Origin of the sequence: Taibaiella soli (assembly GCF_003236175.1) — a bacterium.
Taxonomy (GTDB): Bacteria; Bacteroidota; Bacteroidia; order Chitinophagales; family Chitinophagaceae; genus QKTW01.
On record NZ_QKTW01000022.1, the window covers coordinates 340,579 to 455,921 of the forward strand.

Here is a 115,343-nt window from a genome sequence, read left to right on the forward strand (position 1 = left end):
GCCGCGAGAAAATTCACTACTTTTTCAGCCGGATAGAATAAGCGCAACGACGATCACCATCGGTAATATGCTCCACACGCTCAATTTTTACATCGCGACCCATGAGATTTTTAAACGTCTTGAATTCAGATTCGCAGAACCCATTACATTTTTTAGCGCCGGAATAAATAGGGCAGTGATTCTCGAAAAACATATAGCCATCTTCCGTTTCCTTCATTTCGGCCATATAACCTTCCTCATTTCGAATTTTTGTAAACTGACGCAGCTTTTCGCCAATTGGCTGATTTTGATCAATCTGAGCGTGGTAGCGTTCTTTTGCTTTTTGCTCGCGTGTATCAATCACCTTTTCAAGCATTTCAGGGCCGAGCGCCTCAATAATCACATCAAGCAACTGATCGCTGAGGTCTGTTTTAGGGAAATGTTCCCAGCCCTTTTGTGTCAGTTTCCATACAAGGCTTGGTCGGCCAACGCCGCTGGATTGGTTTTCGGCGGTTACGAAACCGGCATCCTGGAGTTTATTCAATTGGAAACGGGCTCCCTCGTTGCTGATCTCCAGCTCGCTTGCTATAGCGTTGGTAGACAGCGCACCTTTGGTCTTCAGCAAGATTAAAAATCTTTCAAAAGCCATAGAGGAAACTGATTGTCCGATTGAGTTTTTATTTTCCAAGTAATCCCTTGTTTAATTGCAAATGTACTAATTTTGTAGCGTAATTAAATTATCAGATCATTCAATCGGGACATCTGATTATCTGATAAAAGGCTGGTCTCTGGCCATTCTACAATTAAAGATCATGAGCGACAGCAATCAAATACTGGAAGAATTCAAAGACAAGGAATACGAGTTTGGTTTTGTGACGGATATCGAAATGGATATCGCGCCGAAGGGGTTGAATGAAGATACCATCCGCTTTATTTCTGCAAAAAAAGGAGAGCCGGAATGGCTGCTCGAATGGCGCCTCAAAGGTTATCAGTCTTTCCTGAAACAACCGGAACCGCATTGGCAGAATTTTGATTTGCCGGCTGTAGATTTTCAGGACATCTCTTATTATGCCGCACCGAAAAATCAGAAGAAATATGAAAGTCTGGATGAAGTAGATCCGGAACTGCTGGCTACTTTCGAGAAGCTGGGTATTCCGCTGAATGAACAGAAAATGCTCGCGGGCGTGGCTGTAGATGCTGTGTTCGACAGCGTTTCAGTTGCTACTACTTACAAACAGACATTAAAGGATCAGGGCATTATTTTCTGCTCGATCAGCGAAGCGGTTCGTGAACATCCGGAACTGGTGAAGAAGTATCTTGGTTCTGTAGTACCACATTCTGATAATATTTATGCTTCTCTGAACACCGCTGTTTTCTCAGATGGTTCGTTCGTATATATTCCAAAAGGCGTTCGTTGCCCGATGGAACTTTCTACTTATTTCCGCATCAATGCTGAGAATACCGGGCAGTTTGAGCGTACGCTGATTATTGCCGATGAAGGCAGTTATGTAAGCTATCTCGAAGGTTGTACCGCTCCGCGCCGTGATGAAAACCAACTGCACGCTGCCGTGGTAGAACTCGTAGCATTAGGCGATGCAGAGATCAAATATAGCACGGTGCAAAACTGGTATCCGGGCGATAAAGATGGTAAGGGGGGTATTTACAACTTCGTTACCAAACGTGGTATTTGTAAAGGCGCACATTCCAAAATTTCCTGGACGCAAGTAGAGACTGGTTCTTCCATCACCTGGAAATATCCGAGTGTGATTCTGCAAGGCGATTATTCTTCTGGTGAATTTTACTCTGTAGCAGTAACCCGCAATAAACAAATCGCTGATACTGGTACAAAAATGTTCCATATTGGTAAACACACGAAGAGCCGTATCATTTCTAAAGGTATTTCTGCTGGTGAAGGTCAGAACAGTTACCGCGGCCTCGTTCAGGTAGGTGCTAAAGCTGAATTTGCCCGCAATTTTACACAGTGTGATTCACTGCTGATCGGTGATCGCTGTGGTGCGCACACATTCCCATACATCGAATCAAAAAATAGCACTGCCACACTGGAACACGAAGCAACGACTTCGAAAATCGGTGAAGACCAGATTTTCTATCTCAATCAACGCGGTATTGATACGGAGAAAGCGGTTGCATTAATCGTAAATGGTTATGCCAAAGAAGTGCTGAATCAATTACCGATGGAATTCGCTGTAGAAGCGCAGAAGCTGCTGTCTATTTCGCTGGAAGGCTCGGTAGGATAAAGCCTCCTCTAACTCCTACGAAGGAGGAGAACTCCAAACGCGTCCTTCGGAAAACGAGACAAATTGACGTTTCACCAACTTAGAACGTACTACTTACAACTTAGAACTTAGAACTTAAAAGAAATGCTTACAATAAATAATTTACAGGCATCAGTTGAGGATAAACAGATTTTGAAGGGAATTAATCTGCAGGTAAATGCAGGTGAAGTGCATGCCATTATGGGTCCGAACGGTTCGGGCAAAAGCTCGCTCGCATCAGTACTTACAGGCAGAAGCCAATATGAAGTAAACGGCGGCGAAGTTACATTCGAAGGCAAAGATCTTTTAGATATGTCGCCGGAAGACAGAGCACGTGAGGGCGTGTTTTTGGCGTTCCAATATCCGGTAGAAATTCCTGGTGTTTCCAACATCAACTTTTTGCGTACCGCGATGAATGAAATCAGAGCGTATCGCAATTTGCCACCGTTAGATGCAAAAGAATTTCTGAAACTTTCGAGAGAAAGACAAAAACTCGTCGAGTTTGATGCGCAATTGGTGAATCGTTCTTTGAATGAAGGTTTCTCTGGCGGTGAGAAAAAACGCAATGAGATTTTTCAACTGGCGATGCTGGAGCCGAAATTGTCTATCCTTGATGAAACCGATTCTGGGCTTGATATTGACGCGTTGCGGATCGTTTCAAACGGCGTAAATAAATTACGTTCTAAGGACAATGCCTTTATCGTCATTACACACTACCAAAGACTATTAGAATATATCGTTCCGGATTTTGTACATGTTTTGTACAACGGTCGTATCGTAAAATCAGGCACTAAAGAACTGGCGCTGGAACTGGAAGAAAGAGGATACGACTGGCTGAAAGAACCATTTGAAAGTGAATCTATTTAAAGAACCATTCATGACTGATACAGTATCATTATATGACCAATTTCAGGCTTTGCATGCAGAGCGGAACAGTGGTCGCGAAGGCTGGCTGAAAGATATTCGTGAAGCGGCTTTCAATACATTTACCGAGCTTGGATTTCCGACGATCAAAAGAGAAGACTGGAAATACACCAATGTACTTCCATTTCTGAAAGAAGAATTTCAGGTGGAACAATTACATAGCGTTGCTTTTCCAGCAACGATCAGCGATGAAAGTATTGCCGGGCTGGATGCACATATTATAGTGCTGCAAAACGGCAGACTGACAAATGCACCGAAAATCAAGGGCGTAAAAATCGCGACGATCAACGATGCTGTAGATCTCGGAGGAGCGGAGGAATATCTTGCTAAAAGTATTCCGGTTGAAAAACATCCGTTTGCCGCATTGAATACAGCGCTGTTTGAAGATGGCATTGTTATTGAAATTGAAAAGAATGTGCAGGTGGATAAACCGCTGCATATCATTCATACCTATAATAGTCTGGAAGCAGCATTTGTGCAGCCACGTATTTTGGTCATCAGCCACAAACACAGTCATGCGGATATTATCGAGACAACAAAAGTGCTGAGCAATTACACGTTATTTTCAAATAGTGTGACAGAGGTGTATGTGAAAGAAAATGCACAGCTTAATCATTATGTGTTGCAGTCAGAACCGGCGACCAGTCGTTTTGTAAGCTTCCGTCAGGCGACGCAGGAAAAAGACAGTTTATACAATAATTATACGTTTACGATGCCGGGCGCAGCTTTGGTTCGTAACAATCTCATTGCTGCACTGAAAGGAACAAACGTCGAAACGCATATGTTCGGTTTGTATCTGGCCAGCGATAATCAACTGATCGATAATCATACTTCAGTAGAACACCAGCAGCCGAATTGTTTCAGCAACGAATTGTATAAAGGTGTCCTGAAAGATACGTCTAAAGCTATTTTCAGCGGTCGCATCCATGTGTTTCAAGATGCACAGAAGACCAATGCTTTTCAGCAGAACAACAATCTTTTGCTGAGCGATAAAGCGACTGTTGATTCGAAACCACAATTGGAAATTTATGCAGACGATGTGAAGTGCAGCCACGGTTCTACGGCTGGTAGTTTCAACAAAGAATCGCTTTTTTATTTGCAATCGAGAGGTATTGGTGAGGCCACTGCGAGAAATATGCTCGTAGCCGCTTTCGCATTTGACGTGACCAGTAAAGTAAAAATTCCGGCTTTGAGAGCACATATCGAACATCTGATTGAACACAATCTTACAGAAAATTATGACTAGTAATCACACCATACCGGTTGCAGGTACACTGGATATTTTACGTGCAAGAATAGATTTTCCGCTTTTGCAGGAGCTGGTGTATGGCAAACCGTTGGTGTATCTCGATAATGCTGCAACCACGCAAAAGCCGCTACAGGTGATAGAGGCGTTGGAGCATTACTATAAAACATACAACAGCAATGTGCACCGCGGGGTGCATTTCCTGAGCCAGATAGCAACGGAAGCTTATGAAATAGCACGTCGTAAGATTGCAAAATTCATCAATGCGGCACATGAATACGAAGTGATTTTTACTAAAGGCACAACCAATGGTATCAATCTCGTAGCGTCTTCATTCGGTCGTCATTTCCTGAAAGAAGGCGATGAGGTATTGATCTCTGCGATGGAGCACCATTCCAATATCGTTCCGTGGCAAATGATCTGCGAAGAAAAAGGTGCCCAACTGAAGGTAATTCCAATTGATCAGGACGGGGTTCTGAAAATGGAATTGCTCGATGAATTGTTGACTGATAAAGTGAAGATCGTAGCAGTCACTTATGTTTCCAATACGCTTGGAACTGTGAATCCGATTCGAGAAATCATTCAGAAAGCACACGCAAAAAGCATTCCTGTATTGATTGATGGGGCACAGGCTATTCAGCACATGCCCGTCGATATGCAAGAATTGGACGCGGACTTTTTCGTGTGTTCGGGTCATAAGATGTATGGTCCTACAGGGATCGGATTTTTATACGGCAAAGAAAAATGGCTGAATGCAATGCCTCCTTTTGAAGGCGGCGGCGATATGATCAAAACGGTGACGTTTGAAAAAACGGTTTACAACGAATTGCCATTCAAATTTGAAGCAGGAACACCAGATATTTCCGGCGCAATCGGTTTAGGCGCGGCGGTAGATTATATCAATCAAACGGGAATCAGGAATATAGAAACAGCAGAGCATGAACTGATGCAATACGCATTGGATAAGCTTTCTGGTATCGAAGGACTGCGTTTTGTAGGTAATGCAAAAGAAAGAGCGGGCGGAATTTCTTTTCTCGTCGGTGATATTCATCCCTACGATTTAGGTGAATTGTTAGATAAACAATCAATCGCGGTACGTACCGGACATCACTGCACGCAGCCGCTCATGGACTTTTTCGGCATTCCTGGAACAGTGCGCGCTTCGTTTGCGTTTTACAATACGAAAGAAGAGATTGACGCATTGGTGAAAGGAATTGAATTTGCTAAACGAATGTTGGCTTAAGCTATGACAATTAACGAACAACAAGATCAGATCATTGAAGACTTTAGTTTCTTCTCCGACTGGACGGATAAATATGAATATATTATTCAGCTGGGAAAAGATTTGCCGCTGATCGATGAACAATATAAAACAGACGATAACCTGATTAGAGGCTGCCAGTCGAAAGTGTGGCTGCACGCGGATTTAAAGGATGGTAAAATCTATTTTACTGCTGATAGTGATGCGTTGATTACAAAAGGACTGGTGAGTATGATGGTTTCGGTTTTGTCTGGATACACACCTAAAGAAATTGCCGATTCTGATATTTATTTTATTGACAAAGTTGGCCTGAGCAGTCATTTATCACCCACACGTTCCAATGGTTTACTTTCTATGCTGAAGCAAATGAAAATGTATGGCGTGGCTTTTCAGGCAAAACAAAACTAACAATCATGGAAGCAACACTGCGCGATAAAATTGAAGAGGTTTTAAAGACCGTCTACGATCCGGAAATTCCGGTGAATATTTGGGAGCTTGGATTGATTTACGAACTGAAGATAGAAGAGGATAATGCAGTTAAAGTAACGATGACACTGACTGCCCCTGGCTGTCCGGTAGCGGGTGATATAGTTGCGGAAGTGCAACAGAAAGTGGAAGGAATTGAGGGTGTGAAATCGGTTCATGTTCATCTCACTTTTGAACCGCAATGGGATAAAAGTATGATGAGTGAAGAGGCAATGCTGGAGCTGGGATTTCTGTAGCTTAAAGCCTAACGCACAAAGCTGAAAGCTTGCTTGTGTTGTCACCCTGGGCGGAGTCGAAGAGTTCTCGCTCGGAATAAAGACGCAAAACACGGGAATGACACACCACGCGGGTCGTCCCGATGACGAGGCACGAGGAAGTGGGGATCTGATTTCGCGCCGGATAAAACATAACGTTTAGCGCCACGTTACTGCACAAAAAAAGACCGACAGGAATCTGTCGGTCTTTTTGATTATTTGAGTGCCCACTATAAACTGCAATTTGCATGCTTCGTTGCAATGACACGAGAAAGCAGTTTAATGCGAGGGAAACATCTGATGTTTGACAAGGGTGACTGTCAATTGTCAACTGTTCATTGTCAATTGAAAAGAATTATTTCGCGTCCGCGATCAGCTTTTCAGCCATGCGTACATAATCATCATTCTTCGCTTCTTTTGCCAGTTCAATGGTTTTGTTAGCGCTTGCAACCGCTGCTTTTTTATCACCCATTTTCATTTCAATCTTCGCTTTCAGCATTACCATGTAAAAAGCTTTCGGGTTCTGTTCGATTGCTTTATTTGCCCATTCCAGCGCTTGTTTCTGATCTTTGTTCGTATCATAATAATAGCTTGCAGCCTGGAAATACGGACGAGTATCAGCCGCTAAAGCAGACTGAATATTTTTGGTAATGCGCGTATCGATCTCTTCTGTAACGCTGATCGGAACGCGTGTTTTATCCCACATCAGTTCGATTGTTGCAGCCGTTGAAGTCATGTCAGCAATATCGATTGTGAAGGTTTCTACTTTGGTTGCGAGTGCAGTTGGTTTTACTTTGAAACGCAATACTTCGTTTTCCGGTTTGTAATCTGCAACGTTGCCACCGAGTGTAAGATCTTTGTACAGCATGATTTCCCAGCTGTCTTTATTTGGGATAGTATAAACACCGTAAGTGCCTGCTGCTACTGCATTTCCTTCAAGTTTCACATCATCAGTAAAAGTGATTTTGGTAGTAGCATTAGCACCTGTACGCCAGATTTTTCCGAAAGGAACAACATCGCCGAAGATAACGCGGTTCTTTACGCCCGGACGAGAATAATCTATAGTGATGCTGCCGAGTGCAAAATCCTGTTTCATAGATTGAGTAGGACTTGGAGCCGGAACTTTCAATTGTTGTGCGTTCAGGTTGCTCACAGACAAGAATGCCAGCGCGAGTGCGCCTGCATAAGAGGTAAATTTGTTGATCTTCATGAGTTCTGCATTATGATTTGTGGCCGCTAATTTAGGGAAAAACAATGGTGAATGGTCAATGGTGAATTTTTGCGAGTGGTCAATTGTGAGTGGGGAGCGGGTGAAACGTGAAACGTCAAATGTGAAATGTCAAAAACGTAGAGACGTTGCATGCAACGTCTCTAGACCACACAATTGTATAATAACATGGTCATGTCGACGAAGGAGACATCCCGCTATAAGGATCAGGTTTTCGTGTCCCCCTGCCGAAGGAAGGGGGACAAACGCGGGCTAACATGAGTAATTGACGTTTCACGTTTCACCATTGACCATTCACCATTCACCACTGCTTCAGTCTCAGCGCGTTGTTCTCTTCAAATTTCCTTCAAAAACTCCTGCTTACCTTTGTAACCGTATGAAAGTGTTGTTAATTGAAGATAACAAGGAACTGGCGGCCAGTGTCCATGATTATCTGGCGAGAGAAGGGTATATATGTGAGGTGAGCTATACGGTAAATGATGCGCAGGAAAAGTTGCATCTTTTTCAATACGATTGCATTTTATTAGACATCATGTTGCCCGATGGCAACGGGTTAGCGCTATTGGAATTTGTCAGAAGCGAGAATATTCAGAGCGGCATCCTGATCATCTCTGCAAAAAATGCGCTTGACGACCGTATCAATGGTCTCGAGAGCGGCGCCGATGATTATTTGACCAAACCATTCCATTTATCCGAGTTGCATGCACGGCTTAGGGCTATCTTTAGAAGGAAGAAACTGGACGGTACCAATATTGTTACTTTCAATGAGTTTATACTTAATACTGATACGCTTGAAGCTTCGGTAAACGGTACTGTGTTGGATATTACCCGCAAAGAGTTCGATCTGCTGTTGTACTTCCTGGTCAATAAAAACAGAGTGCTGTCACGCCAGTCGATTGCTGCGCACTTATGGGGCGATTATACCGACGATCTTTCTAACTTTGACTTTGTATATCAGCACGTCAAGAATCTCAGGAAAAAAATCAGCGCAGCAGAAGGGACGGATTATATAGATACGGTGTATGGGTTGGGCTACAAATTTAATTCCGCCAAAGAATGAAAATCGTAAGTAAGTTTACTATGTGGTATCTCTGTATCAGCCTTATTGCAATGCTGATCGGAGGTGTTTTTGCATATTATCAGGTGAGGAATGGCATCAATAACGCGGAGACCGAGCGGTTGAAGAATTATAACGATATCATCGCGGAGCAGATCAGAACCGGTAACGCGCCGGATAAATATATGCGCGGACGTCCGGTAGAAATTAAGATACTTGGCAAAGATGCGCCGATTACTACTGCAGAAGTTCACCAGTATACTTATTACAATCCCGATATCAAACACCGTGAATGTTGGCTTTCAGTAAAGTCTTTTTACAAGATCAATGACGAAACGTACAGTATTTCCTCTTACAACTACGTTACTAAAGCCAATGAAATTCTGATGGGGCTTTTAAGTTCTTTCATCTGCATTGTTGCGTTGTCGCTTTTGTTCGTCATTATTTCAGGCAGTGTTATTTCCAAATTAATTCTCGCGCCGTTTTACCATACGGTAAAAACAATTCAAACATTCAGCATTAAGAGCAAGCAAAAGATACAATTGCCAAAAACCGGTACCAAAGAGCTGAATGAGCTGAACGTATTTTTGAAGAAGATGACTGATAAAGCGGTTGATGAGTACGCCGCGCTGAAAGAATTCAGTGAAAATGCTTCACATGAATTGCAAACACCATTGGCGATCATTCGCAGTAAAATGGAATTGCTTGTAGAATCTGACATTACTGAGGAACAAGCCGCATTGATTGCTGATATGCAGAATGCGATTGAGAAATTATCCAAGATTAACCGATCACTGACTTTACTGACAAAGTTGGAGAATGAAGAATATGATGCAACAAAAGACATCAAATTCTGTCGTAGTGCCAAAGATTCGTTGAGTGCGTTTAGTGATCTGATGGAAGTGAAAGGTATTTGCCTGCATCGACAGATCGATTCAAATGTCACTGTGATGCTAAATCCGGCGCTTGCAGACATTTTATTGAACAACCTGCTGAGTAATGCCATTCGCCATAATCTGCCTGAAAACGGGCAAATAGATGTGCTTTTGACGAAAGATAAATTTTGTATTAAAAACACAGGGAACCCACCAAATATTCCTACCGAAGATTTGTTCCGCCGTTTCAAAAAAGTGAATCAATCGGGTGAGTCAATTGGTATCGGGTTGGCAATTGTGAAGCAGATCTGTGATTTAAACAAGTTCAAAATCCGCTATACTTTTGAGGAAGGATGGCACATTATAGAAATTAATTTTCGCCCTATTTCCTCTTCTTCAAAATTACTTCAAAATGATGAACGCACTTTGCATCCGGAAATCCAACTGTAATGGTTGTGATGCAAAAAGGTTCATCATTATATGAGGTCAGGAATTACAACGAGGCGTTTATTTTTTCTTCTTTTCCTGCTGACAACATTGGCCCAAACAAATTCCAATGGACAGGCATTATCGCTGAAAGACGCAATACAGACCGCACTCGACAATTATGGTACCGTCAGGGCCAAAGCCAATTACGCTAAAGCATCTAAGGCATCTGTAAGCCAGGCGCAACGCGATTATCTCCCTAACTTAAATGTTTCCGCACAACAAGATTATGGAACTGTCAATGGTCAGACAGGACCACAGTACGCCCTTGCTTTAGGAACGTCATCATCTGGTCCGGCACTGGCGGATCAAAATTGGAACGCAGCATTTGGCGCACTTTATCTCGCCAATTTAAACTGGGATTTCTTTGCCTTCGGTCGTGCTAAAGACAAAGTGAGAGCAGCACAGGCTGTAGCTTACAGAGACGAAAACGATTATCAGCAAGAACGTTTTCAGCAAGAAGTAAGAGTTGCTTCTGCTTATTTGAATTTACTTGCTGCGCAACGCATTACTATTTCCTGGCAAAAAAATCTGCAACGTGCCGATACATTCCGGTCTGTTGTGATTACGCGTACAAAGAACGGTTTGATAGCAGGTGTGGATTCATCTATGGCCAATGCCGAAGTGTCCAATGCGCGTATCGCACTCACCAAAGCAGTTGATTTTGAACAGGAACAAGCTAATAAATTAGCGCAACTGATGGGCGTTACGCCAACTGATTTTGCACTTGATTCGGTGTTTGTTTCCCGCGTTCCGTCTACTTTGGCAGTACCTGCCACTGCAAATGTTGAAGAGCATCCATTATTGCAATACTATAAAAGCAAAGTAGCACTGAGTAAAGAACAAACTAAATATATCCGCAGTCTGCAATATCCTGCGTTTACCTTATTCAGTAGTTATCAGACACGCGGTTCTGGTTTCAATTATAATTACGGCGGTGGTGATCTGAATGCCTATTCCGGCGCTTACGGCGATGGTGTGAATCCAACACGCAGCAACTATCTGTTTGGCGTTGGTCTTACCTGGAATCTGACAAGTACACTGCGCGTAAGCAAACAAGTAAAGTCTCAAAGCTTTATTACAAAAGGATTGCAGGATGAATATACATTGGCTGACCAACAAATCAGAGCGCAACAAATACTCGCCGATACCAAGATTAAAAACGCACTGGATAATTACAAAGAAGCGCCGATACAAGTGAAAGCCGCGTCGGATGCTTATTTGCAAAAAACAGTGATGTACCGGAATGGACTCAGCAATATCGTAGATGTAACACAAGCCTTATATGCGCTCAATCGTGCCGAAACCGACCGGGACATTATCTACAACAACGTTTGGCAGGCCTTACTTCTTAAGGCAGCAGCCAGCGGTGATTTCGGAATTTTTATCAATGAATTTTAGAGGCACAGAACAAGTATATGAATTTAATTAGATTAGCATTAAGAAAACCGATAACGATTCTTGTTATCGTGGCTGGTTTGTTTTTCTTCGGAGTCAACGCCGTGAGGAAAATCAAAATTGACATCTTTCCTAAACTTGATTTGCCGGTAATCTATGTGTCGCATCCATTTGGCGGTTATACACCAAACCAGATGGAGTCTTATTTTGCCAAGCAATATGTAAATATCATGCTTCTGGTCAACGGTGTAAAAAGCATCGAGACTAAGAATATACAAGGTCTGACCTTGATGAAGATCAGTTTCTATCCTGGTACAAACATGGCCCAGGCAGCAGCTGAACTGACTGCATTTACAAACCGTGCACAGGCCATCTTTCCGCCAGGTTCGCAACCGCCGTTTATCATCCGCTTTGATGCGTCAACGCTGCCAGTTGGTGAGTTGGTTTTGAGCAGTGATAAACGAAGCAATAATGAGTTGGCCGATCTTGCCAACGTATATGTGCGTGCATCGTTCACTTCCATTCCGGGGCTGGTAGCTCCGCCGCCATTTGGTGGTAACGTGCGTACCATTGTGATCAAGGCCGATCCTGAATTATTGCGGTCACATAATCTTACGCCGGACCAGCTAGTGGAAGCCCTGCGTGTAAACAACCAGACGGCGCCGGCAGGTAACGTTCGTATCGGTGATCAGAACTATCTCACGCCGACGAATAATACGATTAAGACAGTTAAAGAATTTGAAAGTATTCCAATTTTTAAAGGTGGGGCGCAGAATTTATATCTCCGCGATGTAGCCACAGTAGAAGATGGAGCGGACGTAACAACAGGTTATGCGCTGGTAAATGGTAAACGTTCAGTGTATATCAACGTGGCAAAATCTGCCGATGCTTCTACCTGGGAAGTGGTGCAAAATCTGAAGAAAGCATTGCCTCGTTTGCAGGCGCAATTGCCGGAAGATGTAAAGCTCTCTTATGAGTTTGATCAGTCAACTTATGTAATCAATTCCGTAAAAAGTTTGCTGAGTGAGGGTGCTATTGGTGCGATTCTTACGGGTTTGATGGTATTGATGTTCCTTGGCGATGCCCGTGGTGCATTAATTGTAATTCTTACGATTCCGACTTCCATTGTATCTGCTGTTTTGTTCCTGAGTTTATTCGGGCAAACGATCAATATCATGACGTTGAGCGGGCTCGCGCTTGCCATTGGTATTCTTGTGGATGAGAGTACAGTAACGATTGAGAATATACACCAGCACCTAGATATGGGGAAACCCAAGGCGCTGGCGATATGGGATGCGTGTAAGGAGATTGCGTTTCCGAAATTGCTGATCCTGTTCTGTATTCTCGCCGTGTTTGCGCCTTCGTTTACTATGGAAGGTATCCCGGGCTCACTGTTTATGCCGCTGGCACTGGCGATCGGCTTTTCTATGATCGTTTCTTATTTTCTGGCGCAAACATTTGTGCCAATCATGGCAAACTGGTTGATGAAAGAACATCATCCTAAAAACATGACAGATGCGGAGGCTTTCGAAAAAGCGGGTTTGCAGGGTAGTGGCGAACATGATACATGGGATCAGAAAAAAGCATTGGTGGAAAGAGATGATAGCAATCGTGATGGAAAAATAAGCCGTTTCGAAAAGTTGAGATTGCGTTTTCTTCGTTTCATGGACCGGATGATGCCGCATCGAAAAGCGGTCACACTTGGTTATATAGTGGTGGCGGGTTTGATTGCGGTGGTATTGCTGCGTACGATAGGTCGTGATGTATTGCCTAAAGTAAATGGTTCCCAATTCCAGGTGCGTCTTCGGACCCCGGATGGTACACGTGTGGAACGTACGGAAGAAAAAACAATTGGCTTACTTAATGCTATTAAGGATATCGTTGGCAAAGACAACGTAGAAATATCCTCGGCCTATGTTGGTCAGCACCCTGGTATGTTCTCCATCAGTCCGATCTACCTGTTTATGGCTGGTCCGCACGAAGCGGTGATGCAGGTGGCTTTAAAAGAAAGCTATAAAGTAAACATGGATGACCTGAAAGAAAAAATCCGTAACCGTGTGAAGGAAACGATGCCGGATGTGAAACTTTCTTTCGAGCCGATTGAACTGACGGATAAGATTTTGAGTCAGGGGTCGCCAACGCCAATAGAGGTGCGGGTTACAGGCCGTCAGAAGAAATTGAATGAGGAATATGCCTATAAGATTATTGACAAGCTGAAACAGATTCCATACCTCCGCGATATTCAGATTGGTCAGGCGATCAAGTATCCGTCTATCAATATCGATATTGATCGTCAACGTGCATCACAATTAGGTGTGGACGTGGGTGACGTTTCGCGTTCGCTGATTGCGTCTACGTCTTCTTCCCGTTATACGGAGAAAAATGTTTGGGTAGATGAAAAAATGGGCTTGAGTTATAGCGTACAGGTGCAGGTTCCGGAGAATAGAATCACAACACTTAATGACGTGAAAGAAATTCCAGTGTTGAAAAATTCAGCTCGACCGATATTGAATGACGTGGCTGACATTACGCCAGATACAACGTACGGTGAGAATGATAACGTTGGTGCGATGCCTACACTTTCTGTAACAGCCAATGTCAATGACAGAGACCTTGGTACGGCAGCTGCAGATGTACAAAAAGCAATTGCGTCATTGGGTACATTACCACGCGGTCTTACTGTGGAAACAAAAGGTATGACGAATACATTGACTGATACTTTGGATAGTTTGCAATCAGGTTTGATCGTTGCCATCGTGGTGATCTTCCTGATGCTCGCGGCCAACTTCCAGTCGTTTAAAGTATCGCTGGTAGTACTGGCAACCGTTCCAGCAGTAATCTTAGGTTCGCTTTTGTTACTGATCATTACAGGCTCTACACTGAATCTGCAATCGTACATGGGTATCATCATGTCAGTTGGCGTATCGATTTCCAATTCCGTATTGCTGATTACAAATGCAGAACAATTACGCAAGCATAATGGTGATGCACTTAAATCCGCGCGAGAAGCAGCCGTATTGCGTTTGCGTCCGATCCTCATGACCAGTCTTGCGATGGTGGTTGGTATGATTCCGATGGCCAGCGGTCTTGGAGAGGCCGGAGATCAGACATCGCCGCTGGGCCGTGCCGTAATTGGTGGCCTTGTAGCCTCAACTTTTGCTGCTTTGTTTATACTGCCGCTTGTGTTTGCATGGGTGCAGGGCAAGGCTACCACGCAATCCGTTTCACTTGATCCGGAAGACGAAGAAAGCATTCATTACATTCCTGAACTGTCCGTTAATCACAAATAGTATATGCGCAGAATCATATTAAATCAGAAAATTACAGCATTATCCGTAGCGGGTTTCTTAGCGCTCGCCGCATTGCAAAGTTGTACAAGCTCACAGGCAAAAGAAGAAGTTCATACCGCGCCTGCTCCGCCAACGGACGCATTTCAACTACACAAAGGTCAACTGTCTACTTCGTTGCAGATTCCTGGTGAGCTCATTGCCTTTCAGCAGGTAGATTTGTATGCTAAAGTAAATAGCTTTGTGAAGAAACTCAATGTGGACGTAGGTTCTGAAGTTACTGAAGGCCAGGTACTGGCAACGATGGAAGCTCCGGAAATCAGTTCGCAGATGTCTGGCGCTGAGTCAAAACTGAAATCGCAAGAAGCAATTTATCTTTCGAGTAAAGCAACCTATGATCGTTTGCTCGAAACCAGCAAAACACCGGGAACCGTTTCTCAGAATGATCTCGATGTAGCGTTGGCAAAACAAAAATCAGACTATGCGCAATTGCAGGCAGCGCGTGCTACCTACAATGAGATCGGCGACAATAAAAATTATCTGGTGATCAAGGCGCCATTCTCTGGTATTATTACTGCGAGAAATGTAAGCGCCGGTGCCTATGTCGGTCCATCTGGTAAGGGCTCTGAATTGCCGATCTTCACCTTGCAGGAACAGAAGAAGCTACGTCTTGTAATTTCCGTTCCGGAAGCTTACAGCAGTTATCTGAATGGTAAAAGTGAAGTAAACTTTACTGTAAAATCATTCCCGGATGAACATTTCACCGCTAAAGTGACACGCCTTGCCGGTGCATTGGATACACGTCTGCGTTCGCAACGCATTGAAATGGATATTGAAAACAACAGCAAAAAATTGTTGCCTGGCATGATCGCGGAAGCGACTATTCCGATGGGAAATAGCGATAGCACGTTTGTCGTGCCTAAAACAGCGGTCGTTAATTCTACGGAACGTGTATTCGTGATACGTATTGTCAACGGCAAAGCCGAATGGGTAAATGTGAAAGCAAGTCGCGAAGCCGATGGTAAAATGGAAGTATACGGCGCCCTCAATCAAGGTGATGTACTCGTAAAGATTGGCAGCGAAGAAATTCGCAATGGTTCTGCAGTAGCAAATGTGAAGACCGCGCAGTAGGTGTTTGCTCGCGGCAGCACAGCGGGCACTACGCTGGAATTGTGCATCCTTTAGTCACCTCCGACGAGGAGGGGTCTCACACAGTGATACAGACCAAAATTACGCGAGACATCTCCTTGCGTCGATGTGACAAAAGCGAGTAACATTTATGCTGTGCCGTCGCGCCGCCGTGAGAGAAAACAATTACTTAAAAATATTTTCCGCGGGGACGCGTAAGAGGCAAAAGGGGCATAAGTTTACATTTTATATAGCTTTGCGACCTTTGCTTTTTTGCGTCTTTGCGGGAAACCAACTTAACAAATATCCAACTTTACAACTTTGCTGTAAATGCTGATATTTGTATCCGTTCATTTCACATCAGAAAAAATCAAAAAACTATGTCAACAGCAAAATCATACGCTGCCCAAAATGTAACCACACCGCTCGCACCATGGAGCTTTGAACGCAGAGAACCAGGTCCGCACGATGTGGAATTTGATATTTTATACTGTGGTGTTTGTCACTCGGATCTGCACCAGATTCGCAACGAATGGGGTAATTCCATTTTTCCGATGGTGCCAGGTCATGAGATCGTAGGTCGTGTTACCAAAGTAGGTGCGCACGTAACCAAATTTAAAGAAGGTGATCTCGTTGGTGTAGGCTGCCTCGTAGATTCTTGTCGCGAATGCGATGAGTGTAAAAAAGGTTTAGAGCAGTTTTGTTCCAATGGCTCGGTTGGTACGTACAATTCGTTGGAGCGTGATGGTAAAACCCCGACTTATGGTGGTTATTCCAACCATATCGTGACCAATGAAGATTTCGTACTGCGTGTTTCTGAAAAATTGCCGCTGGAAGGTGTTGCACCATTGCTTTGCGCTGGCATCACTACCTATTCTCCATTACGCCACTGGAAAGTTGGCAAAGGGCATAAAGTAGCAGTACTTGGTTTGGGCGGCTTAGGTCACATGGCGGTGAAATTCGCTGCATCATTCGGCGCAGAAGTAACGATGTTAAGTACTTCGCCATCTAAAGAAGCAGATGCGAAACGCCTGGGTGCGCACAAATTCGTGCTGACTTCAGATCCTGAACAAGTGAAAGCGGTGAAGGGTTATTTTGATTTTATTATCGATACCGTTTCTGCTCCGCATGATTATAACATGTATCTCCAGCTGTTGGCTGTAGATGGCGTACAAATCTGCGTAGGTGTTCCGCCAACACCAACTGAAATTCTTGGCTTCAATCTGATTGGTGGCCGTCGCAGTATTGCTGGTTCTCTGATTGGTGGTTTGCCGGAAACGCAAGAAATGCTGGACTATTGTGCGGAACACAATATCGTTTCTGACGTTGAGGTAATCGATATGAAATACATCAACGAAGCTTACGATCGCATGCTGAAAGGTGATGTACGTTACCGTTTCGTGATCGATATGGCTACACTTTAAAACATCTGACGAATGAAAGCAATTGTTTTAGAGGGAATCAACGAGCCTTTGCAGTTAAAGGATGTAAATGATCCGATAGCCGCTCCGGGTGAAGTGATTGTAAAACTGAAAGCTGCGGCATTTAACCGTAGAGACTGGTGGATTCAACATGGTCAGTATGCCGGTTTGAAATTTCCGATCATTCTCGGTTCTGATGGTTGTGGGGTGGTTGCTGCAGTCGGAGAGGGGGTAGACGCTTCCTGGATTGGCAAAGAAGTGATCATTGATCCTTCGCTGAACTGGGGCGATTCTGAAGACTTTCAGCAAAAATCTTATAATATATTAGGCTTGCCGCATGATGGTACTTTTGCGGAATTGGTAAATGTGCCTGCAGCCAATCTTCATTTGAAGCCTGCTTATCTCACAGCTGAAGAAGCTGCTGCTTTTCCATTGGCGGGTGTTACTGCATTTCGTGCCTTGTTCACCAAAGGGAAATGTAAAGCGGGTGATAAAGTACTGATCGTTGGCGTAGGTGGTGGCGCAGCTATGTTTGCACTTCAATTTGCAGTTGCAGCAGGTGCTGAAGTATACGTTACATCCAGCTCACAGGAGAAAATTGATATGGCTGTAGAAATGGGCGCAAAGGGTGGTGTTAACTATAAAGATGCTGACTGGGCTGCACAACTAAAAGCAATGGCGGGCAGTATCAATGTTGCGGTTGATAGCGCGCTGGGTGAAGGTTTTGCCAAACTCACTGATCTGGCAGCTCCCGGTGGACGGATTGTGTTCTTCGGAGGTACCGCCGGTGATGTGCCTGCATTGAATGGACGGCATATATTCTGGAAACAGCTGACGATTTTAGGTTCTACGATGGGCACTGCAAAAGATTTTCAGGCAATGCTGGATTTTATCAACGAACATCAGCTTCGACCGGTCATTGATGAGATTTTCCCAATGGAGGACGCGGATCAGGCGCTGCACCGGATGGATACCGGCAGCAGCAAGTCCGGAAAAATTGTTTTGACGATTGATTGATAACTATAGAGAAGGCCACCGGAAGGTGGTCTTTTTTTGGGGCGCAGAAGTTAGCGAAGCGCTCCTGTGCCCGGTTTTTATCAGCCATCATTATTTTAACGCCTCCCCTCAATAGCGTGATTTTTCCTTTCACATCGATAAACTGAAAATTTAAAATAGTCTCTGAAACCACTGCCATCATTGGTTTCATGTATTTACACATGATTATTTTGATAGCCCATTAGTTATTATCAATGTGTAAAATTGCCTTTATCTCAAACGATTTGTTGTAGTTTGCACGGCCTTTTACGTTTACGATTGTGAAGACTGAAGCAATTATTCCTGTTTTTGATGCCAGAAGCAACAGCGGTAACACTGATTTTATTATCAGCAGTAACCTCTGTGATGAAGTGGTGATGCATCTTGACGAGCCGCACCGGCACGCCAACTACACCATCGACTTGCTGGTTTCAGGAGAGATAATGCATCAGCTCGATTTTGTAAAATACCCGGTACAAGCCCCGGCCATTTTGCTCATTTCACCTGAACAGGTGCATGTGCACGATACAGATAAAATGCACGAAGTCATCAGTATTTCTTTTAGTAAAGATTACATTATGCACGAAACAGAAGGTATGCTGGCCTGCTGGGAATGCATGTTTGACAGCGGCTCTGTAGAGGTAACACGCGAGCAGATGGACGAACTGGTGACGTATGCCAAACTCATGTTTAAGGAATACGCAAGTAAGAAACCCAAAAAAGAAGCAATCATCCGTAGTTTGCTTTCGGCGTTTATTATTTGCTGTGCACGCACTTTGCGTAATGATCATGAAAATGTTCGTTTCGATGCTACGCAAAATAATATGGTGCGCACCTTCCGTGGGTTGGTAGACATGCACTTCGCAGAAAAGACCCAGGTGATGCATTACGCAGAGATGCTATTTGTAACGCCGGGACATCTGAATGATACCATTAAGGCCATAACCGGGAAAACTGCAAAACAGTTGATAGACGCCAAAAGGATTATGGAAGCCAAACGGCTTTTATTCTGGGGAAAGCACTCCGTAAAGGAGATCGCGTGGGAATTGAACTTCGAGGATGATGCCTATTTTAATCGTTTTTTCAAAAAACATACCGGTAGCACACCGGCGCATTTTCAAAGAGGCATCCTGAATAAGTACAATTAATCCCTGAATAAGGTAAATCCGCGGGAAAAATACCATCTGTATTTTTGCGGTGTAAATTTGAACTCCATGATAATCTAATTTTTAGGGCGGCACGTGTATTTTCATTCCGCTGTACGCCTAATGTTCCGTTGAGTTGCGGGACCATTCAATCTCTGTTTTTTTAAAATTTTTTAATCACCGTATAGGGGATAAGTGATCCTTGTTGTCTATACCGTCGTATGCCTGCAAAGGCGTATTAAAAGTTTATTGTTATGCAAGAGCCAAAATTGTACTATTTAAGGAAGGTAAAGAACAACGGACCATTATTGATTGCAGCACTGCTGATTATACTGAGCAGTTGTCATTCTGCGGCAGATCAACAAATGCAGCAAGCACAAGGCCCGGTGCCAGTGCCGGTTGTAAAGATCAACGAAGTGCCAGCTACTACTTATCGTGAATATACTGCGACTGTGGAAGGAAAGGTGAATGTGGAAATAAGGGCGCAGGTAGATGGCTATCTTGAGGAAATTTTTGTGGACGAAGGGGCTTATGTAAAGGCTGGCCAGCCATTGTTTCGCATCAATGCACAACGATACAGCGAGCTGTTGAACAACGCCAATTCAAACTTGTCTGCGGCAAAAGCGGCAATGAATAAAGCGAAAATTGAAATGGAACGATTGCAGCCACTCGTTGAAAATAACATAGTTTCGGATGTGCAATTGAAAACCGCACAGTCTGCCTATGAAGCTGCGAAGGCCAATGTGGCACAGGCTCAGGCGATGTCGCAAAATGCGGGAATTAATGTAGGCTATACATTGATCAAGGCGCCGGTAAACGGTTATGTAGGTCGCATTCCTTACAAAAAAGGAAGTCTTGTAGGTCGTACCGAACCACAAGCGCTGACTGTAATTTCTGATGTGAGCGAAGTCTACGCTTATTTCTCAATGAGTGAAGCAGATTACTTGAAATTCGAAAACCATTATCCTGGTGCAACTGTTGAAGACAAGATCAAGCAACTCCCGCCAGTAGCGTTGAAGCTCGCGGATAACAGCATTTATTCCGAAAGGGGAAAGATTGAAATAGTGCAGGGCCAGTTTGATAAAACAATGGGCGCAATCACATTCCGTGCGGCTTTCCCGAATGCGAAAGGCTTGCTGAGAACGGGTAGTACGGGTAAAGTTCAACTACCGGAAACGCACAATGCTGTATTGGCGGTGCCACAGGAAGCAACATTCGAAATTCAGGATAAAGTGTTTGTGTTTACTGTTACCAATGATAATAAAGTAATGAGTCAGCCGATACAAATCGCGGATAAAAACAGCAAATACTATTTCGTAGAATCAGGAATCAAGGCAGGCGATAAGATTGCCTACAGCGGCCTCGATCACCTGAAAGACAGCACGGTTATTGCACCGCAGCTGCTTTCTATGGATAGCTTGATGCTGGTAAATCCGATTTAAGCTTAAAGCAGAACGCTCAAAGCTGCTCACATTTGTCATGCTGAGCGGAGTCGAAGCATAATGCAATTACTCGTGTTTGTCATCCCGACGATAGGAGGGATCCCGCTAAAACATGGGGTAATTACTCACGCTGGAAATTCTCCTCCTTTGGAGGAGTTAGAGGAGGCTTTTACCCAAACTAAAAAAAGAAACAATGCTAAGAAGATTTATAGAAAGGCCCGTACTGGCTACCGTGGTATCAGTGATACTCGTGTTGCTCGGCGGACTCTCATTGACGACTTTGCCAGTCACACAATTTCCTGATATCGCACCGCCAAGTGTGCAGGTGCAGGCTAGCTATCCCGGCGCGAACGCCGAAGTGGTAGCGCGTTCAGTAGCCACTCCGATCGAAGAAGCCGTGAACGGTGTGGAGAACATGACGTACATGACGTCTAACTCCAACAACGACGGCACGATGACGCTCACCGTTTATTTCAAGCTCGGTACCAATCCGGATTTGGCTGCGGTTAACGTACAGAACCGTGTATCTAAAGCGCTCAACCAATTGCCGGCAGAGGCAGTGCAGGCTGGTATTACCACGCAGAAACAGCAGAGCAGTATGATCATGGTGACCAACATGTACAGTGATGATGAAAAAACATACGACGAAACTTTTCTGCAGAACTACGCGAAAATTAATATCATTCCGGAGATACAACGTGTGCCCGGGGTTGGTCAGGCAATGGTTTTCGGTGCGAAGGATTATGCGATGCGTATCTGGTTAAATCCTGATCGTCTGGCGGCGAATAATATGGCGCCACAGGAAGTGTTGGGTGCTATTCAAAAACAAAATATTGAAGCGGCTCCGGGTCGTTTTGGTGAGCGCAGCGATGCGGTACACGAATATGTGATCAAATATCAGGGTAAGCGCAACACGAATGAACAATATGAAAACATAATTCTGAAAGCAAATCCAGACGGTACGATCATTCGTTTGAAAGATGTTGCCAGAGTGGAATTTGGATCATTAAGTTATGCGAGTGATACCAAGATCGATGGTAAGCAAGGTATCGGTATTGCGGTATATCAGACTGCCGGTTCCAACGCCAATGATATCCAGATTGCGATTAATAAATTGATGGAAAAGGCTTCAAAGTCGTTTCCGCGCGGCGTGAAGTACTTCAGTATTTATAGTACCAAACAATACTTAGATGAATCGATCGATCAGGTGAAACATACGCTGATTGAGGCTTTCATTCTGGTGTTTATTGTGGTGTTTATCTTCCTGCAGGATTTTCGTTCTACATTAATTCCTGCGATTGCCGTTCCGGTAGCGATTATCGGTACATTCTTCTTCATGCAGCTGTTCGGTTTTACGATCAACCTGCTGACCTTGTTTGCATTGGTACTTGCGATCGGTATCGTAGTGGATGATGCCATTGTGGTTGTGGAAGCGGTACACCAAAAGATGGAACAGACACGGGCTGGCGCGCGTGAAGCGACCATCCGATCGATGAGTGAAATCTCCGGTGCGATTGTTTCCATCACATTGGTGATGGCTGCAGTGTTTATTCCGGTTGGTTTCATGCAAGGTCCTGCCGGTGTATTCTATCGCCAGTTTGCCTTTACATTGGCGATTGCGATTGTGATCTCTGCGGTAAATGCGTTGACATTGAGTCCCGCGCTTTGTGCGTTGTTGCTTAAAAATAGCCACGATCATGAACCAGACAGAAAAGGTATCCGCAAATACACGGGTCGTTTCTTTGATGCATTCAATGCTGGGTTCGACAGAACAACGGATAAGTACAAGCGTAGTCTTCAGTTTCTCATTAAAAACAAATGGGTCGCCATCACAGGACTGGTAACGGTTACGCTGGCAACGGTGTATATGATTCGTACCACACCAACAGGTTTTATTCCTTCGGAAGATCAGAGCTTTGTTGTGTATTCATTGAACACACCTCCCGGTACTGCTTTGCTGCAGACGCAGAAACTGGTGAATAAAGTAGATAGCGTGCTGAGCCATAATCCTGCGGTGAAAGACTTTGTAGGTATTCGTGGTATGAACCTGATGACAGGCTCCCTGAGTCCTTCTTATTCCGTAGCATTCATGAAGCTGAAAGAATACAAGGATCGCGGTCAGGTGAAAAATATCCAACAGGTGATTGGTGCAATGAATCAATCGTTGGGCAGCATAAAGGGCGCGAATATCTTCCTGTTTACGTTGCCTACGGTTCCTGGTTTTAGTAATATGGATGGTATTGAATTCATGCTGCAAGACCGTACAGGCGGTGCTCTGGATAAGATGAATAAAACCGCCGGTGAATTTATCGGCGAACTGATGCAGCAGAAAGAAATTGCTTTTGCGTTCACCACATTCAATACGGGCAATCCTCAGTTCATGATTGATCTGGATGAAGCAAAAGCAGAGCAGCTGGGTATTTCCGTATCTGACGTGATGCAGACAATGCAGTTGTATTATGGTAGCGCTTTCGCTTCTGACTTCAATCGTTTCGGTAAATTCTATCGCGTCGTTGCCCAGGCGGATGTTCCGTTTCGCGCTGATCCGGCTTCGCTGGCAAACATCTTCGTGAAAAATAAACTTGGTCAGATGGTTCCGATTGATGCGGTGGTGACATTGAAGCGTGTATATGGTCCGGAAACGGTAACGCGTAACAACCTCTTCAATGCGGTGATGATTAACGCACAACCAAAACCCGGATATAGTACCGGTGATGCCATCAAAGCGGTAGACCGTGTAGCTGCACAGCATTTGCCACGTGGTTATTCTTACGAATGGACCGGTATGAGTAAAGAAGAGATCGCTGCGGGTGGACAAGCTGGTATAATCTTCGCACTCTGTCTGATCTTCGTGTATTTCTTGCTGGCTGCGCAGTATGAAAGTTACATTCTGCCATTGGCGATCGTGCTTTCTGTACCACTCGGTATTTTCGGTGTGTTTGTGTCCATCAAAATGGCTGGGATCGATAATAATATCTATGTACAGGTAGGATTGATTATGCTCATTGGTTTGCTGGCGAAAAATGCGATTCTGATTGTAGAGTATGCGGTACAACGCCGTAAACGCGGAATGGGATTGTTAGCGTCAGCACTGGAAGCCTCGCGTCTTCGTCTTCGTCCGATTCTGATGACCTCCTTCGCATTTATCGCAGGTTTGTTGCCTTTGATGCGTGCTACAGGTTCGTCGGCTATGGGTAATAAATCCATCAGTTCTGGTGCCGCAGGTGGTATGCTTACAGGTGTACTTTTCGGATTGTTTATTATTCCTGTGCTGTACGTGATTTTCCAATCACTGCAGGAAAAACTGAGTAGCAAAAGAAAGCAGATTCAGGTACAGGAACTGGTATTCGAAGAGGAAGAAGAAACCGTTTAATTCAGCCAATTGAAAAGGAGTTTTATGAAAAGAAAAAAATCAAATCACAGATATATACTGTTGGCGCTTTCGCTGGTGTTTTTATCGGCCTGTAAAGTAGGAAAGATGTACGAGCGGCCTGAGATGCCTTTGCCAACGCAGTTTGCCAAGGCGCCGGCTACAGACAGCAGCGTGGCCGATCTGCAATGGAATCATTTTTTTACTGATGCCAATCTCGTGGCGCTGATTGATAAGGCGCTGCATGATAACTTTGACTTGCAGGTGGCGATCAGAAGAATGGAAGTCTCTAAAGAGTACGTAAAGCAAGCAAAGGTTTCTTTATTGCCAACGTTGAATCTGCAGGCGACTGCTGCTACAACTATTCCTTCAAAAAATAGTTTGAATGGGTTGAGTCTCGAAAATTTCCTTGGGACGAACCATATCGAAGATTTTAATTTCAGCGCCGGACTTTCATGGGAGATAGATGTATGGGGAAAGATTCGTCGCCAGAAAGAAGCAACGGTAGCGGATTATCTGCAGAGCTATGAAGGGATGAAAGCCGTGCAGACGGCTTTGGTTGCGAATATCGCGCAAGGTTATTTTAATCTGCTGATGCTCGACGCACAACTCAACATAGCGCAAAACAATCTGTCGCTCAGCGATACGATTGTGCACATGATGCGTTTGCAAAAAACTGCCGGTGAAGTAACAGAACTTGCTGTACAGCAAGCGACCGCACAACAACAAACCGCAGCGGTTTTGGTACCGCAGTTGAAACAGGCAATTATAGTACAAGAACATGCTTTGAATCTATTGGTTGGTGATATGCCTGGAACCATTGTTCGTGCTGAAAATACGGATATAAAAGGGACTGTTGATAATTTTGACGCGGGTGTTCCTGTTTCATTGTTGAGTCGCCGTCCGGATGTTCGTGCCAGCGAAATGGCACTGATGGCTGCAAACGCAAGAGTAGGCGTAGCACAGGCACAGCGTTATCCTACATTAAGCATTACAGCGCAGGGCGGATTGAATGCATTTAAGGCAAGCACCTGGTTTAATATCCCGGCCTCGCTTTTTGGTACGGCTGCCGGAAGCCTTTTGCAGCCCGTCTTTCAGCAACGCCGATTGAAAACACAATTTGAGGTAGCGAAGAAAGAACGCGAAATAGCTGTAGCGCAATTCCGTCAGTCTACTTACAATGCAGTGCGTGAAGTATCTGATGCACTTTCTGGTGTGGAACAACTGAATCAGCAACAGGAGCTCGCTTTAGCAAAGGTCGATACGCTGAATCATGCAATCAGAAATGCACAGTTGCTTTTCAAATCAGGTATGGCAAATTATCTGGAAGTCATTGCCGTACAAAGCACTTCCCTTCAGGCTCAGCTGGATCTGGCCAGTATCAAACGCCAGCAGCGGGGCAGTGTAGTAGAATTGTACCGCTCGCTCGGCGGCGGCTGGAAATAGTTTTTTTGATTGATAATAAAGATGAACAGAGCTAGATGACCGGATTTAGATTTTAGCGGGTTAGGATATAACGTTAGCAGTGTTTCCCAAACGTCCCTTTCGACAATATTGTCGGGAGGGATTTTTTTGCCCTGTTGTTGAAGGAAATCAGAGGCTTCGTTCAACTAAGTACAAGCTTTCTGCTTTGCCTCTATTGTCAAATAATTATTTATTAATATATCGTAATCCTGACGGCCTTATTTTTGTGACGGTTTTCAGATTTAATAAGCAGCGTCCGGAAGTTATTGCCGGATTTGAAAGGACATTCACTGTGCTTCTAAATGAAATGGATGGGTTGAAATTCTTTATTCTTTACCGTTAAAAACTGCTTTAACATGGAAAATGCAACCATGGAACAAACGATTACCCAGGTAGCCAATTGGGCTACAGATCCGCATCTCGACCGCGGAACTAAGGCATTCTTAAGTCTGCTCAATACTGGTGGCGCACCAGTCGAAAGTCTTTCGAAAGAAGACGCCCGCAACGTACTGGTAAATGCACAGGCCAGTGTCAATGTTGATATTTCAGGCATTGAAGAATCGGAGAAAACCATTGAAGCCGACGGTTTTACGATTAAACTGAACATCGTACGTCCGCAAGGTGCAACAGAAGTGTTGCCTGTATTTATGTTCATTCATGGAGGTGGCTGGATTCTTGGCGATTATCCAACGCACAAACGTCTGGTTCGCGACTTAGTAGTGCTGAGTGGAATGGCTGCAGTATTTGTAAACTACACGCCATCACCTGAAGCGCAATATCCGCAGGCGATCGACGAAATTTATGCTGCTACGAAATGGGTAGCTGAAAACGGCAAAGAAATCAATGTGGATGGCAGTAATATGGCGATCGTCGGTAACAGTGTCGGCGGAAATATGACCACTGTCACTTCACTGAAAGCCTTGGAAAACAACGGTCCGAAGATCAAATTGCAGATCATGATGTGGCCTGTTACAGATGCGTCTTTTGATTGGGAGTCTTATGCGAAATTTGGTGAAGACCGTTTTTTGACTAGTTCACTCATGAAATGGATGTTTGATCAGTATACAAGCAATCCTGACGACCGCGATGAAATTTATTTATCACCGCTTCGTGCTTCGTTAGATCAGTTAAAAGGTCTTCCGCCAACGCTGATCCAAGTCGCTGAAAACGATATTTTGCGTGATCAGGGCGAAGCTTATGGCCGCAAACTTGATGAAGCCGGAGTGACCGCAACGACTATCCGCTACAACGGTATGATTCACGATTTCGGTATGTTGAATGGTTTGGCGGAATTGCCTGCTACAAGATCTCTGGTGTTGCATGCAGCAGCAGAATTGAAAAAATATCTTGGTTAAGATGAAACGCAATATGAAACTCATATCATCACTGAAACGCTTTATTATAAGTAAGCTCGACTCGTTTATTTATTACGCCAGATAAGTATGCTATGTAGCGTACCGGAGCAGAGTCGAACGATCTTATCATCCGATAAAACAGGAATCTCGCGACACTCGCGCGGGTCATCCAAGGTGGCATCGAAGGATAAGCAATAAATCTTGTTAATTTTCAGAACTCATAAAGAGCTTGTGCCAGTGCGGCATGAGCTCTTTAATATTATCCTAAAATTGAAGCTGTCGGCCGGAGTATGTTAGATCATTGCGTAGCTTTATTTTGTGATGAGTTATGTTATAAGACATCGTGGCTGGGGGTATTGGATTTACTTGCTGGTTTTGGTTTTCTGGGCAATCTTTTTTACCAATACAATGCTGGAGCCTGCGCACGGTAGTATCGTTTCCGGCAAAGAAATTGCTTATTTTGTTATTGTACAATGGTTTCAGCTTGATCTGATTCTCTTCCTTGTCTACGCAGTCAATTTTCTACATGATCTCAAACAAGGCGATATATCCTGGGTACATTTTCCAATATTGCTCATCAACTGTTTTCTCAGCTCTGTATATGCCTGCCAATACTGTAATGACGACGATCTCGGTTTCTGGCAGTTCTTGCTAATAGGAAAACTCCTCCTCATTTCATTAGCGTGTCTTATTTTATTGGCTTGGACGGCCGTAAAATTTGCCACGTCTGACGATGTCTAAAATAAAGTGCAACGCTTGAGTCAGTGATCAAAAAATCAGATCTCGCAATCCTGCTGACATACTGTTGTCATTCGCTATTCGTTATTTTGTTCTGATCGTGTTATTGTGACCGTATTTACAACTCACAATTCGGGTTTTGACTTTTGAATTTTTACTTTTGAATTATGCTGCTCAAGGATATTTACTCCAAACAATTCTATAATCGCATTAGCGATGTTTTTGAAACAACGATCCCAAGCTTCAAGAAAGCGTCGTTTCTAAAGAAAATATTCACGCCTGATTTTGAAAGCAAAGAATTGAAAGCGCGAATGCGTCATACTTCTGTTGTGTTGCACGAATTTTTACCGAAAGACTATAAACAAACAGTCAGCATTTTTGAGCGATCAATTCAGTCTTTTCGGGAAAATGGCATCGGTGAAGACGGTCTGGCTTTCATGTTTCTACCGGATTATGTGGAGCATTTCGGTGTAGATGATTATGAAACTTCGGTGCGTGCTATTGAATTTATCACCCAATTTGTGAGCTGTGAATTTGCGGTGCGCCCGTTTTTGCTTCGTTACGAAGATAAAATGATGGAGCAAATGCTACGCTGGGCAAGTCATGAAAATCATAAAGTACGCCGGTTGGCCAGTGAAGGTTGTCGTTCGCGATTACCATGGGCAATGGCTGTTCCTGCCTTGAAAAAAGATCCGGCGAAAATATTGTTGGTGTTGGAACAGTTGAAGAACGATCCTTCCGAATGGGTACGTCGCAGTGTGGCTAATAGCTTAAACGATATTGCGAAAGATCACCCGCAGATTGTGTTGGATATCGCAAAAAAATGGTCGGGCATTGGTAAAGAAACAGATGCTATTATTAAACATGGCAGTCGTACATTATTAAAACAAGGTCATGTTGAAATTCTGAAACACTACGGTCTTGATAGCAAGCATATCCTCGTCGATCATTTCAAAATCATTCGTTCCAAAATCAAAGTGGGAGCGTATCTGGAGTTTTCTTTCGATGTAACCAATAAAAGCAGAACGAAACAAAAAGTGCGATTGGAATACGCCGTTTATTTTCAAAAACAGAACGGGCAACTTTCGAAGAAGGTTTTCAAGATCAGCGAAAAAGATTACGCGCCAAAAGCGACAGAACCTGTAACACGCAAGCAAAGTTTCGCACCAATTACCACACGCAAATACTATCCGGGATTACATAAGCTTTCTATTATCGTTAATGGCGAAGAAAAAGCAATCGGGGATTTTGAACTGGCATAAATCGCTGATGGCTGACGTCTGATGTTTGATTTGTTATGGTTTAATTATGCGGTAAATCAGAGATCATGAAATTCGCGACCTAATCGTTCACCGGGAAATAGCAATAAAAGACACTGCCTACGCCCGGGTTGCTGTCGGCCGCTATAAAGCCGTGGTGCAGCGCTACAATTTTTTTGCTCATCGCCAGGCCAATTCCCGCGCCGGGAAAAGTGTCCGGCTGTAATACCGTAAACATCATAAAGATTTTCTCCGCTACTTTTTCTTCGAAGCCAATTCCGTTGTCGGCGATGCTAATACATAGATACTGCGCTGCTGCAAGAGCTTCCGGATGCTGAATTTCGCTTCCGGGCAGATATTGACTGCTAATGCTGATACGTGGTTGATTACCCGGTTTCTGAAATTTAATTGCGTTGCTGATAATATTGTAGAGTAGCGTAGTGAGCAATAATCGTTGCCCGTTGATGACCGGTAGTTTTTCCGACTCAATAACGGCATGGGTTTGCTCTACGATATTCCACAAGCGGTGTTTGGCAGAAAGCAGCACATGGTTCAGATTCACTTCGCCAACTTCTTTTTCGTCATTCCCGAGATTGATAAAGGACAGCATATCATCCGTCAGCGCGGCGATATGAGAGATCGATTTTTCAATGCGTTTCAGATAAGAAATATTAGTTTCGGAAATATTGTCTTCACTGTTGACAATCATATTCACGAACGAATGCACTTTTCGCACCGGATTTTTAATATCATGGCTCGCGATGTGCATGAGCGAAGTCAATTCGATATTTTTTTGTTTTAATTCATTGTTCTTTATTGCCAGTTCCTTATTCAGATTTTTCAGTTCATTTTCCGCTTTTACGCGATGGGCTACGTCGTGAATCACATTGAGTACCCCCACAATATCATCGTTTTTATCCCGCAGCGGAATAAAATGATTTTCGTAATAGCCGCCGGTATAAGGCGAATGATCGGCAGGCAAAAAGGTTTTAAATCCCTTTAACGTTTGCAGCAGCAGTGGGCGCAGGCTTTTTTTTATTTGATCGTCGGGAAACAGATTCAGAAAATTAGTGCCAATTGCTTTTTCACGTGGAATACCCGAAACCAATTCGCACATTCTATTCCAGGCAATGATATTAAAGTCTGCATCCAGTGCGAGAACTCTGTCGATGCTCGCGTCATTGACCATTGCTGCTAAATGCAGTTGCTGGTTTTTTTCCTGCATTGCGCCTGGCGCAAACTCATCGCTTTTTTCAACGGAAAGAAAACCCGCAAGGTACGGCTCACCCTCCGAGTCCACTTTGCTGGTACCCCATTGTTTCAGTTTTAGTTTTTTATTTCCCAACACAGCATGATAGAGGGCCATTGGTATTTCTTGATTTTCCTCCATGCTAAGGATCGTTTCCCGAAGTGCTTCTTGTCCTTTTTCATCTAAGAGCGGCAGCAGATCAGTTAGTCCTTCCATATGTTCGGCGGGCAAGCCGAATAATCTGGGGAAATTGGCGGAAAAAGATATGGCGTGTGAGTTAATGTAATAAATCCAACTGGCGGTTTGTGTGGCCTGCTCCAGTTCATCAAATAATCCACTATAGATCGTATCGTCGGTGTCGTTCGACAGACGGAGATTGTTGATGATCATGGTGCGAGGTGTTATAAAAGAAAAGTTAAAAAATCATGCCAGTTTTTTTAACCGAAAATGGATGCGAGTGCTAACTAAATTAATGATTTTCGTCCAAAAATAAAGAGTGATTTTTATCTTGTGTTGATAGTGGTGCGATTTTAGTGTAGCAATCACAAAGCGTTTCATGAAAAGAATTATCATTGTTGACGACGACCCTGGGCTCAGGGATGCATACGGGGCCATATTAAATGAAAATGAGTACCAGCTTGTTTTCTACAGTGATGCAATGCCAGTACTCAACCATGAATTCGAGCGCCCTGATCTTTTTTTATTGGATAAGCAATTATCTGGTGTAGATGGTCTTGATGTGTGCCGGTTCCTCAAAAACGATAAGGAAACCAGCGATATTCCGATAATTATGTTGTCTGCAAGTCCGGCTATAGAGCGACTTGCCGCAGATGCGGGCGCCGATTTTGCGTTGGAGAAACCATTTAACATCAATGCATTGAGGGAAATGGTAAACAATTGCTTACCGAAATAGCTTAAAGTTTAGCGTTTTATCGTACTATAAAATTTACAACGTTAGATGGATTATTGTGGATATACAACTGCAGGCTATAACGGCCCGGCGGTAGTTTTCCTTTTTTTAACTGAGCTTCATCAAAAACGGCTAATGTATTGACTGGATAACCTTTCATAATCCATTCTCCCGGCCCCAGATTATAATAATAACGCTCCAGGTCTTTAACGGGTTGCTTTGGAATTTCCGGGGAATTATTTTTCGTGACGGTGCGGTTCTGCGCATTTGTAATGACACATTGCTCCGCCCAGATACCGCCGGATGCGGGAATAGGCCGGTCAAACAGGAAACGCTGCGCGTGGTAGCTTTTGTTGGTAATGGTAATATACAAACGCAGATCTGCAATGTCGTAGACTACATTTTTGGCGCAGGAAATCTTTATCTGCAGTGGCACACCGCCGGGTTGACTGGTTCCGGAAACCAATACCAGCGATCGTTTTACAGAATCAGCTTTTGCCGCGCGCATATGGTATATACGCGTGCTGTCATAAGTAATTTTAAGGTGTTTGTACTTTGTGCTGTTTTTGCTGACGGGGATATAAGTGGTGTCGGTTTTGAGCAGGTAGTTGTTCGTGGTGTGACTTTGGGCAAAATTGAGGTAAGAGATACACAAAAAGAAAAGTAAACACGCAATCAGTCTTGTCATATATCGGGTTATTGCAAATACCGCGCCACCGGTCTTTCGCGGTTGTAAGTTATAAGTTTTAAGTTATTAGTTGTACGCATTAAGGTATAAGTTCAAAGCGTAAACCTCAGGCTCAAAACCAAAAGCCAGCGAGTTTGGGCTAAGAGCAGAAAAAAGAAGAGACGCTGCGTATGCAACGTCTCTATGCTTTTATAGTCGTACAACTTAAAACGTACAACTTCGAACTTGTAATTTCATTAATGCAAGCCCATTTCACCCAGATAGCGTTCTGCATCCAGCGCAGCCATACAACCGCTGCCGGCAGCAGTTACCGCCTGACGATAGATTTTATCCTGAACATCGCCGCAGGCAAATACACCTTCAAGATTTGTTTTGGATGAACCTGGCTTAGTAATCAGATAACCTTGATCGTCCATGTCCAGCAACCCTTTAAATAAATCTGAATTTGGCTGGTGACCGATTGCCACGAAAAATGCTTTTACCGGAACTGTAGTTTCTTCACCGGTTTGAATATTGCGGATGCGTACTGCTTCCACCATTTTATCACCCAGTACTTCAGCAGTTTCAGAATGCCAGTAAACCGTAATGTTTTCAGTTGCCAGTACACGATCCTGCATTACTTTGCTGGCGCGCATTTCGCCGCGGCGAACGAGCATGTGTACTGATTTACACAGTTTAGAAAGATAAAGTGCTTCTTCGCAAGCTGTATCACCTGCACCTACGATTGCCACATCTTGTCCTTTAAAGAAAAAGCCATCACAAACCGCGCAGGCAGAGACACCGTGGCCGTTCAGACGTTGTTCTGATTCCAGACCGAGCCATTTAGCAGAAGCGCCGGTTGCAATGATAACAGAATCAGCTTCGATCCATTTTTCTTCATCAATTTCCACTTTATAAGGACGTTGGGAGAAATCAACTTTGGTAGCCATTCCCCAGCGGATATCCGCACCCATACGTTGTGCTTGTTTTTCAAAATCGATCATCATCTGCGGACCCATAATCCCTTCCGGATAGCCGGGATAGTTTTCTACTTCGGTAGTGATGGTCAGCTGTCCACCCGGTTGCAGACCCTGGTACAATACAGGTTTTAAATTCGCGCGTGATGCATAAATTGCTGCAGTGTATCCAGCCGGTCCAGAGCCTATGATGAGGCAGTGGACTTTTTCAGTTTCAGCCATGTTTCTTACAAAAGTTTATTTAATCCGGTAAAAATGCGAAAGAATTACCGATGCAGCAAATCCTCCGGGAAAGAATCTCTTGATAGCGGTATGTCGTTTCTTTGTTTTTTGGGAGAAACAAGTGTAGAAGCTTTCTGTTTTTTATAGGCTGTCAAATTGACTCTTTTAGTATCAACGTCGATGCTAAAAGAGTCGAGCTCCATGCTCTGAGCTTCAATGTTTATGTTCAGAGCATCAATGTCGGGGTTTTTAGTGTCGACGTCCATGCTCAGAGCATCAGCGTTCATGCTAAAAGGATCAGCGTTCGCTCTTTTAGCTTCGACGTCGAAGTTCCGGGCATCAATGTTGATGCTTTTAGTGTCAATGTCGACTCTTTTAGTACCAACGTTCATGTTTGAAACCTCAACGTCCGAGTTCGGAGGTTCAACATCGGAGTTCAGAACCTCAACGTCGGAGTTTGGAGGTTCAACGTCGGAGTTCGGAACTTCAACGTCCGCATTCGGAGGTTCAACGTCGGAGTTCAGCACATCGATATAGAAGTTCTGTGCAGCGCACAATAAAAAAGGTTCGCAAAGCGAACCTTTTTTATATTAAGTTATAATAAGATCATTGTCAACTGTCCATTGTCAACTGTTAATTGAACTCGTATCCAATATCTCTTCTGAAGTATTTTCCTTCGTAGTTGATCTTGTCGGCGTTTTCGTAAGATTGTGCCAGCGCATCCTGGATAGTATTACCATAAGAAGTAATCGCAATTACACGGCCACCGCTTGTTACGACTTCATTATCCTTCATCGCCGTGCCGGCATGGAAGAGAATACTGTTTTCAACATCGTCAAAACCGCGGATTTCACGGCCTTTTGGATAATCGCCCGGGTAACCTTCTGATACGAGCATTACTGTACACGCGGCTTTTGCGCTGTGTTTTACCGTCACCTCATTGAGTTCGTTGTCGTTCATTTTCAGAATCAGTGCAACCAGATCGTTTTCCAGACGTGGCATTACCACTTCTGTTTCCGGATCACCCATACGGCAGTTGTATTCGATCACATATGGATCATTGCCTACTTTAATCAGACCGAAGAAAATGAAACCCTGATAGATGATGTTTTCCGCTTTCAGGCCATTTACCGTAGGCGTTACAATGCGGTCAATGACTTTCTGCATGAATTCGCCTTGTGCAAACGGAACAGGAGAGATGGCTCCCATGCCGCCTGTATTCGGACCCTGATCGCCTTCGCCGATGCGTTTGTAATCTTTCGCTTCTGGTAATATAATATAATTGGTACCGTCGCTCATCGCAAAAACGGATAATTCGATACCATCAAGGAATTGTTCAACGACTACTTTTTTACTTGCATCGCCAAACTGCGCTTCCTTAATCATGGAATTGAAAGTCTCCAGCGCTTCTTCGGTGCTTTGCGCAATTACTACACCTTTACCTGCAGCCAGGCCATCCGCTTTCAGTACGATTGGCAGGCTGTGTTGTTTCAGATAAGCCACACCTTCGTCGAAATTAGCGTCATTAAATTCGCGATAAGCCGCTGTTGGAATATTGTGACGCTCCATGAATTTTTTGGAGAACGCTTTGCTGCCTTCCAGTTGCGCGCCTTCTTTCGAAGGACCGGCAACAATAATATGTTTTATTTGTTCGTCGTTTTTTACGAAATCGTAAATGCCATTTACCAGCGGATCTTCAGAACCCGGGAAAAGAATATCGATTTTGTTCTCAAGACAAAAAGTCTTGATGGCTTCAAAATCATTTACAGATATAGAAATATTAGTGCCATAAGAAGCGGTGCCTGCGTTGCCGGGAGCGATGTAAAGCTCTTTGCAGAGCGGACTTTGTTTCAGTTTCCATGCCAGCGTACACTCGCGGCCACCCGAACCAAGAAGGAGGATATTCATACTGTTTGCCATTGAGCCTGCAAAGAACGACAAATTTTGCCCCTTTTGGGGTAAAAATTTTTAGCTATCTTTCGCAATTCAACAAAAACGAATTTTTATTCCAATGTCGATTCAAAATGCAAAAGAAGCGGAACTGACGCTCGATCAACCGATCGATGTGGCAGCGGCACCAGCGAAGTCAGGCCACCCGAAGGGCCTTTGGGTTTTATTCGGGACGGAAATGTGGGAGCGGTTCAACTTTTACGGGATGCGTGCTTTGCTCACGTTGTTCCTGATCAACTCGCTCCGTTTTCAGGAATCTGATTCTTCTATCATTTATGGTGGTTTTCTCGCGCTGTGTTACCTGACTCCGATGCTCGGTGGTTTCATCGCCGATAAATTTCTGGGTAACCGTAACTGTATTATGCTCGGTGGTAGCTTAATGGCACTCGGTCAATTCCTTCTTTTCTTTAGTGCTTCTACATTCGATAATAATGTCGGTACTGCCACTACTATTATGTGGACAGGTCTCGGCGTAATCATTTTCGGTAACGGGTTCTTCAAGCCAAACATCTCTTCAATGGTGGGCAGCTTGTATCCGAAACAAGAAAAAACCAAGCTCGATTCGGCATTTACCATTTTCTATATGGGTATCAACCTCGGCGCATTCTTCGGTCAGTTTATTTGTCCGATTATTGGCGACGTAAAAGATGCTAACGGCGTTCGTGATATCCACGCGTTCAAATGGGGCTTCCTTGCAGCGTCTATGGCAATGGTACTGGGTACGGTTCTGTTCGCTATTCTGAAAAACAAATATGTAGTAACACCTGAAGGTCGTCCGATTGGTGGCTTGCCTAAAAACAATTCTAAAGAAGACTTCGAAGAAGGTGAAGCTCAATCTACGCATTTTACAGGCCGTGCACTGATTGGCGCTGTAGTTGCATTTGTGGCTTTGGTTGCTGTTTTCAAAATGGCATTCGGACAAAACGTTATCTATTCATTGGTATACTCAAGCGGTATTACACTGGCAGGTTTGATTCTTTCTGATAAATCGCTCACAAGCGTAGAAAGAAGCCGTATCCTGGTAATCTATATCGTATCCTTCTTTATTATCTTCTTCTGGGCTGCATTTGAGCAGGCTGGTTCTTCACTTACATTTATCGCGGACAATCAGACAGACCGTCACTTCTTCGGCTGGTTGATGCCTGCGTCAATGGTGCAGATCTTTAACGGTGTATTCGTAGTTGTACTGGCGGTTCCGTTCAGTATCATATGGGACAAACTGCGTGCAAAAGGCAAAGAACCGGTATCTCCATTTAAACAGGCAATGGGTCTGATGCTGATCGCTATCAGCTATTTTATCATCGCTAACAATGTAAAAAGCCTCGGCACCAGTGGTATGCTGGGTGTAAAATGGTTGATTCTCCTGTACTTCATTCAGACTTGTGGTGAACTGTGTCTGTCTCCAATTGGTCTGTCGCTGGTAGGTAAACTGGCTCCTAAGCGTTTTGCTTCTCTGTTGTACGGTGTGTTCTTTATCTCGAACGCTGCTGGTTACGCATTGGCTGGTACGCTGGGTTCAATCCTTCCGCCAACAACTGATAAATACAAAACTGCAGAAACACAAGGTGTAAACCTTGGTGATGTTCTCGATGAAAAAGTACAGCCAACTGGTAAAGACCTCTTCCTGCTCGCACAATTCAATATTGCGAAGATCGATGGTGAAAAAGCGAAAGCAAATAATGTTGAGCTGCAAAAAGTGATTGATGCGAACAATAAAACAATTGACGAGCTGAAGAAAGCAGATAAAAATGCAGTAGTGAAACCAGAACAACTGACATTGCCTGCACAAGCTGACCTCGACAAAATCGCTTCAAATAAAATAGTACATATCGAGTATCCGAAATTTGCAGGATTTACGATCCACAGCCTGTTTGAATTCTTTATGGTATTCGTAGTGCTTTGTGGTATTGCGTCTGTAATCCTTGCAGCTATTTCTCCGATCCTGAAGAAAATGATGCACGGCGTACGCTAGTAAATAAATTAAATACAGTCAGACGACTTAAAGTCTTCCGACTGATTATAGAAAAAGGTTGCCTCTCGCGAGGTAACCTTTTTTTGTCACCCCGAGCGGAGTCGAAGGCCAATCGCTGGCGCGGATGTTCCGAAGGGCCATCCGTGTCTGCACAATTCCGTCCGATTGCATCGGGATCTTTCTCGCAAAGGAGCATATGGTCTCTCGCGGCGATCTCAACGGCGCTATGTTTGTGTTTTAAACATTGGCGGGGCGGTTCTTTGTGCCGCTAATACAGTCAGGGATTTGAAGTCTTCGGACTAATTATAGAAGAAGATTGTCTCGCAAGAGGCGACCTTTTTTGTCACCCTGAGCGGAGTCGAAGGGCTGAAAATGTTGGTTTCACGCAAAGGCGCAAATACCTCTCACGGCGGCGCTAAGACGCAAAGGCGATAATCAATATTCAGCGTGAAAACCTATTGCTCATAACTCAAGCTTTGTGCCGCTGCGAGCGCCGTGAGAGAAAAACTTTGCGCCGCTAATACAGTCCGACGACGTAAAGTCTTCCGACTGATTATAGAAAAAGGTTGCCTCTCGCGAGGTAACCTTTTTTTGTCACCCTGAGCGGAGTCGAAGGACTGAAAATGTTGGTTTCACGCAAAGGCGCAAATACCTCTCACGGCGGCACTAAGACGCAGAGGCGATAATCAATATTCAGCGTGAAAACCTATTGCTCATAACTCAAGCTTTGTGCCGCTGCGAGCGCCGTGAGAGAAAAACTTTGCGCCTTTGCGTGAAATTTAAACGGCGTGAAAAAATGGGGGGTACAGAAATAGCGAGTAAATTGTAAATTGGCCATTCGAAATCAAAAGCAATCAATGCAAAAAGAGACAGACATACTCATGCACGAGACCGATCGTGCCGATATCGTTCCTTCCATTAAAGACATTCAAAGCTTCGAAGGGAAATATCCGAAACAGATCTGGTCGTTGTTTTTCGTGGAAATGTGGGAACGTTTCTGCTTTTATGGAAACCGCGGCATGCTCACCGTCTTCATTTCCGAGATCCTGTTGCAAAAAATACAACACATCGGAAAATCAGAAGCGGAAGCACATGCCAATCTGCAATATGGTGCCATTCAGGCATTTGTTTACGCCTTTACGTTCATTGGCGGTTTGTTTGCCGATAAAATTCTCGGCTTCCGGAAATCCCTTTTCTGGGGCGGTATGCTGATGATTGTTGGTAGTTTCATCTTAGGTTTTGATCCGGAGAAGTTCTTCTATTTCGGTATTTGCTTTATAATTATTGGTACCGGTTTCTTTAAGCCGAACATTAGTACGATGGTCGGACAGTTATATCGTTCGGGTGACGAACGGCGTGATGCAGGGTTCGGACTTTTCTATTCGGGTATCAATATCGGTGCGTTGTTTGGCGGTGGTCTCTGCGTTTGGGTTGGTAAATACCATTCGTGGCATTGGGCATTTGCGCTTTCCGGCATTTTTATGATTGTAGGATTGGTTACGTTCCTGCTTACAAAAAAACAGCTGGGTCCAATTGGATTACAACCAGAAGCTGTGGCGAAGAAAAAGAATGGTAAGCTCTACGAATGGATGGTATATGGTGGTTCTTTACTGACAATCCCTGCTATTCTGGCGATGGTTTCTAATACGCAGTACACGGATTATTTCATGTACATTATCGGGCCGGCAACGTTGATCTACGTGTTTTATGAAATGAGTAAATATTCTGCAGCAGAGCGTAAAAACCTTGCGGCGGCACTGGTCTTTATCATTTTCTCTATTTTGTTCTGGGCATTCTTCGAACAAAGCGGTGGATCGCTGAGTTTATTTGCTGCGGATAACCTGCACCATAAACTGCTGGGTATTAACATTGATCCAAACGTCGTTAATAACGCAGTGAACTCGCTGTTCGTGATTTCGCTCAGTCCAATCGTTGGTTTGTTGTGGTTGCGTATGGCGAAGAAGAAATCAGAACCGAATGCAGTAGTTAAATTTGGTATCGGCTTTTTATTCCTCGCGGCGGCGTTTTACATTTTCTATTACAACCGCTTCTTTGCTGATGCAAATGGTGTAACCTCGCTCAATGTTTTCGCGATGGCAACTTTGGTGATGACGATAGCCGAATTGTGTTTATCACCAATTGGTTTGTCGCTGATGACTAAATTATCTCCGAAACCAATGCAGGGTGTTATGATGGGTATGTGGTTTCTTGCGAGCGCCTATGGACAGTATGCTGCGGGTATTCTCGGTGCCGGTATGGCTGCTACTAAAGAAGGTGGCACGCTTACTGAAAAACTGATTTCTTACACAACGGGTTACAAGCAACTGGCAATTTATGCGTTGATTGCGGCAGTATTGTTGTTGGCGATTTCGCCGATAGTTCGGAAGTTGATGTCTGAAGTGAAAGAATAGATGTAAATCGTCAATGGTCAAAAGCCATGCTATAATAAAAGGTCTTCCCGAGGGAAGACCTTTTATTATGCAAAGTAGTTTTTGTTTGGTTTACCATTTATGGACGGTCATTCGTCTGCTTCGAATGTTCGGTCCTGAATGCAAACTTTTGTTTCGGACGTTTATCTCTTGCTTCTTTTTCTTTTTTCCAGATCGTTTGTAGCTGTTTGCTCGTCATGGTAGAACCATCGTGGCTCCAGCCCGGTGGATGGAAGAGATATCTGAGTTTATTTCCAAAAGACATCGGCTTTTTCAGATCCTGGCCCAATGCCTGCCATTCGTGGAAAATGATCTTTATCGGATGATTCGCGTTTTCCAGTGGTTTGGTGAGTCCATAATGTGGCGGCTCTTCTGGAAGTTCGTTGATGAAAGTGCCAAATATTCTATCCCAAATGATGAGGACCATGCCCATATTCTTATCGAGATAAGGAATATTGCTGGCGTGATGTACTCTGTGGTGCGACGGTGTTACGAAAATGTATTCCACCCATTTCGGGAATTTGCGCAAAGCCTGTGTATGCACCAGAATGCCGTAAGTCTGCGTAAGCGCGTACATGAAAATGATATCAATCGGTTTGAAGCCGATCAGGGCCAGCGGAATAAAATACAGATAACGATAAAACGGCATCAATACCGACGAACGAAAACCGGTAGTCAGATTGTATTCTTCGGAAGAGTGATGTGTCACGTGTACTGCCCAGAAGAAACGCACGCGGTGATCTACAAAATGTTCCAACCAGAAAAGTACGTCTTCGCAAAGGAAAAGCATACCCCAATAAACAACTGGGTTCCAGTCTGAAACGATGTGAAACTTAAAGAAAAACAATAACACACCAAGGGCAAATGCGCGCAGCAGCAGATCGATACCGGCATTTACCAGATTCAGATAGACATTCATGGCTGTTTCTTTCCAGCCATAAAATTTCCATCCATGCAAATGACTGAGTAGCAATTCTAATGGGATCAGTATTGCATAGATAGGAATAGATAAAATGAGCAGAATATTTTTTTGGAGCTCGTTCATTAGCGGGTAGAGCTAATTTATATCAGTTACAAATTACGATAAAAATAAAAAAGCCCACTTTTCGGTGGGCTGTTCTGTTATACAGTCATGATTTCTTTTTCTTTCTCTTTACAGTGCTCGTCCACCAGGGCAATGTATTTGTCGGTTAAGCCCTGAACCCGGGCTTCGCCGCCTTTTGCCACATCTTCGCTCAGTCCGTCTTTCTGCAATTTTTTGATCTGTTCGATCGCATCGCGGCGGAGGTTACGCACGGTGATTTTGCCTTGTTCGCCTTCTCCGTTCACTTTTTTCACCAGTTCCTTACGGCGCTCTTCTGTAAGCGGCGGCAGGTACAGGCGGATAATCTGACCATCATTTTGAGGGTTCAGACCGATGTTGGAGGCGATGATTGCTTTTTCGATCGGGCCGAGCATATTTTTTTCCCATGGCTGGATGGAGAAAGTACGTGGATCGGGGATGGTAACGTTCGCTACCTGCTGAAGCGGGGTAGGAGCGCCATAATATTCTACATAAATGCCATCCAGGATTTGCGGATTGGCTTTGCCGGCACGGATTCTCGTCAGTTCTACTTCAAGGTGGCCAATGGCCTTCTTCATCGCTTTTCCGGCGTCGTCAATTAAACTTTCTAATGCCTCGGTCATAACGTATGTTATTTTGCAGTTGGCAAATGTAAAAAATGTTCTGTAATAGAGGAATGTATTAAAAAATTGAATTTCTGTTTCAATTCAAAATTAAATATTCGAAAGTCAAAACGGTGGGTATAATTTAAATGAAGTCTCCCGGTGGTCAGAATAGATGCCTGATAGTATTACTGTCGATGAACGGAGCGACGCAACGATGTTTAAACGGAGCGAAGTCGCCGGTAACAAAAAATTAAAACAGATGACAAAGGACAGTTGACCTCCTGTGAATAAATCAATATAACGTGGGATGCCTCCTCCGCCGGCATGACAAACATAAGTAATTGTCGTTCGGTGTTCGCGTTTGCCCAAACATGAACATTCATCATAGCCTTTTCATGTTTAATCCGGGCATTGACCGTTCCTCATTGACCATTCACCTTTTAACTTTTGATTTTTGCATTTCATTTAGTGAATAGAAAAACTATTTTTGTTTCGCTAAACAGCAACAAAGTATGCAATCATTTGACTTTAAGAAGATTTTACCGCACTTGCTTATCGTGCTGGGATTTCTTGTCTTAGCCTTTATCTATTGTTATCCTGCACTTGAAGGAAAAGTATTATCTCAGGGCGACGTATCCAGCTGGAAAGGTATGTCTGAAGAAGCCAGAGCCTGGCATGAAAAAACAGGTGAGAATACGCTTTGGACCAACAGCATGTTTGGTGGTATGCCAACGTATACGTTTTACGTTCCTGATGGGCACAACTATGTGGGACGTATATATAATGTGGTAACAAATCTCATAGCAAAGCCAGTCAATTTCTTTTTCCTGGCGATGCTGGGTTTTTACATACTGATGTCTACGCTGCGTGTGAACCGTTGGCTGGGCGCCATTGGTGCAATCGCTTTTGCGTTTGCCTCGTTTAACGCCGTGAGTATTGTGGCGGGCCATGATACGAAGCTTTTTGCCATGATGTTTACGCCGATCGCATTGAGCGGTATGATTATGGTGTATCGGAATAAATATCTTCAGGGGGCAGTGTTGATGGCGTTTGGACTCAGTCTGATGTTGTGTTCGGGGCACTACCAGATTATCTATTATCTCCTGATGGTGATGTTTGTGGCTGGTATCGGATTCTTTGTGGACGCGATCAAAAAAGGTACGATCAAAAACTTTGTCATAGCGACAATAGTTTGTGTGGTAGCGGGTTTACTCGCGGTAGCTCCTGCTTCTGGTACTTTGATGAGTACGCGCGAATATGCAAAACAAACAATGCGTGGTGGTCAGAGCGAACTGACTTTTAACCATGATCAAGGTAAAAAAACGGGTGGTCTTGATAAAGACTACGCGTTCCAATGGAGCAATGGGATAGGTGAAACATTCTGTATCATGATCCCTTATCTGTATGGTGGTTCTTCTGACGAGCCGCTGGATAAAGGTCCGAAAGCAGGCGAAATCATGTCGAATGCCGGTTATCAGATGGTGCCTTTGTATTGGGGCGATCAGCCATTTTTGTCTGGTCCGGTGTATTTCGGTGCGATTATCTGTTTCTTGTTTGTGTTGGGGCTGATGGTGGTTCGCAGTAATTATAAATGGTGGATTCTTGCGGCTGCGATTCTTAGCATTTTCATGTCACTGGGACATAATTTCTCTTCGTTTAATAATTTCCTGTTTGATCACTTACCATTATATAACACGTTCCGTACGCCGACAATGGCTTTGTCTATAGCGCAGCTGATGTTCCCGATGCTTGGTATCTGGGGCCTTGCAGAAGTATTGCGATCTGATGCGAATAAAGAGGAGCTCTGGAAAAAAACAAGAATCGCACTGGGTATTACTGCTGGCCTTTGCGTATTGATCGGTTTATGTGGTGGTATGTTCTTCGATTACACCTCTACGCGCGACAGTAGCTTTCCGCCAGAACTGGTAAAAGCACTGAAAGAAGACCGTGCGAGTTTGGCCATGAAAAGTGCATTCCAAAGTGCATTGTTCATTTTGCTCGCTGGTGGTGTTATCTGGGCTTATCTGAAAAATAAAATCAAGCCAAATATTGTGATCATTGGTCTGGGCGTTTTAATTGCGCTGGATATGATTCCGGTTGCGGCAAACTACCTCGGCGAAAAGAATTTTACAGAAGATAACGAATCGGCTGCGTTCCAACCGCGTCCGGTTGATCAGCAGATTCTGCAGGATAAAGATCCTTACTATCGTGTGCTGGATGTGACCCGCAATGTGTTTAACGATGCAATACAATGTTATTTCCACAAATGTATCGGCGGTTACTCTCCGGCTAAACTGGAATTGTACCAGGATCTGATTGATGTACACATGAGCAAAGGCTTTACGAAACCGGTGCTGGACATGCTGAACACGAAATATCTCATCTTCAACGGTCCGCAAAACCAGGCGGTGGCACAACCGAATCCTGATGCACTGGGTAATGCATGGTTTGTAAACGAAGTGAAATGGGCAAAAACTGCGGATGAAGAAATCCTCGACATGAAAGGTCCGGTATTGGGCGATACAGCTGCTGCAACTGGTAGCTTCGATCCAAAACATACGGCGATCATGCGCGAAACATTCCAGAAGGACCTTAACGGTTTCAATTTTGGAAAGGATAGCACAGCGAAAATTGCCCTGACTAAATATGGCCTGAACGATCTGAGCTTCACATCGCATAATAGTCAGGCTGGTCTTGCGGTGTTCTCCGATATCTATTATCCATATGGCTGGAGAGCTTATGTAGATGGTAACGAAGTGCCGATTCTGAAAGCAAACTACCTGTTGCGTGCTATTAAAGTTCCGGCAGGCGATCATAAAATTGAATTCCGCTTCCATCCGGATTCATTCTACAACGGCGATAAAATCTCTTTGATCAGCAGTGTTGTGTTGATTATTCTGATGCTCGTTGCACTGGGAATGGTTTTCAAAGGCAAAAAAGAAGCACAGGCATAAATATGAGTAAAGGCCCGTCACACCTGGTTCGCAAAATCTTTGGACTGAGGCCGGAAATGAGTATCAGTTTTTACATGACTGATTTTCTTTTCCGGAAGATACTCCGTCAGAACGCAGGTGTGACCTGGGCTATTCATCATACCAGTACCATTCACAGTCCTGAAAAGCTGAAACGTGGTACCGGCTGTTTTCCCGGAGATTCACCGGGTGTCTACATCGATGCCAATAACGGTGTAAGCGTGGGTGCTTATACCAACCTTGGTCCGAATGTGGGTCTTATTTCATCCAATCACGATTTCGTCGACAACGATGTCATTACGCCGGCAGCGCCTATTCAGATTGGTAATTTTTGCTGGTTTGGAAAAGGTGCCACTGTATTGCCAGGTGTAACCCTTGGTGATTTTACCATTATCGGTGCAGGAGCTATTGTGACTAAAAGCTTTCCCGAAGGGTATTGTGTGATCGCAGGAAATCCTGCCAGGGTTATTAAACAACTAAACAAGACAGAATGTGACGCCTACGCAGCCAGCAAAACGACATAGCTTTTTCGGTAATTCGGTTTATATCTTCCTGATCCGATTTTTTCCGGTGCTGGCCAGTCTCATTGTGACCATTGTTTTTTCCCGCCGGCTCGATGCCGATATTTACGGTGATTACCAAAATTTCTGGATTCAATATTTTGTGCTCAGCGCGGTAGCGTGCATGGGAACACATGTTTTTCTGCTCACGTATTCACCTGCGTATCTAAAACGGCTGTTGCAGCAATTGCCCAAACGGGTATATTGGTTACTCGCGGGTTGGATTGTAATATCCGCTTTCGTTTTAGGTTGGTTACAACAAGCAAATATTGGCTTTGCGATAGCTGCTGCCATATTAATCGTGTATTGCGTCGGGACGATCGTTGAAGCTTTTTTGATGGCTGGCAAACGGTTTCAGCTCTTGTCGATGGTGAATGTTGTTTTCTCTTTTGCTTTTCTTTGGATGCATTGGGTTTTTCTCGATGGCATTCAGTCATTAGCCAGTTTATTTTCGCAGGTATTATTATTAGCGGCTTTACGATTGATCGTTTATATCGTTGCCGCATTTCTTTTTTCAAAGAAAATAGAAACCGAAACATCAGATGAATTGATTCATTGGAAAACGGTTCGTTCGTTGTGGCTGCACATGGGGTTGTTTGATATTCTGCAGATTCTTTTTCGGTGGGCGGATAAGTTTTTTATCTCCTTACTGCTGGTTGCTTCTGTTTCGGCCATCTATTTCAATGGTTCCAATGAAATTCCTTTTCTGCCGCTGATTCTGGGTGCCGTCGGCAGCGCTGGATTAATTCAACTTGCTACTGTTTCGGGCGATAATAAATTGAATGAAGTGATTCAGCTGCAGCATATTTCCGGTCGTATTTTATCTGCAATAGTATTTCCTTTGTTCTTCTTTTTACTATTCTTTTCCGGTGAGTTATTTGGTGTGGTGTTCAAACATAAGTACGATTTATCGGTGCCTGTTTTCCTGGTGACGGTACTCGCAATTCCCGTCAGGGCCTATAATTTTACCACTGTTTTGCAGCATTATCACAAGGGGCGCATCATTAATATTGGCGCAGTGCTGGATATTTCGCTGGCCTGCCTGCTGATGTATCCGTTGTACCTGTGCTTTCAGTTGCCGGGTGTGGCGCTTGCTTTTGTGATCACAACTTATTTACAGGCTGCATTTTACCTTTACCATAGTGGTCGTGTGTTGCAGGTTTCCTGGCTGCAGTTATTGCCCCTGCGCAACTGGGTGATCAAGGCTATTGTTTTTTTCTCATTGTTCATAGTCCTTCATTATGTGCTCGTACGCTTTTTAAGCGAACAAATGGTCTTAACTTGTGGATGTATTGCGCTGGCGACCACCGGTCTGGCGGCGTTATTACTCGAGTTAAAATCATACAGAGCACAGAATGGCTAAACAGTTTAAAGCACATTTTAAGAACGTTGATAATACCGGTTTCGGACCGAACAGCAGCGTAGAAGGTGGCAGGCTGACGAATAAAGACGGCAGCTACAACCTGAGGAAAAGTGGTCTGCGGTTTTATGAACGCATTAGTATCTATCACACGTTGCTGCGGATGTCGCGCACACGGTTTTTCCTATTCATTTTTCTCGCGTATTCCAGCATCAATATCTTTTTCGCCTGTATTTATCTCGCGGTTGGCGTTGATAAATTACAAGGCTCCGAACAAGCGCATACTCTAGTCGATAAATATCTGACTGCATTTTTTTTTAGCTCACAAACGCTTACCACAGTCGGTTACGGGCATATCAGTCCGTTGGGTTTCTGGACCAATGCCATTGCGTCGATCGAGTCATTGATGGGTATCATGATCTTTGCTTTGGTGACCGGTATGTTTTATGCGCGCTTTTCCAGACCAAGAGCCTATATCCGTTTTAGCGAAAACTTGCTGGTATCGCCGTACAAGGGTGGAAAAGCATTAATGTTCCGTATTGCGACTTATAAGAATAATCATCTCACCGATGCAGAAGCACAGGTAACGATTGCCATCCATGAACATACTGCAGGCGGTAATGTGACCACTAGGTTCTTCCAGCTACCACTTGAATTTAGTCGTATCAATTCACTCGCATTAAGTTGGACGATTGTACATCCGCTCGATGAGCACAGTCCGATTTCGCATTTCACCGAACGTGAATTCAAAGAACTGAAAATAGAATTGATGGTTACGATCAAAGCATTTGACGACCATTTCTCTAACACCGTGATGCAGCGTACCTCTTATACAGCAGATGAATTAGTGTATGGTGCCAAATTTCTGCCGATGTTTGAACGTTCGGTAGACGGCTATCAGACCAATCTGCAATTGAATAAGGTAAACGAACATGAAATCGTGCAGTTGGAAAATGTAGTGAATGTCGACAATGTGCTGGATGTGATCGATGCGGAGGAGAATTGACACCCCTAGCCGCTAAAGGGCATCCCGCCGCATCCTTCGCATACATATCGCGGGATATCTTTTCAATTGACAATGCTTGTGTTATTGCGTAATGTCTTTGCGCCTTTGTGACGTTGTGAGAGAAAAAACCTTACGTCTTACGCACACTGTCTTGAGCCAAGCGCGAGGATGCGAGAAATATTTCCAGTACAATGCTTCGACCGCGCTCAACATGACAATGCGCGGTTTTTTTGACGTTTCACCTTTGACGTTCACTGTTTTTGACTTTTGAATTAATCGGACATCAGCCAGAAAATGTTAAATTTGCGGATGCTTATTACGAATACACTGTCCGAAAGATCTCAGGAATTTTTAGAGAAAGAAGAAATGTATGGCGCGCACAATTACCATCCTTTACCGGTGGTTTTGAGCAAGGGTAGCGGCGTATTTGTATGGGATGTTGACGATAAACGCTATTATGATTTTCTGTCTGGCTATTCCGCTGTAAACCAGGGCCATTGCCATCCGCGTATTATTAATGTACTCATAGAACAGGCACAACGGCTTACGCTTACTTCCCGCGCTTTCCACAGCGATCTTATGGGAGAATACTGCGAATTTATTACCCGTTATTTCGGTTACGATAAAGTATTGCCGATGAACACCGGCGTAGAAGCAGTAGAAACTGCTTTAAAACTCGCGCGCAAATGGGCTTATGAAGTCAAAGGTGTTGCAGGTAATAAAGCCAAAATCATTGTTTGCGAAAACAATTTTCACGGCCGTACACTCAATGTAATTTCCTTCAGTACCGATCCTAGTGCCAAACGCAATTTCGGTCCGTTCATGCCAGGTTATGAAGTGATTCCTTTCAACGATACAGTAGCGCTGGAAAAAGCATTGCGTGCCGATGAAAATATTGCTGCATTTCTCGTAGAGCCAATTCAGGGCGAAGCGGGTGTAATGGTGCCAGATGAAGGGTATTTGAGCAAAGTTGCTGCGCTGTGTAAAGAACATAATGTACTGTTCATCGCCGATGAAATCCAAACAGGGTTGGCGCGCACCGGTAAGATGCTCGCTTGCGATCATGAAGATGTACGTCCGGATATACTGATCCTCGGTAAAGCACTGTCGGGTGGTACAATGCCGATATCTGCAGTATTGGCTGATGACGAAATCATGCTGACGATCAAACCAGGTGAACATGGTTCTACATATGGAGGAAATCCGTTGGCTTGTCGCGTAGCAATAGAATCACTCAAAGTTTTAAAAGAAGAAAAAATGGCGGAGAATGCAGCTTTGCAGGGTGAATACCTGCGCAAAAAACTGGCTGATCTCAACCATCCTCATATTGGTATAATCCGTGGTAAAGGTTTGCTGAACGCAATCGTGATTGATCATCCAAACAAAGAATCTGCATGGGATCTTTGCGTGAAAATGAAAGACCTCGGCTTACTGGCGAAACCAACGCATGGTGATAAAATCCGCTTCGCACCGCCGCTGCTCATTACTTCTGAGCAGATCGACGAATGCGTGGATATCATTTACCAAAGTCTCCAAAGCATTTTTTAATGGCAGACGTCCATAAGGAAGAGCATTTGCGGAGTTCAGACCTGATCACAGATATTGTGATCGGGATGTCTGATGGCTTAACGGTGCCGTTTGCCCTCGCTGCAGGGCTGAGCGGCGCCGTTTCAAGCACCGCTATTATTCTCACTGCGGGCATTGCCGAAATCGCGGCTGGTTCCATTGCTATGGGACTCGGCGGTTATCTCGCCGGAAAAACCGAGCAAGACCATTATCGCTCCGAACTCAAACGGGAACAAGACGAGGTAGAAGCCGTTCCTGAAGTAGAAAAAGCAGAAGTGCGGGATGTGTTTGCTGAAATGGGTTTGAGTGAGGAAACACAACACCTCATTGCAGATGAAATCGCCAAAGACAAAGAAAAATGGGTCGATTTCATGATGAAATACGAGCTCGGTCTTGAAAAGCCAAATCCGAAGCGGGCACGGAATAGTGCATTGAACATAGGTATTTCCTACATCGTGGGTGGCATAGTGCCGCTGTCGCCTTATATGTTTGCGGCAACACCGCTTGAAGGCCTCAAATGGTCTTGCGTGGTCACCCTGATCTGTTTATTCGTCTTCGGATTTTTCAAAGCAAAAGTCACCGGCCAAAATCCATGGGGCGGGGCAGTACGTGTAACCGTCATCGGTAGCGTAGCCGCAGCGGCGGCGTTTGGAATAGCAAAGCTGTTTTAAATTCAAAAGGCAAAAGTCAAAATTCAAAACCTTCTGTCATACTAGGCGAAGTCGAAGGGCAAAATTCAACACCTCAGAGGAGTCGTTCTCGCAAAGTCGCTAATGTCTCTCGCGGCGACACAAAGGCGCAGATTATGTTTTGACACAAACCTTGCGTGTGTTTGTCATGTCGACGATAAGAGACAACCCACGCCGAGATCCCCCTTCAGGGGCTAGGGGTGTCAACTGATTTGGCTTAATGGCTCTTTTTTGTTAGGTTTGAAGGAAACGATTTCAACGGAATGATGAAAAAGATCTCTTTACTCCTGGTTTTTGTATGTAGTCTGGTTTTCAGCTATCAGTCGCAGGCGCAGGGGCAAATTTCTCCTTCAGATTTAAAAGAACTCACCGCATTGGAAGACGATCTGGTATTGGCCACCGATTCCATGTATTATGCACCGATTCCCGATACCCGTGCCGATTATTGCGCGCAGTTTGTGAAGCTGCTGGTGCGTACGTTGAAGATTCCGAATTCGTATTATTATCCATTCACAAAGCTGGGTGATAAAATCAGTATCATGTCGCCCGATGATAAAAGCTTCCGTTTGTTTAACTGGAATATCGCACCCACCAATCTGACGCGCCGTTATTTCGGAGCTATTCAGATGCCGGCAGAACAACTGAAACTGTTCCCACTCATCGATTATTCCAACGAACTCGCGAAAACCTCTATGGACACCGTTTTGACCAGCGATAAATGGTTTGGATGTCTCTACTATAATATCATGACGACCGAGGTGAACGGTGAAAAAGTATACACTATGTTTGGTGTGAACTCAGAAAGTTCCGTAAGTACCAAGAAACTCCTCGATCCGATGGTATTAACTCCGCAAGGTCCGCTGTTTGGTAAACCGATCTTCCGCGTACCGGCAGAGATCAGTCGTACCGGTGTGCTGAACCGTTTTATTCTCGAGTACAAACGCGGTGTGCAGGCGTCTATGAATTTCGACAAGGACATGAATGCAATCTTCTTTGATCGTCTGATTTCGGAAGTGAATGACCCTAACCGCAAGTATACTTACGTGCCAAGCGGTCAGTATGATGGCTTTCGCTGGGATGTAGATCACTGGACATATGTAGAAGACCTTATACCTGTGGAGATTAGAAAAGACGGCGATGTGCCTAATTTACAACAGCCGACTCCGAAAAAATAAAAAAGCGCTTCCTTTTTTAATTGATTTTATATAATTTCGCAGCCGTTCCGGTCCGGTAGCTCAGTTGGATAGAGCATCAGCCTTCTAAGCTGAGGGTCATTGGTTCGAATCCAATCCGGATCACATTCATAAGGATTACAGCAATGTAATCCTTATTTAGTTTTACTCAACTTTACTTCTATTTCTCTGATTTTCAGAAATCTCTAACGCCGCTCAAACGCAAGCCCGTCTTACCTTTATTTAGCTTGGCACATCCTAATAGAGTAAATGATAGAGTAAATGTTTCTGCCATTAAAACCGATTTGTGAGGAGAAAAACGTGCGTAAGGACGGTAAAAGTGTAGTGTTCATACAGTACTGTTTCTCATCTAAAAAACGCACCTTACTAAACACTGAGATCGTGATTCCACCGGCGTTTTGGGGGATCACAAAACGTTAATTAAAGAGAGCTTGCCCGACACTTATGGTGATGTGGCGCTTTTTAACAAAGAGATCAAGAGGCTTTACAGGCTAGCTGAAGATCTTGTAGAATATGCATGTTCTATGGGAATTAAAGACAAACTATCTTATGTAAAACAACATTTTAAAGTTGATCTGGATATCGAAGTTCTTAAAGAGAAAGAATCCGCAGCGGTAATAGCACAACAAATGGCTATCGAAAAAAAATTGGATATCTATGAGCAATTTGACGCCTTCATAGAATCGAAAAGAAAGAAAGTTAGCAAAGGGATGTTGCGTATTTACGGCTATGTCCGTGAACGGCTCAAGGTATATGAAGTGTTCCGTGGTAACAAAGTGATGTTTGAAAATATCGACTATAACTTTTACGAAAATTGGTTGGAGTTTCTTACCTATGATTATGTGCAAATTGGAAGGTCGGTTGATTATCGAGGTTTAAAGTTGAACACCATCGGTCTTACTGTAAAACATTTTCGTGGTTTTATCAAAGATCGTGTACGTAGAAAAATAATAGAACCGATTGATTTGACAGATTTCAAAATTCCGGAAGAGGAAGTAGATGCAATTTACTTAAGTAATGATGAAATAGCGGCAATATATAAAGCGGATTTGTCGGGACAATCGTATTTGGAACCGTATCGAGATCTGTTTGTATTTGCCTGTTTAACAGGTCTTCGTTTTTCTGATTTTTTGGAAGTTGAATTGGAGGATTTCCAACAAGGCTTCTTATATAAGAAGCAAGAGAAGTCAGAGCATTGGGTTGTAATTCCTTTGCGAAAAGAAGCAATGGAGATTATTAATAATCGATTTGTTGCGGGCATTCCAAAGTTGAGCAACGCGAAATTCAATTCCTATGTTAAGATAATCGGACTTGCCGCAGGTATTAAGAATATGGTTAAGTTTTCCGACAAGAAAGGCAATAAGACAGTCACAGAGAACAAAGCAAAATGTGATTGGATTACCACGCATACGGCTCGACGTTCTTTTTGTACGAACGAATTTCTGGCAGGTACACCTGTGAAGCTCATTATGAAAATCAACGGCCATAAAACCGAGAAAGACTTTTACAAATACATCCGTGTCGCACCGGAAGAAGCGGCGAGGGTTATTCAGGAGCTGTGGTTGCAAAGAAACGCCATGGCAGCGTTTACAACGTCAGCTGTATGATGCATCGTAATCATCAAAAACAAATGCCGCTTTACATTTAGATACAGGCCTGAATTAACAATTGCGTCGGAAATGCCTGAACCGAAAGAGGAAACACCGATAGACGAGGAATTGCAGAAAAGAATAAAAGCTGGCAGAGATGTATCGCAATATACGTTCAATGGCAGATCATTTGGAAAAGGTCCGTTGGTGAGAGCCGTGGTTGCTCAGTATGTATTGGATCATCAAGAGATCACTTACGAAGAACTGAAGGAAGTTTTTCCTGATGATCTGTTGAAACGATTCGGCATTTTTCAGGATCAGAAGACGGCGAAGGAGATTGCGCCGAAAGGAAACAGGTATTTCACCAAACCCGATCAGATCATTAATGTGAAGGATAAGGAAGTGGTCGTGTGTAGTCAGTTTACTTTGGAAAACCTGCAACCGTTTTTGAAAGTGGCAAGAGGATTGGGTTATGATATTGTTGAATCATGATCATTCAAATTGAGATTTAATGTATGGGACTGTCGAAAAAAGGCAGTCCTTTTTTAGTGATTTAGCTCAAATGATCCAAATCTTGTTTAATTCTCCCCAGAATCTGTGAGAAAAGATATTTGTTCGTGTAATATCTTTATGTTCAAATGACGGCCATGTTTCCAAAACTATCCTTAACTCTATTGTTCTGCTGCATGCTCTTTAATTGTGTAGTTGCTCAGCAGGTTCCTTTTAACCTTGAAAATGGCAATCCACGAGAGCTTTATTTTGGTAGCTACGTTAGTCAAGGTGCATTCGATTCGATGAACTTACCCGGATGTCGGCGGGACGTAGCGATGTGGGAATGTGGCGGCAAGATATATACCTATGGAGGTAGTGGGTATTCGACTAATCCTGCGGGTGCAGTTGCGCAAAGCGATTTTTGGAAATATGATCCACAACTTAACGCCTGGAATTGGCTGAATGGTAGCGATACGCCGGGACAACAACCGGTATATGGTGTCAAAGGTGTTGCAACAACCAGCAACTATCCCGGTGTAAGACAAGTCCCTTTAAGCTGGAGTTTAAATGGGAAACTTTACTTGTATGGCGGCAATGGCACCGATGAGCTTTGGACTTACGACACTCTATCGGGATATTGGACCTGGATCAAAGGAAATAATGCAGTTCAAACACCAACACCGGTTTATGGCACAAGGGGCGTTGCGGATACGGCTAATACGCCCGGCGCCCGGACTGCGTCTACGACATGGGTTTATAATAATAAACTGTACTTACTCGGCGGAGCTTCCGGCAGTGTGGTAAAATGCGACTTGTGGGAATATAATCCGCAGAATAATTCCTGGAGATGGATTAAAGGTCCGTCCGGTTCTATCTCAATACCCGTGTACGGCATTCAAGGAATGCCAGACTCCGCAAATACACCGGCCGCGGTTTGGTATAATCCCGGACAGATAATAGGCGATAAATTCTACCTTTTTGGTGGTGGCGTATTTCGTCACTGGCTTTGGGAATATAACATGATTACGAACAACTGGACCTGGGTTAAAGGATCTTTATATAATCACAGTCCGGTTTATGGAACAAAGAACGTTGCATCCACCGCAAATATACCGCCACCCATATGGGGCTCTACAACGTATACCGCCAATAATATGCTGTATCTGTTCGGAGGCATGAGCTCAGACGTTGGCCCCAATCCCTATTATTATGGCACCCTTTGGGAGTATAATCCCTCGACGAATAATTGGGCCTGGATAAGTGGAGATACGCTTGTTAGCAAAAATGGAGTTTATCAGGATGACGGCATTGTAGCAATTGACAGCAACGTTCGTCCCGGCAGTCGTGCATTCTCTGCCGGAGTGATGTGCGGCGGAAAATTCTATGCGTTTGCGGGACATGGACTTGGCATTGCAGGTTCAGATACCTGGCTTAACGACCTATGGGCTTTCGACCCTGGTTCCGCGAATTGGCGTTTCCTGAAAGGGTATGCTAATCCAGATGGTTATCGCTATTATCCGAAGAAAGGCGTTTACAGTAAATATGCAACGCCGGGGCCTAAGGAGCAGCCTGTAACATGGGTTTGCAATGGGAAATTATACTTGTATGGCAGCCATTCTACCAACCTTTACGAAACTGAAAAATACGGAGCAGACGTATGGGATTATGATCCTGCAAATCATCAGTGGCGGTTACTCAGGAGTCACGAAAATGTTGCTATCTACAATCCTCCTGCTGTATGCGGTACGAAGGGCGTAGAGGATTCTTTAAATAATCCGGGCATACGAGCAGCGGCGACTGGCTTTACTTATGATAATCGTTTATTTCTTTTTGGAGGATATGGTTTTGACGCAGTGGGAAACTATGGTTATCTGAATGACATATGGGAGTATAATGTTTTTACCAATAATTGGGAATGGGTGAGTGGTGACAGTATTGTGAATACGTCCCAGGTGACAGGTCCGTCTGGTGTTTTTTCTTCTTCCGCTAAACCTGCAGGAAGAACTGATGCGGTGTCATTTTACGTCAATAATTTATTTTACATTTTTGGCGGGCAGACTAATATTGACAGAGCCAATGATTTGTGGGCATACAATCCAGCCACTAATGAATGGTGTTGGTTTAAAGGAGGGCTCAACGCACAACATGGTTCCTATGGAATCAAGGGCGTAGCAAGTAGCACCAACTGGCCAGGCTCACGATATGGCGGAATGGGTTGGGGGCTGAATGGTAAGTTGTACATGTTGGGTGGATATGGTGATGATGGAGATCCTCAATTGGGTTCCTATGGACTGTTGGATGATCTTTGGGAATATGATCTTAGCAGCGGTCTTTGGAAGTGGTTGAAAGGAGATTTGGAATTTCCATTCACACAGGCTGGTGCGGGTTTTCCGAGTATTTATGGAACTATGGGTATTGGTAGCGGGTCAACTTCTCCCGGCGGAATTGAATACGCTGCCCGTTGGACAGACGATAATAAACTTTTTTTGCTGGGTGGGAGTGGATATAACACCGACAACTATAATCCGGAAGAACTGAACACACAATGGTCATATGATCCTGCGGCAAACAAATGGACCTGGGTTGGCGGAAGCCAAGCTAAATCACCGCCCGGAATTCTTCCATTAAATCTGGGAAGTTCCTCTCAAAATTATATCGGCGCGCGAATGCACCCGGGAGTATGGAACTATAACGGTACGGTATATTTCTATGGAGGATATGGAACATGTATCACACCGTACAATAATTATCACTACGTCGTTGAAAGATCCGACATGTGGCGTAGAAACGGCGTTTGTTCCAGCTTTGGCATGGCTCCATCAGGTAGTTCCGATACACATGATGCCAATAGCGCGACGATCTATTCGGATACTGCATGTGGTATCATTGCAACTGTTATACCATCCGGAAATAATCCGCTGCATGGAAACGTAACAGCAAAAGTTACTCAGGATAATTCATCGGGTTCCTTTAACGGCTATGGTTATGCACGCAGACATTACGATCTAAATACAACAAGTAACGATTCGATGTTGACGGAGACGATGACACTTTATTTTACACAACAAGATTTCGACGACTTCAATAATTCAAATCCGACAGGACCGTTACTTCCCACAAATAGTACCGATCTCACAGGTATCAGCAATATCCGAGTTGGTCTTTTCTCCGCACCCAACAATCCGCAAAACAGTTCGCTTGCCGACTATCTGGTTAATCCTTCAGACAGCAACATTATTTGGAATGTTGCAGCTGGTCGATGGGAAGTGAGTTTCGATGATACCAGCACAGGTGGTTTGTATGTTTTCTCCGAAGACCTTCCTGTTCAGGTTCATGTGCCAAACGCGGTCTATCAGCCGCTGTACAAAATCGGCGACTGGAAAATATGGCCAAATCCTGCCGCAAAACAGCTCAATATTGTTTTCCGGGGATACAACCAAAATAACACGATCGGTATTTACGACGCACTGGGCAGGTTGTTACTTAATGCTACACAAGAAGGTAATTTGACAAGTATTGACGTAAGTATGTTAAGCCCCGGCATCTATGTTGTTAAGACAGGAACGGGAGACGCAAAGCTATTTATTAAAGAATAGTTTCGTACACTCTTTGTTTGCATTTGTCGATGGGTGTGGGATACCTGTGCAGTAGGGAGTAGTAAAAATTCGTGAGTCAATGATAGCTGTCATGCCCGGTCGGGGCGCCTTTTAAAGAATGTGACGGTTTTCTGTACCGAATAGAAAACGAAAAACAGGCAGGCAGCCTTCAAAATCGTGAATGGAAATTGATGAAAAACTTGAAGTGTTTACGCGCTTTAATGTAGATGCAAGTTGATTAAATTCTGAACTATTCCTTTGCTTGACAAACGCAGAGAAGCCTTCCAATTTTTTGAAGGCTTCTCTGCAGTGTCTGTTTATTAGATATTCTCACGAATGCACTTCCAACCAGCTTCTTTGTAGACATATCCCTCTCATCCGAAATTTGCTTCAGATCCAAAAATTAGGAAACTTTCGGAATCCGACAACATCTTTTGGTTGTGAGTTCCTTGTATAATCTCGTGTAAATACTTCATTTCAGTTTTGGTAGGTTCTTCGTGCATCTCATAATCCGGATAAGTTACCAATACCTTTAAGTCGGAATTTATGAGAAGCAGATGGGCGACTTCTTTATAAAGCCCGCTTTTGAAATAATTTTCATGTTCGAAGGCTACTCTGATCTGACGGAACCAGTATTGATTCTCGGGTATGCCTGGCACCAGATCGAACTTGTCGTACAATAAACCGTCGAGGAAATAGTAGTCGTTAGCATAGGACTTCAAACCAAGCTTGTCTCCGACGTGTTTCAGGACAGAATCATTATTTGATTTGATAAGACTCGTAAATACCGGGGCGTTCCGCCATTTCTGCAATAGTGCTTCTTTTCGCTCCTCAACGCATCTAATCCAAGTGTTCATAAAATCAGCTGACGTTACTTTCAGGATATCTTTTACACAATTTACACGTTGCAGACAATAAAGCTACACCAAGAGATTTGTCACTTTTGTATAAAATACACAAGCCGGTTCACGTTATTGCTTGTGGCGTTAGCGGTTCTGTAAACCCTGCACTACTCGACATAGCATTCAAAACAGGCGGAAACCGATCGGATAAATAGTTTGGTGGATGTTGAGTATTACACGCGTAGTACATAATACCACTGACGCCGATCGGGTTAAGTTCCTCCGCCCATCCAATTCAAAAAGGAATCGCATAACAGGTCGGGTGCACTTAAATCAGAACATATATACCGACGATGCACGGTAAGATATTGCCGAATATACTTCTCGCTGCGGGAGGAGTATTTATCCAATGTGAGAAGAATATCAGGCAAGAGCACATGCTTTCAACAATTCCTTGATGTAAGATAAAGTGCAACATTGCTGGTGCACGTCGTTTAAATTGAAGCAATCTTTGCTTCGTCTTAAAAACAGTACCTATTCAATGATTACACCAGCGCCAGCAGCCATCAGTGGTTGCATGGGCGCTTTCATAAAGGCATCCAGGTAATTGGTTCCTCCTGCAGAATAACCGGCGCCGTGGCCTTTGTCATGCAGGATCAGTAATTGTGCATTCGGCATCCCCAGCTTGATCAGTCGGTTATAACCCGGCCGGCACCATGGATCAACGTCGCCCGCCGAGATCAGTGCAGGCACTCCGGAACGCACAGGTTCCCTTAGCGTCTTTTGCATCGGTCGAACCTGCCAGCAATCGCAGATCGTGTGGCTCACATTGTTGAAGACATAACCCGCCAGCCATGGAAAACGCTTTTCCTGCAATGCCATCTTTGACTTGTCGGCAAAAGCAATCTGCCCGCCGCAATACACCGAGTAACGCATGGCTAAGCTTACCGAGGAGTTGCCCGCAAAATAATCGTCCAGTACTTCACGCACATAGGGTTCCGCATGCCCGTCTATAATCGCAGCGATCACCATCGGCACTGATTTTACCTGTGCGGTGTTCAATCTGTTTACAATTGCATCCACCAACTCCTGTTTGCCGTAGTGAACGGTAATACTATCTAATACTTTTTTTTCGAGATACCGCATCGACATCCGTTGATTGCCGAGGCCCGTAAAGTAGCTATGAAACCGCGTTTTCAGGTCTTTGTAAGCCGCCGATGAGTCCGCTATGCAGTTGGCAAATACTTGATCCAGCGCTTCGTTTATATTGCTCAGTGCATCTTCTTCGTAGGTCACAAAGGCCGGGAGCGGCGAATTCAGCAGTAGCAGATGCACTCCTTCAGGATGAATCGCGGCCATTGACAGCATCAGCCCGCCACTGTAAGAAATGCCCACGAGATTCAGCGAGTCCAAACCCAGCGCCAGTCGCAGATCATTAATATCCTCCACACTTTCTTCGGTATTATAGGAGGAGAGATCAACACCCTCAGCTAATAATCGGTCGCGCGCTTGTTTAACCGCCAACATTGTCAGGCTATCTTTGTTGCGACCTTCCCGATAACTTTGTTTGATCGCCTCATACACCTCATCCGCTTCCAGATTTGGTATTGTCCGTCGGGTGCCTCGCTGGTCAAACGCAATAAAACCGCCGTACTTTAAAAAGCCTGAATTATATCCGATACTATCGATACCGATCGTGGTACTATAGCCAGGTCCGCCGGTCATATACAGCGAGACATTTTTACGAGCATCCTGATCCGGTCGCCGAACAAAGAAAAAAGGCAGTTTCACCTTGCGGCCGTTTGGCTTCATGCGGTTTTCCGGGACCATGAGGTATCCTGTCTTCAGTATCAGCCCGGGAGCGGCTTTAACGAGTGCGGGATAAGGCTCTGTACTAACCTGGTATTTTTGAGAAAAGACAGGCATGGCGAACAAGAGCAGTAAGCCGGCAACAACAAAGGATACATATAGATGAATAGAGATACAGCGTTTCATAGCTGCAAAATAACCCGGATCCGCTAACGGCTTATAGTAAAAAACGGACAATCTGCAGTGACTAAAAACCGTCGCTGATCTTCCGCCCTGTGAACTTAAAAATATCTTTATAAAAATGTGCGGGATCATAATAACCATAGTCCACCGGACTGAAGCTATTGCTGCCGGCAACCATAGCTGTCAACGCCGTTCTGGCACGAAGCGCGGAGAAGTAGCTTTTGGGTGCAATTCCAACCACCCGGTTAAAGTAGCGGTTGATGCTTTTGGAGGAAATAAACAGCCGCTCTGCAATCTCCGAAGTATTCAGCTGCATACCCGAATTGGTATATTCACCGATCGCAGCGCCGACCATTTGAGAATAATGGTCCGAAACCTTGCCGGGCATCACTGTCAGCAAGTAATTTTCCATGAGGCGTACCCGTTCGATAAAACACGAAGCGTCCTTTAACAAGGATAACAACCTGGCGGGCAAAAGCCCGTTAAGCGTTATCACCCGGTTGCTCATCCCTGCCTGGTTCAACCCCAGAACAGCCTCCAGGCCGCCCGGATAAAATTTGACTGTAAATATCCGGTCTTCTGGCCGATTATACCGAGTCACAGTGCCGTTTCGCAGAATCAGAATGTCCCGGTCTTGCTCAACCGTAAATCGTTTACCACCTACATCGATGGTATAGTTCCCGGTCAGGTTGATATAGAAAGTCGGCGTCCAGCTTTCGAACATCGTTACGCTGTCATGCCCCGCGTCGAAATACCGCTCACACTTTTCAGCAGAGGATTCCGAAAAGAACTCAATGAATGGCAACAATTCACCGCAGGGTACAGTAAAGTCATAGATTTCCCGAATATTCCCAAATATTTCGACCATAACGAGGTGTCTATAAGACGACAATTTAACTAAAAAGTGTTTACGTTTTTAAGTCCCTCAGCTCTTCACACCGGTCCTTTTTTGTCTGAAATTTCAAGATTGTCTTCGATTTTATCAATGTCAGGAACATAACATAAAGGAAATGTGTTGTTTAATATTAGTAAACATAGTTTGCCGACACTACGCCGTTTTCTACTTTTTACAGTTCGAAATGGGCCTATTTTAACTAAATTGTTTAGTATTATTAAACAATCTTAACAATTTAGTAAACTTAAAGTATAGTAATACTAACCTTGGCGCTGCAATTTTGTGCCCATAAAAAATGTGTATGGGCAAACCTCTATATTATTTCGCTTTTGTAACAGCTTTGCTGCCGGCGACAATGCTTTTTGCGCAAAAGGGGAGTTTGAAAGGAATTGTGATTGAAAAAAAGGGCAGACTGGCAGGAGTAGTAATTACGCTGGAAGATCTTAAAACCGGAACGGTTTCGGGTGTTGATGGTCAGTTCGAAATATCAGGGATTGATACCGGCAGGCATACATTGAAATGTTCGTTCGCTGGTTTTGCAGATTTTACGGTGCCTGTAGTTATCAAAGACGGTCAGACGGCAGATTTGGGTTCGCTTACTATGCACGATGCAGATAAACAACTGAACGAGGTGAAAGTGGTGGGCGCCATGAAGCATGGCAGTGATATGAAAGCGCAGTCGATGACGAAAAATGCCAACAAAATCATTACGGTCGTTTCCGCAGAGAGCATTGGCAAAATGCCCGATAAAAATGCAGCGGATGCGATGCAAAGGGTTGCTGGTGCTGCCGTTCAGAAAAGTAAAGGCGAAGGTAACATGGTGTCGTTGCGTGGTACACCAATTGACTGGACGGCTACTTTAGTGAATGGTAACCGTTTGCCTACGGCGAATGAAAACGATGCCTCGCGTATTTTCGATTTCCAGGTTTTTCCATCAAGCCTGATCGACTTTATCGTTGTTGATCGTACGGTGACTCCGGATATGGAGGGGGATAACATTGGTGGCGCTATCAACTTTTTGACGCGTACCGGTGTGACCGAAAAAACACTAAACTTAGATGTAGCGGGCGGTTATAGTGCGCTGGCCCGAAAACCCTCGCTGCAGATCAATTTCACCGCAGGTAATATTACCAAAAACAAAAAGTTTTCTTATGTAGTGGATGGTTCTTATTACCAGCGTGCGTATGCGGCAGATGCGCCGGTGGTGGCTTATGGTACCAATTACAACCACAGCCTGGCTCGTCTGGAATTGAAGAAATATACTGGCGAACGTTATACGCTCGGCCTCAACGCCGCTGCAGAATACAAGCCTAATGAACATTTCAAGGTAGGTGTCAAATTACTGGAAGGTCATATGACCGATGATAAATGGCAGACGAAAACCATGTACAACTGGTCGGACGGATCTGGTGCGCGGATACGTTTGCAGAATATTCATGGTTTGCTGATCAACCAAATGTATGGCGGCGAACTGAACACAGAATGGAAACCGGCTGCGGCCAACAATAAGCTGAAGATCGAAGCCAAATTAGCTTCCTATTACAATAGTTTTCATTACGGATCATTTCCTTACAACGGCAGCGATTCGCGCAACGGTTACACCACTGTAGAATATATTAGTCCGTTGCTGGAATACACAGATAAAATCAATACCAACTTTTTCGGAGAGAAATATGATCCGAACAATGTTAAAGATCCGAATCCGTACCCGTACAAAATGCTCGATATCGACAATCCTTACGGAACCGGTGGTGATCATTACACGAATATTCAGCCTAAATACCAGCAACTCGGACAGCCAGGTGTGGGCGTATCGGCACAGGATTATTATCTGAGCGGTGCATTTTCCGACTTGAATGATACATGGGAGCGAGACCCGATTGTAGCGCAATTGAACGGCAGTTATAAAATAAACGATCGCATTACGATTACGGCGGGTGGCAAATACCGCATGAAACAAGGTTCCAGAACGCTGAGCTATTATGAATACCGGTTAAAACCGGGTGTCGGAAAAATCCCGCTCACAGATTTTCAAACGATGAATTCCGATCCGCATAGTGATTATCTGCAGGAATGGGGATCTCCATATACTAACAGTTTTATGCCCTTCCTCACAAAGGATCAGATGAAGGGTTTTCTGACGCAATATAAGGATTCGTTGGTGGGCAAACCGATGGATACATCCAACAGTGATTATATGTACTGGTTAGGCTCGCATTACAAATACCAGGAAAATGTAGCTGCCGGTTTTATCATGGCCGATATGAAACTAGGTGATAAATTATCGCTGGTTGGCGGGTTGCGTATGGAGCACACGGATTTGACGGAATCATCAGATTCTTTAGCCGTTGATCCGAACGGAACTATTGGGGTGAAGGCCGTGGATGTGACTATCCACCGTCAATACATTGCTATTCTTCCTGCGCTGAATGCTGTGTACAACGTAGATAACAACAACAATATCCGGGCTGCCGTTTCCCGCACCTTCCATCGTCCGAATTTCGAAGAAACCAAACCCGGTGCGCCACTTTGGAAGCGGGAGGATTTTAACATCATTCAAGGTAATCCCGATTTGAAGCCGACTTATTCGCTCAATCTCGATCTGATGTATGAACACTATTGGGGCAAAAAAGGAATGTTTACCGTCGGTGGTTATTACAAGTATGTTACCGATCACATCTTTGAAACCACGCAGGCCAATGAAAATCAGTTTTTGGGTGGGTGGGCGAACAAATCTTTCATGAATGCCGGCATTTCCTTTGTAGTGGGCTTTGAGGCCCAGATCGACCGTAAGTTTACTTTTCTTCCGGGTTTCTTAAGCGGATTCGGAATCAATGCGAATGTCACTTGCTCTTACTCGGAGATGCAGGTGCCGGGCCGTCCGAAAAAACAAGCAATGACCGAGCAGGCGCCGTTGCTCTATAACATCGCATTGTACTACGAACGTAACAAACTGAACGCGCGTATCGGGCTAAACTATCGCGGAGCGTATACCACAGATGTGAACATGGCTACTAATACTGATCCTGCTGCAAACAATGCGCCATTGCATCTCGATACTGACTACGACTGGTTTATGGGCGCTGCTTATTCACTCGATTTCCAGTTGTCTTACAAGATCAACAAACATCTCAGTACTTATATAGAACTGAACAATCTCACCGATGCGCCCTACCGTACTTATATCGGCGTGCCGGAGCGTCCGTTGCGGACAGAATACTATCGCCAGAAGGGCATGATCGGATTCAAATTTGAGCTTTAATCATCACAAATACTTTTCTGTTTTCAACTAAATCAGTAAACAACCAAACATGAAAAAATCTACACTTTTCGCAGCATTGCTTGCAATGCTGACCTGCACAGCTTTTGCCTCGCAAAAACGCAAAGTGCTTATTCTCGGTCTCGACGGCGTACGCTCTGATGCGCTGCAGCAGGCTACAACACCGCATATCGACTCATTGATCGCGGGTGGATTTTATACCTACGATTCCTGGTGTCTGGGCATCACGGTTTCTGGCCCGTCATGGTCTACTATTTTTACTGGCGTATGGTATCCGAAACATGGTGTGACCGATAACAGTTTTGCAGGTAGTAACTATAATCAGTATCCTTATTTTCCGAAAAGGGCAAAAGAATTATTGCCCAATATTAATGCCGTGCAAATTGTAGACTGGTCGCCAATGAGTGATCAGGTGTACAATGAAGGATATGATCAGAAAATCGTTCGTACTACTAATGATCTGGCTGCAATGCTGGCTGCAACACAAGTACAGCTGCAAAATCCAAACCTCGATGTGCTGAATCTGCACGTAGACAATATTGATGCTGCGGGGCACGCTTCCGGTTTTAGTCCTTCAAATGCCGCTTATATGTCTGCAATTCAAAGCGTGGATACATGGGTAGGTCAGGTAATGGCTGCACTGAGAGCACGTCCCAATTATGCGAATGAAGACTGGTTGGTATTCGTTATTACCGATCACGGTGGTCTGGGTACGTCGCACGGTGGTAATTCAAACGAAGAGCGTCATATCTGGTGGATTGCCACTGGTGAAAATGTACAGCACAAACAAATTACAGCCGTAGATCCGGGCAGTTATAATATGGCTACCAACCCGGTAGATACCAATCTGCTGAAAAAAGCACCGACACAATCAGACATCGCAGTGACTGCTTTGCACCACCTTATCTATTCAACAGGTATCCGTCCGGATGATAAATCCACGACACAAGGCGCTGCCTGGAATCTCGACGGTAAATCATGGTTGGATTCAATTATGGTACCGACTGTAGATACGACAACCACACCGCCGCCAACACCATCTGCAGTGCCAAACGTCAATGCGAATTTCGATGTGAAAATTTATCCGAATCCTGCTACCAATCTGATCACACTTTGGTTTGATCCGATGGGCAAACCGGTAAGTTATGCGGTGACCAACGCAGTAGGTCAGGTAGTGAAAGAAATGACGCAGGTTAGCATGCAGGAAAAGCTCAACATCGATCTGGGCAGCCAGCCGGCAGGTAATTATTTCATCACGGTAATAGCCGGCGATCGTAAAACCGTTAAACAAGTTGTACTCACCAAATAAAATCAACCGTAGACAATCATCTTTTTTATGAAACCGAAACATAAATTCAGGTTACTTGCTGGTTTATTTCTGGCGATGGTGGCATCGGGCGAAAGCTTTGCCCAGGGTCCATTACGCGGTATGTATTTTCCCGGCACCGGTGTATTGACGCCAACGCCAACGGCTACCACCAACAGTTTTGTTGATCTGGGTACTAGTCTGCGCGATACGCTGGCGAATTCCAATTTCACCATTGAACTTTGGGTGAAAATGGGCGCGACCAACAGTGTCAATCCGGTGATCATCGGTGATAAAGACTGGGGCAGCGGCGCCAATACGGGTTTTGTTCTTTCGTACTATGCATCAACCGATGCGAGCAGCGGTACGGCAGCAGCCAATACTATCCGTTTCAATTTCAAACCTGCGAGTGGGACCCGTGTAGATTATGATATCGTATTTCCGGCTGCGATTGCACAGCAATGGAATCATATTGCCGTTACTGTAAATCGTACGGGCTCTATCATTGGTTATCTCAATGGCGTTGCTACAGGGCATGCTTATGTGGCGGGCGGTGAATTGATCGCTGCAGATTCTGCTAAGTCTATTGCCAGTACTTTACCGGTGCGTCTCGGTACCGATGGTAAAACCTTTGGTTACAGAGCGCCTTTTAATGGTACAATGGATGAAGTGCGTATCTGGAATACCGTGCGTACGCCGCAGCAGCTGCGTGATGCAATGTGTCATAAGCTCACCGGGTCCGAATCAAATCTGATGGCTTACTATCAGATGAATGAACTTTCTGGTACAACAGTGACCAATAGTGCTACTGCAACCAGCGGTCTTTATGATGGTACTATTGTCAACAGTACTTACAGAGTGCCAAGTGGTGCGCCAGTAGGTGATACTTCTGTGAATCTGTACTCAGCTGCATGGGCCGGTCAGAGCCTTTCTTTGCCAACCACCAACCGCGGTATCTTTACGGTAGATAGTTTTGGTACTACAGGTTCTTATCTGCACCTGTATCAGATCAATGCCACACCAGATTCAACACAGGGCGTTACTGCTTATGGCAACAACAATGTTTACTTCGGAACTTTTGCTTCCGGCGATACATTCAGCTATTATCCGAAATACAATTACAGCAACTATCCGGATGCGGTTACTTATCATAACACGATCAATTTCTTTACGCGCAGATTTAATGATATTTCTTCCTGGACTTCCAAAACAAATTTGTATAACAATACTGCGGGAAACACGTTACGCACGGATTCTGTAAAAGGAACGCGCCAGTTTTTCCTGGCGAATTTTATTAATTCCTGCGGTGGCGCTACTGCACTCGGCGCAACTAATATCCAGGCAACTGGTGCCAGTCTTAGCTGGACGACCGGCGGTTCTGCTTTGTGGAATATTGAGTATGGCGTGAATGGTTTTACGCAAGGCACGGGTACAAGAATCAATGCGGTAAATACAAATCCTTATAGCCTGACCGGCTTGCTGGGAAATACAGCTTATCAGTTTTATGTACAGGATTCTTGTGCTGGTATTGGCACTGGCACCTGGGCTGGTCCGTACAGCTTTACCACTTTGCCGAATTATGGCAATAACGCCAGCGGTTATGCGGTGCATTTCGACGGTACAGGCGTTCAGAATAGCACGGTTCAAGCCGTAAACCTCGGTAACGTGCTGCGCGATTCATTAGCAACCACAGATTTTACCATTGAAATGTGGGTGAAAGTAGGTGCTACCAACACAGGTAATCCGCCGCTGATTGCAGACAAAGATTATGTAAGCGGCGCCAATACTGGTATCTGCTGGACGTATACCGCTTCGGTACTTTGGGGTGATGCAGCGAAACATGTATTCCGGTTCAATTTCAAACCAACTGGTGGCGCACGTCATGACTATGACATGATTGCTGCGAATGAATTTACCTGGAACCATGTGGCGATTACAGTAGACCGTCATGGTTTTATTAAAGGGTATATCAACGGGGTATATCATCCAAGTTTGTATGCTACCGGCGCTACTTCCGTACTTGCAGATACGGGTAAAACCCTGGCGGGTACTATGCCTTTGTACCTCGGTACCGATGGAACGGGTAATTACCGCGTGCCTTTCAACGGTGATATGGACGAAGTACGCGTTTGGAATCATGTGCGTACAGAAACTGAAATCCGCGAAGCAATGTGTCATAAGCTGAACGGTGGTGAACAAGGTCTGCTCGCTTATTATCGTATGAACGAACCAGCTGGTCCGACGACACTGAATGCGGCTACGGCAACGGGTCCGGTGATGAACGGTACTGCTGTAAACAATCCGGCGCATATAGTAAGTGGCGCACCGGTAGGTGATACCAGTGTGAGTGTATATCCTGCTGCGGGCTGGAATGGTGTTTCCTTAAATCTTAATAGTAACAACAGAGGTGTTGTAACGGTAGATAGCGTAATGGGTGCTACTGTGCCCGGTGTACATATCTATATGGTCAACGGTACGCCAAACTATCAGACGGGTGTTGCGAATATGGGTACTACTGATAAATATTTTGGCGTATTTACTGCCGATAGCACTACTGCTCCGTACCGCGTAGCATACGATTATAACAACTACAGCAACGCATCTGCGAATGCTGCTTCATTGCACCTGTACAACAGACCTGACAACGCTGCGACTATCTGGGCGCAATTGCCTTCGGTGAATAATACCACGAGCAAAAACATTACACGCATCGACGCGCCGGGTACCAGACAATATCTGCTGGCCGATTTCGTAGCCGCTTCTTGTCCTGCACCTTCGGCTATTACGCTGGTGAATGCAACGGCCAACACGGCTACATTCACCTGGACTTCTTCAGCAGCTGCACATAAAACAAAAGCTGGTTTTAGTGGTTTTGATTTTGCTACAGCTACTCCAGATACTGCAACAACTAATACTAAAATACTCACGGGTCTCACTGCAGCGTCTACGTACGATTTTTATGTGCAGGATTCATGTGGCGCGGGTAGCACCAGCGCATGGGTAGGCCCGTACACCTTCCAGACGGTAAATCCTTGTCCGCAGCCGGTAAATATTTTTGCTGACAGCATCACCAGTAGTTCTCTGGTTTTGAAATGGACAGACAATGGTATGGCTACAACGGGTTATGTAATTGCATGGGGTATCGCAGGTACATTTACAGATCCTACGATCGCCATCAATCAGAACGCAACTACATCGCGTTATGAATTTACCAGTCTGCAACCGCTTACGTCTTACAGTTTCTATGTAAAAACAAATTGTAACGCTACGCCATCAACCAGTGGCTGGGTTGGTCCGTTGACTTTCACAACAGACAGTGTGACCACCATTGATACAACGACGACACCTACCGGAATTGCATCGCACAACATCGGACGTTTAGTTGTGTATCCAAACCCTGCTTCCGATAAAGTTTTGGTGAATCTGAACAACGATCCATCTGGCAAAGCGGTCATCTCTGTTTACAATAGTCTCGGCGTACAGGTAGCAACGCAGCAAGTAACAGGACGTCATATTGAAATCAACACAGCAATGCTTCCTGACGGTGTGTATCATATCGCATACATTTCATCTGCCGGACGTCTGCACAGCAGTATCGTTATTCAACACAATCGGTAACAGACAATTTTCAGGCCATCCGTGCCGGGGCGGGTGGCTTTTTTTAAATGAGATTTTAAACAGCTAATAAAAAAGAGAGAAAACTATGGCAATCAAATTGGTCGTATTCGACATGGCCGGAACAACGGTAGAAGATCATCAAAATGTAGCGAAAGGCTTGCAGGGAGCATTGTCCGCCTTCGGGTATGAAGTGAGTCTGGAAGATGCCAATCTGGTAATGGGGTATCCAAAACCTGTAGCTATCCGCGGTTTGCTGCAACAGTATGCAGGAGATGCAATAGCGGCAGACAATGAACTTGTAGCGAAAATACATGAGCGTTTTGTGTCAGAAATTATCAGACATTACGAAGAAGGAGAAGGTATCAGCGAAAAACAAGGTGCCGGCGAAGTATTTCTGCACTTGCGCAATATGGGTATCAAAGTAGCGCTGGATACAGGTTTTTCCCGTGATATAGCAGATGCAATTCTGCGTAGACTCAATTGGGAGAAAGGCGTGCATTACGATAGCAGCATCACCAGCGATGAAGTGGCGAATGGCCGTCCGTTTCCGGATATGATTCTAAGAGCGATGGACCTGCTGCAAATAGACAGTGCTGATGAAGTAGCTAAAGTAGGCGATACACATTCTGATCTCCAGGAAGGCAACGCAGCTGGCTGTCGTTATGTAATTGGTATCACTACGGGCGCTTATTCCGAATCAGAACTCAATAAAGAAAAACACACGCATCTGGTAAAAACACTGGACGAGATCATTGATATAGTTTCAGAAGAAGAAATGGCTGTGTATTAATTATGAGCAAAACTGGAAACATAGTTGTGTTCGAAGGCCCGGGAATGCCACTTCAGTTGCAATCCCGGGAACTTCGTGCCATACAGCCTGACGAAGTACTGGTGAAAAATGTGTACACCACTATTTGTGGGAGCGATTTGCATACTTATAGCGGTGTGCGAAAAGAAGCTTGTCCTACAGTACTGGGGCATGAAATTGCCGGTCGCGTTGAAGAAATCGGCAGCGGCCATTCTGGTATGGATGATGCGGGCAATACACTTCAGGTGGGCGATATCGTTACCTGGTCTGTATTTGCCAGCGATCCGGAGTCTTTGTATTCCCTGCAGGGTATGCCACAAAAAGGAGCGCAGCTTTTTAAATACGGACATGCACAGATTACAGAGACAGAAGCGTTTCACGGTGGTCTTGCGGAATACTGCATCCTCAAGAAAGGAACAGCTATTCTGAAAGTGCCCGAAACAATGCCTCTTCCTGTAGTGGCCACAATCAATTGTGCGATTGCTACTGTTGCAGGTGCGTTGCGTCTGGCAGGTGATCTGAATGGCAAAACTGTGCTCATTACTGGTATGGGATTACTGGGCATTACTTGCGCGGCAATGTGTCGTGAAGCGGGTGCTGTAAAAGTGATTGCTGCTGATGTCGATGATCAGCGACTTGAAACAGCCAAAGCTTTCGGGGCAAATGAATGCGTCAATCTGCGTACGGCAAATACAATTCGAGCATCAGATGTCAACGTGTCGTTTGATATGAGCGGTGCGCCGGATGCAATTGAGTACGGCCTGAATGCACTGACAACGGGTGGGACAGCCGTTTGGGTTGGCTCTGTATTTAATACCCGCGCTATACAAGTGAATCCTGAAAAGATGATCCGCGGTTTGCTGACAATAAAAGGTTTGCACAACTATAATTATGAGGACTTCCGTTATGCAGTAGATTTTATGTCGGCGCATTGGGAAGATTATCCATTTGGAAAAGTAGTGGCAGAAGAATTTGCGCTTCCACAGGCGCAGCAAGCTTTTGAATATGCGTTGGCACATAAGCCACTGAGAGTTGGCGTACGGATTGATTAAAGGGCGTTTGACGCTAAAGCCTAGTTCATGCTATAAAATAATTTTCCCAGCGCGAAATCAAGTTGTCACATCCTCCTTCGTCGTCTTCGCAATGACCATGTTTTTATATAGCTCGTGTTGTAAGCCGGCGCAATATGGGTTATTTATAATGTCAGTCATTGCGAGGAGGCCCCTCACAGCATAGCTGTGGGGACGACGTGGCAACCTGATTTCGCGTTTAATACTCGCGACGCTTAATTAAGGTCAGGGCCATCGGTTTAAACAACAACAATCAGACAATTCAAAGTCATCCTACTGACTAATAAAAAGCAAAATGAAAAAAACAGCTTTTCGCAAACAACAGTGGCGCATGTTGCTCGTCACTATGTTTTGTTACATGTTCTTCTACACAGGCCGTCACAACTTTGGCTGGGCAGCGAAAGCAATGGCAGGAGAATTGCACGTATCTTATGAACTCATTGGCTGGGTTAGTTTTGCAATGCTTATCGGGTATGCGATTGGACAGTTGGTGAATGGGAATCTCGCAGATCACTTCAACCCACGATATATGATACCGTTGGGCGGGCTACTGTCCATCAGTTGCAATTTTGCTATCAGCTTTGCGCATTCGTTCCAGCTCATCCTTTTTCTGTGGGCGTTAAACGGATTTTGTCAGTCGATGGCTTTTGCGCCCGGCAGCAGACTTATTTCTAACTGGTGGGGGAAAGAAGAGAAAAGCAAGGCCTTTGGATTTTATACGATGGCGGCCGGGGCTTCTTCTGTAATCACCTTTTTATTGTCCGTGATTCTGCTTCAAAAAGGCTTGGAATGGCGTTGGTTGTTCCGGATACCGGTTTTATTTCTGCTGGTAGGTATTACCGTGTTTTTACTTTTTGCGCGTGGTAAACCGTCTGATATTGGTTATGCAAACCTTTCTGCAGATACGGACTCGCTTGAGAAAACAAACTGGAAGGAGCGTTACAAGGCGGTGTTTAGTAATAAAGCATTTCTGATTACCTGCGTGGCCATGGGTTTTGAAAGTATGGCGCGCTACGGACTGGTGTTTTGGGTGCCCATTCATTATCTGGGTAAAGACTGGAGCAAGAATCCGCATTATCTCTGGATCACCGTGTTGATGCCGGTAGGTATGGCTGTTGGCGCATTTAGTTTTGGTAACCTCTCCGATACTATTTTCCGGTCGGATCGACCAGCCTCTATTCGCTTTGGTATTTTGGTGAGTGCAGTTATTTCATTGTTGATATATTTTGTGCCTGTCGGTAATGTTGTGATCGGAGCAATATTGTTGTTGCTCGCAGGCTTTTTTGTATACGGTCCGCAGGCCAATTTCTGGACAATGAGTCCCGAATTGCTCGGGGAGAAATACGTGGGTACGGGTATTGGCATCATGAATATGGCAGCCTATCTTTTTGCGGCGATGGGAGAGCCATTGCTGGGCAAGGTGATAGACATGACTCATGATACTTCCGTTATTTTCCTTGTCATTACAGTGCTTTGTCTGGCCTGTGCGGTTACTATCTCTTTTGTAAATACCAAAAAAATAAAGCAAACCGGAATGACGGCAGTGCTTTCCTGATTTTTTTCGGTTGGGTAGAATCGGATAGGTTTTGTCTCAGAGCTGGTCCAGGTTTTACTCAGGCAAAATGTGTCTGGCCAATCATTGGGAAAAATTCAGGTGGAACCGCCAGCTCAGCCAGCTGACGGTCACCTATAACCACAAAACTATTTCTGAATTTTTACTACTTGTTTATCTCCTTTATCGGTGGTGATATTCAGGAAATAAATGCCATTAGCTAAAATGCCAAGCCCTGATACGCGAATGCTGTTTGCTCCTTGTTTTATAACAGACTGCTGCGTTTTTACGGTACGACTATTCACGTCGGAGATCTGTATTAACGCGTTATCATTTTGCGCCGCTGTATATATCAGATCAAATGATTCGACGAATGGTATCGGAGATACTGTAACAGTAGCGGTCGCCCCGCCATTTTCATTATGAAGCACAATCACTTTACTGTATGATTCTTTGCCATTGTTTTCAGTCATCAGCAATTTATAATAGGCTTTGTCAATAATCTGCAGATTGTGAGTAAATGAAAAATCTTTACGAGATCCATCCTGGTATATTTTACCCGCACTACTAAAATGCGTACCGTCTGTACTGTACAATACTTCAAACTCAGCACCAGCTTCCGGCTTTGCTACTTCCCAATTGAGTACCGCCTTGATTTGTGCGTTAAGACTACCTGAAAAATTGATAAGGTCGATCTCCAGCGGAATTGGTAGACCGCAATTCTTCGGATTTAACTGAGAAGCGGTAGAAAGAAGGATACAGTTATTCGCATTGATTGCTACTGTGTACGCGCCGGAATCTGCCATTGTCATTGGTTTGATACTGTACGAGGTATCTGTTGCGCCCGCTATGTTTATGTTGTTTTTAGTCCATTGGTAAGACAGTCCCGGATTTTTTGTCACCCAAAGCTTAATAGAATCACCAATACATGGCACATAAGGAGAGGAAGCTGCAAGAACCGGTTGCACATTGGCGAATACATTTGTGTAAGAAGCACCGGCGCCACATTGGTCTGTCGCAGTAATGATATATTGTGTGTTTACATCCAGGTTGCTGAATACATTACCGCTCTGTGGACCTGCGGCAATGTTTGCAGGCGTTACGCTACTCTTGTACAAAGTGTAAGCATAAGGCGGAATCCCTCCTTGAGGTAAAGCAATGACAGTACCCGTAGTAAGATCGTTAGTACATTTTGCAAAAGTTGTTTGACTTAAAGTTAACGGGCCAGGTAAAGTTGCGTTTACCGTTATTATGGTGGCGCAAACTGTATCCAATGTCAAACGGTTATCTGTCCTATTGTCTGTCTCAAACGCACTAACTGTATAAATATCGGGAGGAAGATTGTCGACCGTTTCAGAAAATACACCGGCTGAGTTATGTAACCAGGGATTACTTGCAACGAGCGTGCCTGCACTATTGTAGATTTTATAGGCTACGGAACCGTCAACTTTATAAAAAGAGGTTGTGGCTGTTATTTTGATGGATATGGTATTGGAACCGCAAGCGAACACTGGTTGCGCGGCATAAGTTACAGGAATAAATGGATTGAGTGTAATGGTCTGGATGGAAGTAGCGCCACATTGATCAGTCATCCGGATCGTATAAGTGCCTGGTAGAATATTCATGAGCCTGATGTTTGTATTTACAAAACCTCCGGTGTAATAGAAATCAGGGATCGCCGGCTGACCTGATGGCGTTGATAATACCTGTACAAGGATAGCACTTAGCGGACCATTATAAGAACTGACGCTATAGTTTATGGTCACTTTATCATTACAGTGAAGCAATCCAGTACCCAAGCTAAAAATTAAAGGGTTTTGCCCTGCAGCCATGTTTAATGTAACCGTATCTGTCAGGTTTGCACAAGTATTTTGGTACATGATTGTTCTGGAACCACCTTTAGTGACCAGCAAAGTATCGGTGCTTTTATAAGGCAGCCATGTAATGCCGCCATCTACACTATACTGATTCCAGATATTACTTGCACCAGACATTCCCTGTCCGGATCCTGTATTGGCTTGGTCTGTTATTGTAACACTGCTGTTCGTAAACGTACCAGAGTTGCAGTCATATTGACTGGCGCTATAGCTTTGGTTCAGTGTGTAATTTGGTTGGTTGAAAGTATAGGGCTTCGTCCAGACATTACCACACGGGTCTTTATAGCCAATGGTGCAAGTAGCAGGATAAACGCTGATTTTGCTTTGTGGTACTGTGTAATCGGCGCCGCTTTGTCCCATGGTTACACTGTCTGTGGTGCCGTCGGGGAAAACAATCCAGGTGTTTTTGATGGCACTTGATGGTGCCGTATAAGCCATGTTGAAATGAAGTGAAAAATTAGGACATCCGAACTTGTAAGTGGAGGCTACGAGTGGATTGCCGGGCGTGACAATGGCAGCGGGAATTGTCACTTTACGAGTCACAAAGCCGTTACAGCCATCGTACACACGTAAATAATAATCGCCGCTGGCAAGTCCAGTAAATGACCCCGAACCTTGAATGGGCATTACATAGTGAGTTGGTGATGATGGGGCATTCAAAGAGTCTACCAGACAGTATTGATAACCGCCATAGCCTTGCGCAGCGGTAGCATTTATGACACCATCATTGCCACAGATTGGTTGTACTGTAGTCGGTGTATTTAATATTGGTGGATTGTAGGCGCCGGTAATTTGCACAGTTTGTGTGTAATCTGTGCTTATACCCGAAGGCTGGCATACCTGTTGAATATGTAGTATATAGCTGCCGGCATTCAGGCCCGAAAGTAAAGGACTGCTTTGTATTGGTTTTACAATCATTGTATTTGTGGCGTCGTAGAGTGCAAAACGACAATCCGTTAACGCAATACTGCCGGCTGATCCGGTTACGGAATTAACCGACACCGCGCCTGAACCTGCGCAAGTAATGTTTGTGGCTGATACTGTTGCACTGGTTGGCGCAGTGCATTGCGCGTTTGTCTTGGTAAATATTGCCGCCAACGGAAGCAGCAATAAAAGGTTTTTTTTCATTTTCACTTTTATTAATTGGTTACTTTGAACATAACGATCGGGAAGGAAGGCACAATATGAAATATTGGAAGATGTTGAGGTTGACTTGATGCAAGGGGATTCCTGTTTCTAAAGCCCAGTCTTCATTTATCATTCTATTTGCTTCCGATCTTAGTTGACAAGTACAAAATTATCTGGATACGTGGCGACTGCAGGACATTAAAACATCTCTGAAAGGTCGTAACCAGACACGCTTATTTAGTGAATTGAAAACGTAACCGCTTATTCGGGTAGAGCTGGTTCAGCGCTTGTATTGTCTGGATTTAGATTATGTTGAACAGTAGGACAATATTGCTGGGAAACGATATGTTATAATATGCTTCTTGCGAAAACGGAGGACAAAAAAACATCCCTCAAAAAATGAAATTCCAATTGTCGGATGGTTATCATTAGGTAGGTTTCTAATGAATAGTTTTAATGTCGGAATTTCATTCGGCCTTTTTTATACTTGAAATTGAACAACAGTATTTTTATAGATGTTACAGTGAATGCCCAAACCGCGTTACGAAAAACAAGCTAGCTGACGGCCAATCACTCATGTCATCATTTGTGATGTTAAAGAAATAATAAAGAGCTGTGATAGTCCGGATCCACCACAGCAATTGATTCAATCGATGGTAGAGTGTCTGTGTTACGTCGGTCAAATCCATATTTAAGAGGAAGCATCAAGGTTATGCGATGATAAATTATCCGTTGCAAATAATCCCTTGAGCCCACTAAAGCCTTTGCTTATTTCTGTTTGGGGCAGTTCTATATCGTGCGTGTGGTTTGTGAAATGTCAGATCGTTAACTCAATCATTACATCGCGCACGCTATGACGATGAAGCCAATTGATAAACGCTTTTACATTCGTGGTTTTGTAGCGCACAAGACGGTTGGTAAACTTTATGGCTATTACAAACTCGCCGGTGGTCTCGGAGAATAGAAAAGCAGAAAGATCAGAAGGGGAATGGGGAAAGTCTTCAAAATAATCTGGTTCGTGTATGCTGATGTGCTGTCGTTTCATTTTGTGTTTTTATAAGAAGTTTATAAAATATTGAGGTATGCCCTATAAATGGGCTTAGCGCTCAACTTGTCGCATAAAAGGTGCAGGATGCCTGTTAAAAGCTGATGTTTTTCGGTTAGGGATAAAGAATAGACAAACGTCGGCTATGGTTGTCTATTCTTTGTTTTGTTTGAACATGTGTTTTGGTAGAAACGAGCAAGAGGGATTTTTAAAAAATATCAAGCTGGTTAGCAATACCCAAACATAGCATCAGTTACCTGGAAAGAAGTTCATAATAATGTCCCATGAAACATCAGACAAAAAAATAAGAAGTGGCTATGCTTGATTCGATTTTTTTTGTATAAACGGCTTTCTTTGCCTGGATGACAGTCTGGTAGGACGTTTTGGGAAATGCATGTGTCTTTTCGGTGTTAAGATTTTGGTCGGGAAAGGAGGGCATTGTTTTGTCCCTTAAAGATTTTCATTAAAGAACATTGGAAAACATCAGATGTTTATGCTGTCACTGGGAGCAAGCTTTATATGATTAGCAATAATGTAAAAAGTGCGAGCTGTTGTCAGCGTGACACTCGACGGTTTTTTGGGGATATTTTAATGTTTGCTTGTTGTGATATGTCTAGATAATTTCGTTTCACTTATTATACTGAGGTAATAACGATTAACCGAGAAGTACACTATTAAATTAGTCACTCCCTGCTTTTATGATTGAATCGTGAAAATCTGGGGCATCCAGAGATTACCTCAGTTTTTCGTTTTAAAAAACAGAAACCTTGAAGTTAAAACGTCTGATGACGTGTTCCTGTCTCGTGGCCATTTCGCTCATCGGCTGTAAGAAAGCTCCTGATTCCCAAGTGAAGCCTAAAGTTCGCTTTTAAGTAATATCCCTGATATTGGTTTGTCGACGAATTCTTACGTTTTCGCTGATATGAGTGTTTTTTTGGATTCTTTCCTATGCTGCATAACCAGCGGTAGCTCCTTGTTTTGCGTCGATGGCCACAGGCAAATCCGGGGCGACTTAACATTAAATTAATACAGGCGTAACATCGTAGTAACCTTGAGTTAATTCTTTTGCAATCGAATCAGCTATAAGAAATGAAAAGAATTTTAAAAGGCGTTTGCAAAGCAACTATTGCCATGCTTTGCATCAGCGCGGGGGCTATGACTGCCCGTGCACAAAGCTCCCCAGACACAGCCAGCAAAAAAGCATTCCTTCCTAAAGGGCAACTCTGGGGTTACGCATTTGGTGACTACGCGTTTAAGGCGCACGCAGATACTGTAGGCGGCGGTCGAGGCGGCAGTAACCAATACTCTAAGGTTCCAAAAGATAATGGCGAGTTCCAATTCCGTCGTATCTACCTGGGTTACAACTATGACATTAGCCAGAAATTCTCTACAGAATTCCTCCTGGCATACGAAGATAACAATAGTGCACCAAACTTACCTGCTGCAGGCGATCTGCTGTCTGACGGCAAGGGTAGTCTCTATATCAAATTGGCTAACTTACGTTGGAAAGGCATCTTTAAAGGAACCGACCTCGTAATCGGTCAGGCTGCCACTCCGGCGTTCCCAATGAGTACGGAAGCAGTATGGGGTTACCGTTCTATTGAAAGAACAATTACCGATATCCGTCGTACACCTTCATTTGATCTTGGTGTAAGTCTGCAGGGTAGATATCCGGTAGGTAAAAATGAATATGGTTACAACCTCATGATTGGTGATGGTAATGGTGCCAAACCTGAAAATGATGGCTTCAAATCTTTCTACGGTGATGTGTTCGGTAAATTCCTCGACAAGAAGTTGATGGTTGATTTTTACGCAGACTATACCCGCATGAACTGGTCTCCGGGATTTCACCACGATCGTAATATGCTGAAAGCTGCGGTAACTTATTCAGTTCCTAGGTTTACTGTTGGTGTGGAAGCATTCTACAATCGTCTGATGGGTGATAACGTTGCTGCCCATATCGCTGATGCCGGAAAAGACACGCTTACAACCAAAGCATCTGGTCTCTCTGTTTTTGTACGCGGTAAGATCTATAAGGATATGTTCAGCTTCTTCGCTCGTTTCGATGCTTACAATCCGGCAGGCAATATTGACAACAGTAAGTACAAATCATATACTCCGTTAACGGCTCAGTACGATCCGAATACCAAAGAGCAGTTCGTTACAGCTGGTATTGATTTTACGCCGCACAAGAATGTGCACATCATGCCGAATATCTGGTATAACGCCTATAAAAACGCAGGCCCTAAAGATTACGGTGCTGCAAACAACGATTACGACCTGGTATACCGCGTCACTTTCTATTACATCTTCGGCAAATAAAAGCGCCCAACTATCTCATAATAACTAAAACATAAAAAAACAGTAATGAAATCCTTTAAGCGTTTAACTATTGCAAGCCTGGCACTGGCAATCTCCACGTCTCTGATGTTCAGCAGCTGCGGTAACTCAGGTAGCGATGCTACAGGTGATGATTCCAAAACTGCAGATAATTCAATTATTGGTGCAGGTAGTACTTTCGACAATCCGCTGTTTACAAAACAGTTTGCCGAATATGAAAAAACCAACGGTTTAAAAGTAAACTACCAGTCTATTGGTTCAGGTGGCGGCATTCAGCAATTGACTAACAAAACAGTTGATTTTGGTGCATCTGACGCTCCGTTGAATGACGAACAAACACAGAAAATGGGCGTTGCTGCATTGCACATTCCGGTTACAGCCGGCGCAGTAGTAGTGAGCTACAACCTGCCTGAAGTAAAAGATACTTTGAAATTCAATCCTGAAGTACTGGCAAACATCTTCATGGGCAATATCAAAAAATGGAACGATGCAAAAATTGCTGCGTTGAACCCAGGTGTAACATTGCCTGCAACTGACATCGTTATTGCGCACCGTTCAGATGGTAGTGGTACAACTAATATCTTCACTACTTATCTGTCAAAAGTTAGTCCTGAATGGGAAAGCAAAGTAGGTAAAGGTTCTTCTATCAACTGGCCTGTAGGTCTGGGCGGAAAAGGTAACGAAGGTGTTGCCGGTCTGATCAAGCAAACGCCTGGTACTATTGGTTACATTGAGCTGTCTTACGCTTTGCAGAACAATATGTCATTCGCTAAAATGCAAAACAAAGCGGGCAACTTCATCACACCAAGCATTGCATCTGTAACAGCTGCTGCTAATATCACACTGCCTGCTGATGCAAAAGTTTCTCTGACTAATACTGAAGCTGCTGATGGTTATCCAATCTCTGGTTTGTCTTGGGTGCTGATCTACAAAGAGCAGAAATATGACAACCGTACGAAAGAAAAAGCAACTGCGATGGTAAAACTGATCTGGTGGCAGGTTCACGAAGGTCAGCAATACAGCGAAGCACTGCATTATGCACCACTTTCTCAGAATGCTGTTGCTACTGCAGAAGCTATCCTGAAAACAGCAACTTACGACGGTCAACCAATCCTGCAATCGCAAGCGCAGTAATCAACAACAATCATGATTCAAGCAACTAATAATAACAGTACCATTACCCGCACGGAATCTGTGCGGGTAATCCCTGCAAATGATGCACCTGTCAATATTGACAGCAAGCGTGCCAAAAGAACTTTCAGCCACATCAGGGGAGAGAATACTTTTAAACGCACGCTGGTAATAACGGCGATAGCCATGGTGGTATTGGTGGTGGGAATCATGCTTACGTTGGTCGTTCAGTCGGTGCCATCTATCAAGGCTTTGGGACTTAGTTATCTCTGGGGCAAAACCTGGGATCCCGTTTCTAACACATACGGTGCGTTTCCTTTCTTGTTAGGCACACTGCTTACTTCTTTTCTGGCGTTGATCATCTCCGTTCCTTTTTCTTTTGCCATTGCAATCTTTTTGGGAGAATATTATCCTAAAGGCTGGTTTTCTAATTTATTAAAGAACACTGTAGAACTCATTGCCGCGATTCCTTCCGTTATCTATGGTTTTTGGGGTTTGTTTGTCTTTGTGCCACTGGTTCGCAGCTTCGAAACAAAATTAGGAATCACACCATACGGTGTTGGTATTTTCAGCGCGTCGGTAATTCTAGCCATAATGATCATTCCTTATGCTGCCTCTATGGGCCGCGAAATGATGCGCATGGTTCCTTCACATCTCAAAGAAGGCGCTTACGCTCTTGGAGCCACCCGTTCTGAAGTGATCCGGAACGTAATGATCCCTTACACCCGTTCGGGATTGTTTGCTGGTGTATTGCTGTCGCTGGGTCGTGCACTGGGCGAAACAATGGCGGTTACCATGGTGATCGGTAATACCAGTCTGATTCCTAAAAGCATCTTCGCTCCGGGCAACACAATGGCGAGTGTTATTGCCAACGAGTTTACCGAAGCCGACAGAACCGTTTATGTTTCTGCCCTCATTGAATTAGGACTTGTGTTGTTTTTGGTTACCGTGGTGATCAATGTTATCGGCAAAAGAATCATTAAACGCTTTAGTAATTAGAAAAAAGCTTTGAAACGAAACCCTCCGGTTATCAAAACTCATTCTTCGCAACATTTAATTATCAATTTCAACAAAAATGCAGGCTGCAGTTAAGTATAGAATCGGTAAAAGCACCACTTTCAAAACATTGGTCGTTTTGCTGTGTTGCCTTTGTGTACTGCCTTTGATTGCGATCCTCGGTTATATCATCAAAGAGGGAATTACCAAAATCAACTGGCAGTTTCTGGTCAACACGCCGAAACCGGTAGGAGAAACCGGCGGCGGTATTGCCAATGCACTTGTCGGCAGTGTGATGATGGTGAGTGTCGCAGCAATTATGGCCATTCCTGTTGGTATTCTTTGCGGAATTTATCTCAGCGAGAACCAAAACAAAAAACTTGCTTACTGGAGCCGTCTTTCCATCGATATTCTTCAGGGCGTTCCCTCCATCGTTATCGGTATCGTTGCCTACTTCTGGCTGGTAAAGCCATTCGGCGGATTTTCCGGTTTGTCGGGTAGCATTGCGCTGGCCATTATGATGCTGCCAATCGTAGTACGCTCTACAGAGGAAACTTTAAAAATGCTGCCACCTTCGCTTAAAGAAGCGGCGCTTGCATTGGGCATGCCTTATCATCGGGTAGTACTCAAAGTTATTTTGCCATGTGCCATAGGCGGTATCCTTTCCGGCGTTATCCTTTCAGTAGCTCGGGTTGTGGGCGAAACCGCTCCGCTGCTGTTTACTGCATTTGGTAATCCGCACATGAGCACCAACATGCTGAAGCCAATGCAAAGCATGCCGCTGCTCATCTTCAACTACGCCACCAGTCCGTTCGACGACTGGCATAATCTTGCATGGGGCGCGTCACTTATCCTGCTCGCATGGGTACTGTTATTAAACATCATTACAAAGTTGACAACAAGAAAATGGAACATACAATTGTAAGTGCAAGTGGTTTTAACGCTTATTTCGGCAAGAACCACGTAGTGAAAAATGTGAACATCGAGATTCCACGCAATAACGTAATTGCGGTGATGGGACCTTCTGGTTGTGGCAAAACCACCTTCCTGCGGTGTATTAATCGCATGCATGAGCTTACTCCTGACGCTACCTGCGATGGTAAGTTTCTGCTCGACCAAAAAGATATTTACGAGATGCATCCCATCTTCGTACGTCTTAAAGTTGGTATGGTGTTTCAGCGGCCTAATCCGTTTCCTAACCTGAGTATTTACGAAAACGTAATTGCCGGTTACAAACTCAACGGTATCAAATTGCCTAAAGCAGATCGCGATAATGTGGTGGAGCAATCGCTTACACGTGCTGCACTCTGGAATGAAGTAAAAGATTCGTTGCATAAAAAAGGAACCTTCCTTTCTGGTGGGCAGCAACAAAGGTTGTGCATCGCGCGTGCTATTGCCATGGAACCTGAAGTGTTGTTACTGGACGAGCCTACTTCTGCGCTTGATCCAATCTCGACTTCTGGTATTGAAGAACTACTGCACGAACTGAAGGCAAGCTATACGCTCATCATCGTAACCCACAATATGCAGCAGGCAGCCCGTGTCAGTGATCGCACTGCGTTCTTTTATATGGGCGAATTGGTGGAGTATGATAACACAAAAAAAATGTTCACTAATCCGGCGGATGTCCGTACGCAGAATTATATCACCGGTCGATTCAGTTAGTGGGTCAAAAGGGTAAAGAGTTAAATATCAGGTTACCGATTAACTCTTTGCCGGATTGCTTATTTAAGTATTTACCGAAATAACTAAATGTAATGACACATCAAGAAATAGAAATAAAAGCAGTAAAACAGGAACTGATAAACATGTGGACGCTGGTTCAGTCGCAAATGAGCAAGACGAGGGACGCCATGCTCCATGCTGATAAAGACCTGGCCCGCGAAGTCATTCAACGGGAAAAACGCGTAAATGCCCTGGAGCTGAAGATTGACCGCGATTGCGAGAATGTCTTTGCGCTTTACTGTCCTGTCGCTGTGGATCTTCGTTTCCTGCTGGCTGTTTTAAAAATAAATACTAACCTGGAACGTGTTGGTGATATTGCAAAAACAATTTGCAAATACCTGATTGATGCGCCCTCCTGTTTTGACAAGCAACTGCTTGAAGAGACTAAGGTGCTCCAGATGATCAATATCGTAAACGATATTCTGCATGATACTCGTGTGGCCTTTGAACATGAAAATACCACATTGGCACGCAGCATTTTCCAGAAGGATGAAATTCTCGACCAAATTAACCGGCAATCAGGTATAATCATCAGCGAGTACATCCACAAAAATCTTGACAACATCGACGAAGCGCTTTATGCACACTCGATAATAAAAAAACTGGAGCGCATAGGCGACCATTCCGAAAATATGGCAGAAGAAATCATCTTCTATGTTGAAGCAAAGGTTCTAAAACATCTGGAACCTAAAAATTAGGAGCAATACCGCATTACAGAAGAACGCCGTCTCGAAAGCTGAGACGGCGTTCTTTTTATATTTGGGCTCCTTTTATTTCATCTCCTGTTTTCATTGGAAAGTGCCTGCTTCCATACGTCTATCGCTCCCGCCATTTCTTTTTCGTCCAATGAAGAATAGCCGATGCGTATAAAGTCATTTGGCCTGACAGCATTTGGCTGAAAAAAATAATTGCTGCCATCACTGATCTTTAATCCCAGCTTTCCCGCGTTTCGTGCAACTTTGCTGGCGCTGATATGCTTTCGGTACGCAGCCCAGATAGCCAATCCGCCGTTTGGTTTATCAAAGGTTAAATACGGGCTTAAATGTTCGCGGAGTAACCGGCACGCATTGTCTAGGCGTTCTTGATAAATCTTGTGCGACTTTTTGATATGTCTTGAAATTTCTCCGTTACTGAGTAGCTCTGCGGTGGCTTCCTCCAACAGCTGCTCACCTTGACGGTCAATTAATTTGCGAATCGCTGCTGCTTCGTTTATTACAACTTCCGGCGCCACCATAAATCCAATTCGGATACCCGGCGCGATGCTTTTGCAAAAAGATCCGACGTAAATAATATGCCCCCCTGTGTCCATGCTCGCCAATGGCAGCAGTGGGCTGCTCGTAAAATGGTAATCGAAATCATAATCATCTTCTAACAGTGCAAATCCGTATTTGACAGCGAGGTTCATGAGTCGCATGCGTCGTTCGGCACTCAGCATGACTGTCGTAGGGCGGTGGTGATGTGGAATGATATAAATCAATCTCGGCACCTTTTTGCTTTTACATAATTGCTCAATCATGTCTACGTTCATTCCTTCTTTATCTACTGGAATAAATGCCAGTGAAGCTCCAGCCAGCTCAAAGCTTTGATTCGCATCTCTATATCCGGGCTCCGGTACACAAACGATATCACCGGGCTGGATGAGTAGCTGAGCGGTCAGATAGATCGCCATCTGTGTTCCCTTTGTGATTAATATCTCCTTATCTGTAACCTGCATGCCCCTTGTGCGATTTAAAAACTTAGCCAGTTCAGCTCTCAGGCGATAGGAGCCTTGTTCGGGGCCGTACATCAGTAATTTGTTGGTGAAACGGTTTTTTCCAAATCTTCTGTATTCCCGCACCAGTTCCTCGATAGGCGCAATTCGGGGATCAGGGAAACCATCATCTATTTTGTATAAAGATGTTGGTTCGCCCGTGCCGACAATTTCAATATTTGGATCTGCGTTGCTTGGTCCGTTTGATGCTTGTTTTGTTATCAGCACATAACCGGGTTGCAGGCTTCGTACCGGTGGTCTGGTATTTGGGGTGGTACGACGTGTAGTATCCGGTAGATTGCCCGAAACATAAACGCCGCTTCTTTCTCTGGTTTCAACCCAGCCTTGTGCATTTAATTCCTCATAAGTCGCGACCACTGTTTTTCGATTGAGTTGCAAGCCCTGCGCCAATTCACGCGAAGACGGCAAAGTCTGACCGGGTTTTAGAAATCCCTGACAGATTAACTGAATGATTTCTGATTCTAACTGGCGGTATAGAGGACTATGCTGACTGTCTTTTACTAATGAAATCTCTAGAAGTTTCTGAATCATAACTGGACCCCTAAGTATTTTGAAATTGGACCATTAAGGTAGCCAAAATAGGATTTAATTTTAGGTTGAGTTATGGTCATGGTACCATTTTAAATACTAAAATCTGAAAACAAACGGAGGGATAAAATGAAAGCAATTATTGTAACAGACGAGGCAGCCGGAACTTCAGGAATGAAGCTGGTGGAACGCCCGGAGCCACAGCCAGCGATAAACGATGTGATCGTTGAAATTCATGCATCGGGATTTGTGCAAACGGAACTTTCGTGGCCTTCTACCTGGACAGATCGCTTTGTTCACGACAGGACGCCGACGATACCCGGTCATGAACTCGCCGGAGTAATTACGAAACTTGGGTACGGTACAACTGGTCTATCGGTAGGGCAACGAGTGTTTGGTCTCGGCGATTGGTACCGTGATGGAAGTCTGGCAGAATATATAGCCATCGAAGCACGAAACCTTGCACCGCTGCCTGGTGATATTGATTTCACTGTAGGCGCGAGTTTGCCCATTTCCGGACTTACTGCCTGGCAGGGATTATTTATACACGGCCGTCTGCAGGCAGGGCAGCGTGTTATCGCGCACGGTGCGGCCGGTGCGGTTGGGTCTATGGTAACGCAGCTTGCTACTGAAGCAGGGGCGTATGTAATCGGCACCGGACGTGCTGCAGACCGACAGAAGGCGCTTGGTTTCGGTGCAAAGGAGTTTGTTGATTTAGATAATGAATCACTGGAAGACGTCGGCAATGTTGATCTGGTATTCGACCTTATCGGTGGTGAAATCGGGAAACGGTCAGCACGCCTGATTCGGCCAGGAGGAACAATAGTATCCATTGTCGGCCCGGTAGAGGAGTGGCCTAAAGAAGGACTTGCCATTGATTTTGTTGTTGAGTCAGATCGAGCTCAATTGACGGAGATCGTACAAAGGATTCGGGATGGACGCTTGAAAACAAATATTGGAACCGTTGCGTCTCTTGATGATGCAGTGGCCGCGTTCAATCCAACTACCCGTGTAAGCGGGAAAACAATTATCCGTGTTCGACCTTAAAAGAACAATTTCAAAATTCAGGCGCAATGATACGTAAGAAACAAACTGTACATCTTTTCGCAAAAGATATTACCGGCGATATTATAAAAGACCGTCAGGAAGTGGTCATCAACTGGAGATCCGGTCAGTTGGTGTTAGACGAGCCACCCTTTAATGGCGGTCAGGATATAGGGCCGGATCCCTTTACAGCGATTCTTTCGGGATTGGTCGGATGCACGCTGACGACATTACGTATGTACATCAAAAGAAAAGAATGGGATATTACGGATATACATTGCTCCGTAAATATGTCACAGGAGGAAGATCCGTTTAAAACCTCGATCGTCAGAACAATCACGTTCGGTCAGCCAGTGACAGATGAGCAAAAAGAGAAGCTACTTTGGATTGCCAAAAATTGTCCGGCTGCGCGATTATTACAAGGCGAGATCGTAATAGACACTCATCTTTCCGATGACGCTTCGGTGCCTGCGGGGACTGGTAATTATCCATTGCCAAATGCGGATTCTATGTTACGAAGTGAAAATTAACCTTCCGAATAGGTGTTGCTTGTTTTTGCACAAGCGATAAGCTGATGAAACTACTGAATTTTATAAAGGCATCATTGTGTTATCTTAAATCTTTCCCATCGCAGAATGGGTAAAAAGACAAAATGGTGTCTTTCTTAAATAATTTATACTCGAGTTGCCCCGAAGCCTTTGAAACGCTGTCGCCAACTTCGGCAGCGTTATATAAGTCATCGATGTCAAACAAGCCCAAAAGCCGTTTTTTCCCGTTCTGTGTATAAACAATTGTCGGAACTGTGTGATTCTTCGGATCGCGAAATAGGCTATCAATCGTAAAATTATATTCCCTTGATCGAACGATATTGTTATTGTATGATTCGCATGAATTATTGCAACTGGTTGTAAAAATCGTGCCTCCGACTACAGAAATAAGTATCCAAAATTTCATGGCTTTTAATTTATTGTTTGTCTCCTCGACTTATTTTTTCGGATCGATTGCGGTTCAGGAGTATCGAGACATCGTAAGAATTAAGGTTGTCCGGTTGTATTTCGCGGGCCGTTTTTATAAAGCGTTCTTCAGATTGTTCGAACGAAGACGGAGTTTATTACAGGTAGCCTTTTTTGAAACATCTGATGTTTCTAATCACCACGCCATTTCACCTTCTTTGTTAAAATATTTGCCCGTTGCTCCCGCATCGTCTATCGTCGCGTATTTGACGATGACCTCTGCTGCTTGTGCAGGTGTTTGCAATCCTTTGAATCCGTTTAAGTCTGTTGCCGTATAACCGGGTTCAACGCTGTTGATTTTAAAGTTTGTGTCCGCATATTCTTTCGCCAACATTACTGTAAACGCGTTGAGTGCAGTCTTAGAGCAACTGTAAGCATCATATATCCGATGGTTTGGATTTTGCGAATTTGTATGAAAACTGAGTGAAGCCAATTGACTGGAAACATTGACAATCCTCGGTTCCGGAGATTGTCTCAGCAGATCAATGAATGCCGTGGTCGTTTGTACTGCGCCGAAAAAGTTGGTTTCAAAAACATTCCTCAAATTATCAATGCTGCCTGTTGAAATATGCTGAGGTTGATCTCCCGCGATACCCGCATTGTTGATTAAGATATCCAATCGTCCCGATTTACTGTCCAATATGCGTCTTGCAGCTTGTACCGATGAAATATCGGTGGTATCAATCTGGATGCAGTCAATATTTGCCAATCCGGTTGCGTTTAGCTGTCGTACGGCTTCCAACCCCTTTGATAGGTCGCGGCATCCGATATAAACAAAATAGCCGAGTGCAGCCATTTGTCTCGCCGTTTCAAAACCAATGCCTTTATTGGCACCTGTTATCAATACTGTTTTCATGAAATATTGTTTCGGTTTCAAAAGTACGAAACCGGGAATCGAAAATTCATTTCAACTAATTTCCAGCTCCTTAATCATCATTGACCTTTTATCTTTGCTATCTGTGAAACGTGTGCTCACTATAACAATGTTATTGTTTTCATTCTGTGCCTATGCTATGCCGTCGTACGACGAGAGTGCAGCGCTGGGAGAATGGATGCAATGGCATATGCTGGTGCTTATTTCGCTACTGGTTAGCCTTCCGTCGATCCTGATCCTGCTGAGATATTCACGGAAGCCATTAGTGCGCATTTTATTATTGCTCATTTCCGTTTGGACATTCATATCAGCTATCTATGGCTGGCGCAGCATGAGTAATTCATATCTCTATCAAGGCTCAGAGAGTCGATTTATGTTTTTGATAGGCTTGTGCCGGGTGCTGGATATTGCACTTTTAAGTCTTGGCATTTTTACGCTTGCCCGGCTGGCAACTAAAAAATAAAATATTTAAACTTCCCGAAGGTGGACTGCTGTTTCAAACGTAAAATCACAGCTGGAACATTAGTCGGAATTTATAATGCTCATGTGGGATGAACGCGCCAGAGTGGTAAAGGACATATATGTAGCGGAACGGAAGATGCATCGCAGCATGATAACTGCGAAACTGATTAACGAAGTGGATAGTGGCATCTTTCTTGCAGCGGGAAGCAGCCACTTATTTACCTTTTTTAAGAAATTGCTTAAAAGCTTCCAGTTCTAATTCCGCTTGTTGTATCTGCGGGAGTAAAGATTGATATTGTTGTTCGAAAGTACTAGCACTTGATAGAACGTTAGCTTTAGTGGCCAGTAGAATATTGTATTCGGTTTTTATCTGGGCTTCTAATTTTTGACGCTTATTTTTTAAAGCGTCTGATGCAATATTGATTTCTGAATTAAGTAAATTAAGATCTGGGGTATACACGAAACCTGCACCAACATGACGTTGCCAGTCAAACAGAATTTGAATGTTTTTAGGTCCAATCCCTGCGATTTTGATACTACGTAATTTATTAATGTCGGCTGCGTTACAGATGCCACTGTTATATATGGTTAGCTTTTTAGCAGCTCCAAATGATGGAATTGTGTGATTTCGAATATCGAATTGCTGGAGGTATTGGTTATACTTTTGTTGATAGTGTTTCTCTTCAGTTTTCTTTTTAGTCCAGGCGAATTCATTGGGTAAATCTTTGAAATTTTCAATTAGCCCAGCAATTTTATTACTTATTTGTGCATAATTTTTTTGCTGAGATAAGGAGTTGTGCTGGCTGATGACAGATTGCTTCGAATGATTTAATGAGTCATAGGCAAATTGACGACGATTTAATTCTTCTTTCAGTTTTTTTTGTGAGAGCTTGTTTGCAACTAAGATGGCAAATACTCCGACAAACAAAAATCCTAAACTGATTAACGTCATAAGAGTAAATACGACGATTAGAATGCTTATGATAAACTTTTTTGTGCGCTTTAATTTTTTAAATTTTTCATCAATTGAATTTGCGTGTAAGTGTGTGTTGACAGGACTTTCTTGCAATTTTTTTATTACCAACGGTTCTAGTCTGAATCCTTGTATAAAAAGATCAATATTGTCTAATTGAGGAGCCGCTTTTAGGTATGAATCATCAAGGAAGTACATAATGTTCGACTCGCTTTTAAAGCGACACCATGGACAAATTCCCGCCTTTTTTGGGAAAAAGTGAATTTTTGATTTTCCGCACTGAACAAGTTCTTTGCTCAATGTTTGCAACTCATTTATCCACTGTGATGCAACAGGTCTAATTGGGTAGTCTTCAAATGACTTATGGAATAGACCAATGAGTTCTGCTGGAAGGCTGGTAAATTCTAGACTATTTTTAGCAGGGAACAATTTCTTATTAGTACGTTGCAACGAGTATGCAAATTCTCGAGTTTTTATGGCTGTTTCTTCATCAATTTCCTGCTTGTTTGGATTAATGCCTGTAAAAGGGGCACGCCCTAAAAATAAAAGCTGAAAGATTAGGGTAGATAAAGAAAAGTTGTCTGTATTTGTTGTTCGAATAACATTTGTAAATGAGCCCCTTTCTAATAACTCCGGTGGCGTATATCTTGGAATCCCTACCTCGCAAAAATAATATCTGTTGCCATTTTTTATTTGGAAAGAATCGCAATCGATTAGTGAAACCATTCCAGTTGAATTCACAAGGATGTTTGCTTCATTTACGTCCCCAACAACAATACCCATCTCATGAATTTTAAAAAATGCGGTAGCGAGATTGCGAGCGACGTGCACTAAGAAATTGTAACCTTTATCCGGGAAAAGCTTCTTTCTGTCCATTGGACTGAAAAGGTTGTGTAACGGCACATACCCTTCTAGCTTTTTCATCACTAAGCCGCAAACATTGCCTTTATTATCCTTTACAACATCTAAGGGCCAAGCCGCAAATTTTTGCAGCTCGTCCGTTAATAGGGATGTCATGAAGATTAGCTTTTCTATTTTTTCATCAACTAACGGGTCAGAATATATTTTCAATACCAGATTTGCAGAGCCCATAACTTCAAATACTGTTCCCTCGCCCCCCTGTCCAATTTTTGAACTCGGGGAATAATTGGTATTTTTTAATCCAATGTAGGTTTCTGGCATTACTTAAGTTTCGTTGCTAAAAATAAGGTCTTGTCATCATCGGTTCTACTCGTAATTCCATGCCCAGATAGATAGTCACTCAGTTTTTTATTTAAGATTGAAATGTGGGATTCTTCTGTAACCTTTCTTAGGGAAGGAAATAGATGATTAAAGAACGGCTGATGAACGGTTTCTGTTTCATTAATTAATGTCAACATTTGCAAGCCATCAGTAAAGAGGGCTACCTCTTCGATCGTTTCATCGATGATTTTTGTTTTTAAACTTGGAAAGAGAGGGTTGTCGATTAAAAATGAGGTTGTATTTTGGTATTCACCATTATGAGGCCAAAAAATATGAGTGAAATGGTTACTGCCATCATTTCGTACTATAGCACCGTCCCCAATTTGCATGAAACCTGCTTGATTAGGAAGTAAAATGCAACCCAACAATGTGCATGAAAATTCGTTTTTGGGTTCTCGATTTTCTTTCGAAAGTTGATACAGATGGTCGTAAGTACTTTCCGCTATTTGTAAGAGTATGCTATCATTAAGGGCCATGTTATTGCGTACCGACTCGATTGCAAGTTCGACAGCTAATTGAACCGTGACTGCTGAGGCTTTCGCGGCGTATTTCGCACTGCCAGCGCCATCGCTAACAAAACAAATTAGTGCTTGGTCACCGTTGTTAAGTTCGACTATACTGTGATACAGGGCATCCTCACAATTTTTGCCCGATGCTATATGGGATGATCCGATGACGCTTTGTCCAATTGCTTTCCACCTCATATTTCGTTCCAGCCAGATAGAGGTAATAAACTTGTGTTTTCGCCAGGATTCTTATTAGATACGCCTTTCATTGATCCCGACAACCAAAGGAAGAATTCTCGAAACATTAAGCCTTTTAGTTTTATGGGTGTACGAACAGACAGCTTACTGAGTGTATCCATATTCGCGCCTTCTACCCCAATAGCAAAAAATGCAAATCGATTGTTAGCCTCGCCTTCTTTTATTAATTGTGCGGCATGCGACCAATTGTCGGTTGGAGCGCCATCTGTAATCAATATTATCCACGGTTTGTAGTACCCTATGCCGTTTTCTTTATAGACTTGTTTCCGCTTGTTTATCAGTTCTACACCCATTGTGACAGCAGCTCCAATAGGTGTATCTCCTGTAGTAGTAAGGCGTTTGGGATAGAAATTGTCAACAGTTTGAAAGTCGGATTCTAATGTTGTAGGGCCGAAAGTTATCATAGCAATTTCTACACGCTTTGACGCCAGTGAATCTTGAATCAGTTCTTCTTTTAATGTTTGAATTCCGTTATTTAACTCTTGGATAGGTAGACCCGACATTGAGCCGGATGTATCAAGAAGGAGCATGCAAGGACATCTCGACTCTGGGTTATTCGCAAAATCGTCAGCGCCAAAAGGGATTTGTTCAAAAGGTATGTAGTCCATAATGTGTGTGTTTTTATTTAACTGATTAAATGTGTGGTATTCTAAATGCATATATTTTTCTTGTTTTCCGTCATTTACTTACCCTTAAAAAAGTAAGCGAGTATTCCGGAGGCTTTATTCTCATACTACGAAATGAAGGTGAGTACATTGAATCCGTTCGCGAGTTTTTTAATATATAAAATTTCAAATTGCGGCAGTAAAGATTTGGTGAGATTTGATAGCGCCAAAGGATGCTTTTAAAAATCGTAATGTTATAAGTTATCAACGAGTTTTGGAAGCACAATAATAGTAATTTAATTAGACTTCTAAATTCTATTTTATGCAGGGATTTATTTATTGAGAGATTCACCTTATTAGTCACAATGGCATTATTCTGTTTGGTACAGTCTAAACCTTCAACAAAAAAACCTCCAACCAAAATAACATATACCGTACCCAACTTTCTCGCGAAAACACCCAGTGGCTTTTTTACGCCGTTATGCTACACACCCGCCATCCTCCCCAACGTTTCCATGCTCGGCAACAAACAATACGCTGTACCCCTCGTCACCAGAAAATTTGGTAGGGTAGGGATCGTGATTTTGTTGTTTGCATCCACAGGAATAATAAAGCTCGTGACCGTTCCGGGGAACGCATCGGAGTTGGCTGCAGTTTTATCTCCAAGCAGTGCATCTTGTGGTGGTTTCCGGACACTGAAAATTTCCTTGCCGCTAAAATTATTGTTGTTCATCCAGCCATAGATTTTTTCAAACTGTCCTGCAAGGTCGCCACAAAGGAACAGACCGATGAGTCCTCGGTCCTGGCCGTCATCTACTACAACCTGATCATCCATTGTTGGCCCATACGGTACGCCTCTTCTGACGATGCGCGGAACAAACGTTCCCTCTGCTGCAACCATTTGCTGGTCTCTCGGATTGGCCACACGTGTATGCGCAGAGAAAGGGCAACGAAGCGAGCTGGTAATATCATCTTTATGACCGGAAGCGTCGGTAACAGAATAGTTGAAGTTCTCTTCGTGTGAGGTTTCATGTGCTGGTTTATCGGGACTAAGCATTAAAGGAGAACCATTGCGCCAGCGACCGCACATTTTTGCTGCAAGCCATTCCTCTAAAGAGGTCTCCAGCTTTAGTTGCTGCAATTGCTGCATCACCGCGGGATCGGTCGTCGGGTTTTTAAGAAAACGATTGAAAGCAGCGACATCCTGATGAATCACACGGAAGCCGTTATAACAGCCGTCTTTTGCAAAAATGCTTGCAGTGTCTTCACCTGTTGGTCCAGGTACGGTGAGGGCATCTTGTGGATAGCCAATAACGAAATTGTTGTTGGATTCAGCACTTGGTGTTCCTTCTGATGGCTTAAGCGACGGTTCAGAAATACCATCGGTATAGCCAAAGTGTATTTTCGCCGGGTCTTTATCTACAATAGACTGATACAACCGACCATTTTTTATTGCGGGTAATAATGGAATAAATTCCGTCAGACCGTTGGTTTTTGCTGCATCTAACACATATGCAATAAGTATCTCCAGATCTTCTTCCGTCAGGCTATAGATATGAACAATGCAATCAAGATTATTGGTTACCGCATCACCCTGACCATTCCACCAGTTTTGCGGATTGCTTTTATTGTTTTTGCCAGCGTTGTCTCCAAGTGATTGCTGCGAACCACCGGAAGCAGGGCCCTCCCGAAAAGTTACCGGAAATCGTTGCAGGTCTTGTTGCCTGATAATTGCAGGATCGAGCTTTGAAATACCGTTGAAGGTTAGGCCAATGTTGAGCATGGATACCGGTTTGTATACACCCCAATCTTCTGCAGACTGTACATGACTGTACAATGCTTTAAAAAAGGTCTGTTGTTGGCTAAGCTCAGTTGGTGTACTGCCAGGCGATTGCGTGCTGCCGGGCAGTTGAAAAAGCAGGTGGCAGGAATAAGGATGTGTATAGCCTTTTAAGATGAGCCCTTGCACATTCTTTCTCTCGGGGGCATTGCGTGTGGTTGTTTCCATAAATATAAAGTAAAGCGTAGGTACAGGTACCTACGCTACGATAAAGATGAAGAGTTGGATTACGGATACGGATTAATCAGCGTTGATTTGCTTCACCGTTAAATTATAGGCCTGATAAAAATTTGTCCAGTTCCCGGAAGTAGGAGCTGGTGTGAGATTCACGCTGTTAATGAAGTTTTGAAAATCCGTCAAAGTGTTGATCGGTGGCACCGGGTTGTAAGCAATTAGCGCAATGCCTTGTATTGCAGTTTTAATTCCTCCACCGGCATTCCAGAATGTTTCAAGGTACGGATTCATTGCAAGGTCGAAATCTGTCATCAGTAAAAGGCCCATATATCCGCTGGCTGGTGTGCCCGGTGTGGTGGCTGGATTAGGCACTAATGCGAGCGTTGCATAATGCACAATTTCTGCTGCATCCAGGCCTGCCTGTACACCTTGTGTAAAATTTGCGACAGCTTTTTCAGCTAGTTCTTGTGATACAGCATCTTGTTTGATCTGTACGTACATCGTTAACGGACTTGCCATTTTCTGTATTATGTTTTGATGGTGAGGTATCGAAGATAATATATCTGTTTTGACCCTGCAACGTGAAAAAAACATTCTTTCATTGGTTAAGAGACAGTAGACGATCTCATTAACTCTATGTATAACACGCCTGATGGGACTTGTGCCAATGGCATTTTTTCGCATCAAAATAATTTTTGTTAGCAAGAAATAAGGAGCCGACTACCTGTTAAAAAACGGAACAAGCACGTATAATTACCTAGCTTAAAAAACGGGAATTTTACCGTTGATAATTATTTATCACATATGTAGTTTAGCAGAAACCAACGACCAGCAATTATGAACAAGAAAATCGCTTTTAGATTGTTTTTTTTGTTTCTATGCACATCATTCATCACGCGCACAGATGCACAGGCATACAAGCACCCCGTTCCAATAAATTTTAACGCCGATGGTACGCTGGATACGCCGTTGCCAGACAGATTGACGAACGAAGATCTTTTGACGTTTTCCGTTCAAGGAACACAGGAAAATATCAATAAATATCAAAAAGAGGTTTCGGAACGAATTAAGAAAGCGCAGCAATATCTGGAGCTTTTACGTCATGATACCGCTAAAATGAAAATCCTGACGACGGTCTACGGAATAACAGAACTTGATACATCGAAAATGTTTCGCCCAACTCCATTTGACCAGGAAATGAAGTATTACTCCATAAAGTCAAATATGACTCAAGGCAAATACGATAGTAGTTTAAAACCTGGTGTTCCATTACCCGCTGCTAAAATTGATTTAGCTGAAGGGGTACAAAAAGTGACTATTACGCTTTCAAAAAGAGACCCTTTTAAGAAACTGGTGATAGATCGAATTAAGGCAACAAGAAATGATTTTAAGGGAATGCCCTCTAAGGATGACATTGATTTAATTGGGAACAAAATGGCTGCGTTTTCGACGGCAGCAAATACTTATACACAGACGATTTTGACGCAAATGAAAGAAAAAAAAGGATCAAAAAGTCTCAAACAAAGCCAATTTGGTACGTGGACGAATTTCGTCGATTCATTAAATGGGGTTGCTACAAACTTAATTGATAATGTTCGAAAAATAGTTGACCTAAGCGCTAATCAAAAGTGGCTTATGGAGTGGTTATGGTTCGCTTCTCAGGATAAAACAGGATTGCCATTACTGAATCCGCTCAACTTTACAGACCCTTCCTTAATTAAGGAACCGGACACATCGCTGCTGCTGACATTACGGGCTAAACTAGCCACACGCGACAATTTCATAAAAAATGCAGCACCGGGTAAACCTTCCGAGTTTGACGCAGCTGATAAAATAATTGATGATGCGGATTTGATGCGGAGCACTATTGCTTCCAAAGAAGCGGAATATAAGTCATGGGAAAAATCATCTGCGTATAATGATTCGTTAGTCCTTGCGTACGAACATGTCAATGTCATCCTAAATAAGGCGATTTTAATGATATCCGGAAAGGATACAATAAGATGGATGCGTCATCATGATATGTCTAATGAGGCAAATACGATGAACATTGTAGATCGTGACGAATACCTGGAGGATAGTTATGTGTCCATACTGGGACATAATCTGAAGGAAAATCAAAAAATGTCGGTCAACATTAGTTATGCACCCATTACATCTGATCAATCTCCACTCGCCGATCAATTTACCGGGAACAGCGCTATTGATGACCTTATTGCTCTTTTAACAAAAGGCATTGGTACCCAGGGGGGCGTTCGTAGTCAGAGGGCTGAAAAAAAGGCGACCTCCGATGACAAAGACAGTTTAAGAAAATATTTGGTTAAGTTGGGAGCTAATCTGGACACACTGCAGGATTTACAAGTTTGTCTAGCGTATGTTGGCCGACAGACAGTGCCTTACAAAGATATTGAAGAGCAAGCCGGTGAGCATTCAGCATATCACTCGGAAATAAAAATGACCAAAAAGGTAAAAGGGCCTAAGCAGGCAAGTTATGAAGTTGACGTTGTAGACACACAAAGTGGAGATGCAGCCGCTAAAGACAAAACGTCCTCTTCATCGTCAGATACTTTTACTTATCGGGTAAATAAAAAATATTGGTTGTTCCCTATGGCGGGCTTGGCATATAATGTTACCCATTTTGCGCACATAGATCCTAATTCGTCAGGCAACGGTCCTGGAACTGTTTCTACAGAAGATCCCGTCCATTTTGTTGCCGGTTTAAAATTCTATATCAATAAGACCGATATCCGGGACAATCGATTTATAACTGGCAAAGATGACAACGGTAAATGCCTTTTCTGGTCAAGGACAAGTATCGATGTCGCGGTTGATGTGAGCAAACCACTCAATAATATCTATACGGGAATTGGTTTTGACTTGATACCTGGATGCTGCATTAACGCAGGTGCTGTATGGAATAAGTATACATTTTACAGCTATGATAATGGTCAAAATACAGGAAGTCAGCAATTGTATCGATGCGGATTTTATGTAGGCGTATCAACTGACGTGACGTTGGTTGACCAAATTCTTAAACTGTTAAACCTTTAAAACTACTCGTCATGAAAATAAGAATATTGCGGTTGGCTATGTTACTAATATGTGTGATAGCATTCTTTTCTTGCAATAAGTATGCGGCGTACAGTGGGACAGGAAAAATAACAGGCTATATAAAAATGATCGATGAAACAACGTCATCGATACCTTCACCTTTAGGAGCAGTCACGGTATTTTTGCACAACAATAAAAGCAATGTAACCTCATCTTATGAATACGAGACGGTAACTGACGATGCGGGATACTTTTCCGTATCCAATTTAGATTCAAAAGCAAGTATGCGCGTGTTTGTCAGATTTACAAAAGATGGTGTGGAATACGCAAGTGACACAACAGTTACGGTGGAAAATGCAGGCCTGATTACAATGTATGTCCGGCCAAAGTATACGAATGGGTTAGTCCTTCATTTTTCAGATAGCACCGGCGGTTCATTTTCAAACGTTGCTTTTCGAATCTATACAAGCGGTATAGCGGCATCAATGGATTCATCTGCCTATGCGTTTATTAATACAAGATCCGATAGTGATGGTAACTACCGAGTGTTCAATCTGCAGCCGCAAATTTACTATATCGTAGCTAAAGACTCATTTGGAGCAAACCTGATCGGTGTAAACGACACAGTATTGATTACTTCAGATCAAGTAAGATTTAAAAATGTCCCACTCAAATAACCGGTGTATCAGTAGAACACACCAAAAACACGTTTGATATCGGTTGGAATGTTTAGGCTTTTAAGGCTCCGTTTTCGCCCAAATCACTAGCTTTACCGTTAACTTCGGTAAATACTTCCGGTGAATTTCCGGAAGTATAGAAAAGAAAAATGCGATGAAGAAAATAGGATTTTTATCGTTTGGGCATTGGGCCAATCATCCAGCGTATAAAACGCGTACGGCAAGTGATACGCTGCTCCAATCGATCGATTTGGCAGTGGCTGCTGAAGCAATAGGTTTGGACGGAGCTTATTTCCGTGTGCACCATTTTGCGGCGCAACTGGCTTCGCCGTTTCCTTTGTTGGCTGCAATAGGAGCGAAGACAAGCAAGATTGAAATAGGAACGGGTGTGATTGATATGCGCTATGAAAATCCGCTGTACATGGTGGAAGATGCAAGTGCTGCTGATCTGATTTCCCGCGGTCGATTGCAGTTGGGCATCAGCAGAGGTTCGCCAGAACAAGTGATTGACGGCTGGCGTTACTTCGGTTATGAACCTGAAGCTGGCGAGACGGATGCGGATATGGGTCGACGTAAAGCTCTTGAATTTTTGGACAAGTTGAATGGCATTGGATTTGCTGAACCCAATCCGAATCCTATGTTTCCGAATCCGCCGGGTTTGCTGCGTTTGGAACCGCATTCCGATGGATTAAGGGATCGTATTTGGTGGGGTGCTGCTTCTAATGCAACAGCAGTATGGGCTGCGGAACAAGGTATGTATCTGCAAAGTTCCACGCTGAAGTATGACGAAGGCGGCAAACCGTTTCATGTACAGCAGGCCGAGCAGATCAGGTTGTATAAAGAAGCCTGGAAAAAAGCGGGACATAAGCGCGAGCCGAGGGTCTCTGTAAGTCGGTCGATTTTTGCGTTGGTCAATGATCAGGATCGTCTTTACTTCGGTGGCGAGGCTGATCGTGTTGATCAGATTGGTTCGATTGAAAAGGGCAAGCGTGCTATTTTCGGAAGAAGTTATGCTGCGGAACCAGATCAATTAATTAAGGAGTTGGCGCAGGACGAAGCCATTCAAGAGGCGGATACACTTTTGCTGACAATCCCCAATACGCTGGGCGTCGATTATAATGTGCATGTATTGTCTTCTATTTTGGAGCATGTGGCTCCGGGATTAGGCTGGCGTTGATATAATTAGTACTATTAGAAAATGCGTTGAGTCGATCGGTTTCGCTCAACGCATTTTGTATTTTGAAAAACGAAAGAGAGCGGTGATAAATCGTTCCATTCCTATAACTACTTCAAAAGTCCTTCCCAACCATTAGAAAAGTACTTAACAACCACTTTCGAAGTGGTTACGATGCATTTCTTGAATACTTGCGAGGTATTTAAAAAGAGGTTGCTAACTATTAAACAGGTACCTGCGATGTACTTTTTGAGTGGTTGTGATGTACTTCAGAAATACCTGCAAACCCCTTAAAAGATAGTTGTGATGTATTTCATAAATACTTGCGAAGTACTAAAAATATACTTAACAGGCAGGCGTTTGTACGTAAATGCCTGATTCATAAAACACACCGTATCTAAGTCAGTTAGGGTTATCTGTTATTTATTTCTCCTGCACCCCCTTCAAAAGTCCCCGAGACGTACCAATTTAGTCCTTGTCGGGTACTAAAAAAGTAGTCATGGGGTATTAAAAAAGTCATCGTTGGGTATTAAAATAGTCCTCGTTGGGTACTAAAAAAGTAGTCGTCGGGTATTAAAAAAGTCATCGCTGGGTATTAAAAGGGTCCTTATCGGGTACTAAAGAAGTAGTCGTTGGGTACTAAATTAGTGATCGCAAGGTATTTCGGAAGTAGTCGCGGCCTTTTCGGCTCCGCTTGATGAGGCTTTTTATCCTGTCAAACGTCCAACTCGCTGTCAAATTCGTCCGTTTCAAGCATATAAGCCTTTAGCCACATTCAGGATCGAAATACCTTCGTATCTCAAACCACTAAATTTAGAGATATGAAAAGCAATACAATCAAACAAGCAATCTTTGGTGCTGTCGCATTGAGCGCATTTTTGTTTTCATCTTTTGCGATAGCACAAACGGGCACGAGCAGACAGCAATTGCAAGAACATGATCTTAGCGTACCGGGACGTGAAGTGGTGCAGTCTATTGTAACAATAGCAGAGGGCGGCAGTTTTCCGCGTCATAAACATCCGGGTGAAGAGATTATTTATGTGCTTCAGGGTGTACTCGAGTATCAGGTGGAAGGTCAACCAGCCACAACGCTCAAAGCTGGTGATGTTTTGTTTGTTCCTGCGGAAACAGTTCATTCGGTTAAGAATGTTGGCAAGGGTGATGCAAAGGAGCTCGCGACTTATGTAGTGAAGAAAGGTGTGCCGATGCTTACTTTGGATAAGTAATATTGGATACACAAAAAACGCTCCGTTCTGATTGGAACGGAGCGCTATCCATCTATATCAAATCCTTTATTGATGCAATGTCACGGTCCTCAACTCTGTTTCATGTCCTCTGCTTACGGATACATTCATGATCGTAGTATCGATGTAACCATTGGTGGAGTGGAAGAGTACATTGTACGTGCCTGTATTTAACCCGCGGATTTTAAAATAGCCATCGGCATTAGGGAAGGCCATAGCCGTATCTGTAGCATTGTAAGCTTGTATAACTGCCGCGGCATTCATCGGTAATACTTTACCTTCTATTTGCGCAGATTTGCGGTCGCAGAATGGTTTCAATACTGGCAGCAAGTAGTAATGACCGTTTTTCTCAATAATAGAACGGCCTAAGTCAAAATCAAGCCAGATGCCAATATGTGCCGGGTTGTCATCGTCGCGGTCTTCATCATGCAGGTTGGTATACACGTAGTTTTTGTTGTTGTCCCAATTGATTAGTGTGAGCGGGTATTGTGTTCCGTTTTTAATTATATAGCTGCCATCACCAATCTTAATTCTGATTTTTCTAACTGTACCTGTTGTAGAAGCTGTTGCAATTAATGTGTCCACGCCATTTCTCAGGTCCAGTAAATTGTAGACACCGGGGGTAAAATTCAGATTAATCCAGGTACCGAAACGATCGTGATCGCCATCATGCTGGTTATCATCGTCGCCGTCGTGGTCGTCATCGCCAAAATGATCATCGTTTTTATGTGAACTGGTATCTATTTTCGCGTCAATAGACACAATGTTGATATACACTGCATCAAACATGGCAGGTCCATCAGTCATATACACTGATAAATTGTTTGAACCAGCAGGCATGCTGTCGGAGGAGGAATCTTTTTTGCAGGAAGCTGCAATCATGCTACCGAATAAAAGGACAGCGGCCCAATAAATGATCCTTTTCATATGTTGCAGATTTTAAATCAAAGTTATTTAAAATCTATGCCTCGAAATGGCGGTCTGCCGTGCGTTTTAACACTGAGCGTCAGCCGTTTTTGACCTGACTATATAGTTATAAAACATATCAATATTTAAACTGGGTTTCTTGCTGAAATTGAATGAAAAATGGAGCCTTTGTTGCGGGATAAACAATTTGTCTGGATGGCGCTTCGCTTGTGGCGGTCGTCCGGAATTAACTAATGCATTGTGGATCTGCGGCCGCTAATCGATATTTATGAGGCGAGATTGTGTAGTCGCATTTCTACAGTTTTTCTTTCCTCAGGTTTTACTATAAAATTGCCCGCAACTGTGATAGCTCATGAATGATCATTGTCGATGAAACATCTGATGTATTTTCTTTTCGGTTGGGATTGTACCAGCATGTGTCGATATCGGCGCCGGAAGCACCTTTAATATCTGCTTCTAAACTATCGCCTATAAAAAGGGTTTGATGTTTTTCGAAACTGCTGCGTTTTAGAATTTCTCCGAAGAATCGGCGGTCTGGTTTTTCAAAACCGATATCATCAGAAACATACAGGTCTGAGAATAAATGAAATAAGTTAGCGAGTTTTAATCGCGCGGTCTGCATCGTCAAAAATCCATTGGAGGCCACATACAGCTTATACTTTGCGTTTAAGTATACAATTGTCTCTACCACTTCCGATTCAAGATGGCATTCATGGTGCAATTTATTTCTGTACAGATGTTCCATGTCTGCAGCATCGGCATCTATTTTCAGCAGATGAAAAAGTTGCTTGAATCTGTTGTCCACAACCTCCTGAATCGTTATCTCATTTGTTCTTTGCTTTGCCCAAAGTATATTGTCGATTCCAACAAATTCCGAAAAGATATGATCGTTGTATTCAAGATTGAAATCTGCGAATGATTTCTGAAATGCAGACTGGCTGCTTAATTTGAAGTTTAATAGTGTGTCGTCGACATCAAAGAAAATTGCCTGGTACATCATATGCTATGCTTATGTTTTGTTTGAGCTAGGTAAAAGGAACCGTAAGACACGTTGAACGTGCACTCTAAAATAGACCGTTTAAAGTTCAGGATTGAATGATAGTTCTGCTGGAAATGTATTGCAGTAATTTGCAGGCGCTTCAGTGAAATGCCGGCTGAATGGACGACATCGTAAAGTAGTAGCTGTAAAGAAGCGAGTGATTTTCCCAAATGCAAAACTACGGAAATAATAGGGAAGTGGTTTAAGGCTAATACAAACGCTCTTTTTTGTGAGCGGGATTAGTTTTTAAAATTTAAGGACTGAGGAAGCATCAGCAAGAATGGAATAGACTTTTCATAATCTAGCGCTTCGTAGTATAAGCCCAGTCTTGCAAGGTTTTTATAGTATTCGTTTACGTGAGTGTAATAGTATTGTTCCGACTGGATGTACCAAGCAGTTTCACCCAGCTTTTCTGCTAGAAACCATTTCTCAAGAAGGCGTGCAATACGTCCGTTACCATCGCTGAAAGGATGGATATTTACAAACTCCAGGTGAATGAATGCAGCATAATAGAAAGTTTCTTCGATTGATAATTCCTGTTTCAGGAGCTTCTCTATTTCTTTCCATAAAGCGACATAACACTCGTTCACTATGCTTAGTGGCGTTGCCTCGTACTGTATTCTCCCTGTTTTGTGTTCCATCACCAGCATTTCTGTTTTCCGGATAGCGCCTCGTTGGTTTTGGGTCAGCAAATGTGCAGAGATGAACTTATGAGCCTGCAGAAAGTTGTTTTGATTTAGTTGATTATCCTGGGCAAATAGATATGCGTTGTAAAGATCGTTTGGTTTTTCCGTTAGTTCGGGCAAGTACGCAACATTTAATATTTTGTGCTTTACGTAACTGTCTACTTCTAATTGCTCTCCTTCAATTTTTGATGATGACATAACCGAAACCGATGTATAGAAGGTGATGCTATGTGGCTCCAGTTTTATTTGCTCCAGAACAGAGAATTCCTTCTGAACATCTATGTCCAGCATAGATGTCCAGGTCTTGAAATAGTGCAGCGTTGTCGGTTGTTTCATCATTTTGAATATCGTTATAAAATACGGCTATATTCTGAGGTGCTCAATTAATATAGGAAATCGCATCCCTGGCTTAGTTTTTGACAGCTGACAATTTTATGCAAATCCGGAATAAATAAAACATCTGATGTTTCATTTCTTTTCTAATTGTATTCGGTACAACTGAATAGGTGTACTGTCAACTGTTCATTGTCAACTGTCAACTGATGTGTGGCTGCATTTCTACAATTTCCCAATTTCCGTTTTTCTATGTTTGTTATGTGTCGAGAAAAAGACATAGAATTTCTTTTTTATTTAACCCACATCTTTATGAACATTTTAAACGGAAAAGTAGCGCTGGTTACCGGCGCCACATCGGGTATTGGCAAATCAATCGCATTGCTGTATGCCGCAAACGGAGCCAAGGTCATGGTCTCTGGCAGAAATGAAAAAAGCGGACAGGAAGTAGTTCGCGAAATCCAAAGTAAAGGCGGTGACGCTGCTTTCTTTAAAGCAGATGTTTCGGATCCGGAACAATGTCGTGCGCTGATTCAAAGCGTTGTGTCTACGTTCGGTCGCATCGATATTGCTTGCAACAATGCCGGCGTATCTGGCGGACTCAGTCTGGTTGTTGACTATGAAGTGGCGTCCTGGAAAGATGTTTTAGACACCAATCTGAACAGCGTCTTCTATTGCATGAAGTATGAGCTGGATGCGATGGGTAAACAGAACGCGCCAGGCGTAATCATCAACATGTCTTCCGTACTTGGCCTTACCGGCGAAATGGGATTGTCTGCTTACGTAGCATCCAAACATGCCATTATCGGCCTCACAAAAAGTGCCGCGTTGGAAAACGCAACCAAAGGCATCCGTATCAATACGGTTTGTCCCGCCTATATTGAAACTCCCATCTTAGACGTCCTCTCTAGCGAACAACGCAAAGCAATTGAAAGCTTACAGCCGGTGATGCGCATCGGCAAACCAGAAGAAGTGGCAGAACTCGTTTTATGGTTATCTTCTGATAAAGCTTCATTCGTTACTGGCTCCCATTATTCCGTAGACGGCGGATACCTGGCCAGATAAACGCTGTTTTTATTGTGCTGCATTTTAGCAGCAGAAGTACACTGCCGCGTTTCTGCGCGGACGGTTGGTATTTGTTATGAGCGTTACTTGTTGTTGCACGTGCGAAGCAAATGATTTTTGCCGTGCAGCAGCGAGAACGACGCTCCATACATATGCCGTTTCAATTCATCTTCCCAAAACACAATTTTATGAACACCCACAAAGTGCCTTCTGCACAACAACCGGTTGCTATTATCGGTATGGCTTGTCGCTTTCCGGGAGCGAACAATTACGAAGAGTTTTGGCAAAATTTAATGGAAGGGCGATCTGGTATTTCTGAAATCCCGAAGGAGAGATGGGACTGGAAGCAATATCAGCACGACTTTCCGAAGAACGGTGCCACAGGAAAATGGGGAGGTTTTATTAAAGATGCAGATTGTTTTGACGCTTCGTTTTTTCAGCTTTCGGGTAAAGAAGCGGAGCTGATGGATCCGCAGCAGCGAATTATGCTGGAACTAGCCTGGTCTTGTATGGAGGATGCGGGGATACCTCCTTCCAGATTATCAGGTACGAATACCGGTGTTTTTACTGGCGTTTTCAATTTTGATTATAAAGAACTCGCAGAGCGGGGAAGCGCAATTGCTGCGCATTACGGCACGGGCACATCGACCGCTGTTGTCGCCAACCGACTGTCGTATTATTTCAATTTAAAAGGTCCCAGTGTCCCGATCGATACAGCATGTTCTAGTTCACTACAGGCAATACATATGGCTGCGCAATCCATACAGCTGGGCGAATGCGATCTGGCACTCGCGGGCGGAGTCAGTTTGTTGTTGACACCGGCCAAACATATTGCTTTCGCGAAAGCGGGGATGTTATCACCGACGGGAAGCTGCAAAAGTTTTGACGAAAGTGCGGATGGGTATATACGCGGTGAAGGTGCAGGATTGCTTTTATTAAAATCATTGGAGCAGGCAAAGGCTGATGGCGATATTATTTATGGTGTATTGCGCGGAAGTGCTGCTAACCACTGTGGCAGAACATATACGATCACCTATCCAAGCCCCACAGCACAAGCTGAGGTGATTGCAACGGCTGTAAAGCGCGCTGGTATTGAGCCACAATCGATCAGTTATATAGAAGCACATGGGACCGGCACGCCCAAAGGCGATCCAATTGAGTTTGAGGGATTGACGCAAGCAATGCAAAATCTAAATGTTGCCGTAGCAAATAGTTATTGCGGTGTTGGGTCGGTAAAAGCAAACATTGGACATCTGGAATCCGCTGCCGGTGTGGCTGGAATGATAAAGGTGCTGCTGGCAATGAAACATCGGCAACTGCCCGGTCTGTTACATTTTAGACAGCTTAATCATCGCATTACACTGAACGATACACCTTTTTATATCGTAGACAAACATCGTGATTGGACATCCATTCTGGATGAAAACGGTAAAGCTTATCCGCGAAGAGCTGGTGTGAGTTCATTTGGTTTCGGAGGGACAAATGCGCACGTTGTGCTGGAAGAGGCGCCAGTTAAGGATCGTAGGGTATCTGCAGAACAGCCGAGATATTTGATTTGTTTATCAGCAAAAAATAAAGAGGCACTTCAGGAAAACATCTCGGAATTAGTCGACTGGTTAGAAACTAGCGGACAGGGTGTCGATCTTGCGGATATTAGTTACACTTTGCTTTTTGGGCGCGATCATTTTCAGGTGCGCAAAGCTTTTGTAGTAAAGGATTTGAGTGATTTGCGGGCTGCATTGCGTGACGCTTCGACTCCGTTCAGCGTGGCAGGTCGATTATTGCAATTGGCAGAGCGATATATGGCTGGCCACAATGATGACTGGAATTCCTTATTTCCAGATGGCGCAAATCGTATATCGATGCCGACGTATTCTTTTCAGCGGACAAGATATTGGTTGCAGGAAGATAAAATGCCTAGTTATTTAACACGCCTTCCGGAAGAGGAGCATGATCGTTCGGACAAGCCACCTGTATGGGTTTTTGATGGCAACGAATGTTTTCTGAAAGATCATGTATTTAACGGGCAGAAGATATTGCCAGCTGTTGTTTATATGGAATTCGTACGTAGTCATGTTCAATATTTGTTACAGCAACAATTAAAGGAAGACGATATTATCTGCTTGAAGAATCAGGTTTGGATGGCCCCATTTATTGCCGACCGGGATGGTATCGCACTTCAAATTAGTTTGGAGCACAAAGAAAATGGTCATCTGTCTTACGAAGTTTTCTCAGAAGACGCGGTGCAGCGTAAAACAGTGCACAGTTGCGGAACTGCTTGTGTGATGAAGGTTGATGAAATGCCAGCCCATAAGGTCGGTCTGATTGCTGATGGCACACAGACATCGTTCGATGGTAAACAATTCTATGGCTTATTGCGTGACGCAGGATTTAATTATGGCCCCTCACACCAGATGATTAATCAATTGTTTGTAGACAAAGACAAGATTGTTGCCAGATTAAAAACTTCGGGTAGCGAAACAGAGACGGCTGCTTTTGTGTTGCATCCCGGTTATATGGATGCCGCGCTGCAGGCGACAATGGGATGGCTTGCGGAGGAAGCCGCAGAAGGCGCTGCAATTAAGATTCCCTTGCCGTTTACACTACAGGAATTAAAAGTCTTTTCTTCCTGTAAGAATGCAGCATGGATTATCGTGACGAAAAATAGCAAAGATCAGAGTGGTCAGACCGTAAACATTGACCTCTGCGACGCCTCAGGTAAAGTATGTGTACAACTGCTGGGATACTGTGGAAGAACTGTTGTCAATAAGGTTGCCGAGACTATCGGTATATCTGTCACTGAAGATGTACATCAGCTCGAGTCGTTCTGGATGGAAAAACAATCGCTGGATGATGAGGATTCCATTCAGTTTGAAAATCATGTCGCAATTCTATGCGGTGTATCAATGTCGTCTGGTGTTGACATTGATCATCGCTGGCAAAACATCAGATGTCACCTGTTTGAAACCGACGCAATTGATGTTGCCGGAATGTTTACAGATTATTGCTGGAAGATTTTAGAGTTTGTGCAGGAACTGTCCGCCACGACACGCGGAAAACTCCTGTTGCAGGTGGTAGTGGCTAATGATGGCGACGGCAGACTGCTGGCCGGTTTGACCGGCTTATTGCGGACCGTTTCAGCGGAATATACAAAATTTCATACGCAGATTGTTGAATGGTCTAAGGCGGAAACATCAGATCTTTTTGAAACGTTAATGGGTAATAAAGCACAGGCAGCAGATCGTCATGTTCGGTATGAGGACGGAAAGCGGTTGGTGAAAAGTTGGCAGTATGCGGAGGAAAAGACGATGGTACCGAATCCCTGGCGAACCAACGGTGTGTACCTCATTACAGGTGGTATCGGCGGTCTGGGGTTAGTTTTTACAGAAGAGATTTTCCGCAGAACGTCCCGGGCAACGATTATACTTGTCGGTCGTAGTCCATTGTCTCCGGAGCATGAAACTCAGCTGCGTGCGTTACAGACAAAAGGTAACATTGTCGTATACCGGCAGCTTGATGTTACCAGTGCGACTAAAGTACAAGAGACAATTGGCTGGATCAAAAGCAGTTTTGGTAATCTGCATGGTATATTACATGCGGCGGGTATTATCAATGATAATTACATCATCCGCAAAACACGGGATGAACTGGAGAAAGTACTGGCGCCTAAAGTGTCCGGTCTTATCAATCTGGATAATGCCAGCGCCGGCATGAATCTGGATCTTTTTGTCCTTTTCTCTTCTACAAGCGGCGCTTTAGGCAATATCGGCCAGTCAGATTACAGTGCGGCTAACTGTTTTATGGACGAATATGCCCGGTATCGAAATGGGCTTAGGGCGCAAGGTTTGCGTAGCGGAAAAGCGATTTCCATCAGTTGGCCCTTCTGGAAAGAAGGCGGTATGCGAATTTCAGATGCGGGGGTTGCAGCCTTGTATCGTTATTCCGGTATGGTGCCGCTCGAAACACAAAAAGGGATCCAAGCATTTTACAATCTGCTTCAGTCGTCGCAGGATCATGTTCTGGTCATGCAAGGCGATATAACCTTACTATCAAATAGACTTCAGTGTAACCTGGTGAAACGAACAGCGATTGCGTTAAATACTCATGAATCTTTAAACGAATCGAAAATGAACCACCAAGAAAATAAACAGGCACAAGAGTTAATACAGCAGCTGATATGCATGGCTGCCGATATTCTTAAATCGTCAGCCGCAGATATCGATCCCAAAGCGCCATTGGAAGAATATGGTTTTGACTCGATTCTGTATACAGAGTTTGCCGTTAATCTGAATGAAACATTCAAAACAGATATCGGCCCAACGTTGTTTTTTCAACAAAGTACCATCGCCGCTTTAGCCGATTATCTGAGAGCGGAATCTACAACTATTCCTGCGGCAGTTTCTTCCGTTTCTGTCAATCAATCTAGTGACGATAAGGACAAATTGCGGCAGTTGACAGCGGTGTTATGTGGTTATGCGGCCGAAATTCTGGAAGTTCCGGTTGCAGATATTGATCCCGCTGTTGGCATGGATGAATATAGTTTTGACTCTATCGGCTATACCAGTTTTACCATTAAAATGAATGATGCGTTCGGGCTACAATTGGCGCCGACACTGTTTTTCGAATACGCGACGCTGAAAGCTTTAGCGGAACATTTACTGGATCGCTGGCCCGCTTGCTTTGAGGGTGAATTATCAACGTACGACGGTCAAAGAGAATCAACGCAAGGGCCATTAAAGATGGGCGCGCCTTCAATTGTGGAAGCGCAAGGACCCGCGATGGCTGCAGATAAGGATTCCGCTGAAGCAGCGATTGCGATCATCGGGGTCAGTGGTAGTTTTGCGATGTCCGAAGACATTGAAGAATTGTGGAAGAATCTGATTGGCGAAAAAGATTGCATTACGGAGATTCCGGCTGATCGTTGGGATTGGGAAAGCCATTATGGTAATGCGGTATCGGAAAAAGGAAAAACCAACGTGAAATGGGGCGGATTCCTGAAAGATCTGAATGCATTTGACGCGTCGTTCTTCAATATTTCTCCGGGCGAAGCGGCTTATATAGATCCGCAGCAACGTTTGCTCTTAATGCACGTCTGGAAAGCTTTGGAGGATGCAGGTTATGCGCCACAGGATTTTTACGGCAGTAATACCGCGTTGTTTACGGGAATAACAAGTCATGAATATAGCGCCCGTGTATCGAGGATAAATGTAAAAACCGAAGGATATCATCAGGCGAGCATCATATCCTGTATTGGTCCGAATCGCGTAAGCTATTTTTTGAATCTCCACGGTACGAGTGAGCCGGTTGATACGGCTTGTTCCAGTGCTCTGGTTGCTATCCACCGGGCAGTACGGGAAATCAGATCGGGTGATAGTGAGCTGGCAATTGCAGGTGGTGTGACGGTATTGTCTTCGCTTCCGTCTTACATCAGTTTTGATAAAGCGGGCATGTTGTCAAAAACAGGCCGTAGCAGAACATTTTCCGATCAGGCAGACGGTTATGCACGTGGCGAAGGCATTGGGATTATTTTGTTGAAACGACTAGACGCTGCTGAACGGGACGGTGATCATATATATGGCGTGATCAAAGGTACGGGCGTGAATCATGGCGGCCGTGCCAATTCATTGCAGGCACCCAATATGCGCGCTCAGGCGGCTTTGCTAAAGACCGTCTACTCAAAAGCTGGTATTGATCCACGCACAGTGGGTTATGTAGAGGCGCATGGTACGGGTACTAAAATTGGTGATCCAATAGAGATCGATGCACTAAAGGCGGCTTTCAAAGAGTTGTACAGCGAGACAGGAAGCGAAGAGGTGAAATCGGTGCATTGCGGGATTGGTTCATTGAAAACAAATATTGGCCATTCGGAATATGCGGCTGGAATAGCGGGTGTGATTAAAGTATTGCTGCAAATAAAACATCAGACCTTAGTAAAAACCCTGCATTGTGAAACGATGAATCCATATATCGATATTAAAAACAGTCCATTCTATATCGTACGGGAAACACAAGCCTGGCAGTCTTTACGGGATGCTCATGGAAAGGCCTTGCCGCGAAGAGCAGGTGTGAGCTCGTTTGGATTCGGTGGTGTTAATGCACATGTGATTCTCGAAGAGTATGTAGATAAAAGGCCTGTTATGGAAACATCTGATGATTGTTTAAAACTATTTGTGCTGTCTGCAAAGAAACCAGAACAACTGAAAGTACAGGTGCAGCAGTTATTAAAAGCGATCCGTTTAAATGTATTTACCAATAGTGATTTTGCCAGCATTGCCTATACTTTACAGGTAGGCCGGAATGCTATGGAGGAACGTTTATGCATTTTAGCGAAAGATTTTAAAGAGCTTGAAAACAGATTGGAACGATTCCTGATCAATGGTAAACAAGAAGATTGGACTTATATAGGGCAAGTCAAAAAGATAAAGCCAGGCAGTAATACCGCAAATACTACAGCAATCGGCGAGCAGATAGCCGAATGCATACGGACCGGCGATTATAAAAGTCTTGCGCAACTCTGGATTGAGGGGTATACTATAACCTGGAGCCAGTTGTATAAGAATGAAAACCCGCGCAGGTTGAGCCTGCCGACTTATCCATTTGCTAAAGAGGTTTTCAAATTGGATGCGGAATATACATTGACCGAAAAAGTGGCTGCACCTTTTTTACCACTAATGCGGGTGGCGGAGCCAGTGGTGGAAATGCCGCCGAATAGCGAAATTCAGCACATACTCGTTGCGAACATAGCACGTTTGCTGAACATGAAAGCAACACACATTTCGTTTGATGAAAGTCTGGAAGAATATGGTTTTGATTCGGTTTTGTACACGCAGTTTTCCATCGAGTTAAATGAACAATTTGGATTGGACCTGACACCAGCAGTGTTTTTCAGGTATCCAAACATTGGGCAGTTATCGGTTTATCTCGCAGATGAATATCCACTGGCATTTAACAGATCAAGGCAAGATTCTGCAACACAAGAGGTCGTGGAGAAGTCTGTTGTGAATATTGTGGAATCCGCCACATATCTGAATAGATTGATCGGCATATTAACAGGTAAAGTAGCGCAGATATTGAAGTTTAGCGAAGACTTGATTGATCCGGCAGCAGATCTGAATGAATATGGTCTGGATTCAATTATTGTTACACAACTTACCAGTGAATTGAATGAAGAATTTGGTTTTGAACTTACACCCAATATCATTTTCGGATGTCAGAATTTACAATCATTAGGTAGTTATATTCAGGAAAATTACCGCGATTTTTTTTCGCATGCGCCGTGTGATATGCCAATAGAGATTTCTAAAAATGAAGTTGCAGAAGAGTCTCAGCATCATCCGGCGCCGGCTGTCTTAGAGGAAAAGAAAAATAGCGAAGGCGTTGCCGTTATTGGACTCAGCATTCAGTTTCCCATGGCTAAGGACGCGAATCAATTTTGGGATAACCTGGTGAATGAAAAACACTGCATCTCAGAGATCCCTGCTGACCGTTGGGATTGGCGGGATTATCCGGAGCTCAAAGTGAAATGGGGTGGTTTTATGGATGATATGGCCTCTTTTGATCCACTTTTCTTCAAAATATCGCCTGCAGAAGCTTTGCAAATGGAGCCCCAGCAGCGTTTGTTGATGCAACATGCCTGGAAGGCGATTGAAGATGCCGGTTATAATCCGCACAGTTTATCAGGCACTAATACCGGAGTTTTTGCAGGTATTCTTTGTTATGAATACAGTAAATTATTGGCGAAGGCAAATGTTCCCATTGCCAGTCATTCGCTGATGGGGATGGTAGGGTCAATGGGACCGAATCGCATTAGTTACTTTCTGGATATTCACGGTCCGAGCGAAGCTATTGAAACAGCTTGTTCCAGCTCATTGGTTGCGATACACAGGGCGGCAGAAGCGATCGTATCCGGAACCTGTGATATGGCACTGGCTGGCGGTGTAAATACATTGCTGTCGCCGGATGTGTTTATGAGTTTACACGAAGCTGGCACATTAAGTCCGGATGGCGTTTGCAGACCATTCTCCGATCAGGCAAAAGGTTATGTACGCGGGGAAGGTGTCGGTGTTGTTTTCTTAAAACGTCTGGAGGATGCGGAACGCGATGGCGATCATATCTATGGCGTGATTCGCGGTACAGCCGAAAACCATGGCGGACGCGCCAATACACTTACTTCGCCAAATCCTAAAGCACAGGCTGCCTTATTAGAGACAGCTTATGTCAACGCTGGGGTCGACCCACGAAGGGTCGGCTATATCGAAACGCATGGTACCGGTACTGAATTGGGTGATCCAATAGAAGTGAATGCTTTGAAAAAGGCTTTTGGAAAATTGTACGACGATAAAGGTCTGATGTTTGCTGGTGAAAAGCATTGTGGCATCGGTTCTGTAAAATCAAATATCGGGCATCTGGAAGTGGCGGCTGGTATAGCTGGTGTTGCTAAAGTGCTATTGCAAATGAAACACAAAAAGCTGATTAAAAGTTTACATACAGAACGCTTAAATCCATATATCGACTTTAACGATGGGCCTTTCTTCGTCGTGAAAGAAACTGCCGAATGGAAAGCGATTCGCGATGAAGCTGGTAAGGAGTTACCTCGATGTGCTGGCGTTAGTTCGTTTGGATTTGGCGGGGTTAGTGCACACATCGTACTGGAAGAGTATGTTCCGAAAGTGAGCAAAGGAGCCAGCGAAGCGCCACGAAGCATTGTGGTTCTATCCGCAAAAAACAAAGAACTTTTACATGAATATGCTCAAAGTTTGCGTAGTGCCATAGAGAATAAACAAGTTGAAAATGAAGATCTGGCGAGCCTCGCGTATACCTTGCAAATAGGTAGAGAAGCAATGGAAGAACGATTTGCCGTGGTTGTTGATTCTTTACCACAATTATGGGCTGCACTGAATGAATTTATTTGCGGCGGCTCATTTAACAGAATTTGGTTTCAGGGAAATATTAAACAGAAAGCAGAAACAACAACAGTTAATGTTTCAGATCCTTTGGCAAAGATGGCTATGGAATGGATTACAGGCGGACGTGTAGATTGGATGGGCCTGTATGGAAAACAGAAGCCAGTGCGTATGAGTTTACCTACATATCCGTTTGAACGGAAAAAATACTGGCCGGCAGATGTTAAGCGAAGTGGTACCTCAGACACTGCACCGGATGTTGCGTTTGTTCCTGCGAATGAAGGAGATCTGAACACGCGTGCTATCGCGTTTTTCAAGAACACGATTTCACAATTGGTAAACATACCGGCACGGGAAATTCAAGAAACGGAGCTGCTGATTCATTATGGTGTCGATTCAATTGCGATCAGCAGACTGTTGGTGAAAATGAGAAGTGTGATGCCTAAGTTAACGAACAGTGTTGTGTTTGAACATCCTACTATCGCTGAACTTGTCGACTACCTGGTAAGAAATGAAAACACAGGCTTACAACAATTGTTGGGCGTTCAAACGGAGCGAAAAACAGATCATTATTTTTCTGGAAATAGTTTGCTCTTGTTGAATGATGCGTCCCAAGGGCGGCCAGTATTCTGGTTTCATCCAGGTGGCGGCAGTATAGATGGCTACCAATATTTTGCAGCAGTCAGTGAACGTCCGTTTTATGGTGTCGTGGCCGATCAATGGATCAGAGAAGGGAGAAATATTCAGGGCATTCCTGAAATGGCGGCAACGTATCTCCGCATGATTCAGTCGGTGCAGCCAGAAGGACCTTATGACCTTGGTGGATTTTCTCTGGGTGGTGCGCTGGCTTATGAAATAGCCCGTCAGCTGCAAGTACAGGGACAACGTGTTGCTACGATTACAATGATTGATTCGGTCTATGTGCCTGAAATGATGGGTAAGTTTTTACTGGATTACAAAACGATGCTCTTGCAAACAGTCAACCTGTTATTAATGACACAGACACCAGCAAGTAGCATCGGGCAGACTTCAGGACTCATTCACCGGAGTGAGTTAGACGTAAATCTTTCCGATAAAGCCTTCCTTGATCTGATTATGCAACAGGCGCGTCAACGCGGATTTACTTATCCAACTGCTTATGTGGAGGCAATCGTTGCAAAGGGTTTAAAAGTAAGGGATGCGTCAGGCTTTACCGATTATAAGGTATTGCCATTGATCGATCCGGCCGGTATTCACTGCACCTATTTTGTTAATGAGACACAGTCTTTTTATGGAGACCTGTCATCGTATTTCATCTTGAATGAAAAAGATAATGTGCTGATTGAACAAATAGTTTATTGGGATGCCTGGCGGAAACAGCTTGCTCATTTTGAAAAAATAGCAATCCCCGCAACAGACCATGTCACACTGATGAATGACCATAGTACGTTGAAGCTCGTTATTGATCATTGCAAAACGCAGTATGCCTTCAGTTTCCAGGTTTGAATACGCACACAAATAATTTCTTAAAATCAATCTTTTATCAATGAAAACACCCATCGCAAATTTACCTGCAACGTATCATGAGTTGCAGTGTTTCAGAGCCAACGATATATACCTTCCGGAAATGAACTGGGAGGAACTGGTTACAGATTTTTTTCCGGGTACGGTTCCGCAATTGGCACAAGGGCTTTCCAATACCACTTCCGCATTTTATGGTTTAATGCTTAAAGAAATCGGTGGCCGTTATGGTAATGAGATTATGGAAAGCATTTCCAAATCGACTGTATATGCTTTGGGAAGAAGAACAACCCGCAGACTTTTACTCCGTAAGCCAGAGCTGGAGCGTAATGCACATGGCCTCGCAAAAGTGGCTATGTCTGCAATCTTCAATGCTAGCCCGGAGTATAGTTTTGAAATTGCGCGGTATGACGAAGACCATGTAGCTATGCTCATGCGCGGTGTTGATCGTTACAATAAAATTGCCAGAGAACTCGGTATTCATGAATGGTTGTCTTCACCAATCGATGCTTTTGCGCAAGGGATCAACGATGAATTAGGCCTTTCATATAAGGTGACAATGGACGTATACGATCTTGATGAAGAAAGTAATTGCTTTTACAAACTCAGTTTTGGTCTATGAAAATATTTTTATTTCCCGGACAGGGGTCACAGATAAGAGGAATGGGCGGGGAGCTCTTTCCGAAATACCCGGAATTAGTAGCAGCAGCAAACGAGATCTTAGGCTATGACGTGGTAAGCTTATGTCTGCGTGATCCGGACAGGTGTCTGAATAAAACGCAATTTACACAGCCAGCTTTGTATGTGGTAAGCGCATTGTCGTATCTCGATAGAACGGCAACAGAATCGAAGCCTGATTATTTGCTAGGACACAGTTTTGGAGAGTATGTAGCATTGTTCGCAGCCGGTGCATTCTCCTTTGAAACTGGATTGAAGCTGGTCAGAAAGAGAGCGGAGCTAATGAGCAACAACAGCGGTGGTGGTAGTATGGCCGCGCTGTTGGGTATGAATATTGATCAGGTTAGTGCATTGCTGAAGGAGCATCGTTACGACAGTATTGATATTGCCAATCACAATTCCTACGAGCAGATTGTAATTACAGGTCCAACTGAAGACATCATTTCGGCCCAGCAGGTGTTTGAGGATAACGACATCAAGCTATACTTTCCGTTGAATGTTAGTGGCGCTTTTCATTCGAGGTATATGAAAGATGCTGCTGCAGAATTCGGAAGGTTTGCTGCGGGCTTTAAATTCAATCCACTGCAGATTCCGGTTATCGCTAACGTTACCGCCCGGCCTTACAAAAATCGGGAGATTCCCGAATTGCTCCAGCAACAGGTTATGGGGCAGGTAAGGTGGTATGAAAGTGTCAGTTATCTACTGAAAAAAGGCGTGACTGAATTTTATGAAATCGGTCCGGGTGACGTGCTGAAAAAAATGCAGGCCTATATTGAGAAACATCCGATGTTTATTGCCGAGGACGCAAAAGAAATACAACCTGCAGCGTCAAATACTTCCGTAAAGGATATAGCGGTCACCCCGGAATCACTTGGTTCGTCCGCTTTCAAAAAAGATTATGGTGTCCGGTATGCTTATGTAACCGGCGCAATGGTACATGGCATTGCCTCGCGGGAGTTGGTCGTAAAAATGGGTAAAGCTCGTCTGCTG

Annotated in this window: 81 protein-coding genes and 1 tRNA gene (1 of these 82 running past the window's edge); 57 read left to right on the forward strand and 25 right to left on the reverse strand. The window is 43.9% G+C overall.

The genetic code is table 11. The features are described from left to right. Positions 1-16: 16 nt before the first annotated feature. Positions 17-628, reverse strand: a complete 612-nt coding sequence (locus DN068_RS17300; RefSeq protein ID WP_123985393.1) for a helix-turn-helix transcriptional regulator — start codon at positions 626-628, stop codon at positions 17-19. A gap of 163 nt (positions 629-791) precedes the next feature. Between DN068_RS17300 and sufB the strand changes: the two genes are divergently transcribed. From sufB to DN068_RS17330, 6 genes are all read left to right on the forward strand, one after another. Then, positions 792-2,237: a Fe-S cluster assembly protein SufB gene (sufB, locus tag DN068_RS17305; protein ID WP_111000191.1), complete on the forward strand. Its 1,446-nt coding sequence runs from the start codon at positions 792-794 to the stop codon at positions 2,235-2,237. 123 nt (positions 2,238-2,360) lie between these two features. Beyond that, on the forward strand, positions 2,361-3,122 hold the full coding sequence (gene sufC / locus DN068_RS17310; protein WP_111000192.1) for a Fe-S cluster assembly ATPase SufC: 762 nt from the start codon (positions 2,361-2,363) through the stop codon (positions 3,120-3,122). Positions 3,123-3,132: 10 nt separating this feature from the next. Then, a complete protein-coding gene (gene sufD, locus DN068_RS17315; protein ID WP_111000193.1) occupies positions 3,133-4,425 on the forward strand; it encodes a Fe-S cluster assembly protein SufD in 1,293 nt (430 codons plus the stop codon). Then, the gene (locus DN068_RS17320) at positions 4,418-5,668 is read left to right on the forward strand and encodes an aminotransferase class V-fold PLP-dependent enzyme (RefSeq protein WP_111000294.1); all 1,251 of its coding nucleotides are present in this window, start codon (positions 4,418-4,420) and stop codon (positions 5,666-5,668) included. Before sufD ends, DN068_RS17320 begins: the two co-directional genes overlap by 8 nt. A 3-nt stretch (positions 5,669-5,671) precedes the next feature. Then, on the forward strand, positions 5,672-6,094 hold the full coding sequence (locus DN068_RS17325) for a SufE family protein (RefSeq protein WP_111000194.1): 423 nt from the start codon (positions 5,672-5,674) through the stop codon (positions 6,092-6,094). A gap of 5 nt (positions 6,095-6,099) precedes the next feature. After that, positions 6,100-6,408, forward strand: a complete 309-nt coding sequence (locus DN068_RS17330; RefSeq protein ID WP_111000195.1) for an iron-sulfur cluster assembly protein — start codon at positions 6,100-6,102, stop codon at positions 6,406-6,408. Between the two features lie 373 nt (positions 6,409-6,781). Here DN068_RS17330 and DN068_RS17335 read toward each other — a convergent pair whose 3' ends face one another. After that, positions 6,782-7,636, reverse strand: coding sequence for a DUF2911 domain-containing protein (locus DN068_RS17335; RefSeq protein WP_111000295.1), 855 nt, complete (start codon positions 7,634-7,636; stop codon positions 6,782-6,784). Positions 7,637-8,030: 394 nt separating this feature from the next. On the opposite strand from DN068_RS17335, the gene DN068_RS17340 reads away from it, so the two are divergent. The 14 genes from DN068_RS17340 (at position 8,031) to DN068_RS17405 (ending at position 29,117) form a co-directional block, all read left to right on the forward strand. Then, a complete protein-coding gene (locus DN068_RS17340; protein ID WP_111000196.1) occupies positions 8,031-8,714 on the forward strand; it encodes a response regulator transcription factor in 684 nt (227 codons plus the stop codon). Next, a complete protein-coding gene (locus tag DN068_RS17345; RefSeq protein ID WP_111000197.1) occupies positions 8,711-10,036 on the forward strand; it encodes a sensor histidine kinase in 1,326 nt (441 codons plus the stop codon). Before DN068_RS17340 ends, DN068_RS17345 begins: the two co-directional genes overlap by 4 nt. 30 nt (positions 10,037-10,066) lie before the next feature. Beyond that, complete coding sequence (locus DN068_RS17350) at positions 10,067-11,473, forward strand: TolC family protein (RefSeq protein ID WP_111000198.1); 1,407 nt, start codon at positions 10,067-10,069, stop codon at positions 11,471-11,473. 17 nt (positions 11,474-11,490) lie between these two features. Beyond that, on the forward strand, positions 11,491-14,760 hold the full coding sequence (locus DN068_RS17355; protein ID WP_111000199.1) for an efflux RND transporter permease subunit: 3,270 nt from the start codon (positions 11,491-11,493) through the stop codon (positions 14,758-14,760). A gap of 3 nt (positions 14,761-14,763) precedes the next feature. Continuing rightward, the gene (locus DN068_RS17360; RefSeq protein ID WP_111000200.1) at positions 14,764-15,888 is read left to right on the forward strand and encodes an efflux RND transporter periplasmic adaptor subunit; all 1,125 of its coding nucleotides are present in this window, start codon (positions 14,764-14,766) and stop codon (positions 15,886-15,888) included. A gap of 377 nt (positions 15,889-16,265) precedes the next feature. Further along, positions 16,266-17,309: an NAD(P)-dependent alcohol dehydrogenase gene (locus tag DN068_RS17365; RefSeq protein WP_111000296.1), complete on the forward strand. Its 1,044-nt coding sequence runs from the start codon at positions 16,266-16,268 to the stop codon at positions 17,307-17,309. 12 nt (positions 17,310-17,321) lie between these two features. After that, positions 17,322-18,323 (forward strand): quinone oxidoreductase family protein, encoded by a 1,002-nt coding sequence (locus DN068_RS17370; RefSeq protein WP_111000201.1) that lies wholly within the window; start codon positions 17,322-17,324, stop codon positions 18,321-18,323. A 299-nt stretch (positions 18,324-18,622) separates the two neighbouring features. After that, positions 18,623-19,489: a helix-turn-helix domain-containing protein gene (locus tag DN068_RS17375; protein WP_111000202.1), complete on the forward strand. Its 867-nt coding sequence runs from the start codon at positions 18,623-18,625 to the stop codon at positions 19,487-19,489. A 251-nt stretch (positions 19,490-19,740) separates the two neighbouring features. Continuing rightward, the gene (locus DN068_RS17380; protein ID WP_207799004.1) at positions 19,741-20,928 is read left to right on the forward strand and encodes an efflux RND transporter periplasmic adaptor subunit; all 1,188 of its coding nucleotides are present in this window, start codon (positions 19,741-19,743) and stop codon (positions 20,926-20,928) included. A gap of 193 nt (positions 20,929-21,121) precedes the next feature. Then, complete coding sequence (locus tag DN068_RS17385) at positions 21,122-24,301, forward strand: efflux RND transporter permease subunit (protein WP_111000203.1); 3,180 nt, start codon at positions 21,122-21,124, stop codon at positions 24,299-24,301. 24 nt (positions 24,302-24,325) lie between these two features. Then, positions 24,326-25,744: an efflux transporter outer membrane subunit gene (locus DN068_RS17390; RefSeq protein WP_111000204.1), complete on the forward strand. Its 1,419-nt coding sequence runs from the start codon at positions 24,326-24,328 to the stop codon at positions 25,742-25,744. A gap of 374 nt (positions 25,745-26,118) precedes the next feature. Further along, positions 26,119-27,117 carry an alpha/beta hydrolase gene (locus tag DN068_RS17395; RefSeq protein ID WP_243630300.1) on the forward strand — a complete coding sequence of 333 codons (999 nt, stop codon included), beginning with the start codon at positions 26,119-26,121 and terminating at the stop codon, positions 27,115-27,117. A gap of 321 nt (positions 27,118-27,438) precedes the next feature. After that, positions 27,439-27,858, forward strand: coding sequence for a hypothetical protein (locus tag DN068_RS17400; RefSeq protein ID WP_111000205.1), 420 nt, complete (start codon positions 27,439-27,441; stop codon positions 27,856-27,858). A gap of 164 nt (positions 27,859-28,022) precedes the next feature. Then, complete coding sequence (locus DN068_RS17405; protein ID WP_111000206.1) at positions 28,023-29,117, forward strand: DNA alkylation repair protein; 1,095 nt, start codon at positions 28,023-28,025, stop codon at positions 29,115-29,117. Between the two features lie 79 nt (positions 29,118-29,196). Here DN068_RS17405 and DN068_RS17410 read toward each other — a convergent pair whose 3' ends face one another. After that, positions 29,197-30,753, reverse strand: a complete 1,557-nt coding sequence (locus DN068_RS17410) for a sensor histidine kinase (RefSeq protein ID WP_111000207.1) — start codon at positions 30,751-30,753, stop codon at positions 29,197-29,199. Positions 30,754-30,919: 166 nt separating this feature from the next. Here DN068_RS17410 and DN068_RS17415 point away from each other — a divergent pair, with 166 nt between their 5' ends. Further along, entirely contained in the window at positions 30,920-31,276 is a 357-nt protein-coding gene (locus DN068_RS17415) for a response regulator (protein ID WP_111000208.1), read from the forward strand. Positions 31,277-31,292: 16 nt separating this feature from the next. Here DN068_RS17415 and DN068_RS17420 read toward each other — a convergent pair whose 3' ends face one another. The 4 genes from DN068_RS17420 to purD all read right to left on the reverse strand — a co-directional run bounded on the left by DN068_RS17420 (position 31,293) and on the right by purD (position 35,047). Beyond that, the gene (locus DN068_RS17420; RefSeq protein ID WP_123985394.1) at positions 31,293-31,961 is read right to left on the reverse strand and encodes a hypothetical protein; all 669 of its coding nucleotides are present in this window, start codon (positions 31,959-31,961) and stop codon (positions 31,293-31,295) included. Between the two features lie 236 nt (positions 31,962-32,197). Further along, positions 32,198-33,139: a thioredoxin-disulfide reductase gene (gene trxB / locus DN068_RS17425; protein WP_111000210.1), complete on the reverse strand. Its 942-nt coding sequence runs from the start codon at positions 33,137-33,139 to the stop codon at positions 32,198-32,200. 44 nt (positions 33,140-33,183) lie between these two features. Further along, positions 33,184-33,696 carry a hypothetical protein gene (locus DN068_RS17430; RefSeq protein ID WP_111000211.1) on the reverse strand — a complete coding sequence of 171 codons (513 nt, stop codon included), beginning with the start codon at positions 33,694-33,696 and terminating at the stop codon, positions 33,184-33,186. A 76-nt stretch (positions 33,697-33,772) separates the two neighbouring features. Continuing rightward, positions 33,773-35,047: a phosphoribosylamine--glycine ligase gene (purD, locus tag DN068_RS17435; RefSeq protein WP_111000299.1), complete on the reverse strand. Its 1,275-nt coding sequence runs from the start codon at positions 35,045-35,047 to the stop codon at positions 33,773-33,775. 103 nt (positions 35,048-35,150) lie between these two features. On the opposite strand from purD, the gene DN068_RS17440 reads away from it, so the two are divergent. After that, on the forward strand, positions 35,151-37,061 hold the full coding sequence (locus tag DN068_RS17440; RefSeq protein WP_207799005.1) for a peptide MFS transporter: 1,911 nt from the start codon (positions 35,151-35,153) through the stop codon (positions 37,059-37,061). Positions 37,062-37,918: 857 nt separating this feature from the next. Beyond that, the gene (locus DN068_RS17445; protein ID WP_207799006.1) at positions 37,919-39,472 is read left to right on the forward strand and encodes a peptide MFS transporter; all 1,554 of its coding nucleotides are present in this window, start codon (positions 37,919-37,921) and stop codon (positions 39,470-39,472) included. A gap of 97 nt (positions 39,473-39,569) precedes the next feature. Here DN068_RS17445 and DN068_RS17450 read toward each other — a convergent pair whose 3' ends face one another. Together DN068_RS17450 and frr are read right to left on the reverse strand one after the other, a co-directional pair. Further along, positions 39,570-40,535 carry a sterol desaturase family protein gene (locus tag DN068_RS17450; RefSeq protein WP_111000212.1) on the reverse strand — a complete coding sequence of 322 codons (966 nt, stop codon included), beginning with the start codon at positions 40,533-40,535 and terminating at the stop codon, positions 39,570-39,572. A 77-nt stretch (positions 40,536-40,612) separates the two neighbouring features. Continuing rightward, complete coding sequence (frr, locus tag DN068_RS17455; RefSeq protein WP_111000213.1) at positions 40,613-41,176, reverse strand: ribosome recycling factor; 564 nt, start codon at positions 41,174-41,176, stop codon at positions 40,613-40,615. A 494-nt stretch (positions 41,177-41,670) separates the two neighbouring features. Between frr and DN068_RS17460 the strand changes: the two genes are divergently transcribed. The 11 genes from DN068_RS17460 to DN068_RS17510 all read left to right on the forward strand — a co-directional run bounded on the left by DN068_RS17460 (position 41,671) and on the right by DN068_RS17510 (position 56,181). Next, on the forward strand, positions 41,671-44,112 hold the full coding sequence (locus tag DN068_RS17460; protein ID WP_111000214.1) for a YfhO family protein: 2,442 nt from the start codon (positions 41,671-41,673) through the stop codon (positions 44,110-44,112). A gap of 2 nt (positions 44,113-44,114) precedes the next feature. Further along, on the forward strand, positions 44,115-44,654 hold the full coding sequence (locus tag DN068_RS17465) for an acyltransferase (RefSeq protein ID WP_111000215.1): 540 nt from the start codon (positions 44,115-44,117) through the stop codon (positions 44,652-44,654). Beyond that, positions 44,623-46,053: a lipopolysaccharide biosynthesis protein gene (locus DN068_RS17470; RefSeq protein ID WP_123985395.1), complete on the forward strand. Its 1,431-nt coding sequence runs from the start codon at positions 44,623-44,625 to the stop codon at positions 46,051-46,053. Before DN068_RS17465 ends, DN068_RS17470 begins: the two co-directional genes overlap by 32 nt. Then, entirely contained in the window at positions 46,046-47,056 is a 1,011-nt protein-coding gene (locus DN068_RS17475) for an ion channel (protein ID WP_111000217.1), read from the forward strand. Before DN068_RS17470 ends, DN068_RS17475 begins: the two co-directional genes overlap by 8 nt. A gap of 309 nt (positions 47,057-47,365) precedes the next feature. Beyond that, complete coding sequence (gene rocD, locus DN068_RS17480) at positions 47,366-48,604, forward strand: ornithine--oxo-acid transaminase (RefSeq protein WP_111000218.1); 1,239 nt, start codon at positions 47,366-47,368, stop codon at positions 48,602-48,604. After that, positions 48,604-49,293: a VIT1/CCC1 transporter family protein gene (locus tag DN068_RS17485; protein ID WP_111000219.1), complete on the forward strand. Its 690-nt coding sequence runs from the start codon at positions 48,604-48,606 to the stop codon at positions 49,291-49,293. The genes rocD and DN068_RS17485 overlap by 1 nt, the downstream gene beginning before the upstream one ends. 281 nt (positions 49,294-49,574) lie before the next feature. After that, positions 49,575-50,486 carry a hypothetical protein gene (locus DN068_RS17490; protein ID WP_111000220.1) on the forward strand — a complete coding sequence of 304 codons (912 nt, stop codon included), beginning with the start codon at positions 49,575-49,577 and terminating at the stop codon, positions 50,484-50,486. A gap of 49 nt (positions 50,487-50,535) precedes the next feature. After that, positions 50,536-50,609 (forward strand) — tRNA-Arg (locus tag DN068_RS17495). A 326-nt stretch (positions 50,610-50,935) separates the two neighbouring features. Beyond that, positions 50,936-52,111: a site-specific integrase gene (locus tag DN068_RS17500; RefSeq protein WP_243630302.1), complete on the forward strand. Its 1,176-nt coding sequence runs from the start codon at positions 50,936-50,938 to the stop codon at positions 52,109-52,111. Between the two features lie 72 nt (positions 52,112-52,183). Continuing rightward, a complete protein-coding gene (locus tag DN068_RS17505) occupies positions 52,184-52,585 on the forward strand; it encodes a hypothetical protein (protein ID WP_111000221.1) in 402 nt (133 codons plus the stop codon). A gap of 194 nt (positions 52,586-52,779) precedes the next feature. After that, positions 52,780-56,181, forward strand: a complete 3,402-nt coding sequence (locus DN068_RS17510) for a Kelch repeat-containing protein (protein ID WP_165836437.1) — start codon at positions 52,780-52,782, stop codon at positions 56,179-56,181. Between the two features lie 374 nt (positions 56,182-56,555). Here DN068_RS17510 and DN068_RS17515 read toward each other — a convergent pair whose 3' ends face one another. From DN068_RS17515 to DN068_RS17525, 3 genes are all read right to left on the reverse strand, one after another. Further along, complete coding sequence (locus DN068_RS17515; RefSeq protein ID WP_111000223.1) at positions 56,556-57,038, reverse strand: hypothetical protein; 483 nt, start codon at positions 57,036-57,038, stop codon at positions 56,556-56,558. Between the two features lie 519 nt (positions 57,039-57,557). Then, positions 57,558-59,018 carry an alpha/beta fold hydrolase gene (locus tag DN068_RS17520; protein ID WP_243630304.1) on the reverse strand — a complete coding sequence of 487 codons (1,461 nt, stop codon included), beginning with the start codon at positions 59,016-59,018 and terminating at the stop codon, positions 57,558-57,560. Between the two features lie 61 nt (positions 59,019-59,079). Then, complete coding sequence (locus tag DN068_RS17525) at positions 59,080-59,883, reverse strand: helix-turn-helix domain-containing protein (RefSeq protein ID WP_111000224.1); 804 nt, start codon at positions 59,881-59,883, stop codon at positions 59,080-59,082. A 328-nt stretch (positions 59,884-60,211) separates the two neighbouring features. Here DN068_RS17525 and DN068_RS17530 point away from each other — a divergent pair, with 328 nt between their 5' ends. From DN068_RS17530 to DN068_RS17555, 6 genes are all read left to right on the forward strand, one after another. Beyond that, positions 60,212-63,172, forward strand: a complete 2,961-nt coding sequence (locus DN068_RS17530; RefSeq protein WP_165836438.1) for a TonB-dependent receptor — start codon at positions 60,212-60,214, stop codon at positions 63,170-63,172. Positions 63,173-63,221: 49 nt separating this feature from the next. After that, positions 63,222-64,499 carry an alkaline phosphatase family protein gene (locus DN068_RS17535; RefSeq protein WP_111000226.1) on the forward strand — a complete coding sequence of 426 codons (1,278 nt, stop codon included), beginning with the start codon at positions 63,222-63,224 and terminating at the stop codon, positions 64,497-64,499. A 27-nt stretch (positions 64,500-64,526) separates the two neighbouring features. Continuing rightward, positions 64,527-68,114 carry a LamG-like jellyroll fold domain-containing protein gene (locus DN068_RS17540; RefSeq protein ID WP_111000227.1) on the forward strand — a complete coding sequence of 1,196 codons (3,588 nt, stop codon included), beginning with the start codon at positions 64,527-64,529 and terminating at the stop codon, positions 68,112-68,114. An 85-nt stretch (positions 68,115-68,199) separates the two neighbouring features. Beyond that, entirely contained in the window at positions 68,200-68,904 is a 705-nt protein-coding gene (locus tag DN068_RS17545; RefSeq protein WP_111000228.1) for an HAD family hydrolase, read from the forward strand. A 2-nt stretch (positions 68,905-68,906) separates the two neighbouring features. Beyond that, entirely contained in the window at positions 68,907-69,974 is a 1,068-nt protein-coding gene (locus DN068_RS17550) for a zinc-binding dehydrogenase (protein WP_111000229.1), read from the forward strand. Positions 69,975-70,287: 313 nt separating this feature from the next. Beyond that, complete coding sequence (locus tag DN068_RS17555) at positions 70,288-71,547, forward strand: MFS transporter (protein WP_207799008.1); 1,260 nt, start codon at positions 70,288-70,290, stop codon at positions 71,545-71,547. Positions 71,548-71,693: 146 nt separating this feature from the next. Here DN068_RS17555 and DN068_RS17560 read toward each other — a convergent pair whose 3' ends face one another. Next, positions 71,694-74,549, reverse strand: a complete 2,856-nt coding sequence (locus tag DN068_RS17560; RefSeq protein WP_111000231.1) for a T9SS type A sorting domain-containing protein — start codon at positions 74,547-74,549, stop codon at positions 71,694-71,696. An 817-nt stretch (positions 74,550-75,366) separates the two neighbouring features. After that, on the reverse strand, positions 75,367-75,594 hold the full coding sequence (locus DN068_RS21985) for a hypothetical protein (RefSeq protein ID WP_123985396.1): 228 nt from the start codon (positions 75,592-75,594) through the stop codon (positions 75,367-75,369). Between the two features lie 1,089 nt (positions 75,595-76,683). On the opposite strand from DN068_RS21985, the gene DN068_RS17565 reads away from it, so the two are divergent. The 6 genes from DN068_RS17565 (at position 76,684) to phoU (ending at position 82,484) form a co-directional block, all read left to right on the forward strand. After that, on the forward strand, positions 76,684-77,916 hold the full coding sequence (locus tag DN068_RS17565; RefSeq protein WP_111000232.1) for a hypothetical protein: 1,233 nt from the start codon (positions 76,684-76,686) through the stop codon (positions 77,914-77,916). Positions 77,917-77,961: 45 nt separating this feature from the next. Then, positions 77,962-79,068: a phosphate ABC transporter substrate-binding protein PstS gene (pstS, locus tag DN068_RS17570; RefSeq protein WP_111000233.1), complete on the forward strand. Its 1,107-nt coding sequence runs from the start codon at positions 77,962-77,964 to the stop codon at positions 79,066-79,068. Positions 79,069-79,080: 12 nt separating this feature from the next. After that, positions 79,081-80,064 carry a phosphate ABC transporter permease subunit PstC gene (pstC, locus tag DN068_RS17575; RefSeq protein ID WP_111000234.1) on the forward strand — a complete coding sequence of 328 codons (984 nt, stop codon included), beginning with the start codon at positions 79,081-79,083 and terminating at the stop codon, positions 80,062-80,064. A 76-nt stretch (positions 80,065-80,140) separates the two neighbouring features. Continuing rightward, positions 80,141-80,986 carry a phosphate ABC transporter permease PstA gene (pstA, locus tag DN068_RS17580; RefSeq protein ID WP_111000235.1) on the forward strand — a complete coding sequence of 282 codons (846 nt, stop codon included), beginning with the start codon at positions 80,141-80,143 and terminating at the stop codon, positions 80,984-80,986. Next, entirely contained in the window at positions 80,968-81,726 is a 759-nt protein-coding gene (pstB, locus tag DN068_RS17585; RefSeq protein ID WP_111000236.1) for a phosphate ABC transporter ATP-binding protein PstB, read from the forward strand. The genes pstA and pstB overlap by 19 nt, the downstream gene beginning before the upstream one ends. 92 nt (positions 81,727-81,818) lie before the next feature. Continuing rightward, a complete protein-coding gene (gene phoU, locus DN068_RS17590) occupies positions 81,819-82,484 on the forward strand; it encodes a phosphate signaling complex protein PhoU (protein WP_111000237.1) in 666 nt (221 codons plus the stop codon). Between the two features lie 77 nt (positions 82,485-82,561). Here the strand turns inward: phoU and pdxR are convergent, their stop codons facing one another. Beyond that, positions 82,562-84,088 (reverse strand): MocR-like pyridoxine biosynthesis transcription factor PdxR, encoded by a 1,527-nt coding sequence (pdxR, locus tag DN068_RS17595; RefSeq protein WP_111000238.1) that lies wholly within the window; start codon positions 84,086-84,088, stop codon positions 82,562-82,564. A 126-nt stretch (positions 84,089-84,214) separates the two neighbouring features. On the opposite strand from pdxR, the gene DN068_RS17600 reads away from it, so the two are divergent. Together DN068_RS17600 and DN068_RS17605 are read left to right on the forward strand one after the other, a co-directional pair. Continuing rightward, complete coding sequence (locus DN068_RS17600) at positions 84,215-85,132, forward strand: NADP-dependent oxidoreductase (RefSeq protein WP_111000239.1); 918 nt, start codon at positions 84,215-84,217, stop codon at positions 85,130-85,132. A gap of 26 nt (positions 85,133-85,158) precedes the next feature. Further along, entirely contained in the window at positions 85,159-85,659 is a 501-nt protein-coding gene (locus DN068_RS17605) for an OsmC family protein (protein WP_111000240.1), read from the forward strand. 79 nt (positions 85,660-85,738) lie between these two features. Here DN068_RS17605 and DN068_RS17610 read toward each other — a convergent pair whose 3' ends face one another. Next, positions 85,739-86,083, reverse strand: a complete 345-nt coding sequence (locus DN068_RS17610; protein ID WP_111000241.1) for a hypothetical protein — start codon at positions 86,081-86,083, stop codon at positions 85,739-85,741. A 195-nt stretch (positions 86,084-86,278) separates the two neighbouring features. Next, a complete protein-coding gene (locus DN068_RS17615; RefSeq protein ID WP_111000242.1) occupies positions 86,279-86,998 on the reverse strand; it encodes an SDR family oxidoreductase in 720 nt (239 codons plus the stop codon). 103 nt (positions 86,999-87,101) lie between these two features. Here DN068_RS17615 and DN068_RS17620 point away from each other — a divergent pair, with 103 nt between their 5' ends. Next, entirely contained in the window at positions 87,102-87,479 is a 378-nt protein-coding gene (locus DN068_RS17620; protein WP_123985397.1) for a hypothetical protein, read from the forward strand. Positions 87,480-87,692: 213 nt separating this feature from the next. Here the strand turns inward: DN068_RS17620 and DN068_RS17625 are convergent, their stop codons facing one another. From DN068_RS17625 to DN068_RS17645, 5 genes are all read right to left on the reverse strand, one after another. Continuing rightward, positions 87,693-89,633: a protein kinase domain-containing protein gene (locus DN068_RS17625; RefSeq protein WP_111000244.1), complete on the reverse strand. Its 1,941-nt coding sequence runs from the start codon at positions 89,631-89,633 to the stop codon at positions 87,693-87,695. Further along, positions 89,633-90,397: a PP2C family serine/threonine-protein phosphatase gene (locus DN068_RS17630; RefSeq protein WP_111000245.1), complete on the reverse strand. Its 765-nt coding sequence runs from the start codon at positions 90,395-90,397 to the stop codon at positions 89,633-89,635. Before DN068_RS17630 ends, DN068_RS17625 begins: the two co-directional genes overlap by 1 nt. Further along, positions 90,394-91,065: a vWA domain-containing protein gene (locus DN068_RS17635; protein WP_111000302.1), complete on the reverse strand. Its 672-nt coding sequence runs from the start codon at positions 91,063-91,065 to the stop codon at positions 90,394-90,396. Before DN068_RS17635 ends, DN068_RS17630 begins: the two co-directional genes overlap by 4 nt. A gap of 481 nt (positions 91,066-91,546) precedes the next feature. Further along, the gene (locus tag DN068_RS17640) at positions 91,547-93,070 is read right to left on the reverse strand and encodes a Dyp-type peroxidase (RefSeq protein ID WP_111000246.1); all 1,524 of its coding nucleotides are present in this window, start codon (positions 93,068-93,070) and stop codon (positions 91,547-91,549) included. A 72-nt stretch (positions 93,071-93,142) separates the two neighbouring features. Next, complete coding sequence (locus DN068_RS17645) at positions 93,143-93,595, reverse strand: hypothetical protein (RefSeq protein ID WP_111000247.1); 453 nt, start codon at positions 93,593-93,595, stop codon at positions 93,143-93,145. Between the two features lie 318 nt (positions 93,596-93,913). Here DN068_RS17645 and DN068_RS17650 point away from each other — a divergent pair, with 318 nt between their 5' ends. From DN068_RS17650 to DN068_RS17665, 4 genes are all read left to right on the forward strand, one after another. Beyond that, the gene (locus tag DN068_RS17650) at positions 93,914-96,127 is read left to right on the forward strand and encodes a hypothetical protein (RefSeq protein WP_111000248.1); all 2,214 of its coding nucleotides are present in this window, start codon (positions 93,914-93,916) and stop codon (positions 96,125-96,127) included. An 11-nt stretch (positions 96,128-96,138) separates the two neighbouring features. Continuing rightward, the gene (locus DN068_RS17655; RefSeq protein ID WP_123985398.1) at positions 96,139-96,804 is read left to right on the forward strand and encodes a hypothetical protein; all 666 of its coding nucleotides are present in this window, start codon (positions 96,139-96,141) and stop codon (positions 96,802-96,804) included. 154 nt (positions 96,805-96,958) lie between these two features. Further along, positions 96,959-97,981, forward strand: a complete 1,023-nt coding sequence (locus DN068_RS17660; RefSeq protein WP_111000250.1) for an LLM class flavin-dependent oxidoreductase — start codon at positions 96,959-96,961, stop codon at positions 97,979-97,981. Between the two features lie 818 nt (positions 97,982-98,799). Continuing rightward, the gene (locus DN068_RS17665) at positions 98,800-99,204 is read left to right on the forward strand and encodes a cupin domain-containing protein (protein WP_111000251.1); all 405 of its coding nucleotides are present in this window, start codon (positions 98,800-98,802) and stop codon (positions 99,202-99,204) included. 66 nt (positions 99,205-99,270) lie between these two features. Here DN068_RS17665 and DN068_RS17670 read toward each other — a convergent pair whose 3' ends face one another. From DN068_RS17670 to DN068_RS17680, 3 genes are all read right to left on the reverse strand, one after another. Beyond that, positions 99,271-100,149, reverse strand: coding sequence for a DUF4382 domain-containing protein (locus DN068_RS17670; RefSeq protein WP_111000252.1), 879 nt, complete (start codon positions 100,147-100,149; stop codon positions 99,271-99,273). Between the two features lie 322 nt (positions 100,150-100,471). Beyond that, positions 100,472-101,149 (reverse strand): YjjG family noncanonical pyrimidine nucleotidase, encoded by a 678-nt coding sequence (locus tag DN068_RS17675; protein ID WP_207799010.1) that lies wholly within the window; start codon positions 101,147-101,149, stop codon positions 100,472-100,474. Between the two features lie 278 nt (positions 101,150-101,427). Continuing rightward, positions 101,428-102,213: a Fic family protein gene (locus tag DN068_RS17680; protein ID WP_111000253.1), complete on the reverse strand. Its 786-nt coding sequence runs from the start codon at positions 102,211-102,213 to the stop codon at positions 101,428-101,430. A 306-nt stretch (positions 102,214-102,519) separates the two neighbouring features. Between DN068_RS17680 and DN068_RS17685 the strand changes: the two genes are divergently transcribed. The 4 genes from DN068_RS17685 to fabD form a co-directional block, all read left to right on the forward strand. Beyond that, entirely contained in the window at positions 102,520-103,272 is a 753-nt protein-coding gene (locus tag DN068_RS17685; RefSeq protein ID WP_111000254.1) for an SDR family NAD(P)-dependent oxidoreductase, read from the forward strand. A gap of 188 nt (positions 103,273-103,460) precedes the next feature. After that, positions 103,461-113,660 (forward strand): SDR family NAD(P)-dependent oxidoreductase, encoded by a 10,200-nt coding sequence (locus DN068_RS17690; RefSeq protein WP_165836439.1) that lies wholly within the window; start codon positions 103,461-103,463, stop codon positions 113,658-113,660. A gap of 40 nt (positions 113,661-113,700) precedes the next feature. Then, positions 113,701-114,297 (forward strand): hypothetical protein, encoded by a 597-nt coding sequence (locus tag DN068_RS17695; protein WP_111000256.1) that lies wholly within the window; start codon positions 113,701-113,703, stop codon positions 114,295-114,297. Beyond that, positions 114,294-115,343, forward strand: partial view of an ACP S-malonyltransferase gene (fabD, locus tag DN068_RS17700; protein ID WP_111000257.1) — the 5' portion only. The gene runs 1,203 nt beyond the window's last position; the window shows 1,050 of its 2,253 coding nt (coding positions 1-1,050); its start codon is at positions 114,294-114,296; its stop codon lies off the right edge, out of view. The genes DN068_RS17695 and fabD overlap by 4 nt, the downstream gene beginning before the upstream one ends.

What these genes read in the sequence shown, in the direction of transcription:
- DN068_RS17560 (WP_111000231.1), bottom strand. Translation starts at nt 74,549, where the DNA reads ATGAAAAAAAACCTTTTATTGCTGCTTCCGTTGGCGGCAATATTTACC.
- DN068_RS17465 (WP_111000215.1), top strand. Translation starts at nt 44,115, where the DNA reads ATGAGTAAAGGCCCGTCACACCTGGTTCGCAAAATCTTTGGACTGAGG.
- DN068_RS17355 (WP_111000199.1), top strand. Translation starts at nt 11,491, where the DNA reads ATGAATTTAATTAGATTAGCATTAAGAAAACCGATAACGATTCTTGTT.
- DN068_RS17650 (WP_111000248.1), top strand. Translation starts at nt 93,914, where the DNA reads ATGAACAAGAAAATCGCTTTTAGATTGTTTTTTTTGTTTCTATGCACA.
- DN068_RS17320 (WP_111000294.1), top strand. Translation starts at nt 4,418, where the DNA reads ATGACTAGTAATCACACCATACCGGTTGCAGGTACACTGGATATTTTA.
- DN068_RS17520 (WP_243630304.1), bottom strand. Translation starts at nt 59,018, where the DNA reads ATGAAACGCTGTATCTCTATTCATCTATATGTATCCTTTGTTGTTGCC.
- DN068_RS17510 (WP_165836437.1), top strand. Translation starts at nt 52,780, where the DNA reads ATGCTCTTTAATTGTGTAGTTGCTCAGCAGGTTCCTTTTAACCTTGAA.
- rocD (WP_111000218.1), top strand. Translation starts at nt 47,366, where the DNA reads ATGCTTATTACGAATACACTGTCCGAAAGATCTCAGGAATTTTTAGAG.
- DN068_RS17615 (WP_111000242.1), bottom strand. Translation starts at nt 86,998, where the DNA reads ATGAAAACAGTATTGATAACAGGTGCCAATAAAGGCATTGGTTTTGAA.
- DN068_RS17330 (WP_111000195.1), top strand. Translation starts at nt 6,100, where the DNA reads ATGGAAGCAACACTGCGCGATAAAATTGAAGAGGTTTTAAAGACCGTC.
- DN068_RS17390 (WP_111000204.1), top strand. Translation starts at nt 24,326, where the DNA reads ATGAAAAGAAAAAAATCAAATCACAGATATATACTGTTGGCGCTTTCG.
- DN068_RS17440 (WP_207799005.1), top strand. Translation starts at nt 35,151, where the DNA reads ATGTCGATTCAAAATGCAAAAGAAGCGGAACTGACGCTCGATCAACCG.
- DN068_RS17335 (WP_111000295.1), bottom strand. Translation starts at nt 7,636, where the DNA reads ATGAAGATCAACAAATTTACCTCTTATGCAGGCGCACTCGCGCTGGCA.
- DN068_RS17360 (WP_111000200.1), top strand. Translation starts at nt 14,764, where the DNA reads ATGCGCAGAATCATATTAAATCAGAAAATTACAGCATTATCCGTAGCG.
- pstS (WP_111000233.1), top strand. Translation starts at nt 77,962, where the DNA reads ATGAAATCCTTTAAGCGTTTAACTATTGCAAGCCTGGCACTGGCAATC.
- DN068_RS17300 (WP_123985393.1), bottom strand. Translation starts at nt 628, where the DNA reads ATGGCTTTTGAAAGATTTTTAATCTTGCTGAAGACCAAAGGTGCGCTG.
- DN068_RS17540 (WP_111000227.1), top strand. Translation starts at nt 64,527, where the DNA reads ATGAAACCGAAACATAAATTCAGGTTACTTGCTGGTTTATTTCTGGCG.
- DN068_RS17630 (WP_111000245.1), bottom strand. Translation starts at nt 90,397, where the DNA reads ATGAGGTGGAAAGCAATTGGACAAAGCGTCATCGGATCATCCCATATA.
- DN068_RS17610 (WP_111000241.1), bottom strand. Translation starts at nt 86,083, where the DNA reads ATGAAATTTTGGATACTTATTTCTGTAGTCGGAGGCACGATTTTTACA.
- DN068_RS17485 (WP_111000219.1), top strand. Translation starts at nt 48,604, where the DNA reads ATGGCAGACGTCCATAAGGAAGAGCATTTGCGGAGTTCAGACCTGATC.
- DN068_RS17460 (WP_111000214.1), top strand. Translation starts at nt 41,671, where the DNA reads ATGCAATCATTTGACTTTAAGAAGATTTTACCGCACTTGCTTATCGTG.
- DN068_RS17370 (WP_111000201.1), top strand. Translation starts at nt 17,322, where the DNA reads ATGAAAGCAATTGTTTTAGAGGGAATCAACGAGCCTTTGCAGTTAAAG.
- frr (WP_111000213.1), bottom strand. Translation starts at nt 41,176, where the DNA reads ATGACCGAGGCATTAGAAAGTTTAATTGACGACGCCGGAAAAGCGATG.
- sufD (WP_111000193.1), top strand. Translation starts at nt 3,133, where the DNA reads ATGACTGATACAGTATCATTATATGACCAATTTCAGGCTTTGCATGCA.
- DN068_RS17450 (WP_111000212.1), bottom strand. Translation starts at nt 40,535, where the DNA reads ATGAACGAGCTCCAAAAAAATATTCTGCTCATTTTATCTATTCCTATC.
- DN068_RS17490 (WP_111000220.1), top strand. Translation starts at nt 49,575, where the DNA reads ATGATGAAAAAGATCTCTTTACTCCTGGTTTTTGTATGTAGTCTGGTT.
- DN068_RS17415 (WP_111000208.1), top strand. Translation starts at nt 30,920, where the DNA reads ATGAAAAGAATTATCATTGTTGACGACGACCCTGGGCTCAGGGATGCA.
- DN068_RS17670 (WP_111000252.1), bottom strand. Translation starts at nt 100,149, where the DNA reads ATGAAAAGGATCATTTATTGGGCCGCTGTCCTTTTATTCGGTAGCATG.
- sufC (WP_111000192.1), top strand. Translation starts at nt 2,361, where the DNA reads ATGCTTACAATAAATAATTTACAGGCATCAGTTGAGGATAAACAGATT.
- DN068_RS17685 (WP_111000254.1), top strand. Translation starts at nt 102,520, where the DNA reads ATGAACATTTTAAACGGAAAAGTAGCGCTGGTTACCGGCGCCACATCG.
- DN068_RS17665 (WP_111000251.1), top strand. Translation starts at nt 98,800, where the DNA reads ATGAAAAGCAATACAATCAAACAAGCAATCTTTGGTGCTGTCGCATTG.
- pdxR (WP_111000238.1), bottom strand. Translation starts at nt 84,088, where the DNA reads ATGATTCAGAAACTTCTAGAGATTTCATTAGTAAAAGACAGTCAGCAT.
- DN068_RS17690 (WP_165836439.1), top strand. Translation starts at nt 103,461, where the DNA reads ATGAACACCCACAAAGTGCCTTCTGCACAACAACCGGTTGCTATTATC.
- DN068_RS17655 (WP_123985398.1), top strand. Translation starts at nt 96,139, where the DNA reads ATGAAAATAAGAATATTGCGGTTGGCTATGTTACTAATATGTGTGATA.
- pstA (WP_111000235.1), top strand. Translation starts at nt 80,141, where the DNA reads ATGCAGGCTGCAGTTAAGTATAGAATCGGTAAAAGCACCACTTTCAAA.
- DN068_RS17325 (WP_111000194.1), top strand. Translation starts at nt 5,672, where the DNA reads ATGACAATTAACGAACAACAAGATCAGATCATTGAAGACTTTAGTTTC.
- phoU (WP_111000237.1), top strand. Translation starts at nt 81,819, where the DNA reads ATGACACATCAAGAAATAGAAATAAAAGCAGTAAAACAGGAACTGATA.
- DN068_RS17530 (WP_165836438.1), top strand. Translation starts at nt 60,212, where the DNA reads ATGGGCAAACCTCTATATTATTTCGCTTTTGTAACAGCTTTGCTGCCG.
- DN068_RS17565 (WP_111000232.1), top strand. Translation starts at nt 76,684, where the DNA reads ATGAAAAGAATTTTAAAAGGCGTTTGCAAAGCAACTATTGCCATGCTT.
- DN068_RS21985 (WP_123985396.1), bottom strand. Translation starts at nt 75,594, where the DNA reads ATGAAACGACAGCACATCAGCATACACGAACCAGATTATTTTGAAGAC.
- DN068_RS17395 (WP_243630300.1), top strand. Translation starts at nt 26,119, where the DNA reads ATGGAAAATGCAACCATGGAACAAACGATTACCCAGGTAGCCAATTGG.
- DN068_RS17475 (WP_111000217.1), top strand. Translation starts at nt 46,046, where the DNA reads ATGGCTAAACAGTTTAAAGCACATTTTAAGAACGTTGATAATACCGGT.
- DN068_RS17535 (WP_111000226.1), top strand. Translation starts at nt 63,222, where the DNA reads ATGAAAAAATCTACACTTTTCGCAGCATTGCTTGCAATGCTGACCTGC.
- DN068_RS17385 (WP_111000203.1), top strand. Translation starts at nt 21,122, where the DNA reads ATGCTAAGAAGATTTATAGAAAGGCCCGTACTGGCTACCGTGGTATCA.
- DN068_RS17345 (WP_111000197.1), top strand. Translation starts at nt 8,711, where the DNA reads ATGAAAATCGTAAGTAAGTTTACTATGTGGTATCTCTGTATCAGCCTT.
- DN068_RS17600 (WP_111000239.1), top strand. Translation starts at nt 84,215, where the DNA reads ATGAAAGCAATTATTGTAACAGACGAGGCAGCCGGAACTTCAGGAATG.
- DN068_RS17675 (WP_207799010.1), bottom strand. Translation starts at nt 101,149, where the DNA reads ATGATGTACCAGGCAATTTTCTTTGATGTCGACGACACACTATTAAAC.
- DN068_RS17410 (WP_111000207.1), bottom strand. Translation starts at nt 30,753, where the DNA reads ATGATCATCAACAATCTCCGTCTGTCGAACGACACCGACGATACGATC.
- DN068_RS17400 (WP_111000205.1), top strand. Translation starts at nt 27,439, where the DNA reads ATGAGTTATGTTATAAGACATCGTGGCTGGGGGTATTGGATTTACTTG.
- DN068_RS17445 (WP_207799006.1), top strand. Translation starts at nt 37,919, where the DNA reads ATGCAAAAAGAGACAGACATACTCATGCACGAGACCGATCGTGCCGAT.
- DN068_RS17525 (WP_111000224.1), bottom strand. Translation starts at nt 59,883, where the DNA reads ATGGTCGAAATATTTGGGAATATTCGGGAAATCTATGACTTTACTGTA.
- pstC (WP_111000234.1), top strand. Translation starts at nt 79,081, where the DNA reads ATGATTCAAGCAACTAATAATAACAGTACCATTACCCGCACGGAATCT.
- DN068_RS17405 (WP_111000206.1), top strand. Translation starts at nt 28,023, where the DNA reads ATGCTGCTCAAGGATATTTACTCCAAACAATTCTATAATCGCATTAGC.
- DN068_RS17695 (WP_111000256.1), top strand. Translation starts at nt 113,701, where the DNA reads ATGAAAACACCCATCGCAAATTTACCTGCAACGTATCATGAGTTGCAG.
- DN068_RS17365 (WP_111000296.1), top strand. Translation starts at nt 16,266, where the DNA reads ATGTCAACAGCAAAATCATACGCTGCCCAAAATGTAACCACACCGCTC.
- DN068_RS17555 (WP_207799008.1), top strand. Translation starts at nt 70,288, where the DNA reads ATGAAAAAAACAGCTTTTCGCAAACAACAGTGGCGCATGTTGCTCGTC.
- DN068_RS17515 (WP_111000223.1), bottom strand. Translation starts at nt 57,038, where the DNA reads ATGAACACTTGGATTAGATGCGTTGAGGAGCGAAAAGAAGCACTATTG.
- DN068_RS17550 (WP_111000229.1), top strand. Translation starts at nt 68,907, where the DNA reads ATGAGCAAAACTGGAAACATAGTTGTGTTCGAAGGCCCGGGAATGCCA.
- DN068_RS17680 (WP_111000253.1), bottom strand. Translation starts at nt 102,213, where the DNA reads ATGATGAAACAACCGACAACGCTGCACTATTTCAAGACCTGGACATCT.
- DN068_RS17660 (WP_111000250.1), top strand. Translation starts at nt 96,959, where the DNA reads ATGAAGAAAATAGGATTTTTATCGTTTGGGCATTGGGCCAATCATCCA.
- DN068_RS17625 (WP_111000244.1), bottom strand. Translation starts at nt 89,633, where the DNA reads ATGCCAGAAACCTACATTGGATTAAAAAATACCAATTATTCCCCGAGT.
- DN068_RS17645 (WP_111000247.1), bottom strand. Translation starts at nt 93,595, where the DNA reads ATGGCAAGTCCGTTAACGATGTACGTACAGATCAAACAAGATGCTGTA.
- DN068_RS17505 (WP_111000221.1), top strand. Translation starts at nt 52,184, where the DNA reads ATGCCTGAACCGAAAGAGGAAACACCGATAGACGAGGAATTGCAGAAA.
- DN068_RS17635 (WP_111000302.1), bottom strand. Translation starts at nt 91,065, where the DNA reads ATGGACTACATACCTTTTGAACAAATCCCTTTTGGCGCTGACGATTTT.
- DN068_RS17545 (WP_111000228.1), top strand. Translation starts at nt 68,200, where the DNA reads ATGGCAATCAAATTGGTCGTATTCGACATGGCCGGAACAACGGTAGAA.
- trxB (WP_111000210.1), bottom strand. Translation starts at nt 33,139, where the DNA reads ATGGCTGAAACTGAAAAAGTCCACTGCCTCATCATAGGCTCTGGACCG.
- purD (WP_111000299.1), bottom strand. Translation starts at nt 35,047, where the DNA reads ATGAATATCCTCCTTCTTGGTTCGGGTGGCCGCGAGTGTACGCTGGCA.
- DN068_RS17420 (WP_123985394.1), bottom strand. Translation starts at nt 31,961, where the DNA reads ATGACAAGACTGATTGCGTGTTTACTTTTCTTTTTGTGTATCTCTTAC.
- DN068_RS17350 (WP_111000198.1), top strand. Translation starts at nt 10,067, where the DNA reads ATGAGGTCAGGAATTACAACGAGGCGTTTATTTTTTCTTCTTTTCCTG.
- sufB (WP_111000191.1), top strand. Translation starts at nt 792, where the DNA reads ATGAGCGACAGCAATCAAATACTGGAAGAATTCAAAGACAAGGAATAC.
- DN068_RS17340 (WP_111000196.1), top strand. Translation starts at nt 8,031, where the DNA reads ATGAAAGTGTTGTTAATTGAAGATAACAAGGAACTGGCGGCCAGTGTC.
- DN068_RS17380 (WP_207799004.1), top strand. Translation starts at nt 19,741, where the DNA reads ATGCAAGAGCCAAAATTGTACTATTTAAGGAAGGTAAAGAACAACGGA.
- DN068_RS17640 (WP_111000246.1), bottom strand. Translation starts at nt 93,070, where the DNA reads ATGGAAACAACCACACGCAATGCCCCCGAGAGAAAGAATGTGCAAGGG.
- pstB (WP_111000236.1), top strand. Translation starts at nt 80,968, where the DNA reads ATGGAACATACAATTGTAAGTGCAAGTGGTTTTAACGCTTATTTCGGC.
- DN068_RS17605 (WP_111000240.1), top strand. Translation starts at nt 85,159, where the DNA reads ATGATACGTAAGAAACAAACTGTACATCTTTTCGCAAAAGATATTACC.